A 113,701-nucleotide genomic window follows, 5' to 3' on the forward strand; every position below is an offset into this window, starting at 1 on the left:
GTTCCTCGCGGTGGTCACCGTATCGCCGCGCCGTCGCACGGTAGTGCTTATCGGTGCGGCCGTCTCGGCGGGGGTCTCGATATTCGTCTGGCTTGTGGGGGGCCTGCAACATCTCACCAGTTTCGTCACCGAACAATCTGACCGCGCCCTGCAACTCGAGGCGCCCATCACAACTGTGTGGGTGTGGCTGGCCACACTCGGTCACCACAGCACGTTCATCTACGAGAATTTTGCCATCGCCACCCGTGAGGTGAGCGGACCCGGTACCGACGTGGTCGCTTCCCTGATGACGCCGGTCATGTTCGGCGCCATCGCGGTGATTTTCGTGCTGATGCTCATTGCCCAGCATCGGCGAGCGGATGCCGGCCAACTGCTGCTTGTCGGAGCCCTTGCCCTGGTCAGCGCGTTCATCGTCTTCAACAAGGTCGGTTCACCGCAATACATGTTGTGGCTGGTGCCGGTGGTTGCGGTCGGTGTCGCCCGCAGCTGGGCTGAGTGGCGGGTGCCCGCCACTCTGACACTGGCTATCTCCGGCCTGACGACGCTCGTCTTTCCCATTTTCTACCTGCCGCTTATCGACGGCGATCTGTTCTCCCTGCTGCTGCTGACAGCGCGCAACGCGCTGCTCGTCGTGCTGCTGGCCTCGGCAATCACCGACCTGGCCCGTTTGGCTTGGGCTCTGCCGAAACGGGAAGCGCGAATTTTGACCCGCCGCGCACTCCCAGTCGGCCAAGGCAGAATAGACCAGTGACCACGACGACAACCTTCGCCCTCATCCGCCACGGCCAGACCGATTGGAACGCCGCCGCGCGCATCCAGGGCGCCACCGACATTCCGCTGAACGACGTGGGGCGCGGCCAGGCAGCGGCTGCCGTCTCCCCACTCTCCCGGTATGAGTGGGATTTCATTGTCTCGTCGCCGCTTTCTCGTGCGGCCGAAACCGCTGACCTGATCGGCGAAGAGCTGGGCCTCGACGCGGCCCGCCGCATTCCGGGTCTGATCGAGCGCGATTACGGACCAGCCGAAGGCCTAAGCGCCGGCGCCCAGCTCGACGCCCTGCGTTTTCCGGGCGGATTCCACGGTGCCGAGACCGAGGAAGCCGTCGCCGCGCGTGGCATCGACGCCCTGTGCGAGCTCGCTCGAAATCACCCCGGAGAGCGCATCATCGTAGTCGCGCACGGCACGCTCATTCGACTGAGCCTCGAGAACGCCTTGGACCAGTCCATCGGCAGCATCAACAATGCCTCGATCAACCTCGTGCACCACCACTACGACCACGCGGATGGCGTGGCCGAGTGGCAGCTCGAGGTACTCAACGGCGAGCTGCTCGTGCGCGCCTGACCACGGCGTAACGTCAGCGGCCGGTCGACACCGTCACCGTGAACTTCGTGTTGCGGCCAACCTGACGGGTCGAACCGACGATGCGGGTGAGCATCGGACGGTAACCGAGGTGAGTGTTCCACACGGTCCACAGTTCTCCGCCGGGTGCCAGTACCCGCGCCGCATCGATGAAGAGTTTCTCAGCGAGGCCCGCATGCACCGACGCTCCAATATGAAATGGCGGGTTGAGCAGAATCAGATCACCCGAGTTATCCGGCTGGCCAGACAGGCCATCGGCGCGCACGACGGTGACACGATCGGCGAGTGCGTTGGCGTCGACGGTTGCGCGAGCGGATGCGACGGCCACAGCCGACTGATCCGTCGCGAGCACCTGCAGCAGCGGGCGCTGGGCAGCCAAGGCCGCGGCGAGAACTCCGGTGCCGCAGCCGAGGTCGATGGCGCGCTCGGCGTCGGGCTTCATCCGGTCGAGCACCTCGAGCAGCGCCCGGGTGCCGATGTCGATGCTGGTTCCGGCGAACACGCCACCGTGGCCGCGCACGGTGAGGTCGAAGTCGTCGTGCTTTTCGCTGCGTGGCCAGTCGCTCGTCGACGAGGCCAACGGTGCGGAAGCGATGAGCACGCGGGACTTCTGGCGGGCCGGGCGCACATTGAGGGCCCCGAAGTGGCGGCGCAGCACCTCATTCATGCTCACGGTCATGTGCTTGATGCGGCCGCCGGCAAAGACGATCACGTCGGGAGCGGCGTACTTGGCGACGGCGGCGGCGATCTCGTCGAGCGCGTCGAGGCTCTTCGGCAGCTGTAACAGCACGACGTGGGCGTCTTTCAACAACTCTTCGCCGAGCGGCAGTGAGCGGTAGGCATCCGTCAGGTTGACGCCGGAGGCGTTGCTGTCGAGCGCATATTCGCCCGAGAGCGCGTCCTGGTAGACACGGATGCCGCGGGCGTTGTGCAGAGCAGCGGCACCGAGGGTCAGGGCGCCATAGCGATCCTCGAGCACGACGACGCCACCGGAACGATATGCCGCGAGTGCGCCGGCGGCCTCATCGAGAATGAGGCGGTCACTCGCGTCGACGGCGAACAGGTTCTCCGCCTCAATGTCGGGGCGACGACGCAGGCGGTCGAAATCGAACCCGTTCATGCTGTTATTCGACACGGCCTCGAACTCGTCCGACATGGCACTTTTCGACGTAGTGTTTGCGTTCCGCGGCGCGGACTGGTCATACGCGTCCGATTTGGACATGGATCCCCCTGAGAGTAGTGCTGGTGCAACCAGTTCGTGCTGTGGGGCAGAAACGTGAAGCTTGTTACAGATAACTAACTATGGTCTGGGCTGCCGCCAGATGACAACCTGGTTGCTGCGCCTGGTGCGGGTGCCCGCCTTCATTGAAATAACATCGCCAGCCGAGCCAGCCGCGAAAACGCGGCGGCCCGGTCGGTTCAGCAGTTCGTCGGCGAGCGTCGATTCCAACTCGCGCAGGCGGTTTTCAAGCCCGCGCACGTGATCCTCGAGTTCGAGGATACGACGGATGCCTTCCAAACTCACGCCTTCAGAGCCCAGTTCCGCAATTTCACGGAGCTTTGCCACGTCGAGCATGGAGTACCTTCGGCTCTTGCCGGGGGTGCGTTCTGGGCTGACGAGGCCCAGGCGATCGTATTGGCGCAGGGTTTGCGGGTGCATTCCCGCAAGCTCGGCCGCCGTCGAAATCACGAAAACCCGGGTGGTCTCGTCCATAATCAGCCCTTGGCCCGAGCAATCAGTTCATCGCGCGGGTTTTCCTTGGGCAGCGCTTCGGCGAACGCGGCGAGTTTCTCTTCGGCATCCTTCGACAGGTGTGAGGGCACAGCGACCTGCACGACGGCGAGCAGGTCCCCCGTGCCCTTGGCCGTTGTGACGCCGCGACCCTTGACCCGCAGCACCCGGCCACCAGGAGTACCGGGGGCAACGCGCAACTTGACGGGGCTGCCGCCGAGGGTGGGTACCTCGATCGTCGCGCCGAGGCTGGCCTCGACGAAAGTGACCGGTACGGTTACCCGCAGATTGAGTCCGTCGCGTTCGAAGACCGGGTGTTTGCGCACGGTGATCGTCAACACGATGTCGCCGGTTTCTCCACCGTCCGGACTCGGCTGCCCCTTGCCACGCAGGCGAATCTTCTGCCCATCGGCGACTCCGGCCGGAACCTTGACCTTGATCGGTCGACCGTCCTGGGTTTGCAGGCTGATCTGGTCGCCCTGGGTGGCTGTGATGAAGTCGATGGTCGTCGAGGCGATCACGTCACGCCCGCGCGTCGGTGCGCCCGAGCCGCGGTAGCCACCGGTGGGGTTGCCGAAGCCGCCCCCACCTTGGCCACCTCGTCCGAACATACCCCCGAGGATATCGTCGAAACCGCCCTGTTCGAAGGTGTAACTCTGTTGACGGCTTCCGCCGCCGAACATGCCGCCGAAAGCGTCCTCGAAGCCGCCACTCTGGGCCCGGCCGCCGGGCGCGGCGAACCGCGCCCCGCTCCCCATTGCCCGCACGGCGTCATATTCCTTGCGCTGGGCGGCATCATTCAGCACCGAGTGCGCCTCACTCAATTCCTTGAACTTCGCCTCAGCGGCGGGGTTCCCCGGGTTGGAGTCCGGGTGGTATTTTCGAGCGAGTTTTCGATACGCCTTCTTCAACTCGGCCGGCGTGACATCTTTCGACACCCCGAGAACCTTGTAGAAGTCTTTGTCGAACCAGTCCTGGCTAGCCATCGCTCGGTACCTGAACGACAACCTTGGCCGCACGCAACAGCGTGGAACCGAGGTAGTACCCCGTCTCCGCGACGTCGCCAACGGTTTCGGTGTCGACGACCGCACTGGGCTGCTGGAAGATCGCCTCGTGCATAGTCGGGTCGAAGGGGTCGCCGACCGCGCCGAACGAGGTGAGTCCAAGACGCTCAACGCTCGAACGCAGCTTGGCCGCGATCGTGGCGAAGGCCGAGTCGGGCACGAGGTCGCCGTGCTTCTCCGCCCGGTAGATATCGTCGAGTACCGGAATCAGTATCTTGACGATATCCCCGGTCACTCGCTCTTTCTCAATGGCACGGTTGGCTTCGGTACGCCGACGATAGTTGGCGTACTCCGCCGTCACACGCTTGAGGTCGGCGAGGTGTTCACTCGTCGGCTCGGCGACTTCGCGCTCTGCCGCGTCCAGGATGTCCTGAACGGTCAACTCGTCTTCTTCGATTCCGTCGGCCGAGGCCGCAGCCTCGCCATCAGCAACGGATGCCGAGTCAGGCACCGATTCTGCAGGGACGCCCGCGCCCGCCGCGGCGGCGCCGTCATCCGGCACCCCCGCCGCGTCGTTGTCAGGATTTTTCTTGTCAGCCATAGTTGCGGCCTACTTCTTTGTCTTGTCGTCTTCGTCGTCGTCAACAACCTCGGCGTCGACAACGTCTTCGTCTTTGTTCTCCTCGGCGGGAGTCTCGTCGGTACCGGCCTCGTCGGAGCCGGCTGCGGCATCCGCCTGGCTGGACTTGTAGATGGCTTCGCCGAGCTTGCCCTGGCTTTCATTGAGCTTGTCGAACGCGGTCTTCACCGCGTCGTCATCGTCGCCCGCAAGAGCAGACTTGAGGGCGTCGACATCAGCCTGCACCTCATTCTTCACGTCTTCGGGCAGCTTGTCGACGTTGTCCTTGATCAGCTTCTCGATCGAGTAGGCGAGCTGCTCGGCCGTGTTGCGGGTCTCGGCGACTTCGCGCAAGCGCTTGTCTTCGGCGGCGTGCTCTTCACCCTCGCGCACCATGCGCTCGATGTCTTCCTTCGCGAGCGAGGATCCGCCCGTGATGGTCATCGACTGCTCCGTTCCGGTACCCTTGTCCTTGGCGGACACGTGCACGATCCCGTTGGCGTCGATGTCGAAGGTAACCTCAACCTGCGGAATTCCGCGCGGCGCTGGGGCGATGCCGGTGAGCTCGAAGGTTCCGAGGTTCTTGTTGTCCCGGGTGAACTCACGCTCACCCTGGAACACCTGGATCGCAACGGACGGCTGGTTGTCGTCGGCCGTCGTGAAGGTTTCGCTGCGCTTGGTCGGGATGGCCGTGTTGCGCTCGATCAGGCGGGTCATGATGCCGCCCTTGGTCTCGATGCCCAGGCTCAGCGGGGTGACGTCGATGAGCAGAACGTCCTTGCGCTCGCCCTTCAGCACGCCAGCCTGGAGGGCAGCGCCAACGGCGACGACCTCGTCCGGGTTGACGCCCTTGTTCGGGTCCTTGCCGCCGGTCTCGCTCTTGACGAGCTCGTAGACGGCGGGCATACGCGTGGAGCCACCGACGAGAACGACGTGGGCGATGTCGCCGACCTTGACGCCGGCCTCACGGATGACGTCCTGGAAGGGCTTCTTGGTGCGGTCGAGCAGGTCTTCGGTCATCTTCTCGAACTGGGCGCGGGTGAGCGTCTCGTCGAGGTTGGCCGGGCCGTTTTCGGTCAGCGACAGGTAGGGCAACTGGATGCTCGTCGACATGCTCGACGAGAGTTCCTTCTTGGCCTGCTCGGCGGCTTCCTTCAGGCGCTGCTTGGCGATCTTGTCCTTGGACACGTCAACGCCGGTGGTCTCCTTGAAGCGCTTGATCAGGTGATCAACGATGCGCTGGTCCCAGTCGTCGCCACCGAGGCGGTTGTCACCGGCGGTCGAGCGCACCTGGATGGTGGAGAAGTCGTCGTCCTTGCCCACCTCGAGCAGGGATACGTCGAAGGTTCCGCCGCCGAGGTCGAAGACCAGGATGAGCTCGTCTTCCTTGCCCTTGTCGAGGCCGTAGGCCAGCGCGGCGGCGGTGGGCTCGTTGATGATGCGCAGCACGTTGAGTCCGGCGATCTCGCCGGCCTCCTTGGTGGCCTGACGCTCGGCGTCGTTGAAGTATGCGGGCACGGTCACGACGGCGTCGGTGACCTTCTCGCCCAGGTATTGCTCGGCGTCGCGCTTGAGCTTGGCGAGGATGCGCGCCGAAATCTCCTGCGGGGTGTACTTCTTGTCGTCGATGGCGACGTTCCAGCCGGTGCCCATGTGGCGCTTGACGCTGGAGATGGTGCGATCGACGTTGGTGACGTTCTGACGCTTGGCCGTTTCTCCGACGAGGACCTCGCCGTCCTTGGTGAACGCGACCACCGAGGGGGTAGTACGCAAGCCTTCAGCGTTGGCGATGACGGTGGGTTCTCCACCTTCGAGCACGGCCACCACAGAGTTGGTGGTTCCGAGGTCAATACCTACTGCACGAGCCATGTGGGTTGTTCTCCTTCGATCATGTGCGAAACGAACTACTAAGTAATCTCAAGACTTGAGCCTCGATGGCTCAAGTATTCCAGCGCTGTCGCGTCCCTGTCAATTTCTGTGGCTGAAAGTTGAGTGTGAGTGACTCAACTTTAGGAAAAGGACGCTCTAACGCAGCTCATCCAGATGTTTACCGCCGGGCAGTAGATTGTGGATATGACCGAGACTGTCACCGTCGACGCGGGTGCCCCTCCAATGCGTGGTCGGGTGGTGGCCTGGGCGTTCTGGGACTGGGGATCGGCAGCGTTCAACGCGGTCGTCACGACGTTCGTGTTCAGCGTCTACCTCACCGGCTCGTCGTTCGGCGATGAAAACGTCGTCTCCGCGCAGTTGGGTTGGGCACTCGCCATTGCCGGACTGCTGGTGGCGGTACTCGCCCCGATCACCGGGCAACGATCTGATACCTCGGGGAGGCGTAAATTCTGGCTGGGTGCCAATACCTTCGTGGTCGTCGGCCTCACCACGGCCATGTTCTTCGTCGAGGCCAGCCCCAGCTATCTGATGCTCGGACTCGTTCTGCTCGCTGCGGGCAACGTCTTCTTCGAATTCGCGGGCGTCAATTACAACGCGATGCTCAGCCAGGTGTCCACTCCCCGCAGCATCGGCAAGGTCAGCGGGTTCGGCTGGGGCATGGGCTACCTCGGTGGGATCGTGCTGCTACTCATCGTCTACTTCGGTTTCATCGCTCCCGAGGTGGGTTTATTCGGTGTGACCAGCGAGAACGGCCTGGCCGTGCGCGTCACCATGCTCGTTGCCGCTGCCTGGTTCGCGCTCTTTGCGCTGCCGGTGCTGCTGCGGGTGCCCGAATATCGGGTTCCCACGACCATCCGCCGCGAGAAGATCGGTTTCTTGCGAAGCTATGTCGTTCTCGCTCGCGACGTCAAGCGCCTCTGGAACACCAGCCGCCCTATCGTCTACTTTCTGTTGGCGAGTGCCGTTTTTCGTGACGGCCTGGCCGGCGTCTTCACTTTTGGGGGGGTGCTCGCGGCATCCGTTTTCGGATTCTCGCCGGGCGAGGTGATCCTCTTCGCCATCGCCGCCAATGTGGTCGCCGGCATCGCCACCATGGCGGTGGGGGTGCTCGATGATCGAATCGGTGCGAAACCGGTGATCGTGACCGCACTCGTTGGCCTCTTGGTGAGCGGGATGCTCGTATTTCTTCTGCACGACGGCGGCCAGATCGTTTTTTGGACCGCTGGCCTCGCCCTCTGCCTGTTCGTCGGCCCGGCCCAATCGGCCAGCCGCACCTTTCTGGCACGTCTCATTCCCATCGGCCGCGAGGGCGAGGTCTTCGGGCTCTACGCGACGACCGGTCGCGCCGTCAGCTTTTTGGCCCCGACTTCCTTCGCGGTCTTCGTGTCGATCTTCGGCGCCACCCACTGGGGCATCCTGGGCATAATGCTGGTGCTGCTCCTCGGCCTGCTCCTGCTGATCCCCGTCACGGCACGGCAGCAACAGATCCGCTGACCCCGCACGGTCCATTAGTCGGCGCGCGATGCCCTGGCCTGCCGCGACGCGGCTCAGAAACCGTGAAACGACTTGCTACAATGGCGCCGATGAGCCACAGATTCTACGCTCATCAGGGAATTCTCGTGGAGCGATCAATTCTTCGTCTTGCACTATTCCTCTCTCTCAAACAGACTGTGAAAGAAGACATATGCTTCGCATTGGCATACTCGGCGCGTCAGGAATAGCCCCGGCAGCGGTGATTCGCCCGGCCGCGCGCCGCACCGACGTCAGAATTGTCGCCGTGGCCTCACGTCGCCCGTTCGCCGCGGCCGATTATGCCGTCACGCACAACATCGAGCGGTCCTACGACGACTACCACGCGTTACTGGTAGACCCCAACATCGATCTGATCTACAACTCGCTGCCGCCGTCCGAACACGCCGCGTGGTCGATCGCGGCGCTCGAGGCCGGCAAAGACGTTCTGTGCGAAAAGCCGTTCGCCATGAACGCCGCGCAGGCCAAGCGCATGCTCGAGTCGGCGCAGGCTACCGGCCACCGCTTGATCGAGGCATTCCACGACCGCTACCACCCCTTGAGCCTTGAGATCGATGCCGTGGTGTCCTCGGGTCGGCTCGGTGACATCGTGTCGCTTCGCGCAGATTTCTCGGTCTGCAACCCGTTCGACCCCCGCGGCATCCGTCACGTGCCGTCCCTGGGCGGTGGGGCACTGATGGACCTCGGTTGCTATCCCCTGCACTGGGTGCGCAGCCTAATGAATGAGGAACCCGCCGTACTGAGCGCGACAGCATCGACGAATCTGCTCGGTGCCGACACGAGTGTCCAGTCAGAACTGCGCTTCCCGTCCGGCACGACCGCCCACGTTTCGGCGAGCATGGAAGCCGGACCGAACGAGACGTCGACACTCGACATCTACGGCACCCGAGGCAACGTACACGTGGATAATCTCGTCTTCCCGTCAGCGGGCCACAGCATCATCGAAACGGTCGACGGAATAACTCAGGTCAGTACCGTGGCTGGTCGCACCACATACGACCACCAGTTGGAAGCGATCGTCGTGGCTCTGGCCAACTACACACCGCTGCCCACGGAGGGCACTGACTCGATCAACAACATGGTCGCCATTGATGCTATTTACGCAGCCGTCGGCATTGACCGAAGCTTCATCTAGCCGTTTCCCGGCGCAGCGGGCGTCCGATTCAAGCTTCGACACAAGATTTTGGCATAGGTAGAATTCGTTCATGGCCGTGACCGATGAAGCGATTCTCAAGATCAAGGACATGATCTTGAGCGGTGAGATCAAACCCCGCGACAAACTCCCCCCGGAGAAGGAGCTGAGCGAGCGGCTGGGACTCTCACGCAGTTCACTACGGGAGGCGGTTAAGGCGCTCGAAGTCATCCGCGTGCTCGACGTGCGGCGCGGAGACGGGACCTATGTCACGAGCCTGGAACCACGCCTGCTGCTCGAGGCGATGACGTTCATCACGGACCTCCACACCGATTCGTCCGTGCTAGAACTTTTCGCGGTCCGACGCATCCTGGAACCGGCCGCAGCGGCACTGGCCGCGATGCGCATAACCGCAGACGAACTGGCTACGCTGCGCGCCCTGCTCGAGCTGGCGAACGAGTCGACCGACGTCGAGGGCTTGGTAACGGCGGACGTCAGCTTTCACGGGGCCATAGCCGCGGCCTCCGGCAATGCCTACCTTGCCAGCCTGATCGACGCCCTGTCGAGCCACACGATGCGGGCCCGGATCTGGCGTGGACTCACCCAGGAACACTCCGTCGAACGCACGCTCGCGGAACACAAGGCGATTGCCGACGCCCTGGAAGGCCACGATGCACAGCTCGCGCAGGCCCTGACCATCGTGCATATCTCCGGTATCGAACAGTGGCTGCGAGACGCAATGGTCACGGACTGACCGAACCTGAGCCCCGCACTGCTCCGCGGAAAACGGCCGCCTCGAACTCCGCACTCGAACTGTCGATCACGGTGTGCTGCATCACGGCCAGAACCACCGCCGGTGCCGCCGTAAAGTAGCGCACCCCCACCTCAGCGAGCGCCACGATGGCGCCCGGGGTGCGCAGGCTCGCGGCGATAACGTCAGTGTCGGTTCCCGCCACCATGACCGTCATAGCGGCGATCTCGGCGATTCCGTTCAGGCCACTGTCCTGCATCCGACCAAGATGCGGGGCGATGTAGCGCACCCCCAGGCTCGCCGCCATGAGTGCTTGTGCTGGCGAGTAGACCGCTGTCAGCAGAACCGTCGCCCCGTCCCGGCTGAGGTTGGCGGCCGCAGCGAACCCGGTGCGAGTTGCCGGAACTTTGACGACCACTTTCGGTCCGAGTGCCAGAATCCCCTCAGCAAGGCGCAGCAGCGCCTGAGTGTTTTCTCCCCAGGCCTGGAAGAAGACTTCCTGAGCGCCCTCGGAGACCCAACGCGCGTAGAGTTCCGATGAATTCGCGGCGGAACGGTGCGCCCGTTCGAGAATCGTCGGGTTCGTTGTCACTCCGTGCACGAGCCCGTCACGAAGTATCTCGCTGACTTCGTCCACCTGTGCGCTGTCAACATAGCGACGACGTTCTCGGCGCATGTGGGGCTCTCCTGTGATCCGCCGGTTGCTCCGGCACTCGACCCTGGCAACCGAACCAAATGATCCTGTCGCTCCCTGTCCGGTAATGTAATCACACGTCACTATGGCGCACGAAGCAGAAAGGGCAGCAATGAGCCAGACAGAGTCGTCTGCACCTCGGACCGACGGAGTCCTGATCGTGGGCAGTATCACGGCGGACCTCACGACCTTCTCTCAACGCCTCCCGTCTCGTGGCGAGACGATCCTGGGCGATGACTTCACGCTTGTCCTCGGCGGAAAGGGCGCTAACCAAGCGATCGCCGTCGCTCTCGCAGGAAGCCCGGCCTACATGGTTTCCTGCGTTGGCACCGACCTGTTCGCACCGTTGTTGACCGGCGGCCTGCAGAACGCGGGGGTCGACATCGATCATGTGTCCCGGGTGCCGGGACCGAGCGGGATCGCGCACATTCGCGTCGATGACTCGGGTGAGAATGACATCGTTATGGTGCCCCTAGCCAATGCCTCGCTCAGCGAGGCGCAAATCGATTCCGCGTTCCTCGACCGTGCCCCGTTGTCAAAGGTGCTCCTGACCCAGCTCGAGATCCCCTGGGCGCTCACCCAACACGCAATTCGCAAAGCACACGAGGTGGGACTCACCGTAATTCTTGACCCTGCGCCTGCGACCGAACTGGACGACGCGATCTGGCCCCTGGTCGATATTGTCACGCCGAACGAGACCGAAGCCAGCCGCCTCACCGGTATTGTCGTCACCGACGCTGCGTCCGCTGCTTCCGCCGGGCGATGGTTTACCGCGAGGGGCGCGGGATACGCGCTGATCACGATGGCGTCAGCGGGCGCTATTCTAGTGTCTGAAACTTCCGTCCGGCACTTTCCGTCGATTCCCGTGGTGGCAGTCGACACGACTGCGGCGGGCGATGCCTTCGCCGGATATCTCGGTGCAGCGCTCGCTCGCGATGCTGATCTGGCCAGCGCCATCAGCCAAGCGATGGCCGCTGGTGCACTGACCGTCACCCAGCGCGGCGCATCCCCCAGTCTCCCGCAGCGCGCGGCCGTCGAGGATCTCTTGCACTCCCAGAAAGCGACAATTTCATGAGACGAACGAATACAACGATTCATCCGCAGCTATCCCGCGTCATCTCCGAAACCGGTCATACCGACCTCATCGTGGTCACTGACGCCGGGCTGCCCATACCCGCAGATTCCGAACGGATCGACTTGGCGTACCGTCCAGGCGCACCCGCTTTCCTCGACGTGCTCGACACCATCCTGGCCGAGCTCGTCATTGAAAAGGCGACTGTGGCGGCCGAAATCGCCCAGCACAGTCCCGATTTGTATGCGGCTCTGCGGGAACGCTTCGACGCCCTCGGTGTCGAGATCGACGTCGTTTCCCACGCCGAGTTCAAGACGCATTCCCGCGCCGCTCGAGCATTCGTACGCACGGGCGAATTTACGCCCTACGCCAACGTGATCCTGCACGCCGGCGTAGCTTACTGACTACGACAATGAATCAGTCTCGGCGCGATCGTGCCATCGTGAACACGAATCCGTCCCTGCTCGACGCGGCAGCGCCGCCGAGGAGCAGTGACACTCCACCCAAGATCGACCGGCTCGCTGCAACGCCCATGTACCACCAGCTCAAGCGCCGAATCATCGACGACATCGCCCGCCAAGGGTTGCGAGCGGGCGACCTTCTCCCCGGCGAACACCGATTGTGCAAGGATTTCAATGTTTCCCGCACTGTTGTGCGTCAAGCGCTGTCCCAGCTAGAAACCCAGGGGGTGATCGAGCGGGTCAAAGGCAAGGGCACTTTCGTGGCGCATCAAAAGGTGCCGGAAAGCCTCGTCCACACACTGACTGGCCTGTACGAGGAAGTCGCAGCCCGCGGCGGGCACGTTCGCAGTGAGGTTCGCCGGCAGGAGGTTATCCGGGCAGACAACGACGTCGCAGATTCTCTCGGTGTCGCGCCCGGGTCGCCGGTGGTCGTGATAGAGCGGCTGCGCTACGTCGATGACGAACCGTGGTCATGGACGACGACGTACCTGCCGCACGACATCGGACTACTTGTTTTGCATGATGATCTGCGGGACAAATCGCTCTATGCGCTCCTCGAGACCCACGGAATCCGCGCGGTCCGCGGTGTGCGATCGGCCGAAGCGGCATCGGCTAATCGGGCCCAGGGATCGCTGCTCAAGGTCGGCTCCGGCCAGGCTTTGCTAGTGCTGCGAAGCATCAGTTACGACGAACACGAACAACCGATGGAATATTTCGTTGCCTATCACCGCGGCGACCGCAGCCGCTTCGAGTTCCAGTTGAGTGCAACGTCTGCCACCCAGAGCACGGCAGCTCTGCGTCATACCGGCCTGTCCGCCCGGGACGCTCCACCCTCGGGAGAAAATATTCACCTGTAATTACAAGTCACCTGTGATTACAGGCACTCTGGACGGGCAGCACAGCCGCTGCCACGCGCGAGCGGGTTCGACGCCATGATTGATGCGACCCCGATTGGGCTCGGCCGCGACCCGTAAGCGGTGGCCCGGATCAACCGGTCTACTAAGCTGAGCGTGATCGCGACCACCGGCGCGCACCGCGGCGCGCACTATTCTCCCGACCACTGGCTGCGCCGGTTGGATGCCCGCCGTCGCGCCGACCTGTTCCTCACCGACCTGCGTGAGGGCATGCCTCGCCACGACCACCACCAGCAGCCCGCTCTCACTCCGGCCGGGGACCCCGTGCGCGCCGGTGTCCTAAAGGCCGGAATTGATTACTGGTCAATCTCCACGTTCGAACGCGAGACCCTCGAGGCCGTTGCCATCGCCCACGAAGCGACCGGCGCGCCAATCATGGTGCACCTTGAATACTGTACGGCGGCCCACGAAGTGCTTGACCTTCTAGTGGCGCTCGGCGTGAAGCCGAGCCGGGTCGTGCTGGCTCACGCCGATCGTGATTCCAACCCAACCCGGCCCTGCACCTGGAACTCGTGGCGCGGGGTGCCTGGCTCGGCTATGACGGCGTTGCCCGGCCGCGCACCCGAAGCGATGCCGAATTGCTCGACCTCACCGAGGCCGTCATCGCCGGCGGTGGCCTGCGACACATTCTCATCGGCGGCGATTTGGCCTGGCGCAGCCGAGACATCGCCTACGGCGGCATGCCGGGGTTGGCCTACCTCGGCACCCGCTACCTACCGGCGCTACGCGCTCGGATCGGGTCGGCTTCGGCGGACACAATCGTGCGTGAGAGCGCCGCACGGTTTCTCACCTGGACACCGGACCGACCCGGCTCGTAAATGGCCTCCCACCGGACCGGTGTGGGTTCAGTAGGGTGGAGACGTTCGTACGAAAGGACCAACATGGCCACTATTTACGACGTTGCCGCGCTTGCGGGAGTGTCCCCAGCCACCGTGTCCCGGGTCTTCAACGGCATTGCGGTCTCGGCCGTACGCAGCGAGCGGGTTCGCGCGGCCGCCGAGCGGTTGTCTTTCACGCCCAACCGCACCGCCCGCACGCTGCGCAAGCAATCGTCCGAGGTCATCGCCCTGATTATTCCAGACATTGAGAACCCGTTTTTTACGGCATTGGCGCGCGGCGTAGAAGACGTGGCCCAGGCATCCGGTTACTCGGTCGTGCTCTGCAACACCGACGAGGATGCCGAGAAGGAAGCACGCTATCTCGACGTTGTCGTGTCGGAAAATATGGCCGGCATCATTCTTGCCGCGACCAGTGACCACGTGGATTTGACCGACCTGACCCGGCGCGGACGCCCGGTCGTCGCCGTTGACCGCAGCCTGCCCGATGTGGATACCGTGACAGTCGACAACGTCGCGGGCGGACGCGATGCCACCCAATCCCTGGTCGCGCAGGGTTTTCGCCGGATCGCCTGCATAACCGGACCATGCGGGGGACCCACCGCCGAAGCCCGCGCTGACGGCTGGCGCGAGGCGGTGATCGACAGCTCGTCGGACCGTTACCTGCGCCATGCCGATTTTCGCGTCGAAGGCGGTCATGCCGCCATGGTGAACCTGTTGAACCTCCCGGAACCGCCCGATGCCGTATTCGTCGCCAACAATCTCATGGCGGTCGGTGCCCTGCGCGCCCTGATCGAGCGTGGACTTACTGCCCCGGTGATCGGCATTGCCAGTTTCGGCGATTTGCCGTTCGCAACCCTCTCACCGCGCGGCGTCACCGTGATCCCCCTCCCGGCCCGCCGACTCGGCGAAGCAGCGGCTCGCCTGTTGATCGAACGGCTGCGCGGCGATGACCAGCCCCGCCGCACGATCATGCTCGAAAATCACTCCTGAATCGTGGCTTGACGCCGACGGCATCCTTGACCCTGAAATCGATTTCATTTACGCTGGGTCTATGAGCATTGACGCGATTATCGGGGTAGATATCGGCACGTCGAGTAGCAAGGGCGTGCTCGTCACACTCGACGGTACCGTTCTGAGTTCCGCGAGCCGCTCGCACGTCCCTGAACGACCCCGGGAGGGCTGGGTCGAGATGAGCGCCGAGCTGTGGTGGAGCGAGTTTGTCTCCATCGCCCGCGAACTTGTCGACGCGGCCGCTCGCGCAGAGGCGGTGATCGTATCGGTCGGGGTCAGCGGCATGGGCCCGTGCGTGCTCGTTACTGATGCGGCGGGCACCCCCCTACGCCCCGCCATCCTCTACGGCATTGATACCAGGGCTACCCGGCAAATCGCGGAGCTTACGCTCGAACTGGGCGGCGACGCCGCCATCATGGCCCGCACGGGCTCCGCGCTGTCCACCCAGGCGGTCGGGCCGAAACTGGCCTGGCTCTCCGAGAACGAACCCGAGATATTCGCCCGCTCCCGTCGACTGTTCATGCCGAGTTCGTGGCTAGCCTGGCACCTGACCGGGGAATACCTGCTTGATCACCACTCGGCCAGCCAGTGCACACCACTCTACGACGCCGGTTCGCACTCCTGGTACGAACCGTGGGCCGCGCCGATCATCGGCCCGATCGACCTTCCCTCGCTGTGCTGGCCCGGCGACGTGGCCGGCCAGGTGAGTCCTGCCGCTGCGGCCGAATCAGGATTACCCGCGGGTATTCCCGTAATCGCCGGCACGATCGATGCTTGGTCGGAGGCGGTCAGCGTGGGCGCCCAGCGCACCGGAGACCTCATGCTCATGTACGGAACGACCATGTTCCTCGTCAATACGGTGCCCCAGCCGGTCACGGCCGTCGGGCTGTGGGGCACGGTTGGCGCATTTCCCGGTACGCACAATCTCGCGGGCGGCATGGCGACCTCCGGTGCGATCACCGGCTGGCTGCGCGACCTGCTCGGTGAGGGTGATTTCCCCGAGTTACTCGGTCTGGCCGCGGCGTCCGGCCCGGGCGCGCGCGGATTGCTCATGCTGCCGTACTTCGCAGGAGAACGCACACCGATTCAAGATCCGGATGCCCGCGGCATTATCGCCGGTCTCACCATCTCGCATACCGCCGGCGATCTGTATCGCGCGGCCTTGGAAGCAACCGCGTTCGGCGTGCGGCACAACATCGAGGCCATGCGGGCGGCGGGCGGTTCAATTGAGCGCATCGTGGCCGTCGGCGGCGGCGCCCAGGGAGACCTGTGGACGCAAATTGTCAGCGACGTCACCGGACTTCCCCAGGTACTCCCGAGTGTGCTCATCGGAGCCAGCTACGGCGCAGCCTTTTTTGCCGCCCTCGCTGTCACGAAGGCGGACATCGACTCCTGGAACCCGGCGGCCGCAGTTCGCCAGCCCAACCTGGCTCTGGCTGCGGAATACGACGAGCTGTACGCGTTGTACCGAGAGCTGTATCCGGCCACCCGTGATATATCCCATGCCCTCGCCGCTCGGCAGGGCCGATCCGGCGACATCACCACTCAGACCAGTACGCCCCCACCCCGCTCGAGCAATCAGAAAGCGAATTCAGTATGACCAGCTACCTCCTGCCCACACCCATCGTTCGAGCGCCAGCGCCCGAACGAACACTGTTCACCGTCGCCAGCGGAGACCTCCGTCAGGCCGCGAACCTCAAATGCTGGCCGACGCAGGCACGGCTTGAAGCTGACTTCACTGCCGCCGTACATCAGTTCGGCTGGTCGGTGCAGCGCGGCCACGCCGCCGAATCGGCTAGCGGCCACGGCTTCATCGACAGCCAGCGCATGGGTATTGAGGTCTTCCAGACCATCCCGATCGACTCGCCGATCGTGGTGGTCGAGGCAGTCTGGCAATACAGCCACCACGTGCTCGCCGGTTTGCGCGCTCACCGGGGACCAATTCTCGTCGTGGCCAACTGGGCGGGCGATTTCCCTGGGCTAGTGGGCCTGCTCAACCTCACGGCAAGCCTCACCAAGGCTGGCATCGCCTACTCCTCGCTTTGGAGCGCAGACTTTACCGACGAGTGGGCGGTTGGCCAGCTGCAGACCTGGCTCGATACGGGCCGCATCGTTCCCGATGAGAGCCACGTGCGCGACCTGCCCGTTCTGGATGTGGCCCAGCCCGAAGTTGCCCTCGGGGTGGCGCTGGCGCAGCAGTTGCAGCAGAAGCAAGCCATCATCGGAATCTTCGACGAGGGCTGCATGGGCATGTACAACGCGATCATTGACGATGAATTGCTCAACGCGCTCGGAATCTACAAGGAGCGCCTCTCCCAGAGCGCTCTGTTCGCCGAAATGGCTCGGGTGACGGATGTGGAAGCCGACGCGGTTAAATCCTGGCTGGACGACGCCGGATTCACATTCCACTTCGGCCAGGACGACGCCACCGAGCTCACCCCCGCCCAGGTGCACAGCCAGTTCAAAATGTACATTGCTGCGCTGCGCATATCGGATGACTACGGCCTGGATGCCGTAGGTATCCAGTACCAGCAGGGGCTCAAGGATCTCGTTCCCGCGAGCGACCTCGCCGAGGGGCTGCTCAACAACGTGGAACGCCCTCCCGTCTTCTCACGGGACGGCAGCCGCGAACTCTACGCCGGGCTGGCCTTGCCACATTTCAACGAGGTGGATGAGGGCGTCGCGGTCGACGCCCTCATCACGAACCGGGTTTGGACCGCGATGGGCCTCGACCCGGCCAACACGCTGCACGATGTGCGCTGGGGCGAAGAATACGATGGTGAGTTCGTCTGGGTCTTCGAGATCTCCGGATCGGTTCCGGCGTCGCACAACGGCGGCTACGACAAGAGCTACAGCATGCGCCAGCCGGAGATGTTCTTCCCCCTCGGCGGCGGCACTCTCAGCGGAATTTCTAAGCCGGGTGAAATCGTCTGGTCCCGAGTATTCATCATGGACGGCGTGCTGCACGTCGACATGGGTCGGGGGCACGTTGCCGACTTGCCCGCGGCGGAAACCCAGCGCCGCCTCGACGCTACCGATCCGCAGTGGCCGATCATGCATGCCGTGCTGCACGGCGTCACGCGCAACCAGCTGATGGGCCGTCACAAGGCCAACCACGTGCAGGTCGCCTACGCAACGGATGCCGACGCCGCGGACCGGGCGCTCGTCGCCAAGGCCGCCCTGTTCCAGCAGCTCGGCGTGCTCGTGCACCTCTGCGGTGACGTGATCGCGTAACAGCCCGATACACACAGAAGCCCCCACCCGATCGGGTGGGGGCTTCTGTGTGTATCGGGCTGTGGTCGGGCCGCTACGACCTGGCCACAAGACTACTTGTAGAGAACGGCTGCGATCTCCGCGTCTTTCATGTTGGTCTTATCGAACCAGAAGTAGCCGGTGTCGATGACCTTTTCCGGGGTCTTACCGTTGATGGCGTCGAAGGCGGCCTGAACCGTCGCCTCGCCGATTCCGATGGGATTCTGCGTGATCGCGCCCGCCATCAGGCCGTTGGTGATCGCATCGATCTGAGCCTGGCCGGAGTCGAATCCGATCACGGTCAGCTCACCCGCATCAAGTCCGAGCTCGCCGACGGCATTCACGATACCGATGGCAGAGCCCTCGTTGGTGCCGTAGAGACCCTTGAGGTCGGGGTGAGCCGCGATCATGGCCTTGGCGATATCCGCCGACTTGAGGTGGTCACCATCGCCGTACTGGATGTCCACGATCGTGATGTCGGGATACTCGGCTTCGATCTGATCGACGAACCCATCGCGACGTTCGACGCCGGTGGAGTTGATCTGGCTGTGACCAACGATGGCAACCTCGCCCTTGCCGCCGATCAGCTCGGCCATGTGGTCAGCAGCGAGTGCGCCAGCGCCGAGGCTGTCGGTCTTGGCGATGCTGAGAGGGTAGTCACTGCTGCAGCCGGCGTCGAACTGCACGACGGGAATCGATGCCGTCTTCGCCGCGTCCATGAGAGAGACGCAGGCTTCCGGGTCGAGCGCCGCGTATCCGATCGCATCCGGTTTCTTGTCGATAGCGGCCTGCAGCATCTGCAACTGGCTGTCGACCTCGGTCTCAGAAGCCGGCCCGTCAAACGTGACGGTCACGCCGAGCTCCTTGGCCTTGCTTTCCGCCCCGCTCTTCACCGCCTGCCAGAACTGGTGCTGGAAGCCCTTGGAGACCAGGGCGATGTACGGCTTATCACCATTGGCAGCATCGCCGCCAGCGTCTGAGCCGCCAGCAGAACAGCCTGCCAAGGCGAGCGAGATAGCAGCCGCAGCGGCCAGAAAGACAACTTTCTTTTTCATCGATTAACTCCATTGTTTTTTCGGCGGACAACTTCGTAGTTGTCACGTAATGCTAGCGAGAATAGTGCGGGAAAAGCTTCATAAGTACAGGCAGGTACAAGATCGTTACATTGGCGCAATCACGGGGATGCAACCGATTTCATATATTAGCTCCGGGGCGCGTCGGGACTAGGACGCCGCCCGACGTTGACGCAGGGCATCGGTGAATACGGCGATCAGAATAACGACGCCGATGACGACGTTCTGCCATTCGGTCTGGATTGACATGATGCGCAGCCCGTTGATCAGAACGCTCATGATGAGAGCGCCGATCAGGGTGCCGAGGATCGATCCTCGACCACCCAACAGCGACGTTCCGCCGATGATGACGGCGGCGATGGCCTGCAGCTCATACCCCGTGCCCAACTGCGGTTGGGCCGAGTCCAGTCGGGCACCGATGACGACGCCGGCGACGCCGGTGAACAGGCCGGCGACCGTGTAGATCACAATCTTCCATTTACGGGTATCCACTCCTGACAGGCGGGTCGCTTCCTCGTTGCTGCCGATTGCGAAGGTATAGCGCCCGAGGAGCGTCTTGCTCAGCAGCACGTAGGCCAGGAGGGCGAGCACGAACAAGATCAAGACCGCGTTCGGGAGACTGGGGATGACGAACCCAAGAGCGATGTCCTTGAACCCTGAAACGCCGCTGAAATAAATCGGACGCACTCCGGAGATGACGAGTGCGAGTCCCTGCGCGATGAGCATCATTGCGAGGGTGGCGATGAACGGTGGAAGCCTCAAAATAGCGATATTGAACCCGTTCACAAATCCCATCAGCCCACCGGTGAGAATGCCGCCGATCACCCCGACGATGAGTGGAAGCTCGAGGTTGACCAGGAAGATGCCGGTCATGACCGCCGCGAGCGTCATGCCCGTGCCAATCGACAGGTCGATCCCGCCCGTGATGATCACGAAGGTCGTACCGAGCGCGAGGATCCCGATCACCGCCGTCGAGAGCAGGATGCCGGAGATATTGCTCCAGGTGAAGAAGTTGCTGCTCGCAAACGAGAAGAACACCAGCAACACGACCAGCGTTGCGAACGCGAGCGATTGTTGGATCTGGGCACGCAGGAAGCTTTTGGCCGAACGCTGCGGTTCCGGGGTCCCTCCCTCAACGCGGGTCTGTTCAGTTACGGGGGTAGCGTTCATGGCCGTCACAACTCTTTCTCGTCACCCATGCGGGTGGCGTAGTCCATTATTTTTGCCTGATCGGCATCTTCGTTGTCGAGAATTGCGGTGATTCGGCCATTGGCCATCACCACGATGCGGTGCGACAAGCGCAAAACTTCCGGCAATTCGGAGGAGATCATGATGATCGATTTGCCGGCGGCCACGAGGTCGTTCAGCAGCCTGTAGATCTCTTCCTTGGCGCCGACGTCGATGCCCCTGGTCGGCTCGTCGAAGATGAGAATGTCACAATCCCGCGCAAGCCATTTAGCGATGACGACCTTCTGCTGGTTGCCGCCGGAGAGGTTCTTGGTTATCGCCGAGATCGAGGGGGTTTTGATTCGCAGAGAAGCGACGTATTCGCGCGACTTCTGCTTGCCCTTCATGGTGTGCACGAAGCCGAGGGCATCAGTGTAGTCGCGCAGAGAGGCCAGCAGAACATTGGTGTTCACGTCTTGCTCGAGCAGGAGCCCGTAGGCCTTGCGGTCCTCCGAGAGATAGCCGATTCCGTGGGCAACCGCATCCGAAGGCTGCTTGATCTTGACCGGCTTGCCGTTAATGAATACGCGACCGCCCTCGGAGAGGTCGGCACCGATAATGGCCCTGGCCACCTCCGTGCGCCCGGCTCCCATCATGCCGGCGAAGCCGAGAATCTCGCCGCGCTTGAGTTCGAAGGATATGTCTTTGAGTAGCTGGCGGGTGTTTAGTCCCTCCACCTTGAGCACCACCTCGTTGTTCGCGTGGTCGCGGGCTGTCGGTCGTGCACTCTCTTCGATGTGGCGACCGACCATCATCTCGATGATCGTCGGAATATCCAATTGCTCTTTTTGCAGGGTCCCGATGTACTCACCGTCCCGTAGCACGGTGACGCGATCGGTGATCCGGCGCAGTTCGTCCATGCGGTGCGAGATATAGATGATGCCCGTGCCGGCGCGCTTCAGATCCTCGATGAGCCTGAAAAGCGTTTCTGTCTCGACGTCCGTCAGGGCCGATGTGGGCTCGTCCATGATGAGCACCTTGGCGTCGAAAGACAAGGCCTTGGCTATCTCTACCATCTGCTGCTTCGCGACGGTGAGGGTTTCCACCAGTGCCTTGGGGTCCAAGTTGATACCGAGGCGCTTCAGCAGCTCGTCCGCTTTGCGGTTGAGCGCCCGCTCGCGCAGAAACAATCCTCCCCGCGGCTCACGTCCGATGAAGATGTTCTGCGCGATCGTGAGGTGCGCCATCAGGTTCATCTCCTGATGGATGATGCTGATACCGAGCGCCTGCGCGGTCTTCGGGCAGTCAATGTTCACCTCCACCCCGTCGAGGAAGATACTGCCCTCGTCTTTGCTGTAGATCCCGGACAGGATTTTCATCAGGCTGGACTTGCCGGCACCGTTTTCTCCAACGAGCGCGAGGACCTCCCCACGATCGAGTTCGAACTGGACGTCTTTAAGCGCCTGAACGCCCGGAAAGCTTTTGCTGATTCCGGTGACTCTCAACAATTGGTTTGACATACATCACCTACTTCATCGGAGGATGGACCTTGGCCATGAGCAACTCGATCATGGCAGATACGGCTGCAAAGATCCGACCAATTGCGAAGAATCAGTCGATCATGAGTTGTATCATAATGTATCTAAAAGGCGGCCATGAGCAATAGTGTAAAAGCGTTGCTCTTACGCAACGCAGGATTCAATGAAGAAATTTGAGAAAGACGTCCACATGCAAATCGGTGCCCACGCCCTCGTGTTTACGGGAACTTTCGACCAAGCAGGCTTGACCCTCGCGATCGAGAAGACCAAGCAGGCAGGTTTCGACCTGATCGAAATTCCGCTCATGGACCCGGCAACTTTCGATCGCGCGCTAGCAAAACATCTGCTATCCGACTACGATCTGCCCGCCACAGCGTCGCTCGGACTCAGCCAATCAACGGACCTTACCAGCGCGGACCCCGCGTGTGTCGCTGCCGGTGAGCGGATGCTGGAGGAGTGCCTGGACATCGTGTATGCCTTCGGCGGCACGCGGTTGTGCGGCGTGATCTACAGCGCGATGCAGAAGTACATGGAGCCGGTGACCCTTTCGGGTCGGGCGTCGAGTGCCGCCGTGATCAACCGGCTGGCTTCTCGGGCGGCCGATCTCGGCATTCACTTGTCCCTCGAGGTGGTCAACCGCTATGAGACGAATGTGATGAACACCGGGCGAGCGGCCCTGGGGTTTCTCGATGAGATCGATCACGACAACGTCTCCGTGCACCTCGACACGTACCATATGAATATCGAGGAGTCCGATCTGTTCTCTCCCGTGCTCGATGTGGCGGATCGCCTCGGGTACGTGCACATCGGCGAAAGCCACCGCGGCTATCTAGGATCCGGAACGGTTGATTTCGGGTCCTTCTTCCGCGGTCTGGCCCGGATCGGGTACGACGGGCCCGTCGTGTTCGAGTCGTTCTCCTCGTCTGTCGTGAATCGTGACCTCAGCCGGTCCCTGGGCATTTGGCGCAACCTGTGGGAAGACTCCGATGACCTGGCCGGGCATGCCAACACGTTCATCCGCAACCAGCTGCGGGCCGTGCAGTCGGTCGCCCTGCATTGAGTCGAAGGTCACTCGATCGCGCGTCACAGGAGTCTGCGGTGCTGCTCGGGGCTACGCCGATTCGATACCGACCAGGCCCTTGCGCACAATGGCACAGCCGTAGGTGCGCATTTCACCGGTGCGAACGATCACAAAGGCATCGACTGCGTCCCGATAGAAATCGAAGCGGTCGACGAACCGGGCTGCGTCTGACTCCACCCGGGCTGCCCGCAGCAGTTCGGTCTGCACCGGGAGCACCGAGCCATCGGCCGACGTCATGAGGTCCACGGCGGGGGAATCGTCGAGCGGGAGCACGCTGCGAATGGCGGTGAGCACCTCCGGTGACGTGGTGCCGGGAAGATCGACCAGGCGATTTGCGAGGCGGGCGGCCGGAAAATGGGCATCCACGATGAACACCGAGTCCGAGTGCCCCATGGCATCGAGGTGGTTGAGTAGCTCTCCGGTGAGGAGGGGGTTGATTCCGTTCAGCATGGCCAGGTCCAATCGTTAGGGGGCAGATGATAGATCCGTGCGGCCGTGCCGCCCAGAACATTCGAGCGTTCGGATTCACTCAGCTCGGCTGCAAGGTCGTCAACCACCTGCCATGTGGGCTGGTAGCCGCTGTTGAGCTCGGTGATGGGCCAATCGCCACCGTACATGAGGCGGTCGGGGCCGAAGAGATCGAGGGCGATCTCCCACACGCCGCGCAACGCGTCGACCGAATACGGCCCACTCACGCTCCACAGCCCCGAGAATTTCGCCACGGTCTGGGAATGGCGGGCGACGCGGGCCAGCGCCAGGCGCCAGGCGGCGAAAGCGTCCGGCTCCCGCGGCGGCTTGCCGAGGTGGTCGACAACAAGAGTCAGACTGGGTATTTCCTCCGCCAGGCGCTCGGCCTGATCGAGATGACGCGGCCAGGCATCGTGTAAATCGAAGGGAAGCCCGCGCGCCGCGAGGTCAGCCAAGGAGTTCCGCACGGCCGGTAACTCTAGAAAATTCTCGCGGGGATCATCGTTGATCAGGTGGCGCACACCACAAAAAGCCGGATGCTCGCTCCATCGGTCGAGTGCCTCAGCGCTCGCTCGGGGGTCGTCCAGTGGCACCCAGCCGACGACGCCGCGCACCCAGCGGCAGCGCGTCGCGACATCGAGCAGGTAGGCCGTGTCGACGTGCGAATCTTCGGCCTGCACCAGCACCGCGCCGTGCATGCCGGCGGTCCGCAGCTCTACCGCGGCCTGTTGCGGTGTCCAACTCGTGTGCAGGCGGCCGTGCTGCGGGCCGAGCCAGCCATAGTCAGACACCTCCAGGTCCCACACGTGCAGGTGTGCATCGATGCGCGGGGCCCCCTCGGTCATGCCACGATGAGTTCTTGCTCGGTCAATCGCTGCCAGAGTTCGGCCGGGATCACTTCGTGCAGCCGTTCCGCATTCTGGCTGATCTGCTGCGGGCTGCTTCCGCCGACGACGACGGTTCGAACCAGGGGTTCCCGCAGGGAGTACTGTAGCGCGGCGGCAGCCAGCGACACTCCGGCCTCCCGGCACAGCTCGGCAATGCGTTGCACGCGCCGCAGCAACCCTGCGGGAACCGCGTCGTAGTCGTAGCGAGCATCGGATCCGGGAGAGTCCGTGGCCAGCAGCCCGGAATTGAACACCGCGGCGTTCACGATGCCAACTCCATAGTCACGGCAGGCCGGCACCAAATCGGACAGCGCCGACTGGTCAGCCAGGGTGTATCGGCCGGCGACCATCACGAGGTCGAGGGAACCAGTCTGCACGCACGCCAGCAGGGCGGACGTCGTCATCGATCCCACCCCGATGCGATCGACCAGGCCGGCCTCGCGCAGGCCGACGAGGGCGGGAATGGCACGTTCGATGCCCGCCTGCAGATCATGGCGTTCCGGATCGTGCAGGTAGACCACGTCGAAGCGGTCCAGTCCGGTGCGCCGCAAGGACTCGTCAAGGCTCGCGCGGATGCCTTCGGAAGAGAAATCCCACACCCGCTTCTGATCGGCCGGCACTGCGAAGCCATGGTCCAGGTCGGTATGGTCCGCGCCGTGCGGATTTGGTCGCAATAGACGCCCGACCTTGGTGGAGACGACGAACTCATTCCGCGGTTTGTCGGCCAGAAACTCACCAAGGCGGCGTTCAGACAGGCCGAGCCCGTAGTGCGGAGCCGTATCGAAGTATCGAAGTCCGGCGTTCCAGGCGGCGTCGAGTACTTCGCGGGCGTCGGTATCCGACATCGCGCGGTACAGGTTGCCGACGTTGGCGGCTCCGTAGCCGATGCGCCCGGGGGTGAATTCACTCATGTGCGGTAAAAGAATACTCGTCACGGCTGGCGGCGAGCATCTCGGTGCCAGCACCCGGCGCGAGTGGAGCCCGGTAGGCGCCGCAATCAAGCACGACGGGCGTCAGGAAATGTTCGTGCAGATGATCGACGAATTCGATCATCCGACCTTCTGTGGTCCCGGAGACAGCGATGAAATCGAACATGGACAGGTGCTGCACCGCCTCACAGAGGCCGACCCCGCCGGCGTGGGGGCAGACCCGCACGCGGAACTGAGCGGCCAGCAGAAGGATCGTGATGTTTTCGTTGACCCCGCCCACGCGGGTCGCGTCAATCTGCAGCACCTGCAGCGCATCGGCCTGCAGAAACTGCTTGAACATGATGCGGTTGGCCATGTGTTCGCCGGTGGCAATGGGGATCGGTGCCACTCCTCTGGCAATCGCCGCGTGCCCTAGAATGTCGTCCGGGCTCGTGGGTTCTTCCAACCAGGCCACGTCGAATTCGGCCAGGTGCGACATCCACTCGATCGCTTCGGCGACGCCCCAGCGCTGGTTCGCGTCGACGCCGATGAGAACGTTCGGACCGACGGCGGTTCGGGCCAGGCGCATCCGCCGGATATCGTCGGCGATGTTGCCCCCCACCTTGAGCTTGATCATGCCGAAACCCTCGTCGACGGCTTCGGCGGCCAGGCGCACCAGTTTGGCGTCGCTGTAGCCGAGCCAACCCGGAGTAGTCGTGTAGGCGGGATACCCGACAGCGAGCAGCTCGGCTTCGCGTTCCGCTCGCCCCGGCACCGCGGCCCGCAGAATGCGCAGCGCGTCGCCCGGAGTGAGCGCATCCGTCAGATAGCGAAAATCGATAAGTTCAACGAGCTGCTCCGGCGTCATGCGGCCGAGCAGCTGCCACAGTGGCAGGCCAGCGCGTTTCGCTTTGAGGTCCCAGAGGGCGTTCACAACAGCACCGATAGCCATGTGCATGACACCCTTTTCGGGGCCCAACCAGCGTAACTGCGAGTCCCAGACGAATTCGCGCCAGGTCGCACCCATGTGCTCGAGCAGGTCTTCCGTGTTGCGCCCCACCAGGTAAGTGGCCAGGGCGGTGATCGCCGCGACCTGCACGTCGTTGCCGCGACCGATCGTGAAAACGAATCCGTGCCCCTCGAGGCCGTCGGCTGCATCTGTGACGATGCGCACGTACGCCGCCGAGTAGTCGGGGTCGGGATTCATCGCATCCGAGCCGTCGAGCGAGGTTGACGTGGGAAAGCGAACATCGCTGGTGTGCAGCGCGAGAATTGTGCTCACAGAATTTTCTCCTAGTCTGGACCCCGAGCCTAAACATCCGATGTATAGAATGTCAATCGAGGATCTGATTCGGAACCCTCCGAACACTCACCGACGAGAGTTGGCGCATGAAGTTTGCCCGCTTGGGCCCGATCGGCCAGGAAACGCCCACGGTGCTGGTCGACGGCACCTACTACGACTTATCCACGATCACCGCGGACATCGATGGGACTTTTCTCTCCACGGGCGGCCCGGCAGCGGCCCTCGCCGCCCTCGCGGCCGGCAAGCTGCCCAGATTGGAACAGACCGACTCACTGCGCATTGGAGCGCCCATCGCGCGCCCAAGCGCGGTCATCTGCATCGGCATGAACTATGCCGCCCACGCAGCAGAATCCGGCGCTCTCCCACCTGAGATTCCGATCATGTTCCTCAAAACACCCAATACCGTGGTTGGGCCAAATGACACCGTTGAGATCCCCCCCACGAGCACCAAAACCGACTGGGAAGTGGAGCTCGGCGTGGTGATCGGCCGACGCGCGGCTTATCTGGCCAGCCCGGCCGACAGCATCCGCCACATTGCGGGATTCGTCACGGCCAACGACCTATCCGAGCGAGATTTTCAAATGAACGTCTCCGGCGGTCAGTGGTCAAAAGGCAAGTGCGCACCGGGTTTTAATCCGACCGGGCCCTGGCTGGTCACTCACGATGAGGTGGACCACCAGAACCTCGCGCTGCGCAGCTGGGTCAACGGCGAACCGCGACAAGATTCGAACACCGCTGACCAGATCTTCAGCGTGGACTTTGTGATCTGGCATCTCAGCCAGTACCTGACCCTGGAACCCGGAGACCTCGTGCTCACCGGCACACCGGAGGGAGTTGCGCTCTCCGGACGCTTCCCGTACCTGGCCGCAGGCGACGTGTGCGAAGTCGAAATCGCCGGCCTCGGACGCCAACGCCAGAAATTTGTCCCGGCCTCCACCGAGAGGAACCAGTATGAATGAGTTCGAGAACCTCGTCGCTGTCGTCACGGGCGGCGCGTCCGGGATTGGCGCCGCGATCGCCGATCGCCTGCACGCCGGTGGCGCCCGGGTCGCCGTGCTCGACCTAAACCCGCACGATGCTGCCGCCACACACTTCGCGGTGCAGACCGATATCGCGGATTCCGTATCCGTTGACGCCGCGATCGCCGCGGTTGTCGCGAAATTTGGACGTATTGACATCATCATCAACAACGCCGGCATCGGTGCGCAGGGCACGATAACCGACAATGACGATGACGAGTGGGCGCGAGTACTGAGCATCAATGTGATCGGTATCGCCCGCGTCACTCGAGCAGCCCTGCCCTGGCTGCTACGTTCTCCATCGGCGGCGATCGTGAACACCTCGTCGATTGCAGCCACCGCCGGACTACCCGAACGGGCCCTGTACAGCGCCTCCAAGGGGGCAGTGCTGGCGCTTACCCGCGCAATGGCAGCCGACCACCTCCGGAACGGCATTCGCGTCAACTGCGTCAGCCCCGGCACCGCGGATACTCCCTGGATCGGCCGGCTGCTCGCGACTGTTGCCGATCCGGAGGCGGAACGGATCGCGCTCAACGCGCGGCAACCACACGGCCGTCTCGTCGATGCCCAGGAGGTCGCCGACGCTGTCGCGTACCTGGCCAGCCCGCGTTCCGGTTCCACCGTGGGTATCTCGCTGGCGGTCGATGGCGGCATGGAACACTTGCGATTGCGCGCCCGGTAACGACCGGAGCAACAGCCATCGCCGGTTCACCGGCTGGGCGCCAAGCCGTCTTTCCTGAGCATCCGCTGAAATAGGGCTGTCCCCTCGCTTAGTGGACACAGGCCGGTCAGACTGAATGGTATGACACATACCCAGCTCCAGAAGGCCGAACTTTTGCTCTCGCTGCACAAGCCCGGTGAGCCTCTCATCGTGACCAACGTGTGGGACGCCATCACCGCCAAGGTCGTCGCCGACGCGCCCGGCGTCAAGGCCCTCGCGACTGCGAGCCACTCCATCTCGAACGTGCGCGGCCTGCCAGACGGCGAGGGCCTCTCCCTCGACGAGGCCATCATCGCTGCGACGATCATCGCCGGCGCTGTCGACGTGCCCGTCTCGGCCGATTTCGAGAAGGGGTACGCACCGGATGCCGTTGGCGTGACCCGCAACGTGCGTCGCCTCATCGAGGAATCCGGCATTGTCGGCATCAACATCGAGGACTCTATCGGCGCGGCAAAGGCTCCGCAGTTCGACATCGAAACCGCCGCCGCCCGCGTGGCCGCGGCCAGAGCCGGAGCCGACCAGAGCGGCATTCCGCTCGTGATCAACGCGCGCGTCGACACCCTGGCCGGCGGAGGCGACTGGGGAGAAGCCGTGGCCCGCGCCAACGCCTACCTCGGCGCCGGCGCCGACGTCATCTTCTTCCTCGGCTTGACCGACGAAGATAAAGTCGCCCGTGCGATTGAGCAGGTCAACGGCAAAATCTCCGTGATCGGCGCGCCCGGACTTGTTCCGCTTCAGCGTCTCGCCGAGCTCGGCGTCTCCCGGGTCAGCTTTGGCCCTGGCACCCTCGCGCTGACCCTTGCCGCCCTGCAGGCCGCAGCCACGAATCTCACCGCTCTCGGCGACTACCCCGCCGATCTCGGGTTTAAGTTCGCCCTGTAGTCCGCCTGGACACCGAGGCCGTCAGCATCCGTTTCTCAGCGGATGCGGGTGGCCTCGTTGTGGCTGATGAGTTGCCAGGTGGCGCCCTCGTCGGCGGAGACCCAACCTTCCCATTTGTAGCTGTCGGGGGTGATGGCAGTGAAGTTCCACCGGATCGGGCGACCGTCGGTGCGGGTGCCTTCCTGCCGCACGCCGTGCCGGTACGGGGTGGCGACGAGTTGGCAGTATTCGCCCAGCGCCGGGGCGAAGTAGCTCACGCGCCAGGCTCCAGCGAACGGGTCGTAGACGCGCAGCGCGGTGGCGACGGTTTCACATCCAGACGGATGCGTCGTGCTTGCGACGATCTCGACGTCTTGCACGGCCCGGCCGTCGAGGACGAATTCGACCATCCAGATGAAGTCGCGTGCAATCCATTCATTGGTGGTTTCATCCAAGCGTGACCCCTTAACAGTCCAGGATCCAACCATCTGGCCGAAGAGGCGCATGCGTCCGGGGTATTCCGGCGTTGGGCCGTGCGCGATGAGCGCCTCGTCGAATCGGGTCGGCATGGAGGTCATGCCCAAATTTTACCCGACGCGAGGTTACGTTCGGATTACCGCCGGCGTCCGATCGGTTTCTTCAGCGCCCGATGGTGGTGCGGTGAAAGTTGTGAAACGAGCGTGAGGCAGTCGGGCCGCGCTGGCCCTGGTACCGGGAGCCGTATTCACTGGAGCCATAGGGTTTTTCAGCCGGAGAGCTGAGTTGGAAGAAACACAGCTGGCCGATCTTCATTCCGGGCCAGAGTTTGATCGGCAGCGTCGCGACGTTGCTGAGCTCGAGCGTGACGTGTCCAGAGAAACCCGGGTCGATGAAGCCGGCCGTCGAGTGGGTGAGCAGGCCGAGGCGACCGAGGGAGCTCTTCCCCTCGAGCCTGGCAGCCACGTCGTCTGGCAGGGTGACCTGCTCGTAGGTGGCGCCGAGCACGAACTCGCCCGGGTGCAGGATGAACGGCTCGTCGGGCTTGGTCTCGATCAAGTGGGTCAGCTCGGGCTGGTCCTCGGCCGGATCGATGTAGGCGTACTTGTGGTTGTCGAACAGCCGAAACAGGCGGTCAAGACGCACATCAATGCTTGACGGCTGGATCATCTGGGGGTCGAGCGGCTCCAAACCGATTCGTCCAGCGTTCAGTTCAGCTTTGATATCGCGATCGGAGAGCAGCACTGTGCCAGCCTAGCCGCGCGGGGTTGATATGCTGGCAACGTTCCGGTTGTTGTTCACCTACAGCGGGCGCGCGGATGTAGTTCAATGGTAGAACTTCAGCTTCCCAAGCTGATAGCGCGGGTTCGATTCCCGTCATCCGCTCCAGAGTTTTCTCAGGTGTCGGTGCGTACGTCGTGTCGGTGGTGCACGATGTCATGCAGAAAATACGTTCCGAGCGTTTCCACGGTGAACGATGGGCCATCACTGCGGCGCGCGGTGCGCTGCTGCGCATCCGTTCGCACCGATGCGAAGCTGTCGGCAACGCGTTGCGCGGCGGCGTTCTCACGAATCAGGCCCGGTAAGTTCACGAAGTCCACCTCGCTCGCTCCAAATCCACAGTCGGAGCAGGAACGTTCGAGCACCCAGGTCCAGTCAGACGTGTCAGGGACGATAGGCAGGCGTTTATGCTAGCGGCCACCTGTGCACGGCGAACTGTCACGTGCGCCCGATACCGTTGAGATAAGCAAGGAGACACATGACGATATTGATTGCCGGATGCGGTGACCTCGGCACCGAGGTCGGCTTGCGCTTCGCCGACTTGGGGCACGCGGTGGTCGGGCTGCGCCGCAACGCTAGCGTGCTCCCGACGGAAATTACTGGTCAGTCGATCGATCTGAGCCGTGAGAAGCCTGTCATTCCGTTCGATACCGAGTTCGTCGTTATGGCAATCTCCGCTGGAAGCCCAACGATCGCGGCCTACCGAGCCGCGTACCTGGACGGCCTGCGCAACCTGCTCGATGCGCTCGATGACGCCGGCGTCACGCCCCGCCGCGTACTGCTCGTCTCATCAACGGCCGTCTACGACATCAACGACGGCAGCCGAGTCGACGAGCAGACCCCCGCTAACCCAAAGCCGGGTACCGATTCCATCGTGTTCGACGCCGAGCAAATGCTGCACGCCCGCATCCCCAGCGCCACCGTTTTGCGCCTGGCCGGCATCTACGGCCCCGGTCGGGAACGACTGATCACGCAGGTACGAGCTGGTGCCGCACTCTCCGCGGAGTCACGCCACACTAACCGCATCCACCGGGACGACGCAGCAGCCGCGATCGTGCACCTGTTGCTGCGCCCGGAACAGCCGGCGCCCCTGTATCTTGGCGTCGACAACGCCCCGGTCCCAAGCAACGAAGTGCTGGCCTTTCTAGCCGCCGAGCTCGACCTGCCCGAATTAGCTCTGGATCCGTCAGCAGCGCCAGCCTCCACCCGGGAAAGTCAGCGTGGCGGGGACAAGCTCCTCAGCAACCGCTTGCTGCGAGATACCGACTTCACCTTCACCTACCCCACCTTCCGAGAGGGCTACCGCGCACTCCTGGCGGGAGCCGGAACACTCCACCCGTAGGTTGCTACCTGGTTGACCCGGCCTGGATCAGATCCGCATCCGCATCCACCACGAGAGCCATCGAGGTCAGCAGCTCTCCCAGACGCACCTGATCATCCGGGCTGACGTCCCGCGCGGCACGGGCGATCAATGCCGCGAAATCGCTGTAAAGCTTCTGGGTGATCTGTTCTGCGGCGGGGGTCAAGACCAAGAGTAGGCTGCGTCGATCGTGCGGGTGGGCCACCCGGGTGACCAGCTCCAATGCCACCAGGCGATTTGAAATCGCGGTCACGGCACCCGTCGTAATTTCCATCGATTCCGCGAGCAGCTTAGGAGTAATGCTTCCGGCTTCAGCGACACGGGCCAGTGCTCGCAGCTCACTCCCCGTCAAGTTGGTTTCCGCCGCCACCCGATTGCGGTTGCGATCCATCCCTCGAAGAAACGCAAGAGCGGATACGCAGAGACCATCCCCGGGGCGTCTCGAAATATCGAGTTTCATACGTTCTCCGAACTCTGGTCTGTCTGTTTCGCCCGCGCTGCAGGCCCGCAAAACGACCCGTCCCAGCCGCTCTGTCCTGCCAGTGTAGCGGGTAGCTCAATTTTGGAGTTTCTTAACGATTGAGTAGTTTGTTCTTTGAATTATTTCCCGTATATTGAAAGACGCGCTCGCGGTTCGACGTACTCCTTGGGGTCAGCCAGGTTCTAGCAACCGGCCGATATTGAGCCGCCGATAGGTCGCCTCGAGCGCGGCCATCACCCTGCACTGACGAAACGGACCATGTAATGCAGAGCTACCGCCTGACGATCAACGACGACTGGTTCTACCTTTCCGGCGATTACAACGTTTCGGCGCTCAAAGCTGCGATGACGGCAGCAGTCCACAGCGGCGGCGGCTTCGTCGACATATTCAGTTCCCTGCGTTCGCAGACCTCCCTTCTGATCACGGCACATTCGATCGTGAAGCTGGAAGCCATTTTTGCCGACGATCTTCCTGACCCCATTGACACAACTTCCCCCCTTGGCCACTCGTACATCGATGATGACTACTGGCTGGATTGAATCGTTTTACGCGAGTTTTTTCTTCTCGATCCGGGGGCATCCGTTCGGTGAGTCCATTTGAATCGATACCCCTGCAGCATTGACGACGAGCACACACACGGGTAGGTTCACGCGAACGGGGATGCGCGCGTTCCGCAATGCCAAGTCGTAATACAACTGCCAGAACCGTCCAACCGTTTCCACAGCGTGGCACCCGATCTGGGTGCCACGCTTGTGGCGTTTTGCGACAAGTTCATGCGCCGAGACCCAAAAGGGGAGATTAGGGGCACAATTGTCACCAATCCGAAGTTGATGGAGCTCCGAACTCACAGCAAGCACGGGTTAGCCGTGCAACAAACAGGAGGCACCTGAAATGCGCACATCACCTAATCGTCTGATCGCCACCGTCTTCGGCGCGGTCTACGTTCTCGTTGGATTACTCGGCTTCGCAGTTACCGGCGGAGTCGGCTTCATCGCCACCCAGGGCGAATTGCTTCTCGGAATCTTCGAGGTCAATCCCCTGCACAACGTTGCGCACCTTCTGATCGGTGCCGCCCTGCTCATTGCCGGCCTCTCTAACGTCACGGCCGCCAAGGCAACCAACAGCACCATCGGAGCCGTCTATTTGCTCCTGGGCATCGTTGGATTCTTTATCGCGAGCACCGCGCTGAACATTTTGGCGCTCAACACCGCTGACCACTTTCTGCACCTGGCCAGCGCGATCGTGCTCCTCGGGGTTGGCCTCACCGCCGACAAGACGGTTCGCAGCCACGCCACAGCATAACGACCGACACCCAGCACCCAGCACCCAGCACCCAGCACCCAGCACCCAGCACCCAGCACCACTCCATCCCTTCGCAGTAGATTCACCCAAGGAGCATCATGTCCCCGGTCACTCGTATCTGGATGGGCTTCGCCGCCCTCGGCGCCGCTCTGATCCATTTGGCCGTGGGCGTGACCGCTCCGTTTCCCCTGTCGGTTCTTCTAGTCGGGTTCGGCATTGCTGAACTGGGCTGGGGAATCGCCACCCTTGCCCGGGACCGCATAATTGTTCCCCGCATCATCGTGGGAGCAGCCCTCATACCGGTTTTCATCTGGGGAGCAACTGCCGCCCTCGGCAGCGGTCTCGGCGTCACGAGCGCCCAGACCGGGCTACCGCTCTACCCGATGGCCGTCGCGTCACTGCTCAACATATTCTTGGCCGCTACGGTGGCCATCGCACAGCGGCACGCATCGAACAAAGTCCCTGCCCCCGTCGGTGCCGCTCTGCACGGCACCGGCACGCCCAGCGGTTGGCGTTTTCTCACCGGCGTCGTCGCAGGCGGCTTTCTGCTCTCGGCGCTTACCACCCCGGCCCTCGCCGCTACCGAGATCGGCTCCCACGCCTTACCCCACGGGTCGCACGGAGTGACCGCGGTCATCATGCCGCAACCGGTCGACCACGGATCGCACTGATCGCACTGATCGCCCTGATGGCACCGACGCCTTTCGCAGGGCGTGAAACGGGCCTCGCTTGCGTGAACATCGAACGGATAGTGCGTTCTAGGATTCGCCGTGACCCGACGCTGAAGAATCACGGCTCGACGCATCCAGCCCTGCCAGGTCAGCTACCGGCGGCACAACCTCGATGCTCATGAAACGCTTGACGTTCTCATCGACGATGATATCGCTCGGCCGCAGCGGGCGGGTGAGGTAGAGCCCGTCCAGACTGGTCAGCCGACTCAGGGCTACATAGGTCTGGCCGGGGCTGAACACCCGCGCACCAAGATCGACAATGGCCCGCGCGTAAGTGGCACCCTGCGATTTGTGGATGGTGACCGCCCAGGCCAACCGCAGCGGAAACTGCGTGAATTCCGCCACGACATCCCGACTCAGTTTCTTGGTCGCAGCGTTGTAGGTGTACTTGTACTTTTCCCACACCGTCGGCTCGACCTCGAACACGTCGCCGTCGATGTCCACGAACACGGTCGAGGTGACCTTCGTCACCGTTCCAATGCTGCCGTTGACCCAACGCGGCCCACCGTCAAGCGGAGAATCATTGCGCAGGAACATCACCTGCGCGCCCACCTTGAGTTCAAGCACCTCGTCGGCAGGAAACTGCTTGCCGCCGAAATCCCCGGTGATGTCGGCCTTCGCGGTGAGCGATTTACCCGACAGCTTCTTCAAAGCGGATGCGTTGATGCGGTTCACAGCGTCATTGCGGGTCGCGAGGGTGATCACGCCCTCGCTCGGCGGTGTTCGCGCCCCCGCGCCGTTGAGAGCTCCGCCGATCTCGGGAGTGACCTGGCCGTGCCGAACGGCATTGAGCATGAGCTTGAAATCGTTGTCCCGCTGCCGGTGAATTTCGGTGAGCTCGAAGATGCGCAACTCTGCGTCACGCCACACCTTCGCGTCGAAGAACCACATCGAGCGGTAGTGGTCGGCGAAATAGGCACGCTCATCCGGTCCGCCCGGCACCGGGGCCAGCTGGTACGGGTCACCGAACAGCACGATCTGCACTCCGCCGAATACATCGAACGGGCGTTGCCTGGCCTGGCGCAGGCTGCGGTCGATCGCGTCCATGAGGTCGGCATTGACCATCGAGACCTCGTCGATGACGAGGGTGTCGATGGTGTTGAGAAGTTTGCGCACCTGGTCGTTCTGATCGATTGGGCTGTCGGCAATCACACCGATCGGTAGCCGAAAGAGCGAGTGGATGGTCTGACCGCCAACGTTCAATGCGGCGACACCGGTGGGCGCGGCGATTACGATCTGCTTGCTCGTGTTCCACGAGAGGTGGTTCAGCAGGGTGGACTTACCGGTTCCCGCCCGGCCGGTGACGAACACGTTCTGCTTGGTGCCTTCGATTGCAGCGAAGACCAGCGCCTGTTCACGACTGAGCGGAATCTCGGACACGGCACACTTTCTCTGGCAGGCGAACGCTGCACGGGGTAATCGTCACAGGCAACGTTCCACTGTAGTCTCCAGCAGCGCACGGGGCACGAAGCGGGGCTTTGTCCGCGATGCCGGCTCACCTCCCCATACAATATTGGAGTGACCATTCCGGCCGAACAGCATCGGGCGAGCGGGCGCCGCGGCAGTTTGCTCCGGGCCGTTCTCGTCATCGTGGTGGTCGCCGGACTGCTCGCGGTCGGCCTCGCGGGCACCATCAATGCTCTCAATCGCACGGTCTACAGCGCCGGTGGCTTTGCCGGGCAATACCTCGATGCCCTGGCCCGGGGCGACACCGTCGGCGCCCTCGCTCTCGGTGGCGTCATGCCCAGCACAACCGACCTGGCTGCCTGGGGCCTCACCGACGAGGTAGCGAAAAGTCTGCCCGAGACCCTGCTGCGGGCATCTGTTCTGAGCGGCCTCGACAATATCGAACTCGCGAGCGCGACCGCTACGCCCGCCACCGACGATGGAACCGCCCAGACCGTGGTGTTCGATTTCGATCTGAACGGCGTCGCGTCGAGCATGGCGTTCACGGTCGAGCGGGCGGGCTCGTTCGCCGGCGCTTTCAACGCCTGGACGTTCAGCACCAGCCCCCTTGCCGTACTGCAGGTCTCGGTGCTGCACGAACGATCGTTCACGGTCAACGGCCTCACCCTGGACACGCGCGCCCACAGTGCAGCGGATGCCCCTGCAACGTTCTCCACGTCCGCCGCGTATCTCGCGTTCGCCCCGAACCGCTATACGTTCGAACATGAGTCGGCCATGCTGACCGCTTCGAAGAACACCGTGCGTGTGACGAAAGACGGTCCCACCGCCGTAGAGGTCAACGCCTTACCGAACCAGGCCATGGTGGGCCAGGTACAGTCGGAACTGAACAAGTTTCTCGACGCGTGCGCCACCCAAACGGTGCTCCAACCGACCAGCTGCCCATGGGGAATCCAGATCGACGACCGCATCGAGAGCACTCCGGTGTGGTCGATCACCGCGTACCCCACTGTCGTGCTCACCGCGGGCGAACTGGCGTTTGAGATGGTCGCTACCCCCGGGCAGGCCCATATCGTGGTGAAGGTGCAGTCACTGTTCGACGGCGACATCAGCACCCGCGACGAAGACGTCCCGTTCACGATGGGGCTCAGCGCAGTCGTGCAGCCAAGCGGTGCCCTCGCCATCCAACTGCACTAGGCACGGCTAGCTGGGGGTCCGAGCGTCGCGCACGGCGATACGGGCCAGGTTCGCGTTGTACTCGATGAGCTCGGCGTCCTCGGTACGGTCCGCCGTGCGATCCAGCCGTTTCGTGACTTTAGTGTCGTCACGGCTCCACATGATCGCGACGACAACGGCCAGCACAAAGGTCGGCAGTTCGCCGATTCCCCAAGCGATACCGCCACCCATCTGCTGGTCGGCGATGGCTGACACTCCCCAGGTGCGGCCCATCGCTCCGTACCAGTCGGCCAGGAGCAGCCCTGTGCCGCTCATCAGGGCGAGGCCGAAAAACGCGTGGAAGGCCATCGTCACCAACAGCAACAGCAGTCGGAAGGCGTGCGGCAGGCGATACGGTACCGGGTCGATGCCGATCAGGGACTGCACGAACAGGTAGCCGGTAATGAGAAAGTGCACGATCATCCACAGGTGGCCGATGTGGTCGGTGGTGGCCCAACTGAAGATCGAGGTGTAATAGAACACCCACAGTGAGACACCGAACAGCACGGCCGCGACAATCGGGTTGGCGACGATGCCGGCAAAGCGCGAGTGCACCGCGGTGAGGATCCACTCGCGCGCACCCCTACTGCCGTCTTGCCGCTTGGCGATCGCGCGCGCGGCGAGCGTTACCGGGGCGCCCGGCACGAGCAACAAGGGCACGAGCATGGTCAGCACCATGTGCACGAGCATGTGGGTGGAGAACAAGTACTTCTCGTACACATTCACTCCACCGTTGGTGATGTAGAACAGGGTGAGCATACCCAGAATCCAGAGCACGCTGCGGTAGATCGGCCATGCGTCGCCGCGGCGGTGCAACCGCCAGACGCCGGCCAGGTAGAAAAAGATGCCGAATGCACAGAACAGAATCCAGGCGAGGTCAAGGTTCCACTCGGTGAAATAGCGCGAGAAAGTGAGTTCCGGCGGCAAGAGTTCACCGGTGAGAATCTGCGCCGGCGTTGACTGGGGAACCTCGGTTGCGACTACTTGGGCGACAGGCGTCGCCGTGCGGGCGAGCGCGGCGGCCACACCGGACGCGAGGCCCATGAAGCCGAGCTCGGTCACGACGAGCCACCAGAACCAGCGACCGTTCGCCGGCCCGCTCCGCTGCATCCGTTTGATAAAGAATCGGCGTTGAGCAATGCCGAACCCGCCGAGTGCGACGAGAGCGGTGACCTTCACGAGCACGAGCAGGCCGTAGGGGCTGAGCAGGTTATCCCAGCTGCCGATGCGCAGTTCAGCGCTGGCATAGCCCGACGCGGCCACCACGATGAACGAGACCAGTGCGAGGGAGGAATACCGCCCGATCACCTGCCGGATGCGTTCGCCGTCCAGCTGGGTACGCAGCACGACAATGGTGAGCAGGCCACCCAGCCAGATCGCCGCGAAGACGAGGTGCAACCCGAGGGCCGTGATCGCGGCGTTGTGTCCCGACGCGCCCGCTGAGTGGCCTTGCTGAGCCATAGGCAGCAACGCGGTCAGGGCCAGTACGGTCACAAAGACCAATGCGGTCTGATTACGCACGGCGAAGCACAGTACCGTGACGCCGGCGGCGATCAAGGTCGTCGCGAGCCAGGCCTGCCCCAGTTCGATCTGGCTGAAGAATTGGCCGACCGTGGCGCTGAATTGATCGCTGATGCCGAGTGGCACATTGGTGACCTGCAGAAAGGTCAGAAAGCCCGTGACAGCGGATGCGACGGCGAACAGTGCCGACGACGCTGCGGCGAAGTCTAGGGCGGTGCTGTATTCACGTTGCTTGGGGCTCAGCGCGAACAGCGTGAGCACCAGTGCACCGATGGTGCCCGCCGCCGCGATGTTGACCGCGAGCTTGGCCAGGGGAAGGCCCCAGCGCACCACCGGCCCCGGGTCGGCGAGGAGCTGGGCTGAAGCGCCACCACCGTAGGCCAACGCGACAAGGGTAGACAAGACAGCGACCAGCAGCAGAGCTGCCGGTCCGAGAATGCGGACTATACGGGGCACCTGTCCAGTTTATTCGCCCACCCCTGGACATTCGTCGCGTAAAGTGCCCGGAAACCAGAAAGGGGCACCGACTCGCGTCGACGCCCCTTTTCTCACTAAAAGCTACTTGGCGGCAGCCTTGAGCTTGCTTCCGGCGGTCAGCTTGACGCGGTGGCCGGCTGCGATGGCGATTTCTTCGCCGGTCTGCGGGTTGCGGCCGGTGCGGGCGGCCGTAGCGGTGCGCTCGACTCCCAGCCATCCCGGGATGGTGACCTTGCCGTCAGCGGCAACGGTCTCGGCCAGGGTTGCGAAGAATGCGTTCAGAACGCCGTCAACGGCGGCCTGGCTCTGTCCTGAGTCAGCGGCAACCTTGGCAACGAGCTCGGTCTTGTTCAGCGACTTGTCAGCCATTGAGTGTCCTCCTCGGACCTTCGTCTGTATACACAGCGATATTCGTAATACGGATGCTCCTCGAAGAGAAGCCCCGCTGGTCGGTTCGACCGAGTTGAAATCTAGCATTGATCCACCAAAAACCCCGGATTTACGGCGATTTTTGATCATTTCAGTGTACTTTCACCCTCTCGAGCGCTCGATTTTCGCTCTCCGCGAAACACGGCGCCAGAGAGGGATTAAAACTAAACGGGATGCCGACCCAGAGTCGACATCCCGTTTGGATGATTCAGAAGCCGATGAAGACGAGCTTCAACGGTGTTAGAAGGAGTTACCAGCTGGACTTGGTGATGCCGGGCAGCTCGCCGCGGTGCGCCATATCGCGAAAACGAACACGCGAGATGCCGAACTTGGAGAGGTGGCCGCGGGGACGACCGTCAACGGCGTCACGGTTGCGCAGGCGCACCGGGCTCGCGTTGCGCGGCAGCTTCTGCAGGCCCTTGCGAGCGGCTTCACGCGACTCGTCGGTGCCGGCAGGGTCAACCAGGGCCTTCTTGAGCTCCAGGCGCTTGACGGCATACCGCTCGACGATGACCTTGCGCTGGTTGTTCTTGGCAATCATGCTCTTCTTCGCCATGTTTAGCGCTCCTCACGGAAATCAACGTGCTTGCGGATAACCGGGTCGTACTTCTTGAGCACGAGACGGTCGGGGTCGTTACGGCGGTTCTTTTTGGTTACATAGGTGTAACCGGTTCCAGCCGTGGAACGAAGTTTGATGATCGGACGTACGTCATGAGCCTTAGCCATTAGATCTTCACCCCACGAGCGAGAACGTCCTTGACGACGCTCTCGATACCACGAGCATCAATAACCTTGATGCCCTTTGCGGACAAGGTCAGTGTGACCTTGCGACGAAGCGACGGCACGTAGTACGTCTTCTTCTGAACGTTCGGGTCGAAACGACGCTTGGTGCGTCGGTGCGAGTGCGAAATGTTGTGTCCGAAGCCGGGAACAGCTCCGGTCACCTGGCAAACAGATGCCATGGTTTCCTCCATTACCGAAGGGCGAATGCCCTTCCCAAGATCCCTTGTCGGCAGGCTGCTCATAAATGAACAACCTGCAATGCGCGCGCAGAGGCGCAGCAATCTCCCACGATACGGGCTCCCCAGCCGCAGTGCAAATTCATCCGCGAATCTCCGTCGAAATTGCGAGACCACGGCGCTTCCACCGGCCAGCCCTTCAGCGTGCCGCCTTGTCGATTCGCGTCACCTAGCGGATGCTGCGGCTTTCGCCGTGCAAGCGGCGCACAGACCAAAGACATCGACGACGTGGGCGGCAGCGGTGAAACCGTTCTTCGCGGCGACGTCCTTGGCCCAGGTTTCAACGGCATCCGCTTCGATCTCGACCGTGAGACCGCAGTTACGGCAGATCAAGTGGTGGTGGTGGTCGTTGGTGCTGCACGCGCGATAGAGGCTTTCACCCTCTGGCGACTGGAGCGAGTCGGCCTCACCCGTATCGGCTAAATCGGCCAGGGCACGATAGACCGTCGCCAGTCCGATCGGGGATCCGGTCGAGTGCAGGGCAGAGTGCAGCGCCTGGGCGCTGACGAAGCCGTCGTTCGCGTCGAGGGCGCCCCGAACGGCCTCGCGCTGCCAGGTGTTTCGCTTCATGACATCAACCGTAGCGATGTTCGCTGTGGTCGGCGCGCATCCGCTTCACGGGGTCGCCGTGTAGCAACCAACCGCCGCAGCAGCAGGGCAAGCAGGAACACGGCCACCGCAGTGAGGGCAATCGCCGGGCCGGCCGCCACGTCGAGTGAACGAGAAAGCAGCACGCCGGCCAGTCCAGCCAGGGCGCCGAGCAGGGGAGCAATGACGAACATCTGAGTGGTCGTCCGCGAGACGAGCCGGGCGGCTGCTGCGGGGGCAGCGATCAGGGCGATGGCGAGGATGGCCCCCACTGCGGGCATCGCGGTGACGACGGTGGCCGTGATGAGTATCAGAGTCAGCACTTCGATCGGCCATTCTCGATAGCCGGCCGCGCGAAAGCCGTTCACGTCGAAGGTCGAGAACATGATCTGCTTGCCCAGAAAGACAATGGCGAGTACGGCACACGCCAGCACGATAGCCACGAGTGCGACATCATTACCGCTCACCGTGAGAATCGAACCCACCAGGTACGAGTCGACCTTGACCGGCAGAGACGGATTGAGCCCCTGCAGCAGAACGCCGAGTGCAAATCCGGCGGTGAGCAGAATTCCAGATGCCACCTGTTTTCCCTGACGTTCGACGCGCCCGATCATCGTCATGACGCCCACGATGACTACGCTCGCCACGGCGGCGCCGAGTGGAATGCTCACTCCGAGAATCGCCGCGCCGACCGCTCCCGGAAAAGTCGCGTGGGTGAGTGCTTGAGCGAAAAAGGTGCGCTGGCGCAGCACCACCAGGGTGCCGACGAGGCCACTGAGCGTCCCGATCAGCACTGCCGCCAGGAGGGCCTGTTCAAAGTAGCCCATCAGTGCTCCACCGGTATGGTGCTGCGATGTCGACGCGGGCCGCGGATTCGCTCCAGTGCGAGCCGCACGACCAGTGCCAGCACGTAACCCGCGACGAGCACGAGCACAACAGTGGCTCCGCTCGGCAGGTCGACGCCGCCGTTGACCGATGCTTCGTAGCCGAGCGTCAGCCCTACCCAGGCGGCCAGGGTCGCAAAGCCGGCCGCGACCGGAAAGAGCAGCCACAGTCGATTGGTCACCAGGCGGGCGACTGCGCCCGGCACGATCAGCACGGCGAGGACGAGCAGGTTGCCCACGGCGCTGCTTGCGGCCACCACAACGAGGGCAATGGCGACATTGAGCACAATGTCGAGCAGGAGCGGCCGGTAGCCGGCCGCCGCCGCGCCTTCACTGTCGAAAGCTAAAAAGACCTGCTCTTTCAAGGTGAACCCCACCATGACCAGGGCGATCAGGCAGACCACAACGGTTTGGTTGACCTCGGCCGGGCCGACGGTCAGCAGGCGTCCGAACAGCAGGGCGTCCAACTGACCGACATAATTTGTTTCCCGTGAAACTACTATGATCCCCACGCTGAACATGGCCGTGAAGACGATAGCGATCGCGGCGTCCGACGTGACCGCGCGCTTGACGATCACGGTGAGCACGACGGCCGCGATGAGCGCCGCCACCATGGCTCCCACGAATAGCCCGTCGCGGCCACCCCAGACGAATCCGATGGCCACACCGGGAAAGACCGCGTGGGTGAGTCCGTCACTGATGAACTCCAGCCCACGCAGGTTGACGAGCACACCGACGAGTCCGGCGACGAGGCTTAGAACGACGAGCACGAGCAACGCCCTGGCCATGAACGGCAGGTCGAAGGCGGTGATCAGCGGCGTGAAGACACCCACTCAGTGACCTCCGTGACCGGGAACCACAATGGTGTGCTCGTCCATTTCCACACCGACGGAGCCGAATGCCTGCTGCACGTTGGCGAGGGTCAGCACCGCATCGCGCGGCCCGAACGCCACCTGAGCACCGTTGAGCAGCAGCACACACTCACAGACGGTTCGCGCGAGATCAAGGTCGTGGGTCGATACGAGCACCGCGACGCCCTGCTTCTTGAGGCGCTTCACGGTTTCGATGAGTGCATCCCGGTTGACCTGATCGAGACCATTGAAGGGCTCATCGAGCAGAAGCAAGCGCGGAGCGGATGCGATGGCGCGCGCGAGCAGACCACGTTGCTGCTGCCCGCCCGAGAGCTCACCGAAGCGTGTCTTTGCACGATCGCCCAGGCTGACGGTCTCCAGCGCCTCGGCCACGGCTCGGCGATCGGCCTTGGTCGGCATGCGCCACCAAGCGAGAGAGCGGTAACGGCCCATCATGACGACCTGCTCGAGTGAGACCGGAAAGTGCGGGTCGAGCTGGTCGGTCTGGGGCACGTAGCCGATGTAGCCGGCCGGCGCCGGCCACTGTCCCAGCACCTCGACGGTACCGGACGTGCAGGTGATGAGCCCGAGGACACCTTTGAGCAGGGTGGACTTGCCCGACCCGTTCGGGCCGATCAGGGCAACAGCCTGACCGGGCAGCACCGTGAAGTCGATACCGGTCAGCGTGGGGTCCGCGCCGTACGCAAACGACGCCGTCGCCACACGAAGAGCGGCGGCAGCGTTCGCTGTGGGTGTTACTTGAGAAGTGTTCTCGATCACGTGTTAACTATTGCAGGTCAGCGGGCAGTGCAGAGGGCGTGACTCCCCACGAGTCGAGCATGAGCGTGGCATTGTGCAGCTGCGCCTTGATGTAGGTATCGCCAGCGCTTCCATTCGGGCCAAGCGAGTCGACGTAGAGCGCATCATCGCCGGAGTAGACGGTCACACCAGCTTCGGTCGCAATCGTCTCGGCGGTTTTGGGGCTGAGGGATGCCTCGGAGAAGACGGACGTGACGCCGGTCGCCGTGATGGCCGCGACGAGGGAGTCGATCTCGGCAGCGCTCGGCTCGGCGTTGTCGTCGAAGCTTGGAATCACCGAACCGACATAATCGATGTGGTACGCGGCGGTGAAGTAGCCGAGGGAGTCGTGGTTGCTCACAAGCAGCCGCTCGCTCTCCGGCACCGTGTCGACGTTGGTGCGGATCCATTCGTCGAGGTCATCAAGTCGCGCCGTGTACGCCGTGGCATTGGATTCGAAAGTCACCGCGTTGCCTGCGTCGGCGGAGGTGAGACCGTCGACGATCGTCGCGACGATTGTCTTCGCGTTCTGCACGTTCGTCCAGATGTGCGGATCACCGCCCTCGTGGGCATGCTCATCCGCGGCCACATCGGTGTGGGCATCCGCTTCTTCGTCGGCGTGCTGGTCGTTCGCCTGACCCTCTCCCGCCCCGACCTCGGAGATCGTGATGCCCTCATCGGCATCGATCGTGACACCGTCAAAGCCGGATGCGGCTATGGCGTCGTCGAGCCACTTTTCAAGTCCGACGCCGTTGATCACGAGCACGTCGGCGGCGCCGAGCGCGGTCAGGTCGGCCGCGGACGGGTCATAGCTGTGCGCGCTCTGGTTCGGCTGGATGAGTTGGGTCAGGTCGACGCCCCTGGCATCGCCGACCACGTTGCGGGTGAAATCGGCGACCTGGGTGGTTGTGGCTACGATCTTGAGGTCGCTGGCTGCGCCGTCGGCCCTCGCGGTCGTTTCAGACGAGCATCCCGAGAGGGCTAGTGCGGCTGACGCGAGGAGTGCGGGAACGGCGAAATGTCTCGTGTGCATTCCTCGACAGTAGCCTTGCTGATAATGATTGTCAAAACCATTAGCGGGCGAGCTTCCTATTCGAGCAGCAGTGCCGGCTCCTCGATGATGCTCGCGACGTCGGCCAGAAAACGACTCGCAACGTCACCGTCGACGACGCGATGGTCGAAGCTCGCGCCGATCGTGGTCACATACCGAACTCGCACCTCACCATCGACGACCCACGGCTTCTGCTTGATCGTGCCGAGGGCCACGATTCCGGCCTCTGGCGAGTTGAGGATGGGAGTACCGGTGTCCATGCCGAACACGCCGATATTGGTGATCGTGATCGTGCCATTGCTCATCTCGGCCGGGCTGGTCTTACCGTCGCGCGCGGTCATAGTGAGTTTCTCGAGGGACGCCGCAAGCTCGAGCAGGCTCATGTCCTGCGCTTCTTTGATGTTCGGCACGATCAGCCCGCGCGGAGTCGCTGCTGCGATGCCGAGATTCACGTAGTGCCGCACGATGATTTCCTCATCGGTGAAGGTCGAGTTCACCGTGGGGTTGCGCCGCACGGCCCAGATCATGGCCTTGGCCATGATCAACAGGGGCGACACGCGAATGCCGGCGAAGTCCGTGGACGCCTTGAGTCGCTTGACGAATTCCATGGTGCGGGTGGCATCGACGTCAACAAACAAGCTCACATGCGGGGCGGTGAAAGCGCTCTTCACCATTGCCTGCGCGATGGCTTTACGCACACCCTTCACGGGAATGTGTTCGTCGCGATCGACCGGCCATTCCGGCGTCTGGATGTTGCGGAACACGCTGGTCTGGGTCGCGCCGCGCAGCACGTCCTCGCGAGTCACGTCGCCGACCGGCCCGGTCGCTTCGACGAGGGAGAGATCGACACCGAGGTCCTTGGCGAGTTTACGAATGGGCGGCTTGGCCATGACCGGTCCAACGGATGCCGCGCGCCGGGTCGGTTCCAAAGCCTCGACGCGCGCGCGCGCCGGGGCTTTGGGCGCGAGTGTCTCGTGGGCGACGCTTGCGGCGGTATGCCGACGCCGACGGGTCGGCATGGTAGCGGCGGCGCCGCGGCCGACGAGCACCGGTTCCGGGGCTTCGTCGATGATGCTGGTGCTCGCGTCCACGGTCATACGGTCACCGGAATCAGTGTCGGCGGCATCCGCTGCCGCTGAACTGGCATCAGGATTGATCGTGATGATGAGGGTACCCACGTCGACGGTCGCGCCCGCCGCGACCAGAATCTCCGCGACCACGCCCACGAACGGCGACGGCAGCTCGACCAGGGACTTAGCCGTTTCGATCTCGACCAGAACCTGGTTGATCGTCACGGCGTCGCCGGGCGCGACCTTCCACTCAACGATTTCAGCCTCGGTCAGGCCTTCGCCGACATCGGGGAGAGTGAACTTCGACACGCTCATACTGTGCCTTTCCTGCTGCTGGTAAAAGTGAGCATGATCAGTAGGCGAGAACGCGGTCGACAGCTTCCAGCACCCGATCGGGGCTGGGCAAAAAGTGTGTCTCGACGGCGGCCGGCGGAAACGGTGTGTCAAAGCCAGAGACCCGCAGCACGGGCGCTTCGAGCGTGTAGAACGATCGCTCGGCGACCGTGGCGGCAATCTCACTGCCGACACTCACGAAGCCGGGCGCCTCCTGGGTGACCACGAGTCGGCCAGTCTTCTGCACGGAACCCAGAATCGGTCGATAGTCGATCGGGGAGATCGAACGCAGGTCGATGACCTCGAGGCTGATGCCCTCCGCGGTGGCGAGTTCGGCCGCCTGGAGCAGCACGCTGACCATTGCGCCGTGACCGACGACGGTGACGTCGGTGCCGGCCCGAACGACGCGACTGGCGTGCAGCGGTGTTCCACTTTCATCAAAGCGCACCTCACCCTTGGGCCAGTAGCGGCTCTTGGGCTCGAAGAAGATCACCGGGTCGTCACTGGCGATGGCCTCCTGCATCATCCAGTAGGCATCGTGCGGATTGGAGGGGCTGACCACACGCAAGCCGGGAGTGTGCGCGAAGTAGGCTTCCGGGCTCTCCTGATGGTGCTCAATCGAGCCGATGTGTCCGCCGTAGGGAATACGGATGACCACCGGCATGATGAGCCCGCCCTCGTGGCGGTTGCGCATACGTGCGAGCTGGCTGGTGATCTGGTCGAAGCCGGGAAAAACGAATCCGTCGAACTGAATCTCGCAGACCGGGCGAAACCCGCGCATGGCCAGGCCGATTGCCGTACCGATGATGCCGGATTCGGCGAGCGGCGTATCGAGCACCCGCTTGTCACCGAATTCGGCGATGAGGCCCTCGGTGACCCGGAATACTCCACCGAGGGGGCCGATGTCCTCGCCCATCAGCAGAACTCTGGGGTCGTCGAGCATTGCGCGACGCAGCCCGGCGTTCAGAGCCTTGGTCATCGGGAGCGAAGCGGATGCCACGCTCGTGTCTGGTGCAGCGGTCATCAGTTCTTGCCCTCGTCGAAAGATGCTTCGTAGCGTTCCAGCCAGGCTTTTTGCTCAGCCACGAGCGGATGCGGTTCGGCGTAGACGTTGTCGAAGATCACCGATTGCTCCGGCCCGGTGATCTCGAGAGCACGACGACGGGCATCGGCGGCGAAATCGGCCGCTTCGTCATCGACGTCGTCGAGGAATTGCTGCTCGACGCCCAAGCCCTTCAGGTAGCTGCGAAAGCGCACGATCGGGTCGCGGGCCACCCAGTAGGCGAGTTCCTCTGGGTCGCGGTATTTGGTCGGATCATCGGCGGTCGTGTGGGCGCCGACCCGGTAGGTGAGTGCCTCGATCAGCGACGGGCCGTGGCCGGCGCGAGCGTCGTCCATCGACTTTGCCGTGACGGCGAAGCTCGCGAGCACATCATTCCCGTCGATCTGGGTACCCGGCATGCCGAAGCCAGCGGCACGCAGGTACAGCGGCGTACGGGACTGCCGGGCGACGGGCACCGAGATCGCCCAGTGGTTGTTCTGCAGAAAGAACACCTGTGGCGTCTGGTAGCTCGCCGCGAAAACGAGCGCCTCGTTGGCGTCGCCCTGCGATGATGCTCCGTCGCCGTAGTAGACAATGACGGCCTGATCGGTCTCTGCGTTGCCGGTCGCGGTCGAACCGTCGAGCTGCATGCCCATGGCGTAGCCGGTGGAGTGCAGGGTCTGCGAGGCGAGCACGAGGGTATAGAGGTGAAAGTTTCCGTGCTCTTCGGGGACCCAGCCGCCGAGGGTGACACCGCGCAGCATCCGCAGAATATCCACGACGTCAAGACCACGGATCATGCCGACCACGTGCTCCCGGTAAGAGGGAAACACATGGTCCTGCGGCCGGGTGGCGTAGGCGGATCCCACCTGTGCGGCCTCCTGGCCGTGGCTTGGAACCCAGAGAGCGAGCTGGCCCTGACGCTGCAGGTTGGCCGCCTCGGTGTCGAACTTCCGCACCACGACCATGTCCCGATAGAAACGTCGGTAGTCAGCCTCGGTGAGGCGGTCGAGGTAGGGCAGAAACTCTTCGGCGGCGGCGTTCGGTTCGAACACCCCGGTCGGGGAAATCATGCGCACGCACGTCTCGGTCCCATCGAGACCAAAAGGTGTGGGCGCTGCAGCAATGCGTGACGCAATCGCTTCGTTTCGGGTGGCTGACACCGTACTAACCTATCTTCCGAGCCGGGTGGTCAACGGGAAGCGCGTCGACAAGATCTGCGCTCATTACTAAGAGTGTCGCTACAGCCTGCTCCTCACCGATCGAGATCCGAATACCTTCGAGCGCGAAGGGACGCACCACCAGGCCAGCTTCGCTGAGCGCCTCGGCGATACTGGCTGTTTCGGCGCCGGTGGGCAGCCAGAGAAAGTTGCCTTGGGGCACCGGGATGTTCCAGCCCTGGTCGATCAACGCCTGCCAGGTCGCATCGCGACGCGCGGCGATGACTCGGACCCGATCAAGCAGCTCTTTCTCGGCCACGAGGGAGGCGATAGCAGCAGCGGCGGCCTGCGCGGTAACCGAGAGGGGGATCGCAGTCGAACGAGCGGCGTTCAGAATGTCCACAGGACCGAGCGCGTAACCAACCCGCAGCCCGGCGAGGCCGTAGGCCTTTGAAAAGGTGCGGAGAACGACAAGGTTGGGGTAGCGGGCCAGCAGTGGCGGGCCGCTGACGGCATCCGCTTGGGTCACGAACTCGATATATGCCTCATCGAGAATGACCAGCAAATCGGTCGGGACGACGGCCATGAAAGCCTCGAATTCGTCCTTGGTCACGATCGTGCCGGTGGGGTTGTTCGGTGAGCACACGATGACGACCCGGGTGTTGTCGCTGATCGCGGCGGCCATTTCGGGCAGGTCATGGGCGTGATCGGGGCGGTTGGGCACGCGCACACTGACAGCACCGGCGACGGTTACGAGTGAGGGATAGGCCTCAAACGACCGCCAGGAGTAAAGCACCTCATCATCCGGGCCAGCAGCAGCGAGAATGAGTTGGGCCAGCAAGGCCACCGAACCGGAACCGATGTGCACCTGATCGACGCCGATGCTGTACTTGGCGGCGAGGTGCTCGCGCAGAGCCAGCGCCGAGGAATCCGGGTACCGGTTGTAGGCCGTTTCGGCCGTAACCGCAGCGATAACCCCCGGCAGCGGGTCGAATGGGTTCTCGTTGCTGGAGAGCTTATAGGCACTGGCATCGGCCGGTTTGCCTTGTTTGTAGGCCGGGAGGGCGATAATCTCCGGGCGCAGGCGGACGGAGGGTCGGTCTGAGAGGCTCACTCGGTGAGTCTACGCCCGGATATATTCGCGATGACGAATGAATGTTCGTCGGACTTTCGCCCGCCGCGAGCCGGTGAGATAGTGGGGCATGGCTAGATTTCTGATCCAACTGATCGTCAACGCGATAGCCCTGTGGTTCACCGCACTGCTCGTGACCGGCGTGCACGTCACGCCTTACGCGCCGGACGCGGGTGCCAGCGTGCTCACCTATCTGCTCCTTGCGCTGATCTTCGGATTCGTGAACACGGTGGTCGGCGGTGTGCTGCGTGTCGTGGCTTTTCCGCTGTACGTTTTGACGCTGGGTCTGTTCTCACTCATCGTCAACGGACTGCTCCTGTTGCTGGTGGCGTGGCTCTCCGGGTTTCTGGGGTTCGGCCTTATCGTCGACGGCTTCTGGTGGGGCGTGCTTGGCGCACTGGTTCTCGGCATTGTTTCCTGGCTGCTCGGTCTCATTCTGCGCCCGGTCACCGCGCGCAACTGATCGGGCCGCACCCGCACGCGTCCTACTGTTGCGCAGGTCCTCCCGGCAAGCGGACACCGCGCCACAACACGGCCTCACCCGGTTCGCTCCCGATGATTCCGGTCACAGTGGAACGAAAGCCGCTGAGGTTTTCTTCCGGCGAGGCGTCAATGATGTGCGCCGTCTCCTGATAGGTATCGAGATTGTGAGCAGGCAGCACAGTCCCGGGTAGCGGCTCCTGCACAGCAAACGCTTCGCGCCGAACGAGGAGTCGATCGTCGGAATCGAGCAAGCTGGCGCCGCCTATAGCGGTCACGACGTCATCGGTGTGTTCTACCGTCATCGTGGCCACGCCAGGTGGTACCGGAACTCTCGATTCGGGTGCCCCAAAGGTTGCGACCGCCTGCACATTGAACCAGGTGTACGCCGCAACCTGGGTCGCGACCAGCCCGCCCTGAGAGTGGCCGGCAAGGACAACCGGATCGGACGGTGCAATTCCAGCCGCTTTCATAGCGTCGATGACAGCCGAGAAGGAGCCCGCATTCTGGCGGGCAACCGCAGCAATGTTTGCTGTGAGGTCCCACGGTTCAGTCGTCGCGACAGGGTCCCAATCGACCGTTCCGCCGATGTAGACCGCCCAGGAAGGGTTGTCGAGCGTGCCGTATTTCTCGATGCGCACCTGCGGCTTGCCCGGGACGGCTCTCGGTATGCGCGCCGCGAGGTCACCGACCCCTGTTGGTGGGGTCGCTCGCGTTGGTGCTCCCACCGCCGCAGCCGTCACCGGACCTTCCTGAAGCAGACCCAGGGCGCGCGCCGCAGCCACAACCCTGAGGGCGGTCTGGGAAACGCCGATCAGTCCTAATCCCTCGTCGCCGAATGTACGACCAACAATTCGCGGCATCCCTCCCAGACCAGCGGCGGCATCGTCGATTGATGAGGCCGCTAGTCGAACGAGCAGCACCACAGCCGGGTTGGTGAGCAAGCGAGGACTGATCTGCACTCCACCGACTGAGCCGTTCTGTACCGCGGACGGAGATTGCATGGTTCCGTAACGGCGCATCAGTTCGAGGGTGAGAATCCCGGTCAGGGCGACACCGACCGGCGTGCTGTACAGCGCCAACAAACAAGCACGAACAAGACTGCCAAGATTATGAGCCATGTCAGCGGCACTAAGCAGCGCGAGTTTTTGCACCAGCCGCTCCGCATAGCCATAATTTCGGGCTGCTGCCCGAAGATTACTCGCGACTTCCGAACACAGCGTCGCGAGTTGCTGGAGCCTGCCGGCCGCCTGCAGAAGATCCGGCCAGGGATCCTGTCCAAGCCAGTTCGCCGGCCACATCGGATCCAAATTTCGAATGCGGTAGGCGCGGTTAGCCCAGTCGGCGGCATCGTCGTGGAGTGCGTCCACGAATTGGGACTGAGCCAGAATGGCATCCGTTGCCACGGTGGCGGAGCCACCCACCGAGACAACCAGGTCACCGTCTTCCAATCCATCACTCACGCTCGACATATCTGCTCCTCCTCGTGAATGTGACTTCGCACACTGGCGAGCGCCTCATCGAGATAGTGCAAAACCACATCGACGTCTCCGAGCATTTCGGCCACACGGCACGAGTATTCGCGCTGCGAGCGCGAACTCCAGACATCACTGGGGTCGAGCATGCTCAGGTGTCGACGGCCCGCTGTTATATCTGCGTGCAGCGTAAAGAGAAGATTCCTCTGGGTGCGCAACATGGCCAGACGTTCAGAACGACTCTGACCGTGCAACAGCATCTCCACACCGTCCATGACACCTCCTCGTCAGGGATGATCGTCGCAGAATGAGCGATTCTGCCGGCTGACCCACGCGCAATCTGTGCACAGACACCAAAAACTGGGCGTGTGGAGAAGACGAAACTGCTCCACAATGGACGGCATGTCCTTCGCGCCGCTCACCCCCGATGAGTCGACGCCGTTTCGAATCATTTTCGTCTGCACGGGTAACATCTGCCGGTCGCCCATGGCCGAGGTCGTGCTTCGCGACCTCGTCACGAAGCTTGGTCTTGGTCGTCTCATCGCGAGCAGTTCAGCTGGGACCGGAGACTGGCACGTGGGTGAGCAAGCCGACGGTCGCACGATCACGGCCCTGGCCAAGCGCGGCTATGACGGCAGTCACCATCGGGCCCGTCAGTTTGACCCGCTGTGGTTCGCTGAGCACGACCTTGTCGTCGTCCTCGACCGCAGCCAGGAGCGCATCCTGCGTAACTGGGCACTGGAGGATCGCGATCGCGCCAAGGTGCGCCTGCTGCTGAGCTTTGACGCCGAGCAGGCCGCCCTGTTCGACGTGCCAGACCCGTACTATTCCGACGATGCGTTGTTTGACGCCGTATTGGGCATGATTGAGAGGGCAAGTCACGCACTTGTGAAACAACTTGCACCCGCAATTCGACAGGGAGTCCAATGAGTCACCTACCCGTACAGGTTCTGAGCCCACTAGATGGCCGCTACCGAGCCGCCGTTTCCGATCTGGGCGAGTTCCTGTCCGAGGCCGGTCTCAACCGTGCCCGTGTGCGCGTCGAGGTGGAGTGGCTGATCACCCTCACCGACCGCAGTCTGTTTGGTTCCGCGCCCCTCAACACCCAACAGAAGCTCGCCCTGCGCTCCCTCGTGACCGATTTCGGTCAGGCCGAGATTGACGAACTGGCCACGCTTGAGGCCACCACCCGTCACGACGTCAAAGCCGTCGAATACCTCGTTCGTCGGCGCCTGGAAACGCTGGGCCTCGGTCACATCAGCGAACTCACCCATTTTGCCGCCACCAGCGAAGACATCAATAACCTCTCCTACGCCCTGACCGTTCGTGACGCCGTCCAGACCGTCTGGCTACCTAAGCTGAGCTTGGTCATCGATGCGCTGCGCAGGAACGCGCTGGAATTTCGAGCGGATGCAATGCTGGCGCGTACCCATGGACAGCCCGCGACGCCGACAACCATGGGAAAAGAACTTGCTGTGTTCGTTTACCGGCTCGAGCGCATCGTGCGTCAGATCAATGCCGGTGAGTATTTGGGCAAGTTCAGCGGCGCTACCGGAACCTTCGCCGCGCACGTGACTGCGGAGCCCTCTGTCGACTGGCCTGCGCTGTCACGCGAGTTCGTCGAGGGTCTTGGTCTCGGGTGGAACCCACTCACGACCCAGATCGAATCGCACGACTGGCAGGCCGAGCTGTATTCGCGCGCGTCCCACGCGAACCGCATTCTGCACAACCTGGCCACCGACATCTGGACCTATATTTCTATTGGCTACTTCCGCCAGATCCCCCAGGTCGGCGCCACCGGTTCTTCCACGATGCCGCACAAGATCAATCCGATTCGATTCGAAAACGCGGAGGCCAACCTCGAACTGTCCTGCGCCATCCTGGACTCGCTCGCGGCGACTCTCGTGACCAGCCGTCTGCAGCGTGACCTCACCGACTCGACCACCCAGCGCAATATCGGTGTCGGCTTTGGGCATTCATTGCTCGCGCTCGATAATATTCTGCGGGGCCTGGGCGAGATTGATATTGACCGTGCGCTTCTCGCGAGCGACCTCGACTCCAACTGGGAGATTCTGGGAGAGGCGATTCAGACTGTGATTCGTGCCGAGGTCTCGGCGGGGCGCTCATCGATTGAAGACCCATACGCGCTGCTCAAGGAGCTGACCCGCGGTAAGCGCATCACGAGCGCCGACCTCGCCGAGTTCGTGTCAGCCCTCGACATCGGCGCCGCGGCCAAGGCCCGGCTCCTGGCCCTGACCCCGGCCAGCTACGTCGGTCTCTCCGACGCCCTGGTTGATTATCTGCCCTGATCAGCCGCCAGCTACACAAGAGCACCGTCATCGAAACCGATGACGGTGCTCTTGTGTAGCTGGACGTTGGCTAGTGGCCGTTTTGCTCATCAAGGTCACTTTGCTCCGACGCGTTCGGTTTCATACCGAGCACGAGCATCGCGATCACCACGAGCGCCACGATAAACGTCACACCGAGCCCGATGACGGAGAGTATGAGTTCGCGTGTGGTCCCGAGAATGGTCAACCCGACGAACAGGGCCATCCCGGCAGAAATTGCGAGCAATTCGACCGGCTTCAACCGATCAGAACGGCTCGGCTGGTGCGCCGGGCCTGGGGTACCAGGAGTCTTTTTGGTCACAGGGAGTCCAAATCATTGGTTGCGGTGTTCGCGGTGGCGGCGTCCGCTGGTGCCGTGGCATCAGAACGCTGTCGCGGAGAATCCCCTTTGAGGGACAGCCCGGCAATCGGCAGGAATACAACGAGAAAGACCAGGTAGGCGCCGAACAACCCGACCGAGACAACCGGGTTGGGCGGAAGCAGCAGAAGGAGCAGGGCGAGTACTGCTGCGCCGATGCCGGTGAAGAGCCAGTCCTTGGCGGGCAGGGGACGTGAGCGCACCCGGATGCCGGCATAGATTTCGAGCAGACCAGTGACGGCTCCCCAGACGCTCACGACAAAGAGAAAGAGCCCGTGTCCACCCGTGTGGAAACCGAGAGCCAGCGCCCCAGCGATCATGCTCACGACGCCATGAATGAGAAACAGGCTGCGGTCGGTGGTAACGGTCAGGGAGCGAGGCCCGACCAGCACGAGAAGGAGGCCGCTCGCCAGGGCGAATGCGCCGAAGACGATCAAACCCAGCTGCGCGGAGTGATCGCGGTTGAATGTGATGATGATGGCTGGGATGACTGCGATCATGGCGCGCCCGACGGGCACGGCCCAATAGCGGGGCCCGACGCTTGATGGTACCTGCGCGTTCGCCACGCACGACCTCTTTCGTTGCAAGGTTGGACAGGACTAGTCTACGCGGCGACACCGGCCGGATCTGCGAGCGGGCTGCACGCGCTGATGCCCAGAGCGCGGTGCGAACTACCCGCCCGCCACCATGTCGGCGAAGCGCGAGTAGTGTCCGTGAAAGGCAACCGTGACGGTGCGCGTCGGGCCGTTACGGTGCTTGGCCACGATGAGGTCGGCCTCGCCGGCGCGCGGGTTGTCTTTCTCGTAGGCGCTTTCGCGGTGAAGCAAAATAACCATGTCGGCATCCTGCTCGAGTGAACCCGACTCACGAAGGTCAGAAATGGCCGGCATCTTGTCAGCGCGCTGCTCTGGTCCACGGTTGAGCTGGGATAACGCAATCACCGGAACCTGCAGCTCTTTGGCGAGCAGCTTGAGAGCGCGCGAAAACTCGCTGACCTCTTGCTGGCGTGATTCGACTTTCTTGCCACTGGTCATCAGCTGCAGGTAGTCGATGATGACCATCTTGAGGCCGACCCGCTGCTTGAGTCTGCGGCATTTGGCGCGGATCTCAACCAGGGTCATGTTCGGGCTGTCATCGATGTAGAGCGGTGCGTCGTTGATGCGGCCGCGTGTAGCGGCAATCGTGGTCCAATCACGCGCCTCAACGGTTCCTTTGCGCATGCTCTGGAGAGGAACGGAAGCCTCCGCCGCGAGCAGGCGCATCGCAATTTCGCTGCGCCCCATTTCAAGTGAGAAGAAGATGCTCGGCATGTTGTGGTGGATGGACGCCGAGCGTGCAAAGTCGAGGGCGAGGGTGGACTTACCCAACGCCGGACGAGCCGCCACGATGATGAGCTGGCCACCATGGAATCCGTTGGTCAGCTCATCGAGGTCGGCAAATCCCGTGGGGACGCCGCTCATCTGGCCGTCTTTGAGCTTGGCGGCCTCGATTTCCTCGATCGCCGCCGTCACAGCATCGGTGAGCGGAACGTAGTCCTCCGTCTGGGTCCCCCCGGTGACGGCATAGATTTCGGCCTGCGCGGTGTTGACGAGGTCGAGAACCTCCCCTTCTGCGGCGTAGCCCATCTGGGCGATACGGGTGCCAGCCTCGACCAGACGGCGCAGCAGCGCGCGTTCGGCCACGATGGTCGAGTAGAACCCCGCGTTGGCAGCGGTGGGCACCAGGCTCGTCAGGGTGTGCAGGTAGTCCGCGCCGCCGGCCCGCGAGAGTTCACCGACTTTGGTGAGCTCATCGGTGACGGTGATCACGTCGGTCGGCTCGCCTTGGGCGTAGAGCGAGAGAATGGCGTCGAAGATGATCTCGTGCTTGGGGATGTAGAAGTCGCCGCCCCGCACGGTCTCGACAACGTCGGCAACAGCGTCTTTGCTGAGCATCATGCCACCGAGGGCGCTCTGTTCTGCGAGGAGATCGTGGGGCAGTGCTCGCTCCGACTTCCAGGCTTCAGCGGAACGCTCGTTGCGACCGGGTCCACCACTCGCTGACAAACCGTACTCATTTGACGCTGGCTGATTTGCCAGGCCCAGGTGAGCGATTGACACTCGGCACCTCTTTCTCTGTCGTTCTCATAGGTGTATCAGGGCCCACCGACACGAGACGGGACACACCAGCCTGAGCGAGATGCCGACACTGAATTACCCTAAAGAGCCAGCGGCACTCGCCACAAACCCCCCTGTGGATAACCTTGTGGATAATCTGCGCGAAACGCCGTGGAGATTGTGCAGAACCTGTGCACTCACCTGTGGACAAATATTAAAATTTGCCGAATAAAGCTACTCTGATCAGGCTTTTTAATTACTAACATGGTTGTGAGTAAAGTACCTTCAATAAACCCTTGAACCTTGCCGATATGAATGCTCACCTGTGCACAAAAGCAGCGGGTCAATCCCCCAAAACGATCGTTAACGCCCCGTAGCGGGGGATTCCTTGAGGAATCCCCCGCTACGGGAGTAGGTGAAAGCTGCCGGCCGTACAGCACCGGACCCACCGAGGTGCGTTGTTACTTGGCGGCGACGACCACGAGGGTGATCGTGGCGCTGAGCTCGTCACGAAGACGAACCGTTGCCGTGTGCTCACCGGTCAGCTTGATCGCAGCGAGTTCGATCTTGCGCTTGTCGACCGTACCGAGGCCAGCGGCTGCGACGGCGTTAGCCACATCCGTGGTCTTGACCGAACCGAACAGACGCCCGCCGGCGCCGGCCTTGACGACCAGGGTGACCTTGGTGTTCTCAAGCTTGACCTTGAGTGCCTCGGCCTCTTCGAAGGTGGCGTGCTCGCGCGCTGCGCGGGCGGCCTTGATCTGCTCGATCTGCTTCTCGCCACCACGGGTCCACGCAACAGCGAAACCCTTAGGAACGAGATAGTTACGAGCAAACCCGTTCTTGACGTCTACGACGTCGCCGGGTGCACCGAGGCCGGAGACCTCATGCGTCAGAATCAATTTCGACATTTGGTTTCCTTACCGGCCTGAGCCTGCGTAGGGCAGCAAAGCCATTTCGCGAGCGTTCTTGACGGCACGGGCGATGAGGCGCTGTTCCTGGACGGAGACGCCTGTGATGCGGCGGGCGCGGATCTTTCCACGCTCGGAGATGAACTTGCGCAGGGTGGGGACATCTTTGTAATCGATGACACCAACCCGAATCGACTTCGCGGGAGCGGCGTTCTTGCCACCCTTAGCTCCGCGAAGCGGCTTGCGGCGGTCGCCGCTCGACTTTCCAGCCATGATTTCCTTACTTTCTCAAAAAAGATGTTAGCTACGCGCCAGGCGTGGCTTAGAAGGGGGTCTCGTCGCTGAAGTTGCCTGGACTGTTCCAGACGTCTCCACCGGACGCTGCGGGCGCAGCCGCCTTGGCGGGGGCGCTGGGTGCCCACGGCTCATCGTTGCCCTGACCACCAACAGCGGGAGCGCCGCTGCGGGGGCCGGACGACTGCGCGCGAGTGAGGGAAGCGGTGGCGTAGCGCAGCGAGGGACCAATTTCGTCGATCTCGAGCTCCATGCTCGTGCGCTTTTCACCTTCCTTCGTCTCATACGAACGCTGCTTGAGACGCCCGGAAGCGATGACACGCGACCCCTTGGTCAGTGAACCTGCAACGTGTTCGGCGAATTCACGCCAAACGCTTGCACGCAGGAACAGCGCGTCGCCATCTTTCCACTCGTTGGCCGCACGATCGAACGTACGCGGAGTGGAAGCGATGGTGAAGTTGGCAACCGCCAGCCCGTTCTGCGTGTAACGCAGTTCCGGATCGCTGGTGAGGTTGCCTACCACGGTGATTACGGTCTCGCCAGCCATGGGCTACTTGTCGCTTGCCTTGTCGGCAACAGCGGCCGGAGCCGGAGTGGCCTTGGCAGCAGCAGGCTTGGCGGCAGCAACCTTCGCGGAGGGGACCGCGGTGGAAGCGGCAGCAACCGGAGTGGACGCGTCGACCTTGGCGGCAACCGGAGCAGCAGCGGCCGAAGCCTCGACTGCATCGGCGACGACAGGCTTCGCAGCAGCAGCAACCTTGGCCGCCGGAGCGGCAGCGGCTGCGGCAGCAGCTTCAGCCTTGGCCGCGATGACCTTGGGGTTGGCAGCCTTGCGGGCAGCCTTCTCTGCGGCCAGCTTGGTAGCGACGACGACCTGGGCAATGCCCTCTTCGGCGCGGAGCACCTTGGTGCGCATGACTGCCTCGGACAGGCTCAGCTGTCGGTCGAGCTCGACCGTGGCTGAGGCGTTCGCGGTGAAGTCGACGACGGCATAAATGCCTTCGGTCTTCTTGTTGATCTCGTATGCGAGACGACGACGACCCCAGACATCAACCTTGTCAATGGTTCCACCATCGTTGCGAACAACGTTGAGGAACTTGTCAAGGCTGGGAGCTACGGTGCGCTCATCGATCTCGGGATCGAGGATAACCATTAGTTCGTACTGATGCATGACTAACCCACCTCCTTCGGACTAAAACGGCTACAGACTTTCTGTAACAGGAGGGTTGTGCATGTGCTGAACGCGGAGGCCAGGAATCCGGCACGCAGGCAACCTGCCCAGACTACCGGATACCGACTCGTTGCGCCAGTTGATCCGCCGGTCTACTCGGTCAAAGTCGCGTTTGCCGCGTTCTGGGCGGCGAGCACGCCCTGGTGCACCGGGATGCGACCGAGGAAGACCTCGTCAAGCAGTGGCCGCATGGCGTTCTCGGCGGCCGGCCAGCCAGCCCCGCGCGGCGCCGGCGCCGTTCCGGCAGCCAAAACGTCGTAGAACGGGCTGATGTCGACCTTCTCGGCGGCCCAATAAGCAGCGTATGCCGGCTGCGCGGCCAGCACGGCCGGAGATGCTGCGCCGGACGCGCCGATGTACTCGGAGCCGGCAGCGCTCCCGAGCCATTCCAACACCCGCTGAGTTTCCGCCGGGTGCTCCGATGAAGCATTTCCGGCAGCAGCAATGCCATCGACCCCGCTGATCGAGCCGGCGGGACCGCTGGGAAGTCGCACGATGCCCCAGTCGAAGTTCGCCCCTGCACTCACATTGGCGAGGTTGTACACCCCGCTCTGGAACAGGGCCATCTTGCCCTGCAGAAACTGCTCGCGGCTGAAATCGCCGTTGGTGTTTGTATCGGCGGCCGACGGAGCGACGTGCCATTTGTTCATGAGATCGACGAGGTACTGGAATGACGTGAGGCCCGGGTCAGACGCGAAGGCATACTGATTCGATTCATCCTGGAACTGGGCGCCACCGGAGGCCAGATAGTTCAGCACCATCGCCTGTAGGTCGTAACCAGCGTTGTAGCCGTATTGGCTGAGGTTGGAGCCGTCGAACGCTGCGCTGTCGGCCGTATTCCCGTTGTAGTCCTTGGTGAGTTTCTGCAGCACGCTGATGAGGGTGTCATTGTTCCCGGTGGGATCCCAAGTGAGCGCAGATACATCTTCAGCGCTCAGGCCGGCATCACCGAGCAGGTCGGCGTTGTAATAGACCGCGATGCCGGGGTCGGCCAGCTGCGGTACTCCCCACAGCGTGGCATCCCGGGTGTACTGCGCCACGACGGCTGGAACCCAGCCGGCCTGGGCATCCGCTGGAATGGCGGTCGTAATGTCGAGCAGGGCGCCCGCGTCGGCATAGGCAGGATAGCTGCCTCCATCGACCCAGAACACGTCGGGGGCACTGTCACCGGCGACGTCGGTGCGCAGCTTCTCGAAGTAGTCGTTCCACGGCACGATCTCGACGTCGACATGGATGTCGGGATTGTCCTGTTCGAAGGCGGTGAAAGACTCTTCGTAGGCGGCAGCGACCTGTTCGTCCCACAGGCGCACGGTCACCGTGGTCGCCGTGTCTCCCGTGTCAGAGTCGAAGAAATTCAGTGCGGCGACAGCCCCGGTGATGACGAGCAGCACGGCGAGCGCGCCGGCAGCAATGATGGTGGAACGCTTGGCCATGATGTCCTTTGTTGACGGATCGAACCTCCCCAGTGGACCAGCCTACGCAGATCCCGTGATGGTGATCGACCGCACGAAGCTGCGCTGGAACATCAGGAACAGTGCAAGGAGCGGAACGAGCGCGAGCGTGGTGGCCGCCATCACGAGTGTCCAGTTGCCGTTGAACTGGCTTTGCAGGCTCGCTGTGGCAACGGTCACGACCCGCCACTCGGTACCGGTCGTGACCACGAGCGGCCACATGAAACTGTTCCAGTGGCTCACGATTGTGATGAGGGTCAGGGTAGCGATGATCGGGTGGGACAGCGGCACGACGATCTCGACCAACACGTCAAGGGTGTTCGCCCCATCGAGCCGGGCAGCATCGATGAGTTCCTGGGGAATTCCCCGAAAATATTCGCGCAGCAAAAAAATCGCATAGGGGGAAGCGAACACGAATGGCAGCACGAGACTCCAAAACGAGTTGCGCAGCCCGGCCTCGGTCATCATGAGGTACAGCGGCACGACAAGCACGACCGGCGGAATCATCAGGGTCGACAGATACACCCAGAACAGCACCTGGCGACCGGGAAAGTCGACTCGGGCGAAGGCATAGGCGGCGAGGATCGAGCAGATCAACTGCCCGACCAGAATCAGCACGGCCGCAAGTACCGTGATCAGGATGGCGCGCCCGAATTGGGCCGGACCGTTCAGCAGCAGCGCAAAGTTCTCCAGGGTGAACGGGTCAGGCCAGCTCAGCGCCGACTGCTGCGCGAACTGCCCACGCGTCTTGAACGCGGTCAAGATACTCAGCAGGAACGGGCCGAGGGTGAACACGGCGCCAAGGACCAGCACCAGATAGACAGCGGCCGTGGTGGAGAATTTAGTCCATCTCATAGGTGACCCTCCGGCGAAAATAGAGCTGCTGGGCGAGGGTGATGACAACCAGGATGACCAGCAGGACGACGGCCATGACGGCCGCGCGGCCGAGGTCGAAGGCGTCGAAAGCTTCGTAGTAGATGCGCGCGGCCACAACATCCGTCGATCGTGCCGGGCCGCCCTGGGTGAGCGCGTACACCTGATCGAAGACCTGAAAGGCCGAAATAACGGTGGTGACCAACACAAAGAACATCGTTGGGCGCAACAGGGGCAGCTTGATGTGCCAGAACATCTTGACCGCGCCGGCCCCGTCGATGCGGGCTGCCTCGAGAATCTGCCCGGGAATGTTGAGCAGCCCGGCCATGAAGAACAGGGTGACGTAACCGACGTTGGTCCAGATCACCACTGCAGCCACGGCCGGCAGCGCCAGTGCGGGGTCACTGAGCCACTCGACGCGCTGCCCGAGCAGGGTGTTGAGTGCACCGTCAGTGGGCGCGAGGATCCATTTCCACACCACTCCGAGGGCGAGTGGTGCGCAAATCCACGGCAGTACATAGACGGTGCGAAACCAGGCCGACCCCGGTAGGCCGCGCGTAAGCAGAGTGGCCGCGGCCAGTCCGATCAAAGTTTGAATGGGGACCACGAGCGCGACAAAGATGAGCGTTACCAGCAGTGAATTGCCAAAGACACCGTCACTGAGAACGGATCGGTAGTTGTCGAGACCGACGAAGGTGATCGGGCCGATCAGGTCCCAGCTCTGAAAGCTAAGCCAGAGCACGACGAGCACCGGCAGCAGGAGAAAGCAGACTACGCCGAACAGACTGGGCGCGAGCAGGGCATAGCCGGTGATCGCACTGCGTCGACGCAGGCTGCTTTTACTGGACACGCTCCGCCCACCAGTGAGTCAAACGGCGCGTGGCTTCTTCCTCACCCAGCGGGCCGTCATCAAGTCGTTGCTCGAGCAGATAACGATAGGCCTCGCCCACCTCGCGCCCGGGTTTTACTCCAAGCACGACCATGATCTGTTCACCGTCGAGGTCAGGGCGCACGGCGCCGAGCTCTTCCTGCTCGTTCAGCGCGGCAATACGCTGTTCCAGGTCGTCGTACGCGAAACCGAGCCGATCGGCCTTGCGCCGGTTGCGAGTCGTGACGTCGGCACGGGTGAGAATGTGCAGCCGTTCCAGCTGATCCCCAGCGTCGCGCACATACCGGCGTACGGCAGAGTCGGTCCAGGCCCCCTCGGCGTAGCCGAAGAAGCGCAGGTGCAACTCGATCAAGCGAGCGACAGCGTTGATGGTGTCATTGTCGAAGCGCAGGGCGCGCAGTCGCTTCTTCGCCAGCTTCGCCCCGACCACGTCGTGGTGGTAGAAGCTCACCACTCCACCCGGTTCGAGTTTGCGGGTGGCCGGCTTGCCGATGTCGTGCAGCAGGGCGGCGAGGCGCACAATCAGGTCGGGAGCCTCAAGGTTGCCGCGTGATTTCTCATAGCCCATGGCCTGCTCCAGCACGGTGAGGCTGTGCTGGTACACGTCCTTGTGATGGTGGTGCTCGTCGATCTCCAATTGCAGCCCGGGAATCTCGGGGAGCACGATCTCGGCCAGGCCCGACTCCATGAGCACTTCGATGCCGGCGCGTGGGTCCTTCGAGACCAACAGTTTCGACAGTTCGTCACCGATGCGTTCGGCCGACACGATACGAATGCTGTCCCGCATCTTCTCCATGGCCAGCGCGGTGTCGAGGTCCAGCGTGAACCCCAGCTGCCCGGTGAACCGAGCCGCGCGCAGCATCCGCAGCGGGTCGTCTCCGAAAGAAACCTCCGGAGTGCTCGGGGTGCGCAGTCGTTTGGCCAGCAGGTCGTCGATGCCGCCAGCCGGATCGACGAGTGTCAACTGGGGCAGGCGCAATGCCATCGCGTTGACGGTGAAGTCGCGGCGTAGCAAGTCGGCTTCCAGGTGGCGTCCGAACACGACGTCGGGCTTGCGGGTGGTGCCGTCGTAACTGTCGGCCCGATAGGTGGTGATTTCCACGGTCTCGCCGGCCAGGCTGGCACCGATCGTGCCGTATGCCCGGCCGATGTCCCACTGCGCTTCCGACAGGGGCTTGACGAGCGCGAGGATCTGGTCGGGGGTCGCATCCGTGGTGAAATCCAGGTCGTGCAGTGGACGATCAAGAAACGCATCGCGCACCGGGCCACCGACCAGAGCGAGTTCATGGCCGGCCACCGCAAATGCGTTCGCCAGACGGGATACCGTGGGAGTGGCAGCCAGGTCGCCCAGTCGTGCGAGGGCTGCCGCGACGCTCTGCATAAGCCCCATATTAGTTGGCATCCTGAGGCGCGCAGTCGCGGTGCAGGCAGCTCTAGGCCGGTACGCCGTAGAATCCCCTTATGGTGGCCGAGTCAGATCCCGCGCATCGGCCCGCGCTCCCGGTTGCCGCGTGCGCTGCCGTGCGCCCGGCCGGACGCGGGCTAGGTCATCGGGGATTGCTTTCGATCACGGCGTTTCTGGCAGGATTGCTCACCTTGGCCGCCCTGATTTTGGCACCGACGTTTTCTTTCCCAGTGGCCCACTCCAACACGGAGAACAGCACGGTCACGAGCGCCGCAACCCCCGAAAACACCATTCGCGTCACCGTATCTCCGACCACTTCGCCGCAATTGACGCCTGGCCAGGATCTGATTCTGACGGTGACCGTGCACAACAACACGGACGCTGACATTCCGACCGGCCGCATCGATGTCTACCTCGCGCAACTCGCGCTCACCACACGAGCTGCGCTCGATAGCTGGCTGCGGCCCAATGAGGACACAAACTCCGGCGACCAACTGGTGGGCGTGCCGACGACGGAAGTTATTCCGGCTCGTGCCAGCACGAACCTCAGCATCACGGTTCCGGCCGAGGCCATTGGATTGACCGACCGAAACGCATGGGGATCCCGTGGGCTCGCCGCGACACTCAGTGTGGCTGACGTAATTCAGGCGCAGGGCCGCGGCACATTTGTCTGGTCGCAGGGCAGCGCCATCACCCCGGTCGAGCTGGCTTCCATCTTGCCGATCACGACCCCGGAAAGCGCGACCGGCCTGATCACCTCGAAGGCGCTCGAGGCGTACACAAGCTCGGTCGGTCTGCTCTCTCGCCAACTGGATGCCGCCATAGATACCCCCACGGCAACGATCGCCCTTGATCCGCAGATCATCGCCTCGATTCGCGTGCTCGGCACCGCAGCTCCGGCGTCGGCCGTGGCCTGGCTCGACCGCCTGGCCGGGGCGAGCAATGACATTTTTCCACTCGGTTACGCGGATGCTGACATCGCGTTGCAAGCGCAGGCCGGAGCCACGACGCTGCTCGCGCCGACCTCGTTCCTGTCGGCGATTGACGCCAGTCTGTTTGTCGTGCCCTCGGCCGCACCAATCCCTGAACCCACGACCAGACCCACCGACGTGTCCAGCATCACGTCCCGTACCAGGGCCACAACTGCCCCCTCCCCAACGCCCACCCCGACTCCCACGTTGGAACCCGGTGCAACGGTCATTCCCTCGACCAGTGACCTGTTGGCGTGGGAGTATACGAGCACCGCGATCGGGTGGCCGGTCGCCGGGCAAGTTGCGCGCACCGACCTCGGCGTGTTTGCCGCGAGCGGCCAAACCACGACCATCCTCTCCAGCGGCAACGTCGAACAATCCGACGTCTTCACCCCTAATGCGGCGTTCACTCTTCCGGGCGGGCTGGCCCTCGTCAGTGACTCCGTGCTCTCGACCGCCGTCCGTGCCGCCGCCGCCGCAACGACCGAGGATGAGTGGCGGGTCAACATCTCCGAAGCTGCTTCGCTTTTGGCGATCGTGTCTGCGGAGAACCCCAACGCGGCACGCACGATGTTGGTCACTTTCGATCGCAGCAGCCCGGCGAGTGCCACCCGGATCGCTCAGACCCTCTCGGCGCTCGATTCTACGGCTTGGTCGAACGCTGCTCCGCTGCAGTCAGCCGTGAACTCCGCCCCGGCCACCACGGTGACGTTTAACGACCAGGCCATTGACAGCAACCGGGTCACGCTCGCCCGATCCCTGTTGCAGCGCGAGGGGGCGATCGCTGAATTCGCCACCATTTTGGCCGACCCTATCGCGTTCACCGCGCCGGCACGACTGAATTTGCTGGCCCTTCTGGACACGACCTGGGCTTCGCAGACAGCGGCCTGGGATATGCAGGTCCAGGCGAGCCTTGCTGCCTCCTTCGACCTGATTCACGCCGTGACCGTCACCACCCGTGGACCGATTATTGTGGTGGGCAGCAAGGTCGACCTCCGCATCACGCTCAATAACGCTTTGGACCAAGCCGTCACCGTGCGCGCCGAGATTGTGCCCTCCAACGGTCGACTCGTTGTCGGTGACACCCTCGAGACTATTATTCAGCCCAACTCCGCACAGGCGGTTTCCGTGCCGGTCAGCGCTGCCGTCGGCAATGGCGACGTCGTCTTGCGAGTCACTTTATTCACCCTGAACGGCACTCCGCTGGGCCAGCCGGCCCCCATCGACGTCAGCGTGCGCGCCGACTGGGAAGGAGTCGGCGCCAGCATCTTCGCGATCCTCGTGGTCGGCTTCTTTGGTTTCGGCATCTGGCGTAATATCGTGCGCCGGCGCCGGGAACGCGCCGGTAAGGAATCCGCTACTGCAGGCGACAAGGTGTTGCCGGAGGCAAAATCCGATGTCTGACACCGTGACCGGAACCGGCGGAATCGGTCGAGCGAGTGCGTTCCTGGCCTCGGGCACGATCGTGTCGCGCATTCTCGGCTTCGTCAAGGTCATCGTGCTCGCCGCCATAATCGGCCAGTTCGGCGCCGCTGCCGATACTTTCGCGATCGCCAATCAGCTGCCGAATACGATCTATGTGATCGTGGCCGGTGGAATCCTGACGGCCGTTCTGGTTCCGCAAATCGTTCGGGCCAGCCTGCACGCCGACGGCGGCACGGCGTACATCAACAAACTGCTCACGCTGGCTTTGGTCGTGCTGTGTGCGACGACCCTCGCGGCTACCCTGTTGGCCCCGATCATCACCGGGTTCATCGGCTTGAACCTGCCACAGAACGAGAAGGCGCTGGCCGTGGCATTCGCCTACTGGTGCCTTCCGCAAATGTTCTTCTATGGCCTCTACACGCTGCTGGGCGAAGTCCTCAACGCCCGCAAATCCTTCGGACCATTCACGTGGGTGCCGGTGCTCAACAACCTCGTAGCCATTGCTGGCCTGGTCGTTTTCGCGACGCTGTTTCGCCCCGACCCATTCGGTGATCGTTCGGCTTCCGAGATCACATCGGCCATGGTCGCTGTGCTGGGAGGCAGTGCCACCCTCGGCGTGATCACCCAGGCCGTCGTGCTGTTCTATTTCTGGCATCGCATCGGTTTGCGCTATCGCCCGGACTTCCACTTTCGCGGCGTCGGTCTCGGGGCCGCAGGAAAAATGGCGAGCTGGACCTTCGGCATGCTGCTGCTCACCACTTTCGCGGGCATCGTCGAAACGCAAGTCGTGACGTTGGCACACGGTAAGGCATCCGTTGCCGTTCTTGCCACCGCTTGGCTGATCTTCATGCTGCCGCACTCAGTGATCACGGTGTCGGTCGCGACGGCGTACTTCACCCGCATGAGCGAACATGCCACACGCGGTAATTGGACTCTGGTAAAAACGGATGCCTCGAGCGCGATTCGGGGAACGTCGTTGGTGATCGTGCTCGCTGCGGCCGTCATTGCGGTCTGCGCCTACCCTTTCGCTGCCGTCTTCGTGGCACCATTCGACCAGGTTCAATCCATCGGCAACGTCATCATTGCGTTTATTCTGGGGCTCGTGCCGTTCTGCGTGTTGTTCGTTGTGCAACGAACTTTTTACGCCCTCGGCGACACACGCACACCGTTTTTTTTCACCCTGTTCCAGGTCGTTCTGCTCGTCTGCGCCGTGGTGGCATGCGCGTGGCTGCCGACAGACTGGATTGCCGTGGGCATCGCCGGTTCGATCACCGTGACCGGCACGCTGCAGGCCATTCTGGCCGCGCTGCTCCTGCGCCGTCGAATGCACGGTATCGACGGGCGCCGTATTCTGCGCAGCCTGGTTAAATATCTGGTCGCCGTCATCGTTCCGCTGGCTGCGGGTTTGACCCTCATGATGATCCTGGGGGGAAGTGTCGAGAATGGCTTCGCGGTGTCCTCGAGGCTCACGGCCATGGTCTCCATGGCTCTGATCGGTGTGGTCATGGCCGCGAGCTACTTCGGTCTGCTGCTGCTCATGCGCAGCGACGAGCTCACAGCGTTCCTGACGCCCTTGCGTGAACGATTGCGCCGCTAGGTACCACGATGGGCGCAGTCGCCCCAGCGCCGGGGTGAAGGCTGCACCCGGTTTTCCCTAACCCGTGCCGGTGCAGCGCCTCCAAGCTGGGAAGCCATGGAATAGCAGCCGATTAGGATGTGTTGTATCGAAACGTGAGGCGGGATATTGCCCGTCTTGCCCATTACTGCAAGGAGCGTGCGCGTGCGTCAGATCATCATCATCGGTTCCGGACCGGCCGGGTACACGGCGGCGATTTACGCCGCGAGGGCCAACCTCAAACCGCTTCTGGTTGCCAGCTCGGTGGAGGCCGGCGGTGAATTGATGAACACGACCGACGTCGAGAATTTTCCCGGCTTCCCGGAAGGCGTCCAGGGGCCCGACCTGATGACCAAAATGCAGGAGCAGGCGGAACGCTTCGGCACCGAGGTCGTCTATGACGACGTCGAATCTGTTGACCTGTCGGGACCCATCAAGACGGTCACTCTCGGCAACGGTGACGTTGAGCAGGCGCTTACGGTCATTTTTGCCACCGGTTCCGCTTACCGCAAGCTGGGCCTCAGTGATGAAGAACGTCTCTCCGGCCGCGGCGTCTCCTGGTGTGCCACCTGCGACGGTTTCTTCTTCAAGGGCAAAGAAATTGCCGTGATCGGCGGTGGCGACTCCGCTATGGAAGAAGCCACGTTCCTAACCCGGTTCGCCTCGAAGGTGCACGTCATCCACCGCAAGGGTGAATTGCGCGCATCGAAGATCATGCAGGAACGTGCCTTCGCAAACGACAAGATCGAATTCACCTGGAATTCCGAGGTCGTCGGCATCACCGGCACCGACGCTGTCGACGGCCTCACCCTTCGCGACACGGTCTCTGGAACCGAAACCAGCCTGCCTGTTGGTGGTGTGTTCGTGGCGATCGGCAACGATCCACGCACGCACCTCGTGCACAAGCAGCTCGACCTCACACCGGAAGGCACCATCGCCGTCGCGGGCCGATCCTCGCTTACCAGCCAGGCCGGCGTGTTTGCGGCCGGCGACGTGATCGACTCCAGCTACCGTCAGGCCATCACTGCGGCTGGCTCCGGCTGCGCGGCCGCTCTCGACGCAGAGCACTACCTCAGCACCCTTCCCCCTGCCTTGCTGGCCCAAGCCGGCGACACCGAACTCGCATCAGTCAACTAAGGAGCATTACATGACCGCACGATCCGTTACCGAAGCCAACTTCGAGCAAGAAGTCATCAACAACGAGAAGACCGTTCTGGTGGATTTCTGGGCCGAGTGGTGTGGCCCTTGCCGCGCCGTCAGCCCGATCCTCGACCAGATTGCAACCGAGAACGCCGACAAGCTCGACATCGTCAAGCTCAATGTCGACGAGCACCCCGCCTTGGCCGCGAAGTACCAGATCACCTCCATCCCCGCGATGAAGGTCTTCCAGAAGGGTGAGGTCGTCAAGACCGTCATCGGCGCCAAGCCGAAGCCGCAGCTCGAGAAGGACCTGGCCGACTTCCTCGTCTAAACCAGTTTCCACACGATCAAACCCGTCCGGCATCGACCGGGCGGGTTTTTTCCTGCCCGGCGCCACCCCATACGATAAAGAACACAGTAGAACGGATGTGACGTGACAATTCAGGGTTCCCCTCAGGCCGGCGCTGTGCAGACAATTACTGCGCAGGGCGGCAACAACCTCGACCCGTGGTACCACCACTACGCCGACCGAGCCGCCGGGCTCAAGGCATCCGAAGTGCGTGCACTCTTTGCCGTGGCTTCCCGCCCCGAGGTGGTCTCACTCGCTGGCGGCATGCCGTACGTCGCCGCCCTGCCACAGGACCTCGTCATCAACGCCATGGACCGCGTCATGCGGGAAAAGGGTGCCACCGCCCTGCAATATGGCTCTGGTCAGGGAGTTCCCCTGTTACGAGAGCAGATTCTCGACGTTATGGCACTCGAGGGCATCAAGGCCAATGCTGACGACGTGGTCGTCACGACCGGCTCCCAGCACGCCCTGGAGTTGGTGAGCAAATTATTCCTGGACCCCGGTGACGTCGTCATCTCCGAAGGCCCCAGCTACGTCACCGCCATGGTGATCTTCAAGTCGTATCAAGCCGAGATCGACCACGTGCCAATGGACGAGAATGGCCTGATCCCCGCCGCACTGATCGAGCACATTGCGGCCCTCAAGGCAGCCGGACGCACCATCAAGTTTCTCTATACCATTCCCAGCTTTCACAACCCGGCGGGCGTAACCCTCAGTTGGGCCCGACGCCTGGAAATTCTACAGATCTGCCGCTCGAACAACATCTTGGTGCTCGAGGACAACCCGTACGGGCTGCTTTATTTCGACAAGCCTGCACCAGATGCCATCCGCTCGCTCGAGCGCGACGGTGTCGTTTACTTGGGTACCTTCTCCAAGACGCTCGCCCCCGGCTTCCGGGTGGGCTGGGCACTCGCCCCGCACGCGATCCGCGAGAAACTCGTGCTCGCCAACGAGGCGGCCGTGCTCTCTCCCAGCTCCTTCACCCAGATGGTCATCTCGGAATACCTCTCTACGGCTGACTGGAAAGCGCAAATCAACACGTTTCGTGGTGTCTACCACGAACGCAAGAATGCCATGCTGGCTGCCTTGGATGAGTATCTCCCCGACCTGAGCTGGACCGATCCAACCGGTGGTTTCTACGTCTGGGTGACCCTACCCAAACAACTCGATTCCAAAGCGATGCTCCCTCGTGCGGTCAAGGAACTTGTCGCATATACGCCCGGGACCGCGTTCTACGCTGACGGTGATGGACGCCAGAATTTACGTCTCGCGTTCTGCTATCCCACCCCCGACAGCATTCGCCTTGGCATACGCCGACTGGCTACTGTGATTCGCGGCGAACTCGACCTACTCGATACTTTCGCGGGCACAGGATCACTCGGAGCTGCCCCAGATCGGCCTGGTATCCACAATCCGCGTTTCGGCGGTCCGCCAGCAAACATCTCCTAAATTCGCTTTACTACCCACACCCAGCTAGGAAAAAACCTGATCATGAGCGAATTCTCCGCACTTAAAATTATTGTGCTGGCTGGCGGCATCTCCCATGAACGCGACGTGTCGCTGCGTTCTGGCCGGCGCATCGCGGATGCCCTCACCGATGAAGGCCACTTCGTCACCGTGCTCGACCCTGGCGCCAACTTGCTGGGCACGCTGGCAGAGCAGGTTCCTGACCTCATCTGGCCCACCCTCCACGGCGCCACCGGAGAGGATGGCGCACTGCTGTCCTTGCTGGAAACCACCGGACTTCCTTTTCTTGGCTCGCGCGGCCCCGCTGCCGCTCTCGCCTGGAACAAAGCCATCGCCAAAGAGCTGGTTCTGCGGGCTGGTTTCGCTACTCCCCCAGCCATTGCCCTATCGACCGAAACCTTCCGCGACCTCGGCGCCGCGAGCGTGCTCGAGCACCTGGTGAGCGCTATCGGATTACCGCTCGTCGTCAAGCCGGCCCAGGGCGGTTCCTCCCAGGGCGTCACGATCGTGCGCACTCCCGCCGACCTCCCACGCGCCATGGTCGACGCGTATACCTACGCCGACACCGCCCTGGTCGAGGCTTACATCGACGGGACCGAAGTTACGGTCGCCGTACTCGACACCGGGGACGGGCCAACGGCCCTGCCAATCGTGGAAATCGTCCCCCTCAACGGCGTCTACAGCTTCGAGGCCCGATATAACGCGGGTGAGACGGACTTCTACACCCCCGCCCGCCTCTCTGACGATATCTCCGCTACCGTCGCCACGGCCGCAGTCGCCATTCACACTCTCCTGGGGCTGCGCCACCTCAGCCGAATCGACCTCATTGTCGACGCCGCCGGCACCCCGTGGTTTCTCGAGGCCAACGTACTCCCTGGCCTGACCGAAACATCCCTGGTTCCGCAGGCCATCGAAGCCGACCGCCGTACTCTCGGCGCCACTTACTCGGCCCTGGCAGTAAACGCCCTAGCCACTCAGTAGTGTGCCGTTTCACGTGAAACACCGTCGCGCGCCGACAACACGATCCACATGTTTCACGTGAAACACTGTCGAACCGTCTGAAAACCATGTCTCATGTTCCATGTTCCATGTTCCATGTTCCATGTTCCATGTTTCACGTGAAACTCGCCGAAACCGATACGTACAGCCAATCATGACTAACTCCTGGCCACGGTACTGAAACGAACCCAAGCGGAAGGCGCGTTTTACGCGGGCCACCGACGCCGGGAATCCAGTTCAAAACGCGTCACCACCTCACATTACCGTTTCACGTGAAACGTGAAAGGTGACCCGTGACCCGTGACACGTGACGCCGAAGAAGCTTCTCGTCAGCTGGCGCTAAAACCCGGTTCACCGAGAACCGTCAGAATGCGATTCAGATCACCAATGGTCGCGAAATCAACTGTGATCTGGCCTTTTCTTACCCCCAGATTGATCTTGACGCGAGTATCAAGGCGATCTCCAAGATGCTCTGCGATCTCGTCAAGATGCCCCTGGCGTCGACCCGGCAGCGGTTTGGCTTTTACTGCCCGGGGAACCGCAACCGCCGCGGCCTCAGCGGCGCGAACGGACAAGTCCTCCTCGACGATTTTATCGGCCAGGCGCAGCATGCCGGCCGGGTCACCCACCGACAGAATCGCTCGCGCGTGACCGGCAGACAAAACGCCAGCAGCAACACGCACCTGCACCGGTTCCGGCAGTTTCAAGAGACGCAGGGTGTTGGTGATCTGCGGACGCGATCGACCGATCCGTTTTGCCAGTTCCTCCTGAGTAATACCAAAGTCGGACAGCAACTGCTGATATGCGGACGCTTCTTCCAGCGGATTCAGCTGGGCGCGGTGCAGGTTCTCCAGCAACGCGTCGCGCAGCATATCAACGTCGGCGGTTTCGCGTACGACAGCCGGAATGGTGTCGAGTCCAACCTCCTTGGTGGCGCGCAGTCGACGCTCACCCATAACAAGCTCATACTTGCCCGGTTCATCGGCCAACGGCCTCACAACGATTGGCTGGAGCACCCCAACCTCGCGAATGCTGTGCACCAGTTCAGCAAGGTCATCCTCGTCGAAAATAGTACGCGGCTGGGCCCGGTTGGGAACAATATCTTGAGGATTCAGCTGCGCCAGCCTGGCGCCCGCTATCAGCGGGACGTCGGAAAGAACTTCGGGGGAGACAGCCGCCACAGCGGTTACGCCGCGCGGAAAAAACACGTCGACCGGACGAGGCGCAGACGCGTCGTCCTGCACCGGAATGAGTGCGCCGATACCGCGGCCGAGGCCGGTTCTTTTCGCCATTAGTGCTTTTCTTTCGTTTGGGGCGTATTTTCTGTTCGCGGTGCCCCACGATGGGCCATTTCTGCCGCTGCTTCAAGGTATGAGAGCGATCCTGCCGAGTTGAGATCGTAACTCACAACGCTCTGGCCGTAGCTCGGGGCCTCAGAAACGCGCACAGAGCGCGGAATAGCGGTGTTGAGGACCTGTTCCGGAAAGTGATCGCGCACTTCTTTGGCAACCTGGGTAGCCAGATTGGTGCGGCTATCGTACATGGTGAGCAGAATGGTCGAGACGACGAGCTCGGGGTTGAGATGCTTTTCGATGAGAGCGATGTTCTTGAGCAGCTGACTCAGTCCCTCGAGTGCGTAGTACTCGCACTGAATGGGAATGAGAACTTCGCGAGCGGCGACGAAAGCATTGATCGTCAGTAGACCGAGCGACGGTGGACAGTCGATGAAGACGTAATCGTACGGTTCGACCGCCTCGGAGAGGTACAGATCAAGAGCACGACGGAGTCTTTGCTCGCGCGCGACGAGCGACACCAGTTCAATCTCCGCCCCCGCCAGATGGATCGTCGCGGGAACACAAAATAAGGCACCGAATTCCGGGCTCTTCTGTACGACCTCATCCATGGGCATATCGTTGATGATGACGTCGTAGACGCTTGGCGTCTCGGCACGGTGCTCAACACCGAGGGCAGTAGAGGCGTTGCCCTGCGGATCCAGGTCGATGACCAGAACACGCGCGCCCTGGCGAGCGAGGGCGGCGGCCAGGTTGACCGCGGTCGTTGTCTTGCCGACGCCACCTTTTTGATTGGAAATCGTCAACACCCGGGTCTGATCGGGTTTTGGCAACTCGCCGGCAGCAATCACCTGGCGGCGACGCGTCAGTTCGGCAATTTCGCGGGCCAGCGGTGTTGTCCCGTCAAAGCCTGCCGCTTTGCCGGTGTGCTGATCTTCAGCAGGTTGTTTCACGTGAAACCTTTACGCTCGACGGTTGATGAGCCACCCGAAAGGGACCCCCGAACACCATATCCAGTGACATTCGCGACTACTCCACTGTAGCTCTGATGACCCGGGTTACCTCAGGCAGCACGCCAGCGCCGAGGGTGATTATCTCAACCTTGCGCAGGCGGTACTTGCGAATCGACTTGGCCGCCGCCTCGATCTCACGCTCGGCCCCCTCGCCTTTCATAAGAATGAGCTCACCACCACTGCGCAGCAGGGGAGCAGTCAGCGGAATCAGCTTGCTGAACGCACTCACAGCTCGAGCAGTCACCTGATCTAGTGGGTGCGTCAGGCTTGTATCCTGGGCGCGAGCACGTACCACGGTAACATTCGGCAAGTGCAGGGCAGCGACCTGGTCATTCAGCCAAGCAACCCGACGTTCCATCGGTTCGATCAGCACGAAATTCACGTCCGGCCGGGCGATGGCCAGCACGACACCGGGAAGACCAGCGCCGGAACCAACGTCCCCCACGAGACCGGGGCGTAACAGCGGCGCCACAATGGCACAATTGAGAATGTGCCGTGACCACAGACGCGGAAGTTCCAATGGACCAATCAGACCCAATATTTCGCCCTGATCAGCTAAATTGTTGGTAAACGCTCGCATAAGATCAATTTGGGAACCCAGGAGGCTCAACGCCGCTAACGGTTCAATCTCCAGTGTGACCGGATCGGGCGCGCTCCCCGACGCTGGCGCGGATCCCGGCATGTTCGAAGCAGCACGGATCGGGTCTGGCGTGACAGATTGCGACATGACGAACGAGGTTACGCTGCGGTAATGACGGTGTGGCGGTCGCGGCCTTCACCGGACGACTCCGAGCGGTACCCACCATTGGCTGCGACGATATCATGCACGAGTTTGCGCTCGTAGGAGGACATGGCCGGCAGGTCGGCCGCGGTCGCGCCGCCCTCAATCCGCTCGATAGCGTGGGCAACGAGGGTGGCGAGCTCAGCTTCGCGCGTCTCGCGAGATCCACCGATGTCCAAGATCAGGCGCGAGAAAGAACCCGTTTTATTCTGCACCGCGAGGCGAGTGAGTTCCTGCAGGGCGTTGACCGTATCTGGTTTGGAAAGCACTCGCAGATTGTCGGCGTCCGACGCTTTGACCGCTAGGTAGGCCCGTCCGTTGCGGGCATCGATGTCAATGTCGCCATCGAGGTCGCAAATATCGAGAAATTCCTCGATGTAGTCCGCGGCAATGTCACCCTCACGCTCAAGCTGATCGGTCGTAACGGGGGCGTCGGTAACGCTCCCGGATTCGGAAGCGTCGGACGAGGGATCCGCTGTGTGAGCAGTCACATCTGCATTGTCAGCAGTGACAGTGCCCACTTCGGTGAGGCCAGTTTTGTCCGTCACGGTGATCTCCACTACTTCTTCGGGCCGGTTTGTTTTTTTGCGCGGGCCCTACCGACCGGCTGCTGGCGCTGAACGGGCTTGGCAGGCTCCTCCACCACAATGATGTCACCATCGGTCGCGATGAGCTTGCCTTTACGCGCCAAACGCTCTTCGCGCGCCTTGGCGGCTTCACTGCCAGGAGTCGGCATGTTCCGAATGACCAGGAACTGCTGAATCATGGTCCAGATATTGGAGGTGAGCCAGTAGAACATCACGCCGAGCGGGAAAGCAACACCGGAAAAAGCGAAGACGAGGGGGAGGAGATAGAGCATGATGCGCTGCTGCTTGAACATCGGACTCGCCTTAGTTTCCGGCGACATGTTCTTGGAAACGATCTGCAACTGCGTGATGAACTGCGACGCGGTCATCAGCACCACCATGGTGGCGGCAATGATCATGACGGTCCCATTGAAGGGGTCACCGGCGGTCCACAGCGACCACTGAGAGGCGAAAGTGTCGTGCAACGGCGCATTGCCGAACAGTTTGGCGTTGCCGAAACTCTCGGCAAGGCTCTGGTTGAGCGGCCCGACACCGGCGTTGGACTTCTGGGCGTCGTTCAGCACCGAGAACAGGGCGAAGAAGATCGGCATCTGCAAGAGCAGTGGCAGGCAGGAACTGAGCGGGTTAGTCCCGGTCTTCTTGTACATGGCCATGGTCTCGCGGGACATCGCCTCGCGGGAGAACTGGTCTTTCTTCCCCTTGTACTTGTCTTGGATCTTCTTGAGCTGCGGAGCGACCTCGAGCATCTTGCGCTGGCTCTTGATCTGCCGTACAAAAACGGGAATCAAAGCGGCACGCACGACCAAGACGAGGCCGACAATGGACAGCACCCACGTGATGCCGTCGTTGTAGCCCATCCCCAAGCTGGAAAAGAGCCCGTGGAAGGCGACGAGCAGCAGCTCGACGACCCATTTCAGAGGCCAGAGGATCGTACCTATGAGGTCCATACTGTGGGTTAGCCCTTTCCGTGGCTAGGTGCGACAACAAAACCGAACGACGTCAGACGAAAGCGACGATTGCTTTTGAGTGGTACATCATCAATGCCGCCTGGTGACCACGGATGACAATGGCTCAGCCTGCGCACAGCAAGAGCGCAGCCCCACGCTAGTCCGTGTTCCTGAACGGCCCCCAGTGCGTAGGCCGAACAAGACGGGTAAAACCGGCACACATCTCCATAGAGTGGAGAGATCACGGCTCGATACACGCGAAGAACCACGACACCAACGTTGCGGGGTATCAGGATAATCGTCGCGAGTACCGGGTTCATCGGCCCACGCTGTTCTTCCGCGCAGATTGCGGGCGGGAGAGAGAACGGTGAACTTCGTCGCGCAGCGACTCCCACGCGACATTGCTCGCTCCCGGTAAAGCGCGGATGACAACATCCGTTCCTGCCGGAACCAGTGGGAGCAGTTCAAACGTGACCGCCTTGAGACGACGCCGAACGAGATTGCGCTTCACAGCGTCACCCACATTCTTTGCGACGATAAAGCCGAAACGAACCGGAACACCGGCGACACCAGATTGATCTCCAGCGCTTTTTCGCACGTAAAGAACGGTATGCGCACCAACGATCCGCACACCGCGCCGAACGACGCCTTGATAATCACTGCCGCTCGTAATGCGATTTATGTGAGCGAGCACGAGAACCTGGCGACCATGAAAACCTACGCTGAGAGTTCGGTGCGACCCTTGCGACGGCGAGCACCGAGGATGGCGCGGCCCGCACGGGTGCGCATACGCAGGCGGAAGCCGTGCACCTTGGCGCGACGGCGGTTGTTCGGCTGGAAAGTTCTCTTGCTCATAATTCAATCTCCACGTATTTGAATCACCGCTGGCCAAATTTCCTTCGGCCAAAACAGCAGCGCGCACAGAATATGGAAGCCCGCGGGATGGGGTCAACTGATTAAAACTACGGCCTCGGCCACGTCTGGTCAAACTCAGAGATCGAATCCGGGGATTCTGCACAATAATGACTCCAACGTAAATGCCGAAGAGAGGATGCGTAGCGCCCGATGAATTCGCCTCGCCGCGCGGCAGTGACTACCGTAAAGTCAAGTTATCCACAGGTTGGTCGCACCAACCTGAGAATTCAGCTGATTTTGTACACAGGCGGTGGATAACTTTAACGATGGGTTCGGACCAAGAACTCACACGGGCCTCCAAAAGTCGCCTCACGCGGGCCGGTAGGGTCGGCGGCCGATGTCCGGCATAAGGACACCCGCATCCGCCGGTCGCCCAACAGTGAAACTCGAAATGCACAGATTGTAGGAACAATGGCAGACGTAGAAGCGCCGATAGCCGAAACATGGCGGTCTGTTCTGACCACGTTGGAATCCGACGCCACCATCACACCCATGCTGTACGGGTTTCTCAGCCTGGTCGAGCCGAAGGGCATCGCGGCTGGCACCTTCTATCTAGAGGTCCCCAACGAGTTCACGGCCAGCATGCTCAACCAGCGGATGCGGGTTCCCCTGCTGACGGCAATGGGCCAGCTCGATGAAGCGACTGCCGTTTCAACCTTCTACGTGGTCGTCAACCCCGAACTTGAGCAGGAATCGTTGCGACCGGTGCAACAAACGATGACCCCTTCAGACGTCATCACTCCCGCCCCCGCGCAATCGGTTTTTGAGGGCGCAGTCGCGGCACAGCCCCACGAAACCCGACTCAACCCCAAATACAGTTTTGACAACTTCGTGATCGGGCAATCAAACAGATTCGCCCATGCTGCCGCCGTCGCGGTAGCCGAAGCACCGGCCAAGGCTTACAACCCACTTTTTATCTACGGATCATCAGGCCTCGGCAAGACACATCTCCTGCACGCGATCGGCCACTACGCCATGAGCCTGTACCCCGGGATCCGCGTTCGTTACGTCAGCTCGGAGGAGTTCACCAACGACTTCATCAACTCCATTGCGAACAACCGCGGCTCGGCTTTTCAAGCTCGATATCGAAACATCGACATCCTCATGATCGATGACATCCAGTTTCTTCAAAACAAAGCGGAAACCCAGGAAGCTTTTTTTCACACTTTCAACACCCTGCACGACCACAACAAGCAGGTAGTGATCACAAGCGATCTACCTCCCAAGCACCTCACCGGCTTTGAAGACCGCATGCGCAGCCGCTTTGAGTGGGGCTTGATCACGGATGTCCAGGCTCCGGACTTGGAAACCCGCATCGCTATCTTGCGGAAAAAGGCGCAGAGCGAGAAACTGCAGGTGCCACACGACATTCTCGAGTTCATGGCGTCGAAGGTCTCGTCCAACATTCGTGAACTTGAAGGCACTTTGATCCGGGTCACCGCGTTCGCTAGCCTCAATCGCACGCCGGTCGATATGGATCTTGTTCAGACGGTGTTGAAAGACCTGATCACCCTGGACGAGGACAACGTCATCGCTCCGGTTGACATCATTACGAATACGGCCAATTACTTCAAACTATCCGTTGATGACCTCTACGGATCGAGCCGGTCACAGGCAATAGCTACCGCCCGCCAAATTGCCATGTACCTGTGCCGCGAACTCACGAATCTCTCCCTTCCCAAAATCGGGCAATTGTTCGGTAATCGCGACCATACGACCGTGATGTACGCGAACAAGAAGATCAGTGAATTGATGAAGGAACGTCGCTCGATTTACAACCAGGTCACCGAACTGACCAACCGCATCAAGCAGGACCACCGGTATAAGTAGGTCACAGCCATCCGTGTGGGTCACAACCAGCGCTGTGACAGGAAAATTTGAGCGGTCCTTCCGGGCGTTTTAAGCAGGTTCAACCTGTTTAGGCCCGGAGGGACCGAATTTTTTTTAGTTTTCACACCTGTGGATAACCCTGTGGAATTAACCCACACAACCGGTCATCGCCTGTAGAAACTCGGGTGCACCCTGTGGAAACGTGTAATTCCTCCGTGCCGCGCTTGCCCAAACGAATGACAAACTTCCACAGCTCGCCCACAACTTACAAACGTGTAATTCCCAATGCCTGAGCGGTTTTCACAGAGTTATCCACAGTTTCCACAACGGTTAAGAAGATTAACAAGAATTTCTTAACCTTGATCTAGCCGACAACCTTGACGGCTGGCGCCGCTCAATCACGACGGTAACGAACCAGCCCATGAACACAGCTAGCATTGAGGACCACCCATCCGCCCGTCGAACGCAAGGAATATTTCGTGAGATTTCAGGCCAATCGGGATGTCTTCAGCGAAGCAGTGTCCTTCGCGGTCAAACTTCTGCCTCAACGCACCACCCTGCCAATCCTCAGTGGTGTCCTCATCGAAGCCACCGCCACCGGCTTGATTCTCTCCTCGTTCGACTACGAGGTCTCTGCTCAAACGGAGATCTTGGCCGAGGTTGAAGAAACCGGCAAGGTTCTCGTGTCGGGGCGTTTACTCGCTGAAATTGCCAGTCGTCTGCCCAACGCACCGGTACGTTTCTCCACGGAAGATTCCCGCATCAAGGTCAGCTGCGGCTCTGCAAGCTTCACCCTCCTGTCTATGCCGGTTGAGGAATACCCCAGTATCCCTATCGTCACGACCCAATCCGGACTGGTGCCGGCTGAGGAATTCGCTGCGGCTGTTGCCCAGGTCGCTGTGGCGGCGTCGCGAGATGACGTCACCCCTGTTATTACCGGAGTACAGCTTGAGGTCACCGAAAACAGCCTGAGCCTGGTCGCCACCGACCGGTACCGCGTTGCGGTTCGACAAATTGACTGGGACCCGGGCAGTAACACCAAGGACAACGCGCAAGGTACCGTCACGGCACTCGTCCCGGCGCGTACCCTGCAGGAAGTCGGTAAGACTTTCGGCCACAGCGGAACCATTTCGGTCTCCATCACCAACAGCGACGATCGCGAACTGATCGCGTTCACCGCGAACAAAAAAACCGTGACCTCGTTGCTCATCAAAGGCAATTTCCCTCCGGTTCGCCGATTGTTCCCCGCCACCGTTGACAACTATGCGGTGATGAACACGGCTGACCTCATCGAAGCCACACGGCGCGTGCAACTTGTACTCGAACGTGAAGCCGCATTGCGTTTCACCTTTGCCACTGACGGGGTCACCTTGGAAGCCGTCGGCTCGGAGCAGGCACAGGCCTCGGAAACCATCGATGCCATCCTTTCCGGGACCGAGACCGTCGTCTCACTCAAGCCGCAGTTTCTTCTGGATGGGCTCAGCGCTGTCCACTCCGAATTTGTGCGGATTTCCTTCACGAAAACAGAGAATCCGAATAAGCCCGGGCCGGTGTTGATCACCAGCCAGACCTCGCGCGAGCAAGCCGGAGTGGACAGCTACAAGTATCTGCTCCAGCCCAACCTGCTGCTGCGCTAACGCCGGTGCGGGTTACCCACCTCTCACTAACCGACTTTCGAAACTATTCGAACGCCGAGGTTGCTTTTGTTCCGGGTCCGAACCTCATCGTCGGGCGCAATGGACAGGGCAAAACCAACCTGGTCGAGGCACTTGGCTTTCTCAGCACACTGGGGTCGCACCGAGTCTCCACGGATAAAGCCATGATTCGAGCCGGCCAGGACGCCGGCATAATCCGAGCCAGGCTCGAATACAACGGCCGCGATATCCTGGCCGAGGTGCAGCTCAACCGCTCCGGTCAAAACCGGGCGCAGGTTAATCGGTCCGTTATCAAGACCCGTGATCTGCCCCGGTATTTTTCGAGTGTGGTCTTTGCACCGGAGGATCTAGCCCTTGTACGGGGCGACCCATCGGGGCGTCGTAAGTTTCTCGACCAGCTTTTGGTGCTTCGCAATCCGCGCCTGGCTGCAGTGCTCAGCGATTATGACCGTGTGCTGAAGCAACGCAATACCTTACTCAAATCGGCCCGAGCATTGGGAGTGCGCGGCAACCAGCTCTCGACCCTCGAAATCTGGGATGAAAGGCTCGTGGAGTTCGGTTCTGAAATCATCGACGAGCGCGCCAAACTTGTGCGGCAGCTCGGTGAACCGTTGCGCGCGGCGTATCGAGCCGTAGTCAATGAAGACCATGGTCCGGCCCTGGTCGCGAGCTTGAGCATCCTCGGTGCTGATGAAGACGCCGAACGTGGCGTGGTCACCCCCGTCGCCTCTCAACCGGCAGTGTCGGTGGAATCATCCACCAATGAGATCTTTCGCGCAGCGCTGGTCGGCCTGCGAAAACGCGAGCTGGAACGAGGCATCACCCTGGCTGGACCGCACCGCGATGACTTGGTTTTCATGCTCAACGCCTTGCCGGCCAAGGGATATGCCAGCCATGGGGAATCGTGGTCGTTCGCGTTGTCGTTGAAACTTGCATCCGCTTCGTTGTTGCGGCAAGAGTCAGCCAGCGGCGACCCGGTGTTGATCCTCGATGACGTTTTTGCCGAGCTGGATCTGGACCGCCGGGCCAGGTTGGCCACCGCGATCGAGTCGTACGAACAGGTTTTGATTACGGCCGCGGTTCTCGAAGACGTTCCCGCAGCGCTTGTGGCACACACCATCCACATTCATGCCGGAGTCGTCACCAATGGTTGACGAAAATGTTCCACGTGAAACAAACGAAGTCGACGATTCGGTGGAATTCAGTACCAGTGAAGCTGCCAACGTCTACCTGCGCTTCAAGAGTATTTTCGGCGATCCCAATGCCAGGCGTGTGCGCGGTCGTAAGCGAATTGCGCCGGTTGCCGGCTCGAGTGTCCCGTTCGGGATCGGACGCGACCCGCGCGGTCTCGGTGACACGATCAATTCGCTGACCCTGCAGTTGGGGTGGAACTCACCGTTGGCCCAGTCTGAACTCCTCGCGACGTGGGCAGAGCTTGCAGGCGAAGAAACTGCCAACCATTCGACCCCGGCCGGCATCGACGACGGCGTGCTCACGGTGCGCTGTGAATCCACCGCCTGGGCGACCCAATTGCGACTCATGCGCAATGTGATCATGGAACATATTGCGAATCGGTACCCGGATGCTGGTATTCAATCAATTCGTTTCCAAGGCCCCAACGCGCCGTCCTGGAAAAAGGGCCCCAGATCAATTCCAGGGCGTGGTCCACGCGATACCTACGGGTAACCCCACATTTAAGGTCAACCCCTTGAACAAAACGCGTCAAACGGCGATTGTGGCCTGTTCGTCTTCCCCTGTTTGGTAGACTGAAGGGTCGCCCGTGCGATGGTCAGGAGCCTAATTTCAGATGACAGTTGAACCGACGCCCGAACGCCCGTCCCCAGATATATCCCCAGTCATTTCCCAGCAACAGGGGGAGCGGGAAGCGGAACATGAATACGGTGCCGATGATATCCAGGTGCTTGAAGGCCTGGAGGCCGTTCGTAAGCGACCCGGAATGTACATCGGGTCCACTGGGCCACGCGGGCTACATCATCTCGTTTATGAGATCGTCGACAATTCCGTCGATGAGGCTCTTGCGGGCCACTGTGACACCATCGACATTCGAATCCTGGCCGATGGCGCAATTCGCGTTGAGGACAACGGCCGCGGCATTCCGGTCGACATCCATAAGGCAGAGGGACGCTCGACCGTCGAGGTAGTACTCACCGTGCTCCACGCTGGCGGTAAGTTCGGCGGCGGTGGCTATTCCGTCTCCGGTGGTCTGCACGGCGTGGGAAGTTCTGTCGTCAATGCCCTGTCAAGCCGTCTCGAGGTCGAGGTGCGCCGCCAGGGCTATATCTGGCGTCAGAGCTTCGCTAACGGTGTTCCGAACGCTCCCCTCGAACAGGGCGAAGCTAACGACGAAACCGGCACGACCATCACGTTCTGGCCGAGTGCTGAAACTTTCGAGACGATCGAGTTCGACTACGAAACTCTGCGCGCGCGCTTTCAGCAGATGGGCTTTCTCAATAAAGGCCTGCGCCTCACCCTCACCGATGAGCGTGAAGACCACCAGACCGATGATGGCAAAGCCGTTAGCAACACCTTCAAGTACGACCAGGGGCTCGTCGATTACGTCGAATACCTCAATCGCGCCAAGAAGGCCGACCTCGTCAACGATGAAATCATCTCGTTCGAGTGGGAAGACCAGGAACGCAAGATGGCCCTTGAAGTGGCCATGCAGTGGACCACTGCCTACACCGAGAGCGTGCACACCTACGCGAACACGATCAACACGCATGAGGGCGGAACGCACGAAGAAGGTTTCCGCGCCGCACTGACCACGCTGGTGAACAAGTACGCCCGTGAAAAAGGCATCCTGAAAGAGAAGGATGACAACCTCACCGGCGATGATGTTCGCGAGGGTTTGACAGCGGTCGTATCCATCAAGCTCGCCGAACCACAGTTCGAAGGCCAGACCAAGACCAAGCTCGGCAATACCGAAGCGAAATCGTTCGTACAGAAGGTCGCCAACGATCAGCTCACCGACTGGTTCAACCGCAATCCGAACCCAGCCCGCGAAATCATCCGCAAGTCCCTGCAGGCATCAAACGCTCGAATGGCAGCCCGAAAGGCCCGCGAAACCGCGCGCCGCAAAGGATTGCTCGAGGGTGGGGGTATGCCAGGCAAGCTCAAGGACTGCCAGAGTAAGGACCCGTCGCTCTCCGAAATTTTCATCGTGGAGGGAGACTCGGCCGGCGGCTCGGCCGTGCAGGGACGTAACCCCGAATTCCAGGCCATCCTGCCCCTTCGCGGCAAGATCCTCAACGTAGAGAAGGCGCGTCTCGACCGTGCCCTCGGTAACAATGAGGTTCAAGCGATGATCACGGCCTTCGGCGCCGGCATGGGGGAAGAATTCAACCCCGACAAGGTTCGGTACCACAAAATTGTTTTGATGGCCGACGCCGATGTCGACGGCCAGCACATCACCACCCTGCTTCTCACCCTGCTGTTTCGCTACATGCGCCCGCTGATCGACCTTGGCTATGTGTACCTCGCTCAACCGCCGCTGTACCGTCTCAAGTGGAGCAACTCTGCGCATCAGTACGTGTACTCCGACGTGGAGCGCGATGCGCTCCTGGCCGACGGAGCAGCGTCCGGCAAGCGCATCCCGAAAGACAACGGAATCCAGCGCTATAAGGGCCTCGGCGAGATGGACTACAAGGAACTGTGGGAGACCACCATGGCCCCCGAAACCCGCACCCTGCTGCAGGTCACCCTGGACGACGCGGCATCTGCCGACGAGATCTTCTCCACCCTGATGGGTGAAGACGTCGAATCACGACGTAACTTCATTCAGAAAAACGCGAAGGACGTGCGTTTCCTTGACATCTGACGACACCACGGGCAACTCCGACTCAACCAACCCGGACGCGACGGCTGCAACCGCGGCCGCTGCGGCAGCCCACCTCGTGCAGCACGGCAAGATCGACCAGGTCGACCTTCAGCTGGAAATGCAGCGTTCCTACCTCGACTATGCGATGAGCGTCATCGTTGGGCGCGCGCTGCCCGACGTGCGCGACGGTATGAAGCCCGTGCACCGACGTGTGATTTACGCCATGTTCGATGGCGGCTACCGGCCGGACAAGGCCTTCTCCAAGTGCGCCCGCGTCGTCGGAGACGTCATGGGGCAATTCCATCCACACGGTGACTCGTCGATTTATGACGCGCTCGTGCGTCTCGTTCAGCCGTGGAGCCTGCGGTATCCGCTCGCCCTCGGCCAGGGCAACTTCGGTTCCCCGGGCAACGATGGTGCTGCAGCCCCGCGGTACACCGAGACCAAAATGGCCCCGCTGGCCATGGAAATGGTTCGGGACATCGACGAGGACACCGTCGATTTTCAGGACAACTACGACGGACGTACCCTCGAACCGACCGTGCTGCCTGCCCGCTTTCCGAACCTGTTGGTCAACGGTTCGGTAGGAATCGCAGTTGGTATGGCCACCAACATTCCACCGCACAACCTGCGTGAGGTTGCCGCCGGTGCTCAGTGGTATCTCGAAAATCCCGACGCTACGCGCGATGAGCTGCTTGAAGCGCTGATTTCCCGCATCAAAGGACCTGACTTTCCCACCGGCGCCCAGATTCTGGGTGTCAAGGGTATCCAGGACGCCTATCGCACCGGGCGTGGCTCGATCACCATGCGGGCGGTCGTGAGTATCGAAGAGTTGCAGGGCCGCACCTGCCTCGTCATCACCGAACTGCCCTACCAAGTGAACCCCGACAACCTCGCGATCAAGATCGCTGACCTGGTCAAGGACGCCAAAGTCACCGGCATTGCGGACATCCGCGATGAGACCAGTGGTCGCACCGGCCAGCGCCTTGTCATCGTGCTCAAGCGCGATGCCGTCGCCAAGGTCGTGCTGAACAACCTCTACAAGCACACGCAGTTGCAGGAGAACTTCGGCGCGAATATGCTCGCCATCGTCGACGGCGTACCGCGTACGCTCGCCCTCGATGGTTTCATCTCGGCCTGGGTCGCTCACCAGGTCGAGGTAATCGTTCGGCGCACCCAGTTTCGGCTGAACAAAGCCGAGGCTGATGCGCACATTCTGCGCGGCTACCTCAAGGCGCTGGACGCCCTCGATGAGGTGATCGCGCTCATCCGTCGCTCGAACACGGTCGACGACGCCCGCGAAGGCCTCATGGCCCTCCTCGACGTCGACAAGTTGCAGGCCGACGCGATTCTCACCATGCAGCTGCGTCGCCTCGCCGCCCTCGAGCGCCAGAAGATCATCGACCAGGCTGCCGAACTCGAACTGCAGATCGCGGAATTCAAGTCGATCCTGGCCAGCCCCGAACGCCAGCGAACGATCATCAGTGAAGAACTCGCCGAGATCACCGCAAAGTTCGGCGACGACCGTCGCACCGAGATCATGTTCGGTTTCGACGGCGATATGTCCGTCGAAGACCTCATCCCCGAAGAGGAGATGGTCGTTACCGTCACGCGCGGCGGCTACATCAAGCGCACCCGCAGCGACAATTACCGCAACCAGCACCGCGGCGGCAAGGGAGTCAAGGGCGCCCAGTTGCGCGCGGACGACGTGGTCGAACACTTCTTCGTCACCACTACGCACCACTGGCTGTTGTTCTTCACTAACACCGGCCGGGTTTACCGGGCCAAGGCCTATGAAGCCCAGGAATCCGGCCGCGACGCTAAAGGCCAGCACGTGGCCAATCTGCTCGCGCTGCAGCCCGGGGAGGAAATCGCGCAGATCCTCGATATTCGCGACTACGAGGTGGCCCAGTATCTGACCCTCGCTACCCGCGACGGCTTGATCAAGAAGACTACGCTCAGTGAGTACGACACCAACCGCACCGGCGGCATCATCGCGATCAAGCTGCGGGAAGGCGACGAGCTCGTGTCCGCCCTGCTGGTTGAAGACGACTCCGACCTGCTGCTCGTCTCTCGAAAGGGCATGTCGATTCGCTTCACCGCGACCGACGAAGCATTGCGCCCGATGGGTCGCAGCACGTCCGGCGTGATCGGAATGCACTTTCGCGGTGAGGACAACCTGCTGGACGCATCCGTTATCAACGACGATGGTTATGTCTTCGTGGTGACAGAGGGTGGTTACGCCAAACGCACCGCCGCTGACCAATATCGCCTGCAAAATCGTGGAGGCCTCGGGATCAAGGTGGCAAAGCTCAACGACGATCGTGGTGACCTGGTCGGATCGTTGATTGTGAACCCCGAGGATGAGGTCCTTGTGGTTCTTGCCAGTGGCAAGGTGGTACGCTCTGACGTCGCTGAGGTTCCGGCCAAGGGTCGGGACACGATGGGCGTTGTATTCGCGAAGTTCGCGGATGACGACCGAATCATCTCCATCGCGAAAAACATCGAGCGTAATCTGGTCGCCACCGACGAAGAAGGCGCTACGGATGCCGATGCACCAGCTGGTGCCATCGGCACCACTGATGCGGAGGACGCTGTTCCAAACGCGGATTCAGGGAAAGTAGAGACACCGAATGAGTAGCGTTGCCGAAAAACTCGCCAAAAAGTCAACTCGCAAGACCGCGAGCAAGCAGGTTCGCCTCAAACTGGTCTACGTCGACTTCTGGTCGAGCGTAAAACTGTCATTCCTGGTGGCGATTTGCCTTGCCATCGTCACGATCGTGGCGACCTTCCTCACCTACACCGTTTTGGTGCAGACCGAGGTGTTGACCACGGTCGACGAGCTGTACGCAACCGTCGCGGGAGAATCGGCCGATCTGGCCGCCATCCTCTCGATCGGCAATGTCATGGGCTTCGCCGTCGTCGTGGGCGTGCTGAACATTGTCGTGATCACCGCCCTCGGTGCCATCTACGCCGTTCTGTACAACTTGAGTGTCAAAATCACCGGCGGCCTCCTCGTCGGCTTCACCAACAACTAATCACTTTTTGCGGGATTGAGGGCTGTTTTCACCCTAAAACAGCCCTCGTAAGCCGAATTCACGTCGTTTCTCCTTCGGGAGGATGCCTCGATTTCAGGTTCCGGCCAGATTCCGGTAGTCTTCAATCTGCTCAAGAGGGGGATATAGCTCAGTTGGTTAGAGCGCTTCACTGATAATGAAGAGGTCCCAGGTTCAAATCCCGGTATCCCCACGCAGTACCAGATTCACTCCGAACCCAGCGCTTGCGCTGAATGTTCGGCCTGAGAAATCGGGGCCATAGCTCAATTGGTAGAGCGCCTGCTTTGCAAGCAGGAGGTCCGGGGTTCGATTCCCCGTGGCTCCACAGTTCAGGCACAAGGCTCGTCTTCGGACGGGCCTTTCGTGTACCGTGCGGTGTCGAGTTGTCGTTCGCCAACGCCGGGCAGCCACCTGTAGTGCTCCTCTACAGCCCGCAGCAGAGCCGTGTTGGCTGATACAGCGCTTAACGCGGCAGAGCCCACATCCGATGGATGCGGGCTCTGCTTGAGCTGGTGGCGTTCGCCTAGTCTTCCTGCGTGCCTGGTTCGACCTCATCATCGGTGACCCAGAGCTCGTCGTCGGCGCGAAAAGTCTGCCAGACGGCATACGCGACGCCTGCGGCGGCGACCACGGCCAGGCCGAGGGCGAAGTACGTCCCGGCACCAGGGCCCTTCGGTTCGACCACAACGGGCTTCTGAAAGCGGATGCGGCCGAGCGCAGCCCGCACGCGGGCGTCGCGTGCAACGTCGCCGACAGACATGACCGTTCCGATCGCGGTTCCGATTCCGGGTAGGACATCGTTGACCACGCGGCGTCGTACACCGTCGGCGACGTCGTGGGTAGCGTTCACGCTCGGCCGAACGTAGTGGTCATAGCCCTCGCGAACGCGCGGACCGACCTCTTCCCGCGCGAGAACGCCGGCGTGGTGACCGGCTTGGCGAGCGAGAACATTGGCCCGCTCCAAAACCTCTTGTTGGTGGCTCCATAATTCGTCTGCGCTTTTACGCAGCCGAGTGAGTTCCTTGCGGCGCTTGCGTGACAGGCTCATCTAGACCCTCCATCGATGTCGTGTGGCGAATGTATATCCATCTTGCCACTGAGTGCCCATCATGCTACTCAATCTTCGTCTTACCAGCGAATGCACTGGGAGCGCACGCTGGGAGTCAGATTCGGTGGAGATTGCTGTGCAAGAATCGGGGTATGTCTAAGCACACCGCTGTCGCCACCCTGAACACCACCCTCGGACCCATCAAGGTCAACCTCTTCGGCAATCACGCGCCGAAAACGGTGAAGAATTTCGTCGGTCTTGCAACCGGCGAAATCGAGTGGAAGCACCCCGCAACGGGCGCCGCCTCCTCTGCGCCGCTCTATGACGGAACCATCTTCCACCGCATCATCAAAGACTTTATGATTCAGGCCGGTGACCCGCTCGGCCAGGGCACCGGTGGCCCGGGCTACCAGTTCGATGACGAAATCAGCCCCGACCTCGACTTCACCCAGCCCTACGTGCTCGCCATGGCAAACGCTGGAATCCAGGGGGGCCACGGCACGAACGGCTCGCAGTTCTTCATCACCGTCGTTCCGACCACTTGGTTGCAGGGTAAGCACACCATCTTTGGTGCTGTCGAAGACGAAGACAGTCGCGCAATCGTTGCCAAGCTCGCCACCGTCGCCACGGATGGGCGCGACCGTCCCCTCGAAGATGTTTCCATTCAGAGCGTTTCTGTCGAGTCCGTCTAACCAGTATCCCCGTACAGAGAATGAATGATCTGCCGGTCTCGGCGGCGAATTTTTGTTACCGCCATCCGGGGCGGCAGAGCTTCATTCTGTGTCAACGTTGCGGCCGCACCATCTGTACCGAGTGCCAAACTCAGGCTGCTGTCGGGGTTATCTGCCCTGAGTGCATGAAAATCCAGCGTAAGAACGCGCCCCGCACCAAACCAGCCGTGCTCACCAGATTGACCGGCAGTGGCCAGCCGACGGTCACGTATGCCCTCATCGCGCTGACCGTATTCATGTTCGTGCTGCAATGGATCCCGGGCCTCGGGATCACCCAGCGATTCGCCTACGTACCAGCTCTCACCATCGTTGAGCCCTGGCGCATGTTGACCAGTGTCTTTTTGCATTCGCAGGGCGGACTGCCGTTTCACGTGCTGCTGAACATGTACGCGCTGTGGTTATTCGGTCCGATGCTGGAGGGAATGCTCGGCCGCGGACGTTTTCTGGCCCTGTATCTGATCAGCGGGTTCGCTGGTTCGGTCGGTGTTCTGGTTCTGGCGCCCTCCACCTCCGTCGTTGGAGCATCAGGGGCTCTATTCGGGCTCATGGGTGCGTTCCTGATCATTCAACGCGGTCTGGGTGGAAATTCGAAGCAACTGCTGGTGCTCCTCGGTATCAACGTTGTCGTGAGCTTCATTCCCGGTATCGCATGGCAGGCCCACCTCGGCGGCATCGTCGGGGGCGCGCTGATCGGGTTTGTGCTCATGCGCACCCGTCGACCAAACCAAAAAGGCGTGCAGATCGTTTTGATCGCGGCAGTAGGCGTTCTCTTTGTGGCTATTGCCGTACTCAGGATTTTGAGCCTGCTCGCACCGGTGGGATAGCTGGCGGCGGTAGCTCGCCGTTTCCACCTTGAGTTATCCACAGGTTTATCCACATGGGGATAATTACACCGGTGTCATTACGGCCAATACAGGGCCTCGGTGACCGGGCGATTAGCGGTCGATGAACAGTTCGCGAACGGTGGTCGGTCGAGTCGAAGAGTTAGCGCCAGCGGGTGGTCATGAGGAAGCCGATGAAGGCGATTCCAAACCCGACCAGGATATTCATGGCACCGAGCCCCGCGATAGGAAGCTGGCTGCCACTGACGTAGAACACGATGATCCAGGCCAGACCGAGCAGCATGAAACCGAACATGACCGGCTTGAACCAGACGGCGTTGGGCGCGTCCTCGTTCGAGCGGGCAACATCGGTGCGGGCGGACCGGGTGCGAGGATTCTTACGTGCCATCCTGCGATCCTAGCGTCTTCGCCTGTTTGAGTGGACGTGACGCGGGGGCTGGATGCCAATCAGATCGGTAGACTCGTTGTATGTGTCCTTTGGCAGATGATCCCATCGAGATCGTCAGCAAGCGCCCACGCCGGGCGAAATCGAGCAAGATCACTGTCATCGGCGTGCTGGGCGAACTTCTCATCACCGCAGGTATCCTCGTGTTGCTCTTTCTGGGCTGGCAGCTTTGGTGGAATGACATGATCATGGCGAACTCACAGACCTCAGCTGCAAGTGAGATCAGCCAGGACTGGATCGAGCAGAACACGTCAACACCGAGACCCGTTCCCATCGTCGATCCGGCCGAGCCGAGTACCGTACCGGTCTCCGTCGACAACGGAGAGCCGGTCGTGGCCGCCGTTCCAGCTAACGCCACAGCTTTCGCGGTGCTGTACGTTCCCCGTTTCGGAGCTGACTATCACCGCACCATTGCCGAGGGCACCGGCCACGACGTCTTGAACAGCAATCGACTGGGCATTGGGCACTATGCAGGCACGCAAATGCCGGGGGAGGTGGGCAACTTCGCCCTTGCCGCCCACCGCAGCGCTTTCGGCGGAGGTATGCATCTGATCCATGAACTGCAGCTCGGGGACGCCATATACGTTCAGACTGCCGACGGGTACTACACCTACCGGTATCGCGATACCGAGTACGTGGCACCTTCGCAGGTACAGGTGCTGGCATCCGTTCCGAACCGTCCCGACGCGAAGGCCATCGACCGCATCATCACCCTGACCAGCTGCAACCCGCTCTATTCCACCGCGGAACGTATCATCGCTTACGGCGTGCTCGAATCGTGGCAGCCGCTCGAGTTCGGCGCTCCCGCCGAACTCGCACCGATCATCGCAGCACAGGGCTAGGAGGCTTCCATGTACGCAGCACTATGGCGTGTTCTTCCCGGACCAATATGGATGCGCATTATTCTTGTTCTGATCCTGCTGATGGCCGTACTGGCCGCACTGGCCACTTGGACGTACCCGTGGATCGACGGCATTCTCAACAACCAGGAAGCGACAGTGGGCGGCTCATGACCCGTATTCTCGTGATCGACAACTACGACAGTTTTGTCTATACGCTCAACGGCTATCTGATGGAACTCGGCGCGGAGACCGAAGTCGTGCGCAACGACTCTTTCGAAAAAGTGGATGCCGTCTCCCGCCTCGCCGACTTTGACGGTGTTTTGATCTCGCCGGGTCCTGGTAAGCCGTCGGACGCTGGTGTGTCCATTGCTGTCGTCGAAGCGGCTCTGACCACCGACCTACCCCTGTTCGGCGTCTGCCTTGGCCATCAGGCCATCGCTGAAGCATTCGGGGCCACGGTGACCAATGCCGAAGAGCTCATGCACGGCAAAACATCGCTCATCACGCACGACGGCAGTGACTTCTACGGCGGTGTACCGCAGCCATTCACGGCCACCCGGTACCACTCGCTCGCCGTCGTCGCGTCGACCGTTCCGAGTGACCTCATCGTGACGTCACGCACGCAGGGCGGCGTCATTATGGGGCTGCGGCACGCATCCGCTCCCATTCTGGGCGTGCAATTTCACCCGGAGTCGGTGCTCACCGAGGGCGGCTACCTCATGCTCGGCAACTGGCTGGCCTTGGCCGGCCTGGAGGGTGCGCGGGAGGCCGCGAAGTCTCTGCACCCGCTGTTACGCCTCACCTGAGTCCACGCCGCGTGTTTTAGCCCTGAGCCGGGCGCCCATGCGTTTTGGCCCTGACCCGGGCAGGAAAAACGCTGGAGGCCGACAGAGTGGTATCGGTGACGGACCAGGCTGCGGGGCCCACCCTATAACCACGGGCCCAGTTTATAAACTGGTCCCACGGACGGGGCCCGGGCCCCGTCCACACGATGCTAGGTGCCGGCGCAGTAGGTCAGGGTGATCTCGGAACGTTGCGGGACGTCGCCGGGCGCCAGCGACTGAGCTTTGATCGGGGAACCGGATTGCTGGGCGCAGGTGTAATCCGCCTGCGAATCCGGCATGAGGCTTTCATTGCTGACGAGGTCGATCGCGGCCACGAGGGACTGGCCGGTCAGGTCGCCGAGGGTGACGAGCCCGCTTGAGACGGTGTAGTTCACGATGACGCCGGAGAACTCGGATGCGGCGGCCGCCGGATCGGTGCGGATGACCACGTCGACGGCCACGGTTGGCGAATTCTCGGCGGTGACCGATCCGGAAACGAGACCGAGCCCTTCGATCGCGGCCTGGGCATCTGCTATGGGTTGGTTGGTGACGTCGGGAACCACAACGGGTACCGGGCCGGTCGAGACGAAGATCTTGATCACGTCCGAAGGGTTGACGATGGTGTCGGCCGGAGGGTCGGTGCGAATCACCTGATCGGCGGGCACCGTGGTACTCGACTCTTCAGCACGGGTGGCCGCGAGATCCAGGTCGAGAAGCGCGTTTTGGGCCTCATCGTAGCTCTGGCCACTGAGTGAGGGCACCTTTCGTGAGCTGTCGGGCAGTTCCACGGACGGTTGCAGGTTCGCCACCCAGATCATGACCGCTACGACGATGACGACGACGCAGACGATTCCAGCCCAAACCCAAATCACCGGAGGGCGCCGCTGGGTGCGCACCATAGTCGGATCTTCGGAGAGCTGCTTGAGGGCCAGGGCCGAACCGGTCACGGCGGTGGGCGCGGCGCCGAAGAGTCCGGCGCCGACCTCTTCGCCGGCGTGATGGACTGGAATCTGGCCGGATCCGGCGGTCTCGACATCGCCCCGAAACTCGACGGCGCTCTGATATCGGGCGAATCGGTCCTTGGCCAGGGCGTGCAGCACGACCGAGTCAAGGGCCGGCGACACTCTCGGGTTGAGCGCAGACGGTTTGACCGGCATCTCACTGACGTGCTGGTAGGCGACTGCGACGGGCGTGTCACCGCGAAACGGCGGTCGACCGGTGAGCATTTCGAACAGCACCACACCGGTCGAATAAAGGTCGGTGCGCGCATCGACGGACTCACCCTTGGCCTGCTCGGGGGAGAAATAGGCAGCGGTGCCAAGGATTGCCGTGGTCTGGGCGACCGTCGTGGCCGAGTCGGAGATAGCGCGGGCGATGCCGAAGTCCATCACCTTCACTTGGCCGGACTTGGTGATCATGATGTTGCCTGGTTTGATATCGCGGTGTACGACGCCCGCCCGGTGCGAGTATTCGAGAGCGGTCAGAACCCCGTCGATGATGCGCACAGCCTCTGCGGGTTCGATCGCACCCTCACGGATGATGTCCTTGAGCAGCCGGCCGTCGACGTGTTCCATGACGATGAACGGAATCTGCGAGTCGTGACCCGACTCATCGGTGACGGTTTCCTCACCGGCATCGAACACGCGCACAATCGTGGGGTGCGCCATCCGCGCGGCGGCTTGCGCTTCCTGGCGGAAGCGGGTGCGAAACGCGGGATCGGCCGCGAGGGTCGACTTGAGCAGTTTGATCGCTACCGTGCGACCGAGCCGGGAATCGGTGCCGATGTGCACATCGGACATGCCGCCACGGCCCAGCAGGGCCCCGACACGATAGCGACCGGCGATCAAACGACCAGAGTCAGCCACGTACGCACTCCCCCACAATCAGACACCGTATTCGGGTTGGACACAGTGACCGCTACTTTACCGCACGGAATTGGGGAGTTACTCTCCGAGGGCAGTGTCACCAGTGACGAGCACTTCGGCAGGCGGGGAGAATGCAGAACTGATCTGGCCGCAGAAATAGCGGAACTTTACCGTGAAGTTTTCTGTACCGGCGGTGATCGTGGCCGTAGTCGTTTGAGCGTTGGACGGGTTTACCGAGGTGATCACGGCGGCACCGCCCTCCGTGGCAATCTCATAGCCGGCCAGCGTTTGGCCGGTCGGGCAGGTCTGGGCGTTCCAAGTCACGGTGACGGTACCTGCCGGAGCGGCCGGTGACGGTGTGGCGGTCGGGGCTGCTGTTGGCGTGCTCGGCGTGGCAACCGGCCCATAAGTGGTGAGGGTGATCGTTGAGCCGGCCGGAACGGGGCCTCTGGGGTTGACCAGGTACACCCGGTCAACGTCTTCCTCGGTCGCAGCCGCGTTACCGGGTTCGACGTCAGCTGCAAATCCCATGTCGACGAGCAAGGCGGCGGCCTCGGCGCTCGGCTTTCCGATGAAGTCGTCGGGATTGACCGACGTATTCGTCGGTGTCGGTGTCGGTGTCGGCGTTGGGCTCGGCGTCGGTGTGGGCGATGGCGTGGGTGTCGGCGACGGCGTCGCCGACGTCTCGGCAGGAACCGGGGTCTCATTGTTCTGGGTGAACAGGGCGATGAGCGTGCCGGTGAGTACGATCACCAGCAGCGCGACGAGAGCGATGAGCGGCCAGGTCCACTTGCTGCGCTTCTTTTCCTGTGCCTCTGCAGCAGCAGTGGAGGCGCGCGTGGTGGGGGCACCGTTGGCCGGAAGAATGGTCGTGGCCGAATCGGCGCCGGCACCGGGCATGAGCATGGTGGCACTGGTGCCCGTGAGACCGCCCAAAATCGAGGGCACGGCCACGGCGGCCGCGGCCACATCACCACGACGCAGAGCGGATGCCGCGCGCGCCAGGTGGGCCGCCGATGCCGGCCGGTCGGCCGGGTTCTTGGCCAGGCAGGCGAAGACCAGGTTGCGCACCGGTTCGGACACGGATACCGGCAGGTCGGGCGCGATCTCATTGATCTGCGCCATGGCGATGGCGACCTGCGACTCGCCCGTGAACGGACGTCGGCCGGCGAGGGACTCGTACGCGACGATACCGATCGAGTAGATATCGGTGGTCGGTGAGGCCGGGTGACCGCTGGCCTGCTCGGGTGAGAGGTACTGCACGGTACCCATGACCTGGCCGGTCGCGGTGAGTGGCACCTGATCGGCGATGCGGGCGATGCCGAAGTCGGTGATCTTCACCCGTCCCTCTGGCGTGATGAGCAGGTTGCCCGGCTTGATGTCGCGGTGCACAAGTCCCGCGGCGTGGGCGGCGTGTAGTGCGGCCGAGGTTTGCGCGACAATGTCGAGCACCTTGTCGGTCGGCAATACGTGTTCGCGTTCGAGAATGGTGGACAGGGCTTCGCCGGGAACAAGTTCCATAACGAGGAAGGCGCTGCCATCTTCCTCGCCGTAGTCGAAGACATTCGCAATGCCCTCGTGGTTGACAAGCGCGGCGTGGCGGGCTTCGGCGCGGAAACGCTCCAGAAAACCGGGGTCACCGAGGTACTCGTCCTTTAAAATCTTGATGGCGACGCTTCGTCCGATGACGAGGTCGGTGGACTTCCACACCTCGCCCATGCCGCCGATCGCAATGCGCGACTGCAGCTCGTATCGTCCCCCGAAGGTGAGGCCTGCTGTGGGTCTCATTTGTTAAGCACCGCCTCTAGTACTTTCTTTGCGACAGGCGCGGCAAGTTTGTTGCCGAACCCCGTTTGTCCTTCTCCCCCACCGTTCTCTACAAGAACGGTGATGGCGTATTGCGGATCGTTCGCCGGTGCGAAACCGGTGAACCACAGTGTGAACGGATCCGTTGAACCGTTTTGCGCCGTGCCTGTTTTTCCCGCCACGTCAACCCCATCTATTCTTGCATTGCTTGCCGCACCATCCTGAACGCCGTTGACCATCATCGCGGTGATCGTCGCGGCGGTTTCTTCGCTCATCACCCGCCCGAGTTCGGTCGCTTCAAAGGTTTGGATGGCGCTGAGGTTGGGGGCGAGAATCTCCTGCACCAGGTTGGGCGCCATCACAACACCGCCATTGGCGATGGCGCCGCTGACCATGGCCATTTGCAGCGGTGTCGCCGTCACGTCGAACTGGCCAAACGCCGACTGCGCGGTCTGAGGGTCATCGAGCCCGCGTGGGTACGTGCTCTTGGATACGGTCATTGGAATGCTGTGGGTGCTGTTGAAACCGAATTTTTCGGCGGTCTCACGAATGGTCGTGTCGCCCAGCTCGACACCGAGTTCAGCGAAGGGAATGTTGCAGGACAGCCGCAGTGCGGTCGCGAGGGTAACCGTCTCGCCGGCGCCACAGGTTCCTCCGCTGGAGTTCTCGATCACACTCGTTGTGCCGGGGGCCATGTAGACGGATGGGTTCAAAAAAGTACTCTCCGGGGTGTAGTTGCCCGATTCGAGCGCGGCCGTGGTGACGACGAGTTTGAATATTGAACCGGGAGGGTTGAGCGAATTGATCGCCCGGTTGATCAGTGGATCGTTCGGGTCGGCCACCAGGGCGTCATAGCTCGCAGTGACCTCGGCGTTGTTGTGCACCGTGAGCAGGTTCGGGTTGAAACCCGGTTTGGAGACCATCGCCAGGATGCGACCGGTGGCGGGCTCGGTGACGACGACGGATCCGGTGTAATCGCCGAGCGCATCCCACGCCGCTTGCTGGGCGATTGGATCAATGGTCACCTCGACGGCAGCACCCTTTGGGTCCTGGCCGGTGACAAGGGCGCTGATCTTGTCGAAGAATTGGGAGTTTGACGTACCGGTGAGCTCGCTATTGAGGGCGAACTCAAGCCCGGTCGGTTCGCCATTGATTGGAATATACCCGGTGATCGGCGCGTAGAGCTCGGGGTTGGTATAGGTGCGCAGAAACTTGAAATCATCGTCGGCCGGCATCGACTGCGCGATCGGCTCGCCTTTGACGAGGATGGCACCGCGTTCAACCTGGTAGCTGTCGTAGAGCGTGCGGGTGTTGCGTGGGTCGGCCGACAGGTTGTCGGCCTGGAAAGCCTGCACGACCGAGGTGGAGCTTAGAAGGGCGACGAACATCAGCATCACGACGATGCTGACACGCTTGAGTTCGCGGTTCACTTAGACCACCAGCCTGGGTTGATTGCGCACGGTGTCGGAGAGTCGCAGCAACAGGGCCGCGATGATCCAGTTGGCTACGAGCGATGAGCCACCGGCGGCCAGGAACGGGGTGGTCAGGCCGGTGAGGGGGATGACCCGGGTGACACCGCCGATGACAATGAAGCACTGGAGAGCCACGACGAAGGCGAGGCCGACAGCGAGCAGCTTGCCGAAGTCATCCTGTCCGGCGAAGCCGATGCGGAACCCGCGGGCGACGAACAAAAGGTACAGGGCGAGGATGGCAAACAGACCGGCGAGCCCAAGCTCCTCGCCGAGGCTCGCGATGATGTAGTCACTCTGAGGTACCGGGGTGATCTCTGGGCGACCCTGGCCCCACCCGGTGCCGAGCAGGCCGCCCTTGGCGAGGCCGAACAGGCCCTGCACCAGCTGAAAGCTGCCGCCCTTGGCGTTGTAGACATCCGGGTTGAGCGCATCGAGCCAGTTGGTGAAGCGTCCATTGACGTAGTTCAGGGTCTGGCTGGCAATGACGGCGCCACCAAGGAACAGGCCCATACCAATGATGACCCAGCTGAGGCGGCCGGTGGCGAGGTAGAGCATGACCAGGAACAGGCCGAAGTAGAGCAGGGCGGTACCGAGGTCGCGCTGAAAGATGATGACCGACATCGACAGGGCCCAGACGACGAGAATCGGGCCGAGGTCACGGAAGCGAGGAAAGCGGGCACCGAGAATCTTCTTGCCAACCATTGAGAGACTGTCGCGGTTGCGCACGAGATAGCCGGCGAAGAACACGGCGAGGGCGATTTTGGCGATCTCACCGGGCTGGAAGGTAGCGAAACTGCCGAAGCGGATCCACACCCTGGCACCGCTGATCTCCTGGCCGAGGCCGGGAATGAGCGGTAGAAAAAGAAGGAGCACACCGACGAGGCCGGCGATGTAGGTATACCGAAACAGCACGCGGTGGTTTCGAATGACCAGCAGCACGACGATGGCGCTGAAAATAGCCAGGGCGCTCCACACCGTCTGGCGTACGGCGGCACTCTCCCAGCCGCCCTGCTGGTCGGCAATGTCGATGCGATAGATCATGGCAATGCCGATGCCGTTGAGCACCGTTGCGATCGGCAAGATGAACGGGTCGGCATCGCGGGCGACGAACCGCAGCACAACGTGCAGGCTGATCACCAGAATGGACAGGCCCGCGCCGAGCAGCACGAGGGTCGGGTCGAGTTCGCCGAGCGCGCCGAGTTGCACGAGCACGACCGCGCTCGCGTTGATGAAGCACGCGATCAGGAGCAGAAACAGTTCGAGGTTGCGCAGCTTCTGCGGCAAGCGCAGGCGACGTACCGGCTCGGTCGCCGCTTGTGCCGAAGGAGCGGATGCCTTACTCAACGATTGCGCCCTTCAATCGTTCAATGATGTCCAGGGCGTCGGCCAGGGAGTCGGCGTTGATGGTTTGCTCGACCTGCTGGCGGTCGTAGACGCGCAGGTCAGAGAGATTGAGGTCGGTATGTTCGTAGACACCAGACAGTTTGATCGGGCCGATGTCCTGCTGCACACCCTGATAGATAGCGACGTTGGAACCGTCAGCGCCCACGAAGTAGCGGGTCTGGGTCCATTGGTAGCCGAGAACGGTGGTCGTGACGATGCTGAGCACCAACAGAATGACAGCGACCAGCCAGGTGCCCTTGCGGCGGCGGGCGCGGCGGGCATCCTCTTCGATCAGCTCGGACAGGTAGTCCTGAGAATCGGGCTCGAAATGCGTTTCACGCACCGGGTGGAGGCGGAGGGCCGGGATGCGCAGGGCTCGATTGCGGCTGGGCTCCTCACCGAACGCGAGCGGATTCGCTGCGGAGCCGACAACGACCGGGCTGTCGGTGCGAGCGACGCCCGCACCGATGTCGACGATGACGACGGTCACATTGTCGGGAGCGCCGCCGTCGAGGCTTTCTTTGACGAGAAGGTCGGCGACATCCTGCGCATTCGCCCCGCTCGCCAGAGCTGAGGCTATGGCGTTGTGGGAGACGACGCCGGTGAGACCGTCGGAGCACAGCATCCAGCGGTCGCCGGCGATGGTGGCGAGGATGGACGTGTCGATCTCGGGGCTCGCCTCCACGTCGCCGAGAACGCGCATGAGCACGGAGCGGCGCGGGTGCACCATGGCTTCAGCCTCGGTGATGCGTCCGCTGTCGACCAGACGCTGCACGAAGGTGTGATCGACGGTGATCTGAGACAACTCGTTATCGCGCAGCAGATAGATGCGCGAGTCGCCGATGTGCGCGATCGCGACCTCGTTTTCGAGTACGACAATAGCGCTGACGGTGGTGCCCATGCCGGTGAGTTCGGCGTGCTCGAACACGGTCTCAGCCAGCTGGGCGTTGGCGCCGATAAGGGCGGCCTGCAGGGCGAACTCGGCGTCTTGGGCGCTCGCGTATGGTTTGTCGGCCTCGATGATGCGCTTGGTGGCGATCGCCGACGCGACGTCACCGCCGGCGTGGCCGCCCATGCCGTCAGCAACCACGAACAGGGAGCGTCCAGCGTAGCCGGAGTCCTGGTTGTTGGAGCGAATCTTGCCGACGTGGGACGCGGCTGCGCTGTGACTTACGGTCGCCATGACCTACCGCCGAAGCTCGAAGCTGGTGGCGCCGATCTTGACGGTGGCGTTCAGGGGAATTTTGGTCGGAACGGTGACGCGGGAGCCGGCCAGGAAGGTGCCATTGGTGGAGTCGAGGTCTTGCAACATCCACTCATCGTTCCAGAGCATGAGGCGTGCGTGGTGTGTGGAGGTGTAGTCATCGCGGATCACCAGGCTGGAGTCGCTCGAGCGCCCGATCGTGATGGTGTCGGTGCCCAACGGAAACTCGGTACCGGCTTTCGGGCCGCTCGTGATAACCAGACGGGTGGTGTTGTGTGCGGTAGCCATTCCAGCGTCGGTAGCCGGACTGGCGCGCGCTACCGGCGCAGTGAAGGCGGCGGACGGAACGGGAACTGCAGCGGGAACAGCGGATAGCGGGAAAGCAGGCGCGGGGGTGGCATCTGTTTTCAACTTGCGCACGCGCTGCCCGAACAGGTCGCTGCGCAGGGCGTAGACGATGCCGAAGATGAACATCCAGAGCAGCAGGAGAAAGCCGAAGCGCAGCACCAGCAGGGTGAGTTCACTGACGTTCATGCCGTCGGCCCCCAGAATCCGCCCATGTCGTGGCGTTCGGTGGCCGGATCGACCGATGGTGCGGCGCGCGGGTACTCATGGGAGTCTGGCGAAGCCTGAGCGAGGACGCGAAACACGATGCGGGTGCGACCGATCGTCACGATCGAGTCGGGCTCGAGAATGGCTTGGCTGACGGGAGCGCCGTTGAGCTGGGAACCGTTGGTGGAGCCGAGGTCGCGCACTTGCGCGCGGGCGCCGTCCCAGAGGATTTCGACGTGGCGGCGCGAGGTGCCGGTATCTTCGACGGTGATATCGGCGTCAGAGCCGCGCCCGATCACGGTTCGGGACTTGACCAGCGGGTGCCTGGTGCCGTTGATGTCGAGCACTGGGGTCCAGGTGACGCTGCTCTTGACCGAGCTGGAGTCGATCTGCACCATGCCCTCGCTGAGGCTACGGTCGTCTTGCAGGGTGATCGTGATGCCGCCGGTGAACTGGTAGCGCTGTTCGGCACCGTGTTTTTGCACGAGGGCGGTGAGCTCGTCGAGAAGGGTGACGCCGAGCGCGCTCATACGGGCGTAGTCCGCGTGGGACATGCGCACGGTGAAGCGATTAGGCGCGAGGATGCGATCCCGCGAGACTACTGCGGCCTTGGTGTCGAGCTCACGACGCAGCGCGGAGGTGATCTCCACCGGCTGCAAGCCCGATCGAAAGGTCTTGGCGAATGCTCCGTTGACGGCGCGTTCCAAGCCCTTTTCAAAGTTATCCAGTATGCCCACAGGTCTCCCGATCCGGTCCGTTTGGCTATGAGCATGTTACTTGTCTCGCGTGACAACCCACCTTGGGGGCGCAAACGGCACGAACAGTCATACTACCCGCGGAGCGTCCCTGACCGAATTCCGCGCGCGTTCGGGGCATTCCGTGGGACTTTTTTGTAGGTGGCGTGGCCACACGGGTATCCGTTGGCGGCGATGGTGTCGGCGCGCCAGTTACCGGCCGGGGCGCCAAGTGTAGGTGGCGCGGCCAACGGCATCGGGCGCGCTCACGCCGGATACGGCCCGCAGGAGTGAGCGACGGGCCCCCGAATGGCGCTGACCCCTCTCGTAGTGTTAGCATTCCTAAGTTCGCGCGAGTGGCGGAATTGGCAGACGCGCTGGCTTCAGGTGCCAGTGTTCGAAAGGACGTAGGGGTTCAAGTCCCCTCTCGCGCACAGCGGATGGGTGCGGATAGCCGTACAATCCATGCGAACAGTCAGGGCCTTCGAGAAATCGGAGGCCCTGTGTCGTTAAGGAATCATCAGTCCCCGTGCAAAGAGCCCTCGCCGCCGACAATATGACCTACCGCGTCAGCGATCGACACCGGAGGCAGACGGGCAAGTAACCTTACGAGGACGCTGTGGGAATCCGCCCGAGCGCGGAACGGATCACCATGACGACGGGTGCCTCTCGGCTGAGCCTGGTTCGGCCGAACCGGTGGTTTTGGCTCGCCTGGGTTGTGCCTGCCGTGCTCGTCACTCTGGCACTCGTTGTGCTCGCGGCAAATGGGATTCGTGGCCTTCCGCAAGTCGAATCGTTTATGCGTAGCTACCCCGGTGTCTCGACGCACCTCGCCGCGACCCCGGTTGGAATACCGGCCTGGCTGGCCTGGCAACACGGTCTCAATGCCTTCTTCATTCTGTTCGTCATTCGTACCGGCTGGCAGGTGCGTACGACTAAACGTCCGTCCATTTTTTGGACGCGCACGAACACCGGGTTGTTCCGAACGAAGAATCCCCCGATTCGAATCACCCTCAACCTCTGGCAGCACATCGTCTTCGACACCCTCTGGGCTGTCAACGGCATACTCTTCTATGTTCTGCTGTTTGCGACCGGTCAATGGCTGCGCCTGGTGCCCACCAACTGGGACGTCTTTCCCAACGCGGTGTCGGCCGGCCTGCAGTATGCCTCGCTCAATTGGCCGACCGGCACCGGCTGGGTGTACTACAACGCCCTCCAGCTGCTCAGCTACTTCGTCGTGGTGTTCATCGCGGCGCCGATCGCGCTCGTGACCGGCCTGCGCATGTCCCCGGGCCTGTCCGCCCGGTTTCGCCGCCTGGATCGCGTCTTTCCGTTGCCCGTTGCGCGCAAACTGCACTTTGCGGTGCTGATCTTCTTCGTGGCGTTCATTGTCATTCACGTAACCCTCGTGCTCACGACCGGTGCCCGTGCAAACCTCAACCACATGTATGCCGCGCGCAATGATGACGGATGGACCGGCGTCTGGATCGTCGTTGCCGCGCTGCTGGTCACGGCCGGAATTTGGGCGGGCGCGCGTCCGGTAGTCGTGCGTGCAATCGCGGCTCGCAGCGGCCGCATCATTCACCGGAAGCGCTAATCCGCGGCACGTTTCGACGCGAGCAGGTCCCGGCTGAGCATGGCCGCGCCGGCCGCCGCTGCGGGCATCACGATGACGGCCGCGCCGGGAATCAGGAACAACAGGTAGGTGAGCACCCCAAAACCGAGGCTGCGGGGGCGGCGGGCGCGAAGCATCCGTCGTCGTTGTTTCAAGGTGAAACCGCGCGCATCGAAGGCGAAACCGGTGAGTTCGAGACAGAGTATCCAGCCGCCAAACAGCGCCCCGAGAACGAGCGCGAGCAGTTGGCCGAGTCCGGGGATCAGGCCGCAGAGCAGCAGTACGAGAGCGCCCAGAACGGCGAGGCCGACCAGTTTCAGGGCGTCGACCACGGAACGCAGTAGGCCGCGCGGGGTTTCGACCGGCGCGTCGCCGAGGTTGGTTTCGACCGCGCGCCAGATGCGCTCATAGAACGGGTCGCCGACGACGAGGGTTACGGCCACGAACGTGTACGCCAACAAGAGGATGCCGGCGGCCGTGACCGCCGCGGCGGCTACGACCCGCATACCCGTGCGCCACGGCTCCCCCCAGCTGCTTGCGAACGGACTGATGGCCACGGCGATGGCTTCGAGGTTGATGAGCAGCACCACGATGCCGGCGAGGTAAGCAATGCCGACGATGAACGCCGGAAGTGCGCCGAGCAGCATGAGGCGTGGTGACGTGACCCACAGTTTGAGGCCGCGACCGAGAAAACCGGCCCCGGCGAAGAACTCGCGTGAGGCGCTGGGACTCGTCGAAGGCGGCACCCTAAAACCCTAGCGCGAGGTCTGCCGGGCTGGGCTGCCGTGAACCGCCCGTGTCGCCCCGGGGTGTCGGTGATTTCGGCGGCCCACGCGGCGAGCCGGCGGCGGGACGGAGCGACCGTAGCGATTCGATGTTCCGGTGCGTGCCTCGGTTCCGTGCCCTGTACCCGGTATTCTCGAGGGAACAACAGTGAGAGGGGGGCAGTCGTGACGCACGCGCATCGGCTGCATGTCGACCTCGAGGTGCCGTGCCTGTGCTGCCTCGCGCCGCAGCCCTTTCACTTCACCTCGCTGAGTGACCAGGTGGTCTGCGCGCTGTGCGTCCGCCACCTGGGGGCCGAGAAATCAGAACGTCGCGATCTCGAGCATGTTCGACTGTGGGCCGCTCGGTGGGCGGCGTCCGAGACCGGCCACGCCGACTACGTCACCGAAACGGATGCCCTGCTCGTCGCCCGCGACGGCGATCTGACCGCACTGCGCGATCAGGTCGCTGAGCTCAGCGCCGTTGTGGCAGGCCAGTTCACGGCCGGCATCGACGGGGTGCGCGGTCTGCTGCAGAACGACCTGGTCAAGCGGGCTGAACGCAACACCGCCCTGGCCCGGCGCCAGATCGATTGGGCCATGGCCGGCATCTGGCGCATCGAAACGCTGCACCACGACTCAGCGACGCAGAAGTGTTCCTGCGGGCGCACGGCCGGCAGCTGCGCCGAGAGCGCCGCGATCGACCCCCTGCGCCAGGCGCTGCGCGACTGGGAGAAGAAGAACGTCACGCTGCTGCAGAACGGACGGCGCCACGGACTGCCCTCGGACCACCCTGCAGTGCTGGCCCAGCGCATCCGCTGAACCGGCGTGCTGTGCCGTGCAGGTGCGCGGGCTAGTGCCCGATCGATGCCGGCGTACCGAGCGGTGGACGCCGCACCAGGAACGCCGCTGGAATCGCGAACAGCGAGATGATCGCGCCGCACAGGAACGCATCGTGAATACCGGATGCCGTCGCGGAGACCTCGGAGGCGCCCTGGGTCATGAGAGCGGCCGACTGTGAGGTCATCACGGCGATGAACAGTGCGGTGCCGATGGCACCGGCCAGCTGCTGGATGGTGCCGACAACTGCGCTGCCGTGGGAATACAGCTTCGGCGGGAGCGTTCCGAGGCCCGACGTGAATAGCGGCGTGAACAGCATCGACAGGCCGACACTCATGCCAATGTGGCTGACCATGAGCATCCACGGTTGTGTGGTCTGGCCCATCATGGTCATCGCCCAGAAGGCGCCGCTGACGATGATCGACCCGGGAACGAGCAGAATGGTCGGGCCGCGGCGGTCGTAGATGCGGCCGACGAACGGCGCGAGCAGGCCCATGGTCAGCCCTCCCGGAAGCAGTAACAGCCCGGTGGAGAGTGCGGTCATGCCGAGCACGTTCTGCATGTAGAGCGGCAGCAGAATGATGGTGCAGAACAGGGCGATCATGCTGATGCTGAGCATTGAGATCGAGAGGGTGAACGTGCGCGAGGTGAACACGCGCAGATCGAGGAGGGCGCGATCGGTGCGCTGCAACTGCAGCTGGCGCAACACGAACACGATCAGGGCGAACACGCCGATGCCAAGCGGCAGCCATCCGGTCGCGGGATCAGCGCCGAGGTTGCTGAGTCCGTAGACGAAACCGCCAAAGCCGAAGGCGGAGAGAATGAAGGAGAGAACGTCGAGGGGAACCGTGCGCGGCGTCGTCACGTTCTGCATGCGCGAGGCACCGAGAATGAGCGCGCCGACAGCGATCGGCAGCACGATCAGGAACATCCAGCGCCAGTCCAGCAGGCTCAGGATGATGCCGGAGATGGTGGGGCCGATGGCTGGGGCAACCGAGATGACGATGGAGATGTTTCCCATGGTCTTGCCGCGGGAAGCGGGTGCGACGAGCGTCATGACGGTGGTCATGAGCAACGGCATCATGATGGCCGTTCCGGTGGCCTGCACGATGCGGCCAACCAGAAGCACCTCGAAGCCGGGTGCGACAGCGTTGTGCAGGGTGTGAATTATTCCGCCGCACCAGCATTGACCGAGCCGCCGCTCGTTCAGGCACTATTCATTGGAATTAGCCGCAGGGAAACCGATGAGCGAGGTGTGGGAAAGTCCGGCGGGGTGTGGGAAAGTCCGGCGGGGTGTGGGGAGGTCAGGCGAGGTGGCGGGCCAGGTAGGGGGCGGTGCGGCTGGTGGGATGGGCCGCTACCGTTGCCGGAGTTCCGGCGGAGATGATGCGGCCGCCCTGGTCACCACCGGAGGGGCCGAGGTCGATCACCCAGTCGGCGGCGGCGATCACGTCCATTTCGTGTTCGACCACGACGACGGTGTTGCCCGCGTCGACCAGGCGCCCGAGCTGCTGCATGAGCAGCTCCACGTCGGCCGGATGCAGCCCGGTTGTCGGCTCGTCGAGCAGGTAGAGCGTGTGGCCGCGCCGTGCGCGTTGCAGTTCGGTCGCAAGCTTGATGCGCTGCGCCTCGCCGCCGGAAAGCTCGGTGGCCGGTTGGCCGAGACGCAGATAGCCCAGCCCCACCTCGCGCAGGGTCTCGAGGCTGCGCGCGGCGACGGCGACGTCGGCGAGGAAGACCAGCGCGGCATCCACTGTGAGGCTGAGCACCTCGGCGACGTTCTTGCCATGGTGGGTGACTTGGAGGGTTTCGAGGTTGTAGCGTGACCCGCCGCAGGTGGGGCAGGGGGCGTAGCTTCCCGGTAGAAACAGCAACCCGACGGCCACGAAGCCCTCACCGAGGCAGGTTTCACAGCGACCGCCAGCGACATTGAAAGAAAATCGACCGGCGTTGAAACCGCGCTGACGCGCTTCGTCCGTGGCGGCAAAGGTTGCCCGAACGGCATCGAACAGCCCGGTGTAGGTGGCGAGGTTTGACCGCGGTGTGCGCCCGATCGGTTTTTGATCGACCTGCACCAAACGGTCGATGGTCTCCAGTCCGGTGACCTGCGCGATGGAAATTCGCTCGCCGGACGCCGCATCAGCAGCCGCTTCTGCCGCGGCTTCTCCAGCGGAATCCGGGTCGCCGAGGTCGAGCGCGGGCTCATCGTCGAGAGCCGGATGCAAATGCAGGCCCACGGCCTCGGCGAGAACGTGGCTGACCAGGGTCGACTTGCCTGACCCCGAAACGCCGGTGACGGCAGTGAGTACCCCGAGCGGAATCTGCGCGTCCAGCCCTCGCAGATTGTGCCGGGTGATATTGGTCAGGCCCAGCCACCCCAGCGGATGGCGCAACTTTGCTCGTGGCGCCAGATCGCGGTGGTCCGCAAACAGGTACCGTCGCGTCACGGAAGTCTCCACCTCGGCCAGTCCAGCGGTCGGTCCGCTATAGAGCACGTCGCCGCCGCCCTCACCGGCCCGTGGCCCCACATCGACGACCCAGTCGGCACGGCTGACCACGTCCATATTGTGTTCGACCACGAAGACCGAGTTGCCCGACAGCTTGAGCTGCTCGAGCACGAGAAGCAGGGGCTCCGCGTCGGCTGGGTGCAGGCCGGCGGAGGGCTCATCGAGCACATAGATGACGCCGAACAGGCCCGAGCGCAGTTGTGTGGCGATGCGCAGCCGCTGCATTTCTCCCGGCGAGAGCGTGGGGGTCGAACGACCGAGGGCCAAATAGCCAAGACCGAGCTCGAGCAGCACGTCGATACGGCGCAGCAGGTCGCTGGCCAGGGTCATGGCCACCTCCGACGCCGTATCACCCGCTACGATCGGCCGCAGAATGTCGGCGAGGGCAGTCATCGGCAGGGTGTTCAGAACGGCAATCGAGTGCCCGGCCACGGTGACGGCGAGAGCGTCGGGCTTCAGCCCGCTGCCGCCGCAGACCGGGCAGGGGCCGGTGTCGACGTAGCGCAACACACGTTGCCGTACGTTGGGGCTTTTGCTGTCGGCGAGCGTGTGCAGCACGAAGCTCTTCGCACTCCAGAAACGGCCCTGATAGGGCTTGGCGATACGATCGCGCTGCGGTACCACCTCGACTATCGGCTGCTCTTCGGTGAACAGAATCCAGTCCCGGTCGGCGCGGGACAGTTCCTGCCACGGTACATCGATGTCGTAGCCGAGCACGGCGACGATGTCACGCAAATTCTTGCCCTGCCAGGCACCTGGCCAGGCAGTGATTGCGCCATCACGAATGCTCAGCGTGGCGTCGAGCACCATCGACTCCTCGCTGACGGTGTGGGCCATGCCCAGGCCGTGGCACCGCGGGCAAGCTCCCATGGCAGTATTGGGCGAAAACGAATCCGATTCGAGGCGACCGTCTGCATCCGCCGGGTATATGCCGGCACGAGAATACATCATGCGCAGGGAATTGGAGAGCGTCGTGACTGTGCCAACGCTCGAGCGCGAACTCGGCGTTCCGCGGCGTTGCTGCAGGGCGACGGCCGGTGGCAGCCCGGTGATCTCGTCGACGTGCGGGGTATGCCCTTGTTGAATCAATCGGCGCGCATATGGCGCGACCGACTCGAAGAAACGGCGCTGCGCCTCCGCGAAGATGGTGCCGAAGGCGAGCGAGGACTTGCCAGACCCAGAGACCCCGGTGAACGCCACGATGGCATCCCGCGGTACGTCGACGTTCACATTGCGCAGGTTATTCTCGCGGGCCCCGCGCACGCGCACGAAACCAGTGCCGGGCAGGGCGGCCGGAGCCGGATCATTCGTCTCTTCCATCAGCATCCAAGTAAGAGTAGTTCGTTCGGTGGTGTGCCGCTTGGGTATAGGAGAATCAAATTCCGGTCCGGTTCTCGACCTGCCTGTCGCCATACAGAGGGAGCACGTCAGACGCCGTGTCACAAACTTCACTCAGACACCGCTGGCAAAGTAATCTCGCTGAAAGCGTGTCGGGTATCGCGAAAACACGTCGAATCTAGTGGAAGGCGCTGACCCCGGTCAGATCGCGACCGATGAGCAGAGACTGGATGCTCTCCGTGCCCTCGTAAGTGTGGATGGATTCGATATCGGCCAGGTGTCGAATGACGTGGTTTTCGAGCAGGATTCCGTTGCCGCCAAGCATGTCGCGGGCGAGAGAGGCGAGAGAACGGGCCGCGCGGGTGTTGTGAAATTTGGCGAGGCTGGCCTGGATGGGCCGCAGGGTTCCGGCCGCGTCGAGTTCGGCCAGGCGCATGCAGTGCAACTGCATCGACGTGAGCTCAGAAAGCATGAGGGTGAGGCGTTCCTGCACGATCTGAAAACCGGCGATCGGCTTGCCGAACTGCACGCGTTGCTGCGCGTAGTTGAGGGCTGCTTCGAAGACCGCGGTGGCGTGTCCTAGTGCCGACCAGGCGACACCGAGCCGGGTGGCGAACAGAATGGCGGCCGTGTCCTTGAAAGTGTGGGTGCCGGGCAGTACAGCATCGAGCGGAATCCGCACGTCGGTCAACGTGATGCGGGCCTGATGTACCGCGCGCAGGGAGCCCTTGCCCAGCATTGTCTCGCCGTGGTATCCAGGCAGGGACTGGTCCACCAGAAAGCCGCGAACGTTGTCGTCGTTGTCGCGCGCCCAGACTACGGTCAGGTCGCCGACCGAGCCGTTGCCGATCCACTTCTTCTCGCCGTTGATGACCCATTCGTCGCCGTCGCGATGGGCGGTGGTCTCGAGGCCCACCGAATCCGACCCGTGATCCGGCTCGGTCAGGGCGAAGGCGCCGAGCTTCTCGGCGCGGGCCAGCGGCACCAGCCAGGTGGCTTTCTGTTCATCGCTACCGAACATGGCGATGCTGCGCAGGGCGAGTCCGCCCTGCACGGCCACGACGGTGCCCATTGAACCGTCACCGCGCGAGATCTCCATGTTCACCAGGCCGGCGGCGAGCGGTGACATGGGGGTGAGCCCAGGCCCCTCGACGCCGTCGGTGAGTAGGTCGAGTTCGCCCAGTCGGCGAGCCAAGTGCAGCGGGTACTCCGCTTTGTCCCAGGCTTCGCTCAGTTCGTCGAGGGTCTCCACTGCAAAGGTACGGGCCCGGGTCCAGAACGCTCGATCGGCTTCGGGTACATCGGCAAAAACGCCGTAGTAATCGGTGTCGAGGGGGGCCGAGACATCGTAATCGGGCATCAGTGCCTTTCGCGGTAGCGGGGGTGATATCAGTTCTATCTGACACTGAGTCTCAGGTCAAGTGACACGAAGTGTCAAATAAATGTGGATCGAAGCCTATTCTCGATTACGCGGGCGACGTCTTCGGGCAGGGCCGAGGCGGGGAACACTGCGACTAGCAGCTCGCTGGCCGGCGGCGCCGTGTCTGTGGCCTGCGAACTCGCGGGGGGATCGAAGCGATGGCGCACCGCGTGGAGCTCGGCCGCGAGCCCGGCCGTGTCGAGCAGCTGACTCGAGTCGGCGGCGCGAATCATGCGGCGCAGTTCAAAATTGTGCGTGGCGGTGACGGCTGCAGCAAATTGAATCGTGATGACTGGGTCGACACCGAGCAGCGAGCGCCGCAGGTAAGCCGAAAATATTTTTTCGTACCGCGACACCATGACGGTTTCGCGGTCACGCAGAACGGATGTCTGGCGCACGACCAGATCGCGCACTCGCACGATCTCGAGACGCTCCCGAAACCGCTCGAATACGAGCGCGGCCGCGTCGCAGACGGCCAGCCAAGGATCATCGTGCTCGACCGCGAAGTACCTGTCGATCTGTTCCAGGAGTTCGTCGTGGTCGGCGAAGATCACGTCGTCTTTCGACCGGAACTGGCGAAAGAAGGTACTGCGGGACACTCCGGCGGCAGCGGCGATTTGAGTGGTGCTCGTGGCTTCGTAGCCCTGGGCCTGAAACAGGCGAACAGCGATGTCGGCCACGTCGACGCGGCTGCGGGCCTCCGCTAGCCGAGCGACCGGCGGGAGGATGGGGTTGGGGCGCGCGGATGCTGCGGACGGATCAGGCATTATCAGGCGAAAGTAGCACGGAATCAACGGGGGAATCAACGGGCCGTCCGACTGGCGAATGCCCAAGGTTTCCATAGGGTCTACATCGCACTCTTACAGCGTTTACTCACCCTGAAGAGATAGGTGCGTCATGAGCAGGTTCAAAATTAAAGAAATCGTGCGCAGCACCAGAGGCATAACCGGAATGCGTGGTAGTCCATCTTTGCCAGTCACTGAAAGACCCACCCATGCGCCCCAGAGCGCTTATCGCGCGACTACCCGCGTCGTCGCTGCGGGGATGGCCGTCGTGCTCTACGCCGGACTCGGACTCGGGTCCGCGATCAGTGCTAGCGCGGTCGTCGCGCCGGTCGGCCAGGGCTTTACCGTGACGACCTCGGACCTCGCCTACATTCTCAAACAGATCAAGATCGCCGAAGCCCACGTGGCCAACACCACCTCGGCTACCGGCCCGTGCGGCGCCCTCGTTGGTACCGGTGCCAATCAAATCGGCAGCCCGCTGCTCTCGCTCGGACTGCGCACCGTGGATGGTTCCTGCAACAATCTGCAGCCAGGCCAGGACCAGTTCGGTGCCGCCGACCAGGTCTTCCCGCGCCTCGCGAAGCCGACCTTCTCTCCAGCGGATGTCACTCCTTCCAGCTTCGGACCGCCAAACCCGACCTCCTACACCCAGAAGAAGGGCCTGATCTTCGACAGTGAACCGCGCACTGTCAGCAATCTGATCGTCGATCAAACCTCGACCAACCCAGCCGCCATCGCCGCCGCCGGAAACCCGGTGCGCACCCAGGGTAATGAGGGTGTCGTGGCCTGCACGACCGACCCGAGTCCGGCCGTGCCGTTCGGCGTTCCCGCGGGCTGTATCCCGTCTAATGAGACGTTGTTCATGCCGAACGTGACGACGGATGTCGGCCTGTCTCCACCGTACAACTCTTTGTTTACCCTCTTCGGCCAGTTCTTCGACCACGGTATCGACCAGACGGTCAAGGGCGGCGGCACGGTCTTCGTACCGCTCAAGGCGGATGACCCGCTGCGCGTCTCCGGCCCCGACGGCATCGCCGGCAACGGCGATGAAGTACCCGCAAGTCAGGCCTTCATGGTGCTGACTCGGGGGCAGAACCAGCCCGGCCCCGACGGCGTCACCGGTGACGACCCGACCACCGCGGCCAACGAGAGTGCCGATGATGTGCAGGACGCCCTCAACACGGATTCGCCCTGGGTCGACCAAAGCCAGACCTACACTTCGCACCCTTCGCACCAAGTATTCCTGCGCGAGTACGTGACCGAGGGTGGTCATCCCGTTGCCACCGGCAAGATGCTCGGCGGACCCGCCGGACCTTCTGCGGGCGGCATGGCCACCTGGGATACAACGAAGACCCAGGCTGCCAATGTTCTTGGTCTACTGCTGACCGATCAAGACGTGCTCAATGTGCCGATGCTCGCAGCGGATGCTTACGGCAAGTTCATTCCCGGACCCGCGCGCGGCATGCCGCAATACGCCACCGTGACCGGCCTGGTCGAGGGTGACACGGCCAATCCCGTGCCCGTTCCGGCTAACGCGCTGTATTTCAAAACCCCATTTCTGACCGACATCGCGCACAACGCGGAGCCGAAGGCTGGACTGACCCCGGACAGCAACACCACGGCCTCCGCGGACTTCGCCAACCAGCCGGCCGGGACCTACGACGATGAGATGCTCAATGCTCACTTCATCGCTGGTGACGGTCGCGTCAACGAGAACATCGGCCTGACCGCTATTCACCAGGTCTTCCACTCGGAGCATGACCGCCTGATCGGCGACATTGAGAACACCCTGACCAATGACACCTCCGCCAAGGGCATTGCAGCCCTGGCCGAGTGGAAACTGGCCAGCGGAGCGGCGGGATGGAACGGCGACCGCCTGTTTCAGGCTGCTCGCTTCGTCACCGAGATGGAGTACCAGCATCTCGTGTTCGAGGAGTTTGCGCGCAAGGTGCAGCCCGGTATCAACCCGTTCGAACCCTTCGCATTCACGCAGACCGAGATCAATCCGGCCATTACGGCTGAATTCGCTCACGCGGTGTATCGCTTCGGTCACTCCATGCTGACCGAAACCATCTCGCGTCGCAACGAGGACAAGCCCGGCACTGACGGAGTGTTCGGCACGAGTGACGACGTTCTGGGCACCCAGAACGATATCTCGCTGCTCGAAGGGTTCCTCAACCCGCCCGCCTACACCGACGGTGGACCCGATGGTCAACTGACCTCTGAAGAGGCAGCGGGCAGCGTCATCATGGGCATGAGCGACCAGGTCGGCAACGAACTCGACGAGTTCGTCACTGACACCCTGCGCAACAACCTGCTCGGTCTGCCGCTCGACCTGGCATCGGTCAATATGGCCCGTGCACGTTCGGAAGGCGTGCCGCGGTTGAACGTTTTTCGTCGCGAACTGTTCAACAAGACCAACGATGGCGCGCTCAGGCCGTACACAAACTGGATCGACTTCGGTGAAAACCTCAAGCACCCGGAATCGCTGATCAACTTCGTGGCCGCCTATGGTCAGTTCCCCACCATCACCGACGCGACCACGCTCGACGGCAAGCGTGATGCTGCCCGACTGATCGTCAGTCCCGACGCCCTGGCCGGAGAGTCTTCTCCGGACGGTGCCATGGACTTCATGAACAGCACGGGAACGTGGGTGAACTCGGGCACGCACTCGATCACCGGTCTCGACGACGTCGACCTCTGGGTCGGCGGCCTCGCTGAGATGACGACCCCGTTCGGTGGCCTGCTCGGCACGACGTTCAACTATGTGTTCGAGAAACAGATGACCGACCTGCAAAACGGAGACCGGTTGTATTACCTCGCCCGCACGCCCGGCATGAACCTCCGCACCCAGTTGGAGGGCAACTCGTTCGCCGAACTCATGATGCGCAACACCACGGCGCACACCCTCAAGGCCGACCCCTTCGCCACGGCCGACTGCAAGTTCGAGCTGAAAAACCTGGCGGGAACCGTCGCAGGGTTCGCGGCTTCGGGCAACACTGTCGCGAACGATCCGCAATCCGAGTGTAATGAGACGGCGCTTCTGATTCGCATGCCCGACGGCACGATCAAGTACCGTGCCCGCAACACGGTCGACCCTGCCGGAATCAACGGGCAGGCCGTCTACAACGGTACGGGCCAGGTGGATCGGATCTACGGCGGCAACGACAACGACACCTACTGGGGTGGTCTCGGTAACGACGTCATCGAGGGCGGAGGCGGTGCCGATGTGGCTCTCGGCGGTGAAGGCAGTGACATCATCACCGACGTCGCCGGAGACGATGTGCCCAAGGGCGGTCCTGGCAACGACGCGATCGATGCCGGCCCCGGGCTCGACATCATTATGGGTGGCGAAGGCAAGGACTTCACGAACGGGGGAGCCAATGCCAACACAACCTTCGGAGGCGCCGATGACGACTTCATCTTGCTCGGTGAAAGCCTGGACGCAGCCTTCGGTGACGGTGGCGACGACTGGGAAGAGGGCGGCAATCAGCCGGACCTCATGATCGGAGACAGCAGCAACCTGTTCTTCCTGGACGACTCACAGAAGCCCGGGAACGACTTCATGATCGGGCAGGGCGGCGACGACGACTACGACATGG

Annotated in this window: 111 protein-coding genes, 4 tRNA genes and 2 pseudogenes (2 of these 117 only partly in view); 50 read left to right on the forward strand and 67 right to left on the reverse strand. The window is 62.3% G+C overall.

Features of this window, described 5'->3' with window-relative positions; genetic code table 11:
- Together E3T38_RS07955 and E3T38_RS07960 are read left to right on the forward strand one after the other, a co-directional pair.
- Positions 1 to 751, forward strand: the 3' portion of a protein-coding gene (locus E3T38_RS07955) for a glycosyltransferase 87 family protein (protein WP_134547743.1). It extends 572 nt beyond the left edge of the window; 751 of the gene's 1,323 nt are visible here — the last part of the coding sequence; its start codon lies beyond the left edge, outside the window; the stop codon is at positions 749 to 751.
- Positions 748 to 1,341, forward strand: a complete 594-nt coding sequence (locus E3T38_RS07960) for a histidine phosphatase family protein (RefSeq protein WP_134547745.1) — start codon at positions 748 to 750, stop codon at positions 1,339 to 1,341. Before E3T38_RS07955 ends, E3T38_RS07960 begins: the two co-directional genes overlap by 4 nt.
- A gap of 13 nt (positions 1,342 to 1,354) precedes the next feature.
- Here the strand turns inward: E3T38_RS07960 and E3T38_RS07965 are convergent, their stop codons facing one another.
- The 5 genes from E3T38_RS07965 to dnaK all read right to left on the reverse strand — a co-directional run bounded on the left by E3T38_RS07965 (position 1,355) and on the right by dnaK (position 6,583).
- Entirely contained in the window at positions 1,355 to 2,515 is a 1,161-nt protein-coding gene (locus E3T38_RS07965) for a class I SAM-dependent methyltransferase (RefSeq protein WP_241984366.1), read from the reverse strand.
- A 144-nt stretch (positions 2,516 to 2,659) separates the two neighbouring features.
- The gene (locus E3T38_RS07970) at positions 2,660 to 3,073 is read right to left on the reverse strand and encodes a heat shock protein transcriptional repressor HspR (RefSeq protein WP_104128702.1); all 414 of its coding nucleotides are present in this window, start codon (positions 3,071 to 3,073) and stop codon (positions 2,660 to 2,662) included.
- Positions 3,074 to 3,075: 2 nt separating this feature from the next.
- The gene (locus E3T38_RS07975) at positions 3,076 to 4,077 is read right to left on the reverse strand and encodes a DnaJ C-terminal domain-containing protein (RefSeq protein WP_104197332.1); all 1,002 of its coding nucleotides are present in this window, start codon (positions 4,075 to 4,077) and stop codon (positions 3,076 to 3,078) included.
- Positions 4,070 to 4,696 (reverse strand): nucleotide exchange factor GrpE, encoded by a 627-nt coding sequence (locus E3T38_RS07980; protein WP_134547747.1) that lies wholly within the window; start codon positions 4,694 to 4,696, stop codon positions 4,070 to 4,072. The genes E3T38_RS07975 and E3T38_RS07980 overlap by 8 nt, the downstream gene beginning before the upstream one ends.
- Positions 4,697 to 4,705: 9 nt before the next feature.
- Positions 4,706 to 6,583 carry a molecular chaperone DnaK gene (gene dnaK / locus E3T38_RS07985; protein ID WP_104197330.1) on the reverse strand — a complete coding sequence of 626 codons (1,878 nt, stop codon included), beginning with the start codon at positions 6,581 to 6,583 and terminating at the stop codon, positions 4,706 to 4,708.
- A 204-nt stretch (positions 6,584 to 6,787) separates the two neighbouring features.
- On the opposite strand from dnaK, the gene E3T38_RS07990 reads away from it, so the two are divergent.
- The 3 genes from E3T38_RS07990 (at position 6,788) to E3T38_RS08000 (ending at position 10,020) form a co-directional block, all read left to right on the forward strand.
- The gene (locus E3T38_RS07990) at positions 6,788 to 8,098 is read left to right on the forward strand and encodes an MFS transporter (protein WP_134547749.1); all 1,311 of its coding nucleotides are present in this window, start codon (positions 6,788 to 6,790) and stop codon (positions 8,096 to 8,098) included.
- A 190-nt stretch (positions 8,099 to 8,288) separates the two neighbouring features.
- The gene (locus tag E3T38_RS07995; RefSeq protein WP_134547750.1) at positions 8,289 to 9,269 is read left to right on the forward strand and encodes a Gfo/Idh/MocA family protein; all 981 of its coding nucleotides are present in this window, start codon (positions 8,289 to 8,291) and stop codon (positions 9,267 to 9,269) included.
- Between the two features lie 70 nt (positions 9,270 to 9,339).
- Complete coding sequence (locus tag E3T38_RS08000) at positions 9,340 to 10,020, forward strand: FadR/GntR family transcriptional regulator (protein WP_134547752.1); 681 nt, start codon at positions 9,340 to 9,342, stop codon at positions 10,018 to 10,020.
- On the opposite strand, the gene E3T38_RS08005 is transcribed toward E3T38_RS08000, so the two are convergent.
- Complete coding sequence (locus tag E3T38_RS08005; protein ID WP_134547754.1) at positions 10,010 to 10,693, reverse strand: transaldolase family protein; 684 nt, start codon at positions 10,691 to 10,693, stop codon at positions 10,010 to 10,012. The two genes, E3T38_RS08000 and E3T38_RS08005, sit on opposite strands and share 11 nt — an antisense overlap.
- A gap of 178 nt (positions 10,694 to 10,871) precedes the next feature.
- Here E3T38_RS08005 and E3T38_RS08010 point away from each other — a divergent pair, with 178 nt between their 5' ends.
- The 8 genes and pseudogenes from E3T38_RS08010 (at position 10,872) to E3T38_RS08040 (ending at position 18,242) form a co-directional block, all read left to right on the forward strand.
- A complete protein-coding gene (locus tag E3T38_RS08010) occupies positions 10,872 to 11,786 on the forward strand; it encodes a ribokinase (protein WP_241984367.1) in 915 nt (304 codons plus the stop codon).
- Positions 11,783 to 12,187, forward strand: coding sequence for a D-ribose pyranase (gene rbsD, locus E3T38_RS08015; protein ID WP_134547758.1), 405 nt, complete (start codon positions 11,783 to 11,785; stop codon positions 12,185 to 12,187). Before E3T38_RS08010 ends, rbsD begins: the two co-directional genes overlap by 4 nt.
- A gap of 8 nt (positions 12,188 to 12,195) precedes the next feature.
- Entirely contained in the window at positions 12,196 to 13,101 is a 906-nt protein-coding gene (locus tag E3T38_RS08020; protein WP_134547760.1) for a GntR family transcriptional regulator, read from the forward strand.
- Between the two features lie 153 nt (positions 13,102 to 13,254).
- Positions 13,255 to 13,581 (forward strand): annotated as a pseudogene (locus E3T38_RS17095) (aryldialkylphosphatase); the annotation flags it as partial.
- Positions 13,582 to 13,670: 89 nt separating this feature from the next.
- Complete coding sequence (locus E3T38_RS17100; RefSeq protein ID WP_241984396.1) at positions 13,671 to 13,976, forward strand: hypothetical protein; 306 nt, start codon at positions 13,671 to 13,673, stop codon at positions 13,974 to 13,976.
- 63 nt (positions 13,977 to 14,039) lie between these two features.
- Complete coding sequence (locus E3T38_RS08030; protein WP_134547761.1) at positions 14,040 to 14,987, forward strand: LacI family DNA-binding transcriptional regulator; 948 nt, start codon at positions 14,040 to 14,042, stop codon at positions 14,985 to 14,987.
- Between the two features lie 61 nt (positions 14,988 to 15,048).
- Positions 15,049 to 16,608 carry an FGGY-family carbohydrate kinase gene (locus E3T38_RS08035; protein ID WP_174775221.1) on the forward strand — a complete coding sequence of 520 codons (1,560 nt, stop codon included), beginning with the start codon at positions 15,049 to 15,051 and terminating at the stop codon, positions 16,606 to 16,608.
- On the forward strand, positions 16,605 to 18,242 hold the full coding sequence (locus tag E3T38_RS08040) for a fucose isomerase (RefSeq protein WP_134547763.1): 1,638 nt from the start codon (positions 16,605 to 16,607) through the stop codon (positions 18,240 to 18,242). The genes E3T38_RS08035 and E3T38_RS08040 overlap by 4 nt, the downstream gene beginning before the upstream one ends.
- A gap of 92 nt (positions 18,243 to 18,334) precedes the next feature.
- Here the strand turns inward: E3T38_RS08040 and E3T38_RS08045 are convergent, their stop codons facing one another.
- The 3 genes from E3T38_RS08045 to E3T38_RS08055 all read right to left on the reverse strand — a co-directional run bounded on the left by E3T38_RS08045 (position 18,335) and on the right by E3T38_RS08055 (position 22,020).
- Positions 18,335 to 19,315 (reverse strand): ABC transporter substrate-binding protein, encoded by a 981-nt coding sequence (locus E3T38_RS08045; RefSeq protein WP_134547765.1) that lies wholly within the window; start codon positions 19,313 to 19,315, stop codon positions 18,335 to 18,337.
- Between the two features lie 168 nt (positions 19,316 to 19,483).
- Complete coding sequence (locus E3T38_RS08050) at positions 19,484 to 20,503, reverse strand: ABC transporter permease (RefSeq protein ID WP_166805473.1); 1,020 nt, start codon at positions 20,501 to 20,503, stop codon at positions 19,484 to 19,486.
- Between the two features lie 5 nt (positions 20,504 to 20,508).
- Positions 20,509 to 22,020, reverse strand: a complete 1,512-nt coding sequence (locus E3T38_RS08055) for a sugar ABC transporter ATP-binding protein (RefSeq protein WP_134547769.1) — start codon at positions 22,018 to 22,020, stop codon at positions 20,509 to 20,511.
- A gap of 181 nt (positions 22,021 to 22,201) precedes the next feature.
- Between E3T38_RS08055 and E3T38_RS08060 the strand changes: the two genes are divergently transcribed.
- The gene (locus E3T38_RS08060; protein WP_241984368.1) at positions 22,202 to 23,098 is read left to right on the forward strand and encodes a sugar phosphate isomerase/epimerase; all 897 of its coding nucleotides are present in this window, start codon (positions 22,202 to 22,204) and stop codon (positions 23,096 to 23,098) included.
- Between the two features lie 51 nt (positions 23,099 to 23,149).
- Here E3T38_RS08060 and E3T38_RS08065 read toward each other — a convergent pair whose 3' ends face one another.
- The 4 genes from E3T38_RS08065 to E3T38_RS08080 are packed head-to-tail and all read right to left on the reverse strand — an operon-like array spanning position 23,150 to position 26,664.
- Positions 23,150 to 23,569 carry an RbsD/FucU family protein gene (locus E3T38_RS08065; protein ID WP_134547771.1) on the reverse strand — a complete coding sequence of 140 codons (420 nt, stop codon included), beginning with the start codon at positions 23,567 to 23,569 and terminating at the stop codon, positions 23,150 to 23,152.
- The gene (locus E3T38_RS08070) at positions 23,563 to 24,432 is read right to left on the reverse strand and encodes an amidohydrolase (protein ID WP_134547773.1); all 870 of its coding nucleotides are present in this window, start codon (positions 24,430 to 24,432) and stop codon (positions 23,563 to 23,565) included. Before E3T38_RS08070 ends, E3T38_RS08065 begins: the two co-directional genes overlap by 7 nt.
- Positions 24,429 to 25,385 carry an aldo/keto reductase gene (locus tag E3T38_RS08075; RefSeq protein ID WP_134547775.1) on the reverse strand — a complete coding sequence of 319 codons (957 nt, stop codon included), beginning with the start codon at positions 25,383 to 25,385 and terminating at the stop codon, positions 24,429 to 24,431. Before E3T38_RS08075 ends, E3T38_RS08070 begins: the two co-directional genes overlap by 4 nt.
- The gene (locus E3T38_RS08080; RefSeq protein WP_134547777.1) at positions 25,378 to 26,664 is read right to left on the reverse strand and encodes an enolase C-terminal domain-like protein; all 1,287 of its coding nucleotides are present in this window, start codon (positions 26,662 to 26,664) and stop codon (positions 25,378 to 25,380) included. The genes E3T38_RS08075 and E3T38_RS08080 overlap by 8 nt, the downstream gene beginning before the upstream one ends.
- 107 nt (positions 26,665 to 26,771) lie before the next feature.
- Here E3T38_RS08080 and E3T38_RS08085 point away from each other — a divergent pair, with 107 nt between their 5' ends.
- The 3 genes from E3T38_RS08085 (at position 26,772) to E3T38_RS08095 (ending at position 29,307) form a co-directional block, all read left to right on the forward strand.
- Positions 26,772 to 27,644 carry a fumarylacetoacetate hydrolase family protein gene (locus E3T38_RS08085; protein ID WP_134547779.1) on the forward strand — a complete coding sequence of 291 codons (873 nt, stop codon included), beginning with the start codon at positions 26,772 to 26,774 and terminating at the stop codon, positions 27,642 to 27,644.
- Positions 27,637 to 28,386, forward strand: coding sequence for an SDR family NAD(P)-dependent oxidoreductase (locus E3T38_RS08090; protein ID WP_134547781.1), 750 nt, complete (start codon positions 27,637 to 27,639; stop codon positions 28,384 to 28,386). The genes E3T38_RS08085 and E3T38_RS08090 overlap by 8 nt, the downstream gene beginning before the upstream one ends.
- A 120-nt stretch (positions 28,387 to 28,506) precedes the next feature.
- Positions 28,507 to 29,307, forward strand: a complete 801-nt coding sequence (locus E3T38_RS08095) for an isocitrate lyase/phosphoenolpyruvate mutase family protein (protein WP_134547783.1) — start codon at positions 28,507 to 28,509, stop codon at positions 29,305 to 29,307.
- A gap of 35 nt (positions 29,308 to 29,342) precedes the next feature.
- Here the strand turns inward: E3T38_RS08095 and E3T38_RS08100 are convergent, their stop codons facing one another.
- Both E3T38_RS08100 and dcd read right to left on the reverse strand, forming a co-directional pair.
- Positions 29,343 to 29,864, reverse strand: a complete 522-nt coding sequence (locus tag E3T38_RS08100) for a hypothetical protein (RefSeq protein WP_134547784.1) — start codon at positions 29,862 to 29,864, stop codon at positions 29,343 to 29,345.
- A gap of 61 nt (positions 29,865 to 29,925) precedes the next feature.
- Positions 29,926 to 30,507, reverse strand: a complete 582-nt coding sequence (gene dcd / locus E3T38_RS08105; protein ID WP_134547785.1) for a dCTP deaminase — start codon at positions 30,505 to 30,507, stop codon at positions 29,926 to 29,928.
- A gap of 70 nt (positions 30,508 to 30,577) precedes the next feature.
- Between dcd and E3T38_RS08110 the strand changes: the two genes are divergently transcribed.
- Positions 30,578 to 30,651, forward strand: a tRNA-Gly gene (locus E3T38_RS08110).
- A gap of 8 nt (positions 30,652 to 30,659) precedes the next feature.
- Here E3T38_RS08110 and E3T38_RS08115 read toward each other — a convergent pair.
- Positions 30,660 to 30,854 (reverse strand): hypothetical protein, encoded by a 195-nt coding sequence (locus tag E3T38_RS08115; RefSeq protein ID WP_370449007.1) that lies wholly within the window; start codon positions 30,852 to 30,854, stop codon positions 30,660 to 30,662.
- Between the two features lie 167 nt (positions 30,855 to 31,021).
- Here E3T38_RS08115 and E3T38_RS08120 point away from each other — a divergent pair, with 167 nt between their 5' ends.
- Positions 31,022 to 31,885, forward strand: coding sequence for an NAD-dependent epimerase/dehydratase family protein (locus tag E3T38_RS08120; protein WP_134547787.1), 864 nt, complete (start codon positions 31,022 to 31,024; stop codon positions 31,883 to 31,885).
- Positions 31,886 to 31,889: 4 nt separating this feature from the next.
- On the opposite strand, the gene E3T38_RS08125 is transcribed toward E3T38_RS08120, so the two are convergent.
- A complete protein-coding gene (locus E3T38_RS08125) occupies positions 31,890 to 32,363 on the reverse strand; it encodes a MarR family winged helix-turn-helix transcriptional regulator (protein WP_134547788.1) in 474 nt (157 codons plus the stop codon).
- Positions 32,364 to 32,647: 284 nt separating this feature from the next.
- On the opposite strand from E3T38_RS08125, the gene E3T38_RS08130 reads away from it, so the two are divergent.
- The 3 genes from E3T38_RS08130 (at position 32,648) to E3T38_RS08140 (ending at position 34,357) form a co-directional block, all read left to right on the forward strand.
- Positions 32,648 to 32,923 (forward strand): hypothetical protein, encoded by a 276-nt coding sequence (locus tag E3T38_RS08130; protein WP_134547789.1) that lies wholly within the window; start codon positions 32,648 to 32,650, stop codon positions 32,921 to 32,923.
- Between the two features lie 352 nt (positions 32,924 to 33,275).
- The gene (locus E3T38_RS08135; protein WP_134547790.1) at positions 33,276 to 33,686 is read left to right on the forward strand and encodes a DUF4383 domain-containing protein; all 411 of its coding nucleotides are present in this window, start codon (positions 33,276 to 33,278) and stop codon (positions 33,684 to 33,686) included.
- A 98-nt stretch (positions 33,687 to 33,784) separates the two neighbouring features.
- On the forward strand, positions 33,785 to 34,357 hold the full coding sequence (locus E3T38_RS08140) for a hypothetical protein (RefSeq protein WP_134547791.1): 573 nt from the start codon (positions 33,785 to 33,787) through the stop codon (positions 34,355 to 34,357).
- An 87-nt stretch (positions 34,358 to 34,444) separates the two neighbouring features.
- On the opposite strand, the gene E3T38_RS08145 is transcribed toward E3T38_RS08140, so the two are convergent.
- On the reverse strand, positions 34,445 to 35,797 hold the full coding sequence (locus E3T38_RS08145) for an ATP-dependent RecD-like DNA helicase (RefSeq protein ID WP_134547792.1): 1,353 nt from the start codon (positions 35,795 to 35,797) through the stop codon (positions 34,445 to 34,447).
- 138 nt (positions 35,798 to 35,935) lie between these two features.
- Here E3T38_RS08145 and E3T38_RS08150 point away from each other — a divergent pair, with 138 nt between their 5' ends.
- A complete protein-coding gene (locus E3T38_RS08150) occupies positions 35,936 to 37,018 on the forward strand; it encodes a hypothetical protein (RefSeq protein ID WP_134547793.1) in 1,083 nt (360 codons plus the stop codon).
- Positions 37,019 to 37,024: 6 nt separating this feature from the next.
- Here E3T38_RS08150 and E3T38_RS08155 read toward each other — a convergent pair whose 3' ends face one another.
- The 14 genes from E3T38_RS08155 to E3T38_RS08220 all read right to left on the reverse strand — a co-directional run bounded on the left by E3T38_RS08155 (position 37,025) and on the right by E3T38_RS08220 (position 49,373).
- On the reverse strand, positions 37,025 to 39,013 hold the full coding sequence (locus E3T38_RS08155) for a cytochrome c oxidase assembly protein (protein ID WP_174775222.1): 1,989 nt from the start codon (positions 39,011 to 39,013) through the stop codon (positions 37,025 to 37,027).
- 102 nt (positions 39,014 to 39,115) lie between these two features.
- A complete protein-coding gene (locus tag E3T38_RS08160; RefSeq protein ID WP_035835256.1) occupies positions 39,116 to 39,403 on the reverse strand; it encodes an HU family DNA-binding protein in 288 nt (95 codons plus the stop codon).
- A gap of 310 nt (positions 39,404 to 39,713) precedes the next feature.
- A complete protein-coding gene (rpsN, locus tag E3T38_RS08165) occupies positions 39,714 to 40,019 on the reverse strand; it encodes a 30S ribosomal protein S14 (protein ID WP_092110538.1) in 306 nt (101 codons plus the stop codon).
- A 2-nt stretch (positions 40,020 to 40,021) separates the two neighbouring features.
- A complete protein-coding gene (gene rpmG, locus E3T38_RS08170) occupies positions 40,022 to 40,189 on the reverse strand; it encodes a 50S ribosomal protein L33 (protein WP_035880539.1) in 168 nt (55 codons plus the stop codon).
- Positions 40,189 to 40,425 carry a 50S ribosomal protein L28 gene (gene rpmB, locus E3T38_RS08175; protein ID WP_035835252.1) on the reverse strand — a complete coding sequence of 79 codons (237 nt, stop codon included), beginning with the start codon at positions 40,423 to 40,425 and terminating at the stop codon, positions 40,189 to 40,191. Before rpmB ends, rpmG begins: the two co-directional genes overlap by 1 nt.
- Before the next feature lie 222 nt (positions 40,426 to 40,647).
- Entirely contained in the window at positions 40,648 to 41,052 is a 405-nt protein-coding gene (locus E3T38_RS08180; RefSeq protein ID WP_134547794.1) for a Fur family transcriptional regulator, read from the reverse strand.
- A complete protein-coding gene (locus E3T38_RS08185) occupies positions 41,049 to 41,897 on the reverse strand; it encodes a metal ABC transporter permease (protein WP_134547795.1) in 849 nt (282 codons plus the stop codon). The genes E3T38_RS08180 and E3T38_RS08185 overlap by 4 nt, the downstream gene beginning before the upstream one ends.
- Positions 41,897 to 42,787, reverse strand: coding sequence for a metal ABC transporter permease (locus E3T38_RS08190; protein WP_134547796.1), 891 nt, complete (start codon positions 42,785 to 42,787; stop codon positions 41,897 to 41,899). Before E3T38_RS08190 ends, E3T38_RS08185 begins: the two co-directional genes overlap by 1 nt.
- Positions 42,788 to 43,585 carry a metal ABC transporter ATP-binding protein gene (locus E3T38_RS08195; RefSeq protein ID WP_241984369.1) on the reverse strand — a complete coding sequence of 266 codons (798 nt, stop codon included), beginning with the start codon at positions 43,583 to 43,585 and terminating at the stop codon, positions 42,788 to 42,790.
- A 7-nt stretch (positions 43,586 to 43,592) separates the two neighbouring features.
- Positions 43,593 to 44,636, reverse strand: a complete 1,044-nt coding sequence (locus E3T38_RS08200; RefSeq protein WP_134547797.1) for a metal ABC transporter substrate-binding protein — start codon at positions 44,634 to 44,636, stop codon at positions 43,593 to 43,595.
- Between the two features lie 56 nt (positions 44,637 to 44,692).
- Positions 44,693 to 46,039, reverse strand: coding sequence for a dihydrolipoamide acetyltransferase family protein (locus tag E3T38_RS08205; protein WP_134547798.1), 1,347 nt, complete (start codon positions 46,037 to 46,039; stop codon positions 44,693 to 44,695).
- 37 nt (positions 46,040 to 46,076) lie between these two features.
- Positions 46,077 to 47,081 carry an alpha-ketoacid dehydrogenase subunit beta gene (locus E3T38_RS08210; protein WP_134547799.1) on the reverse strand — a complete coding sequence of 335 codons (1,005 nt, stop codon included), beginning with the start codon at positions 47,079 to 47,081 and terminating at the stop codon, positions 46,077 to 46,079.
- Entirely contained in the window at positions 47,081 to 48,172 is a 1,092-nt protein-coding gene (locus E3T38_RS08215) for a thiamine pyrophosphate-dependent enzyme (RefSeq protein WP_134547946.1), read from the reverse strand. Before E3T38_RS08215 ends, E3T38_RS08210 begins: the two co-directional genes overlap by 1 nt.
- Before the next feature lie 94 nt (positions 48,173 to 48,266).
- Positions 48,267 to 49,373 (reverse strand): histidinol-phosphate transaminase, encoded by a 1,107-nt coding sequence (locus E3T38_RS08220; protein WP_134547800.1) that lies wholly within the window; start codon positions 49,371 to 49,373, stop codon positions 48,267 to 48,269.
- 88 nt (positions 49,374 to 49,461) lie between these two features.
- Here E3T38_RS08220 and E3T38_RS08225 point away from each other — a divergent pair, with 88 nt between their 5' ends.
- Positions 49,462 to 49,854: a phage holin family protein gene (locus tag E3T38_RS08225; RefSeq protein ID WP_134547801.1), complete on the forward strand. Its 393-nt coding sequence runs from the start codon at positions 49,462 to 49,464 to the stop codon at positions 49,852 to 49,854.
- A 22-nt stretch (positions 49,855 to 49,876) separates the two neighbouring features.
- Here E3T38_RS08225 and E3T38_RS08230 read toward each other — a convergent pair whose 3' ends face one another.
- Together E3T38_RS08230 and E3T38_RS08235 are read right to left on the reverse strand one after the other, a co-directional pair.
- On the reverse strand, positions 49,877 to 51,343 hold the full coding sequence (locus tag E3T38_RS08230) for a hypothetical protein (RefSeq protein WP_134547802.1): 1,467 nt from the start codon (positions 51,341 to 51,343) through the stop codon (positions 49,877 to 49,879).
- Entirely contained in the window at positions 51,331 to 51,621 is a 291-nt protein-coding gene (locus E3T38_RS08235; protein ID WP_134547803.1) for a hypothetical protein, read from the reverse strand. Before E3T38_RS08235 ends, E3T38_RS08230 begins: the two co-directional genes overlap by 13 nt.
- 127 nt (positions 51,622 to 51,748) lie before the next feature.
- Between E3T38_RS08235 and E3T38_RS08240 the strand changes: the two genes are divergently transcribed.
- Complete coding sequence (locus E3T38_RS08240) at positions 51,749 to 52,276, forward strand: low molecular weight protein-tyrosine-phosphatase (RefSeq protein ID WP_134547804.1); 528 nt, start codon at positions 51,749 to 51,751, stop codon at positions 52,274 to 52,276.
- Entirely contained in the window at positions 52,273 to 53,655 is a 1,383-nt protein-coding gene (gene purB / locus E3T38_RS08245) for an adenylosuccinate lyase (protein ID WP_134547805.1), read from the forward strand. Before E3T38_RS08240 ends, purB begins: the two co-directional genes overlap by 4 nt.
- A 70-nt stretch (positions 53,656 to 53,725) precedes the next feature.
- On the opposite strand, the gene E3T38_RS08250 is transcribed toward purB, so the two are convergent.
- The 11 genes and pseudogenes from E3T38_RS08250 to E3T38_RS08300 all read right to left on the reverse strand — a co-directional run bounded on the left by E3T38_RS08250 (position 53,726) and on the right by E3T38_RS08300 (position 63,178).
- Complete coding sequence (locus E3T38_RS08250) at positions 53,726 to 53,995, reverse strand: hypothetical protein (RefSeq protein ID WP_134547806.1); 270 nt, start codon at positions 53,993 to 53,995, stop codon at positions 53,726 to 53,728.
- Complete coding sequence (locus E3T38_RS08255; protein WP_166805474.1) at positions 53,992 to 54,552, reverse strand: hypothetical protein; 561 nt, start codon at positions 54,550 to 54,552, stop codon at positions 53,992 to 53,994. The genes E3T38_RS08250 and E3T38_RS08255 overlap by 4 nt, the downstream gene beginning before the upstream one ends.
- A 171-nt stretch (positions 54,553 to 54,723) precedes the next feature.
- The gene (gene dnaB, locus E3T38_RS08260; RefSeq protein WP_369831152.1) at positions 54,724 to 56,151 is read right to left on the reverse strand and encodes a replicative DNA helicase; all 1,428 of its coding nucleotides are present in this window, start codon (positions 56,149 to 56,151) and stop codon (positions 54,724 to 54,726) included.
- A 458-nt stretch (positions 56,152 to 56,609) separates the two neighbouring features.
- On the reverse strand, positions 56,610 to 57,059 hold the full coding sequence (rplI, locus tag E3T38_RS08265; RefSeq protein WP_134547808.1) for a 50S ribosomal protein L9: 450 nt from the start codon (positions 57,057 to 57,059) through the stop codon (positions 56,610 to 56,612).
- Between the two features lie 9 nt (positions 57,060 to 57,068).
- Positions 57,069 to 57,332 (reverse strand): 30S ribosomal protein S18, encoded by a 264-nt coding sequence (gene rpsR / locus E3T38_RS08270; RefSeq protein WP_035835236.1) that lies wholly within the window; start codon positions 57,330 to 57,332, stop codon positions 57,069 to 57,071.
- Between the two features lie 49 nt (positions 57,333 to 57,381).
- Positions 57,382 to 57,900 (reverse strand): single-stranded DNA-binding protein, encoded by a 519-nt coding sequence (locus E3T38_RS08275; protein WP_104197299.1) that lies wholly within the window; start codon positions 57,898 to 57,900, stop codon positions 57,382 to 57,384.
- Positions 57,901 to 58,155: 255 nt separating this feature from the next.
- Positions 58,156 to 58,524: pseudogene (gene rpsF / locus E3T38_RS16940) on the reverse strand (30S ribosomal protein S6); the annotation flags it as partial.
- A 152-nt stretch (positions 58,525 to 58,676) separates the two neighbouring features.
- Positions 58,677 to 60,017 carry a sugar ABC transporter substrate-binding protein gene (locus tag E3T38_RS08285; RefSeq protein ID WP_134547810.1) on the reverse strand — a complete coding sequence of 447 codons (1,341 nt, stop codon included), beginning with the start codon at positions 60,015 to 60,017 and terminating at the stop codon, positions 58,677 to 58,679.
- A gap of 42 nt (positions 60,018 to 60,059) precedes the next feature.
- Positions 60,060 to 60,890: a carbohydrate ABC transporter permease gene (locus tag E3T38_RS08290; RefSeq protein ID WP_134547811.1), complete on the reverse strand. Its 831-nt coding sequence runs from the start codon at positions 60,888 to 60,890 to the stop codon at positions 60,060 to 60,062.
- Positions 60,877 to 61,758 (reverse strand): carbohydrate ABC transporter permease, encoded by an 882-nt coding sequence (locus E3T38_RS08295; RefSeq protein WP_134547812.1) that lies wholly within the window; start codon positions 61,756 to 61,758, stop codon positions 60,877 to 60,879. The genes E3T38_RS08290 and E3T38_RS08295 overlap by 14 nt, the downstream gene beginning before the upstream one ends.
- Positions 61,748 to 63,178, reverse strand: a complete 1,431-nt coding sequence (locus E3T38_RS08300) for a CCA tRNA nucleotidyltransferase (protein ID WP_134547947.1) — start codon at positions 63,176 to 63,178, stop codon at positions 61,748 to 61,750. The genes E3T38_RS08295 and E3T38_RS08300 overlap by 11 nt, the downstream gene beginning before the upstream one ends.
- 80 nt (positions 63,179 to 63,258) lie before the next feature.
- Between E3T38_RS08300 and E3T38_RS08305 the strand changes: the two genes are divergently transcribed.
- From E3T38_RS08305 to E3T38_RS08330, 6 genes are all read left to right on the forward strand, one after another.
- Positions 63,259 to 65,577, forward strand: coding sequence for a DUF6049 family protein (locus E3T38_RS08305; RefSeq protein ID WP_134547813.1), 2,319 nt, complete (start codon positions 63,259 to 63,261; stop codon positions 65,575 to 65,577).
- The gene (gene murJ, locus E3T38_RS08310; protein WP_134547814.1) at positions 65,570 to 67,195 is read left to right on the forward strand and encodes a murein biosynthesis integral membrane protein MurJ; all 1,626 of its coding nucleotides are present in this window, start codon (positions 65,570 to 65,572) and stop codon (positions 67,193 to 67,195) included. Before E3T38_RS08305 ends, murJ begins: the two co-directional genes overlap by 8 nt.
- 183 nt (positions 67,196 to 67,378) lie before the next feature.
- The gene (trxB, locus tag E3T38_RS08315) at positions 67,379 to 68,350 is read left to right on the forward strand and encodes a thioredoxin-disulfide reductase (protein WP_134547815.1); all 972 of its coding nucleotides are present in this window, start codon (positions 67,379 to 67,381) and stop codon (positions 68,348 to 68,350) included.
- 10 nt (positions 68,351 to 68,360) lie between these two features.
- Positions 68,361 to 68,684, forward strand: a complete 324-nt coding sequence (gene trxA, locus E3T38_RS08320) for a thioredoxin (protein WP_104128743.1) — start codon at positions 68,361 to 68,363, stop codon at positions 68,682 to 68,684.
- 102 nt (positions 68,685 to 68,786) lie between these two features.
- A complete protein-coding gene (locus E3T38_RS08325; RefSeq protein ID WP_370449008.1) occupies positions 68,787 to 70,151 on the forward strand; it encodes a PLP-dependent aminotransferase family protein in 1,365 nt (454 codons plus the stop codon).
- A gap of 42 nt (positions 70,152 to 70,193) precedes the next feature.
- Complete coding sequence (locus E3T38_RS08330) at positions 70,194 to 71,150, forward strand: D-alanine--D-alanine ligase (protein ID WP_134547816.1); 957 nt, start codon at positions 70,194 to 70,196, stop codon at positions 71,148 to 71,150.
- Positions 71,151 to 71,497: 347 nt separating this feature from the next.
- On the opposite strand, the gene E3T38_RS08335 is transcribed toward E3T38_RS08330, so the two are convergent.
- The 8 genes from E3T38_RS08335 to rpmH form a co-directional block, all read right to left on the reverse strand.
- The gene (locus E3T38_RS08335) at positions 71,498 to 72,460 is read right to left on the reverse strand and encodes a ParB/RepB/Spo0J family partition protein (RefSeq protein WP_134547817.1); all 963 of its coding nucleotides are present in this window, start codon (positions 72,458 to 72,460) and stop codon (positions 71,498 to 71,500) included.
- Positions 72,460 to 73,413 (reverse strand): ParA family protein, encoded by a 954-nt coding sequence (locus E3T38_RS08340; RefSeq protein WP_134547818.1) that lies wholly within the window; start codon positions 73,411 to 73,413, stop codon positions 72,460 to 72,462. Before E3T38_RS08340 ends, E3T38_RS08335 begins: the two co-directional genes overlap by 1 nt.
- Positions 73,414 to 73,489: 76 nt before the next feature.
- Entirely contained in the window at positions 73,490 to 74,155 is a 666-nt protein-coding gene (gene rsmG / locus E3T38_RS08345; protein ID WP_134547949.1) for a 16S rRNA (guanine(527)-N(7))-methyltransferase RsmG, read from the reverse strand.
- 56 nt (positions 74,156 to 74,211) lie between these two features.
- Positions 74,212 to 74,802: a R3H domain-containing nucleic acid-binding protein gene (locus tag E3T38_RS08350; protein WP_241984370.1), complete on the reverse strand. Its 591-nt coding sequence runs from the start codon at positions 74,800 to 74,802 to the stop codon at positions 74,212 to 74,214.
- Positions 74,803 to 74,813: 11 nt separating this feature from the next.
- Positions 74,814 to 75,788, reverse strand: a complete 975-nt coding sequence (gene yidC / locus E3T38_RS08355; protein ID WP_104128749.1) for a membrane protein insertase YidC — start codon at positions 75,786 to 75,788, stop codon at positions 74,814 to 74,816.
- Positions 75,789 to 75,796: 8 nt separating this feature from the next.
- On the reverse strand, positions 75,797 to 76,108 hold the full coding sequence (gene yidD, locus E3T38_RS08360) for a membrane protein insertion efficiency factor YidD (RefSeq protein ID WP_134547819.1): 312 nt from the start codon (positions 76,106 to 76,108) through the stop codon (positions 75,797 to 75,799).
- Complete coding sequence (gene rnpA / locus E3T38_RS08365; RefSeq protein WP_134547820.1) at positions 76,105 to 76,482, reverse strand: ribonuclease P protein component; 378 nt, start codon at positions 76,480 to 76,482, stop codon at positions 76,105 to 76,107. The genes yidD and rnpA overlap by 4 nt, the downstream gene beginning before the upstream one ends.
- Positions 76,483 to 76,505: 23 nt before the next feature.
- Positions 76,506 to 76,643, reverse strand: a complete 138-nt coding sequence (gene rpmH, locus E3T38_RS08370; RefSeq protein ID WP_010204566.1) for a 50S ribosomal protein L34 — start codon at positions 76,641 to 76,643, stop codon at positions 76,506 to 76,508.
- 471 nt (positions 76,644 to 77,114) lie between these two features.
- On the opposite strand from rpmH, the gene dnaA reads away from it, so the two are divergent.
- From dnaA to E3T38_RS08415, 9 genes are all read left to right on the forward strand, one after another.
- On the forward strand, positions 77,115 to 78,533 hold the full coding sequence (gene dnaA, locus E3T38_RS08375) for a chromosomal replication initiator protein DnaA (RefSeq protein ID WP_134547821.1): 1,419 nt from the start codon (positions 77,115 to 77,117) through the stop codon (positions 78,531 to 78,533).
- 479 nt (positions 78,534 to 79,012) lie between these two features.
- Positions 79,013 to 80,170, forward strand: a complete 1,158-nt coding sequence (gene dnaN, locus E3T38_RS08380) for a DNA polymerase III subunit beta (RefSeq protein WP_134547822.1) — start codon at positions 79,013 to 79,015, stop codon at positions 80,168 to 80,170.
- 5 nt (positions 80,171 to 80,175) lie between these two features.
- Entirely contained in the window at positions 80,176 to 81,342 is a 1,167-nt protein-coding gene (gene recF / locus E3T38_RS08385) for a DNA replication/repair protein RecF (protein ID WP_134547823.1), read from the forward strand.
- Positions 81,335 to 81,874, forward strand: a complete 540-nt coding sequence (locus tag E3T38_RS08390) for a DUF721 domain-containing protein (RefSeq protein ID WP_134547824.1) — start codon at positions 81,335 to 81,337, stop codon at positions 81,872 to 81,874. The genes recF and E3T38_RS08390 overlap by 8 nt, the downstream gene beginning before the upstream one ends.
- A gap of 121 nt (positions 81,875 to 81,995) precedes the next feature.
- The gene (gene gyrB / locus E3T38_RS08395; protein WP_134547825.1) at positions 81,996 to 84,026 is read left to right on the forward strand and encodes a DNA topoisomerase (ATP-hydrolyzing) subunit B; all 2,031 of its coding nucleotides are present in this window, start codon (positions 81,996 to 81,998) and stop codon (positions 84,024 to 84,026) included.
- 76 nt (positions 84,027 to 84,102) lie between these two features.
- Positions 84,103 to 86,667, forward strand: coding sequence for a DNA gyrase subunit A (gene gyrA / locus E3T38_RS08400; RefSeq protein ID WP_241984390.1), 2,565 nt, complete (start codon positions 84,103 to 84,105; stop codon positions 86,665 to 86,667).
- A complete protein-coding gene (locus E3T38_RS08405; protein ID WP_104197278.1) occupies positions 86,660 to 87,064 on the forward strand; it encodes a DUF3566 domain-containing protein in 405 nt (134 codons plus the stop codon). Before gyrA ends, E3T38_RS08405 begins: the two co-directional genes overlap by 8 nt.
- A gap of 137 nt (positions 87,065 to 87,201) precedes the next feature.
- Positions 87,202 to 87,275, forward strand: a tRNA-Ile gene (locus E3T38_RS08410).
- A 59-nt stretch (positions 87,276 to 87,334) separates the two neighbouring features.
- Positions 87,335 to 87,407: transfer RNA gene (locus E3T38_RS08415), tRNA-Ala, on the forward strand.
- 198 nt (positions 87,408 to 87,605) lie between these two features.
- On the opposite strand, the gene E3T38_RS08420 is transcribed toward E3T38_RS08415, so the two are convergent.
- On the reverse strand, positions 87,606 to 88,130 hold the full coding sequence (locus E3T38_RS08420) for a hypothetical protein (protein WP_134547827.1): 525 nt from the start codon (positions 88,128 to 88,130) through the stop codon (positions 87,606 to 87,608).
- Positions 88,131 to 88,282: 152 nt separating this feature from the next.
- Between E3T38_RS08420 and E3T38_RS08425 the strand changes: the two genes are divergently transcribed.
- Positions 88,283 to 88,822, forward strand: coding sequence for a peptidylprolyl isomerase (locus E3T38_RS08425; protein WP_104128760.1), 540 nt, complete (start codon positions 88,283 to 88,285; stop codon positions 88,820 to 88,822).
- 164 nt (positions 88,823 to 88,986) lie between these two features.
- Positions 88,987 to 89,685 carry a rhomboid family intramembrane serine protease gene (locus E3T38_RS08430; protein ID WP_370449009.1) on the forward strand — a complete coding sequence of 233 codons (699 nt, stop codon included), beginning with the start codon at positions 88,987 to 88,989 and terminating at the stop codon, positions 89,683 to 89,685.
- A gap of 160 nt (positions 89,686 to 89,845) precedes the next feature.
- Here E3T38_RS08430 and E3T38_RS08435 read toward each other — a convergent pair whose 3' ends face one another.
- The gene (locus tag E3T38_RS08435; protein WP_104197275.1) at positions 89,846 to 90,091 is read right to left on the reverse strand and encodes a cell division protein CrgA; all 246 of its coding nucleotides are present in this window, start codon (positions 90,089 to 90,091) and stop codon (positions 89,846 to 89,848) included.
- A gap of 80 nt (positions 90,092 to 90,171) precedes the next feature.
- On the opposite strand from E3T38_RS08435, the gene E3T38_RS08440 reads away from it, so the two are divergent.
- Genes E3T38_RS08440 through E3T38_RS08445 form a run of 3 tightly spaced genes read left to right on the forward strand, consistent with a single transcriptional unit; the run spans position 90,172 to position 91,796 of the window.
- A complete protein-coding gene (locus tag E3T38_RS08440) occupies positions 90,172 to 90,990 on the forward strand; it encodes a class E sortase (RefSeq protein ID WP_134547829.1) in 819 nt (272 codons plus the stop codon).
- A 9-nt stretch (positions 90,991 to 90,999) separates the two neighbouring features.
- Complete coding sequence (locus E3T38_RS16715; protein ID WP_166805475.1) at positions 91,000 to 91,161, forward strand: hypothetical protein; 162 nt, start codon at positions 91,000 to 91,002, stop codon at positions 91,159 to 91,161.
- Complete coding sequence (locus E3T38_RS08445; protein WP_134547830.1) at positions 91,158 to 91,796, forward strand: aminodeoxychorismate/anthranilate synthase component II; 639 nt, start codon at positions 91,158 to 91,160, stop codon at positions 91,794 to 91,796. Before E3T38_RS16715 ends, E3T38_RS08445 begins: the two co-directional genes overlap by 4 nt.
- A gap of 188 nt (positions 91,797 to 91,984) precedes the next feature.
- Here E3T38_RS08445 and pknB read toward each other — a convergent pair whose 3' ends face one another.
- The 7 genes from pknB to E3T38_RS08480 form a co-directional block, all read right to left on the reverse strand.
- A complete protein-coding gene (pknB, locus tag E3T38_RS08450; protein WP_134547831.1) occupies positions 91,985 to 93,679 on the reverse strand; it encodes a Stk1 family PASTA domain-containing Ser/Thr kinase in 1,695 nt (564 codons plus the stop codon).
- Between the two features lie 78 nt (positions 93,680 to 93,757).
- Complete coding sequence (locus E3T38_RS08455; protein WP_134547832.1) at positions 93,758 to 95,467, reverse strand: protein kinase; 1,710 nt, start codon at positions 95,465 to 95,467, stop codon at positions 93,758 to 93,760.
- A complete protein-coding gene (locus E3T38_RS08460; protein ID WP_134547833.1) occupies positions 95,464 to 96,915 on the reverse strand; it encodes a penicillin-binding protein 2 in 1,452 nt (483 codons plus the stop codon). Before E3T38_RS08460 ends, E3T38_RS08455 begins: the two co-directional genes overlap by 4 nt.
- Complete coding sequence (locus E3T38_RS08465) at positions 96,916 to 98,301, reverse strand: FtsW/RodA/SpoVE family cell cycle protein (RefSeq protein WP_241984371.1); 1,386 nt, start codon at positions 98,299 to 98,301, stop codon at positions 96,916 to 96,918.
- Positions 98,294 to 99,523 (reverse strand): PP2C family serine/threonine-protein phosphatase, encoded by a 1,230-nt coding sequence (locus E3T38_RS08470; protein WP_134547834.1) that lies wholly within the window; start codon positions 99,521 to 99,523, stop codon positions 98,294 to 98,296. The genes E3T38_RS08465 and E3T38_RS08470 overlap by 8 nt, the downstream gene beginning before the upstream one ends.
- A 3-nt stretch (positions 99,524 to 99,526) precedes the next feature.
- Complete coding sequence (locus tag E3T38_RS08475; protein ID WP_134547835.1) at positions 99,527 to 100,078, reverse strand: FHA domain-containing protein; 552 nt, start codon at positions 100,076 to 100,078, stop codon at positions 99,527 to 99,529.
- Complete coding sequence (locus E3T38_RS08480; protein ID WP_134547836.1) at positions 100,075 to 100,833, reverse strand: DUF3662 and FHA domain-containing protein; 759 nt, start codon at positions 100,831 to 100,833, stop codon at positions 100,075 to 100,077. Before E3T38_RS08480 ends, E3T38_RS08475 begins: the two co-directional genes overlap by 4 nt.
- 347 nt (positions 100,834 to 101,180) lie before the next feature.
- On the opposite strand from E3T38_RS08480, the gene E3T38_RS08485 reads away from it, so the two are divergent.
- Both E3T38_RS08485 and E3T38_RS08490 read left to right on the forward strand, forming a co-directional pair.
- A tRNA-Leu gene (locus E3T38_RS08485) sits at positions 101,181 to 101,264 on the forward strand.
- A 218-nt stretch (positions 101,265 to 101,482) separates the two neighbouring features.
- The gene (locus E3T38_RS08490) at positions 101,483 to 102,427 is read left to right on the forward strand and encodes a cytochrome b/b6 domain-containing protein (RefSeq protein WP_134547837.1); all 945 of its coding nucleotides are present in this window, start codon (positions 101,483 to 101,485) and stop codon (positions 102,425 to 102,427) included.
- On the opposite strand, the gene E3T38_RS08495 is transcribed toward E3T38_RS08490, so the two are convergent.
- Complete coding sequence (locus E3T38_RS08495) at positions 102,424 to 103,191, reverse strand: EI24 domain-containing protein (RefSeq protein WP_198417329.1); 768 nt, start codon at positions 103,189 to 103,191, stop codon at positions 102,424 to 102,426. The two genes, E3T38_RS08490 and E3T38_RS08495, sit on opposite strands and share 4 nt — an antisense overlap.
- A gap of 204 nt (positions 103,192 to 103,395) precedes the next feature.
- Here E3T38_RS08495 and E3T38_RS08500 point away from each other — a divergent pair, with 204 nt between their 5' ends.
- Positions 103,396 to 104,031 carry a hypothetical protein gene (locus E3T38_RS08500; protein ID WP_134547838.1) on the forward strand — a complete coding sequence of 212 codons (636 nt, stop codon included), beginning with the start codon at positions 103,396 to 103,398 and terminating at the stop codon, positions 104,029 to 104,031.
- 31 nt (positions 104,032 to 104,062) lie between these two features.
- On the opposite strand, the gene E3T38_RS08505 is transcribed toward E3T38_RS08500, so the two are convergent.
- From E3T38_RS08505 to E3T38_RS08520, 4 genes are all read right to left on the reverse strand, one after another.
- A complete protein-coding gene (locus E3T38_RS08505; RefSeq protein ID WP_134547839.1) occupies positions 104,063 to 105,259 on the reverse strand; it encodes an MFS transporter in 1,197 nt (398 codons plus the stop codon).
- Positions 105,260 to 105,353: 94 nt separating this feature from the next.
- Positions 105,354 to 107,882 carry an excinuclease ABC subunit UvrA gene (locus tag E3T38_RS08510; protein ID WP_174775223.1) on the reverse strand — a complete coding sequence of 843 codons (2,529 nt, stop codon included), beginning with the start codon at positions 107,880 to 107,882 and terminating at the stop codon, positions 105,354 to 105,356.
- A 190-nt stretch (positions 107,883 to 108,072) separates the two neighbouring features.
- Positions 108,073 to 109,254: an acyl-CoA dehydrogenase family protein gene (locus E3T38_RS08515; protein ID WP_134547841.1), complete on the reverse strand. Its 1,182-nt coding sequence runs from the start codon at positions 109,252 to 109,254 to the stop codon at positions 108,073 to 108,075.
- Positions 109,255 to 109,328: 74 nt separating this feature from the next.
- Positions 109,329 to 110,081: a TetR/AcrR family transcriptional regulator gene (locus E3T38_RS08520; protein ID WP_134547842.1), complete on the reverse strand. Its 753-nt coding sequence runs from the start codon at positions 110,079 to 110,081 to the stop codon at positions 109,329 to 109,331.
- 130 nt (positions 110,082 to 110,211) lie between these two features.
- Between E3T38_RS08520 and E3T38_RS08525 the strand changes: the two genes are divergently transcribed.
- On the forward strand, positions 110,212 to 113,701 hold the 5' portion of the coding sequence (locus E3T38_RS08525; RefSeq protein WP_134547843.1) for a peroxidase family protein. The gene runs 2,414 nt beyond the window's last position; 3,490 of the gene's 5,904 nt are visible here — the first part of the coding sequence; its start codon is at positions 110,212 to 110,214; the stop codon falls past the right edge of the window.

The organism is Cryobacterium sp. Hb1 (assembly GCF_004403585.1).
Taxonomy (GTDB): Bacteria; Actinomycetota; Actinomycetes; order Actinomycetales; family Microbacteriaceae; genus Cryobacterium; species Cryobacterium lyxosi.

Bases quoted from the DNA above. Each gene is read 5' to 3' on its own strand.
- E3T38_RS08475 (WP_134547835.1), bottom strand. From the start codon at position 100,078: ATGAACGTCAGTGAACTCACCCTGCTGGTGCTGCGCTTCGGCTTTCTC.
- E3T38_RS08225 (WP_134547801.1), top strand. From the start codon at position 49,462: ATGGCTAGATTTCTGATCCAACTGATCGTCAACGCGATAGCCCTGTGG.
- rpmB (WP_035835252.1), bottom strand. From the start codon at position 40,425: ATGGCATCTGTTTGCCAGGTGACCGGAGCTGTTCCCGGCTTCGGACAC.
- E3T38_RS08085 (WP_134547779.1), top strand. From the start codon at position 26,772: ATGAAGTTTGCCCGCTTGGGCCCGATCGGCCAGGAAACGCCCACGGTG.
- E3T38_RS07980 (WP_134547747.1), bottom strand. From the start codon at position 4,696: ATGGCTGACAAGAAAAATCCTGACAACGACGCGGCGGGGGTGCCGGAT.
- E3T38_RS08425 (WP_104128760.1), top strand. From the start codon at position 88,283: ATGTCTAAGCACACCGCTGTCGCCACCCTGAACACCACCCTCGGACCC.
- E3T38_RS08135 (WP_134547790.1), top strand. From the start codon at position 33,276: ATGCGCACATCACCTAATCGTCTGATCGCCACCGTCTTCGGCGCGGTC.
- rsmG (WP_134547949.1), bottom strand. From the start codon at position 74,155: ATGCCGGGATCCGCGCCAGCGTCGGGGAGCGCGCCCGATCCGGTCACA.
- rpmG (WP_035880539.1), bottom strand. From the start codon at position 40,189: ATGGCTAAGGCTCATGACGTACGTCCGATCATCAAACTTCGTTCCACG.
- E3T38_RS08390 (WP_134547824.1), top strand. From the start codon at position 81,335: ATGGTTGACGAAAATGTTCCACGTGAAACAAACGAAGTCGACGATTCG.
- E3T38_RS08210 (WP_134547799.1), bottom strand. From the start codon at position 47,081: ATGACCGCTGCACCAGACACGAGCGTGGCATCCGCTTCGCTCCCGATG.
- E3T38_RS08140 (WP_134547791.1), top strand. From the start codon at position 33,785: ATGTCCCCGGTCACTCGTATCTGGATGGGCTTCGCCGCCCTCGGCGCC.
- E3T38_RS08440 (WP_134547829.1), top strand. From the start codon at position 90,172: ATGTGTCCTTTGGCAGATGATCCCATCGAGATCGTCAGCAAGCGCCCA.
- murJ (WP_134547814.1), top strand. From the start codon at position 65,570: ATGTCTGACACCGTGACCGGAACCGGCGGAATCGGTCGAGCGAGTGCG.
- yidC (WP_104128749.1), bottom strand. From the start codon at position 75,788: ATGGACCTCATAGGTACGATCCTCTGGCCTCTGAAATGGGTCGTCGAG.
- E3T38_RS08095 (WP_134547783.1), top strand. From the start codon at position 28,507: ATGACACATACCCAGCTCCAGAAGGCCGAACTTTTGCTCTCGCTGCAC.
- E3T38_RS08490 (WP_134547837.1), top strand. From the start codon at position 101,483: ATGACGACGGGTGCCTCTCGGCTGAGCCTGGTTCGGCCGAACCGGTGG.
- E3T38_RS08420 (WP_134547827.1), bottom strand. From the start codon at position 88,130: ATGAGCCTGTCACGCAAGCGCCGCAAGGAACTCACTCGGCTGCGTAAA.
- purB (WP_134547805.1), top strand. From the start codon at position 52,273: ATGAGTCACCTACCCGTACAGGTTCTGAGCCCACTAGATGGCCGCTAC.
- E3T38_RS08040 (WP_134547763.1), top strand. From the start codon at position 16,605: ATGACCAGCTACCTCCTGCCCACACCCATCGTTCGAGCGCCAGCGCCC.
- rplI (WP_134547808.1), bottom strand. From the start codon at position 57,059: ATGTCGAAATTGATTCTGACGCATGAGGTCTCCGGCCTCGGTGCACCC.
- E3T38_RS08065 (WP_134547771.1), bottom strand. From the start codon at position 23,569: ATGCTGAACGGAATCAACCCCCTCCTCACCGGAGAGCTACTCAACCAC.
- E3T38_RS08305 (WP_134547813.1), top strand. From the start codon at position 63,259: ATGGTGGCCGAGTCAGATCCCGCGCATCGGCCCGCGCTCCCGGTTGCC.
- E3T38_RS16715 (WP_166805475.1), top strand. From the start codon at position 91,000: ATGTACGCAGCACTATGGCGTGTTCTTCCCGGACCAATATGGATGCGC.
- E3T38_RS08275 (WP_104197299.1), bottom strand. From the start codon at position 57,900: ATGGCTGGCGAGACCGTAATCACCGTGGTAGGCAACCTCACCAGCGAT.
- E3T38_RS08005 (WP_134547754.1), bottom strand. From the start codon at position 10,693: ATGCGCCGAGAACGTCGTCGCTATGTTGACAGCGCACAGGTGGACGAA.
- E3T38_RS08235 (WP_134547803.1), bottom strand. From the start codon at position 51,621: ATGGACGGTGTGGAGATGCTGTTGCACGGTCAGAGTCGTTCTGAACGT.
- rpsN (WP_092110538.1), bottom strand. From the start codon at position 40,019: ATGGCGAAGAAGAGCATGATTGCCAAGAACAACCAGCGCAAGGTCATC.
- E3T38_RS08035 (WP_174775221.1), top strand. From the start codon at position 15,049: ATGAGCATTGACGCGATTATCGGGGTAGATATCGGCACGTCGAGTAGC.
- E3T38_RS07995 (WP_134547750.1), top strand. From the start codon at position 8,289: ATGCTTCGCATTGGCATACTCGGCGCGTCAGGAATAGCCCCGGCAGCG.
- E3T38_RS08125 (WP_134547788.1), bottom strand. From the start codon at position 32,363: ATGAAACTCGATATTTCGAGACGCCCCGGGGATGGTCTCTGCGTATCC.
- E3T38_RS07990 (WP_134547749.1), top strand. From the start codon at position 6,788: ATGACCGAGACTGTCACCGTCGACGCGGGTGCCCCTCCAATGCGTGGT.
- E3T38_RS08335 (WP_134547817.1), bottom strand. From the start codon at position 72,460: ATGGCGAAAAGAACCGGCCTCGGCCGCGGTATCGGCGCACTCATTCCG.
- E3T38_RS08430 (WP_370449009.1), top strand. From the start codon at position 88,987: ATGAAAATCCAGCGTAAGAACGCGCCCCGCACCAAACCAGCCGTGCTC.
- E3T38_RS08060 (WP_241984368.1), top strand. From the start codon at position 22,202: ATGAAGAAATTTGAGAAAGACGTCCACATGCAAATCGGTGCCCACGCC.
- E3T38_RS08090 (WP_134547781.1), top strand. From the start codon at position 27,637: ATGAATGAGTTCGAGAACCTCGTCGCTGTCGTCACGGGCGGCGCGTCC.
- E3T38_RS08255 (WP_166805474.1), bottom strand. From the start codon at position 54,552: ATGATCGCAGTCATCCCAGCCATCATCATCACATTCAACCGCGATCAC.
- gyrB (WP_134547825.1), top strand. From the start codon at position 81,996: ATGACAGTTGAACCGACGCCCGAACGCCCGTCCCCAGATATATCCCCA.
- E3T38_RS08405 (WP_104197278.1), top strand. From the start codon at position 86,660: ATGAGTAGCGTTGCCGAAAAACTCGCCAAAAAGTCAACTCGCAAGACC.
- E3T38_RS08510 (WP_174775223.1), bottom strand. From the start codon at position 107,882: ATGCTGATGGAAGAGACGAATGATCCGGCTCCGGCCGCCCTGCCCGGC.
- E3T38_RS08240 (WP_134547804.1), top strand. From the start codon at position 51,749: ATGTCCTTCGCGCCGCTCACCCCCGATGAGTCGACGCCGTTTCGAATC.
- E3T38_RS08285 (WP_134547810.1), bottom strand. From the start codon at position 60,017: ATGGCCAAGCGTTCCACCATCATTGCTGCCGGCGCGCTCGCCGTGCTG.
- E3T38_RS08045 (WP_134547765.1), bottom strand. From the start codon at position 19,315: ATGAAAAAGAAAGTTGTCTTTCTGGCCGCTGCGGCTGCTATCTCGCTC.
- E3T38_RS08100 (WP_134547784.1), bottom strand. From the start codon at position 29,864: ATGACCTCCATGCCGACCCGATTCGACGAGGCGCTCATCGCGCACGGC.
- rpmH (WP_010204566.1), bottom strand. From the start codon at position 76,643: ATGAGCAAGAGAACTTTCCAGCCGAACAACCGCCGTCGCGCCAAGGTG.
- E3T38_RS08055 (WP_134547769.1), bottom strand. From the start codon at position 22,020: ATGTCAAACCAATTGTTGAGAGTCACCGGAATCAGCAAAAGCTTTCCG.
- rbsD (WP_134547758.1), top strand. From the start codon at position 11,783: ATGAGACGAACGAATACAACGATTCATCCGCAGCTATCCCGCGTCATC.
- E3T38_RS08130 (WP_134547789.1), top strand. From the start codon at position 32,648: ATGCAGAGCTACCGCCTGACGATCAACGACGACTGGTTCTACCTTTCC.
- E3T38_RS08215 (WP_134547946.1), bottom strand. From the start codon at position 48,172: ATGATTTCCCCGACCGGGGTGTTCGAACCGAACGCCGCCGCCGAAGAG.
- E3T38_RS08030 (WP_134547761.1), top strand. From the start codon at position 14,040: ATGGCCACTATTTACGACGTTGCCGCGCTTGCGGGAGTGTCCCCAGCC.
- E3T38_RS08455 (WP_134547832.1), bottom strand. From the start codon at position 95,467: ATGAGACCCACAGCAGGCCTCACCTTCGGGGGACGATACGAGCTGCAG.
- E3T38_RS08120 (WP_134547787.1), top strand. From the start codon at position 31,022: ATGACGATATTGATTGCCGGATGCGGTGACCTCGGCACCGAGGTCGGC.
- E3T38_RS08185 (WP_134547795.1), bottom strand. From the start codon at position 41,897: ATGGGCTACTTTGAACAGGCCCTCCTGGCGGCAGTGCTGATCGGGACG.
- E3T38_RS08200 (WP_134547797.1), bottom strand. From the start codon at position 44,636: ATGCACACGAGACATTTCGCCGTTCCCGCACTCCTCGCGTCAGCCGCA.
- E3T38_RS08290 (WP_134547811.1), bottom strand. From the start codon at position 60,890: ATGAGATGGACTAAATTCTCCACCACGGCCGCTGTCTATCTGGTGCTG.
- trxA (WP_104128743.1), top strand. From the start codon at position 68,361: ATGACCGCACGATCCGTTACCGAAGCCAACTTCGAGCAAGAAGTCATC.
- E3T38_RS08205 (WP_134547798.1), bottom strand. From the start codon at position 46,039: ATGAGCGTGTCGAAGTTCACTCTCCCCGATGTCGGCGAAGGCCTGACC.
- rpsR (WP_035835236.1), bottom strand. From the start codon at position 57,332: ATGGCTGGAAAGTCGAGCGGCGACCGCCGCAAGCCGCTTCGCGGAGCT.
- dnaA (WP_134547821.1), top strand. From the start codon at position 77,115: ATGGCAGACGTAGAAGCGCCGATAGCCGAAACATGGCGGTCTGTTCTG.
- E3T38_RS08070 (WP_134547773.1), bottom strand. From the start codon at position 24,432: ATGACCGAGGGGGCCCCGCGCATCGATGCACACCTGCACGTGTGGGAC.
- E3T38_RS07975 (WP_104197332.1), bottom strand. From the start codon at position 4,077: ATGGCTAGCCAGGACTGGTTCGACAAAGACTTCTACAAGGTTCTCGGG.
- E3T38_RS08515 (WP_134547841.1), bottom strand. From the start codon at position 109,254: ATGCCCGATTACGATGTCTCGGCCCCCCTCGACACCGATTACTACGGC.
- dnaK (WP_104197330.1), bottom strand. From the start codon at position 6,583: ATGGCTCGTGCAGTAGGTATTGACCTCGGAACCACCAACTCTGTGGTG.
- E3T38_RS08470 (WP_134547834.1), bottom strand. From the start codon at position 99,523: ATGGCGACCGTAAGTCACAGCGCAGCCGCGTCCCACGTCGGCAAGATT.
- E3T38_RS07965 (WP_241984366.1), bottom strand. From the start codon at position 2,515: ATGTCGGACGAGTTCGAGGCCGTGTCGAATAACAGCATGAACGGGTTC.
- yidD (WP_134547819.1), bottom strand. From the start codon at position 76,108: ATGAACCCGGTACTCGCGACGATTATCCTGATACCCCGCAACGTTGGT.
- E3T38_RS08020 (WP_134547760.1), top strand. From the start codon at position 12,196: ATGAATCAGTCTCGGCGCGATCGTGCCATCGTGAACACGAATCCGTCC.
- E3T38_RS08300 (WP_134547947.1), bottom strand. From the start codon at position 63,178: ATGCAGAGCGTCGCGGCAGCCCTCGCACGACTGGGCGACCTGGCTGCC.
- E3T38_RS08445 (WP_134547830.1), top strand. From the start codon at position 91,158: ATGACCCGTATTCTCGTGATCGACAACTACGACAGTTTTGTCTATACG.
- E3T38_RS08075 (WP_134547775.1), bottom strand. From the start codon at position 25,385: ATGAGTGAATTCACCCCCGGGCGCATCGGCTACGGAGCCGCCAACGTC.
- E3T38_RS07970 (WP_104128702.1), bottom strand. From the start codon at position 3,073: ATGGACGAGACCACCCGGGTTTTCGTGATTTCGACGGCGGCCGAGCTT.
- E3T38_RS08050 (WP_166805473.1), bottom strand. From the start codon at position 20,503: ATGAACGCTACCCCCGTAACTGAACAGACCCGCGTTGAGGGAGGGACC.
- E3T38_RS08160 (WP_035835256.1), bottom strand. From the start codon at position 39,403: ATGGCTGACAAGTCGCTGAACAAGACCGAGCTCGTTGCCAAGGTTGCC.
- E3T38_RS08180 (WP_134547794.1), bottom strand. From the start codon at position 41,052: ATGAAGCGAAACACCTGGCAGCGCGAGGCCGTTCGGGGCGCCCTCGAC.
- E3T38_RS08230 (WP_134547802.1), bottom strand. From the start codon at position 51,343: ATGTCGAGCGTGAGTGATGGATTGGAAGACGGTGACCTGGTTGTCTCG.
- E3T38_RS08435 (WP_104197275.1), bottom strand. From the start codon at position 90,091: ATGGCACGTAAGAATCCTCGCACCCGGTCCGCCCGCACCGATGTTGCC.
- E3T38_RS08000 (WP_134547752.1), top strand. From the start codon at position 9,340: ATGGCCGTGACCGATGAAGCGATTCTCAAGATCAAGGACATGATCTTG.
- E3T38_RS08330 (WP_134547816.1), top strand. From the start codon at position 70,194: ATGAGCGAATTCTCCGCACTTAAAATTATTGTGCTGGCTGGCGGCATC.
- E3T38_RS08520 (WP_134547842.1), bottom strand. From the start codon at position 110,081: ATGCCTGATCCGTCCGCAGCATCCGCGCGCCCCAACCCCATCCTCCCG.